At 74.1% G+C, this 114,533-nt stretch carries 99 protein-coding genes and 4 tRNA genes (2 of these 103 cut by a window edge); 68 read left to right on the plus strand and 35 right to left on the minus strand.

Going from position 1 to position 114,533, the window contains the following annotated elements:
• A protein-coding gene (locus ACN9MS_RS04925) for a potassium channel family protein (protein WP_426311826.1) crosses the window boundary here: on the minus strand, positions 1 to 178 show its 5' portion. It extends 527 nt beyond the left edge of the window; 178 of the gene's 705 nt are visible here — the first part of the coding sequence; it begins with the start codon at positions 176 to 178; its stop codon lies off the left edge, out of view.
• Positions 179 to 341: 163 nt separating this feature from the next.
• Positions 342 to 1,718 (minus strand): TrkH family potassium uptake protein, encoded by a 1,377-nt coding sequence (locus ACN9MS_RS04930; RefSeq protein ID WP_426310987.1) that lies wholly within the window; start codon positions 1,716 to 1,718, stop codon positions 342 to 344.
• A 166-nt stretch (positions 1,719 to 1,884) separates the two neighbouring features.
• On the opposite strand from ACN9MS_RS04930, the gene ACN9MS_RS04935 reads away from it, so the two are divergent.
• Both ACN9MS_RS04935 and ACN9MS_RS04940 read left to right on the plus strand, forming a co-directional pair.
• Complete coding sequence (locus tag ACN9MS_RS04935) at positions 1,885 to 3,114, plus strand: acetoin utilization protein AcuC (protein ID WP_426310988.1); 1,230 nt, start codon at positions 1,885 to 1,887, stop codon at positions 3,112 to 3,114.
• Between the two features lie 225 nt (positions 3,115 to 3,339).
• Positions 3,340 to 3,438: a 30S ribosomal protein bS22 gene (locus ACN9MS_RS04940; RefSeq protein WP_003792170.1), complete on the plus strand. Its 99-nt coding sequence runs from the start codon at positions 3,340 to 3,342 to the stop codon at positions 3,436 to 3,438.
• 106 nt (positions 3,439 to 3,544) lie between these two features.
• On the opposite strand, the gene ACN9MS_RS04945 is transcribed toward ACN9MS_RS04940, so the two are convergent.
• Positions 3,545 to 4,426 (minus strand): HAD family hydrolase, encoded by an 882-nt coding sequence (locus tag ACN9MS_RS04945; RefSeq protein ID WP_426310989.1) that lies wholly within the window; start codon positions 4,424 to 4,426, stop codon positions 3,545 to 3,547.
• A 61-nt stretch (positions 4,427 to 4,487) separates the two neighbouring features.
• Between ACN9MS_RS04945 and ACN9MS_RS04950 the strand changes: the two genes are divergently transcribed.
• Both ACN9MS_RS04950 and ACN9MS_RS04955 read left to right on the plus strand, forming a co-directional pair.
• Positions 4,488 to 4,781 (plus strand): glutaredoxin family protein, encoded by a 294-nt coding sequence (locus tag ACN9MS_RS04950; protein ID WP_426310990.1) that lies wholly within the window; start codon positions 4,488 to 4,490, stop codon positions 4,779 to 4,781.
• 59 nt (positions 4,782 to 4,840) lie between these two features.
• Entirely contained in the window at positions 4,841 to 5,515 is a 675-nt protein-coding gene (locus ACN9MS_RS04955; RefSeq protein ID WP_426310991.1) for a redox-sensing transcriptional repressor Rex, read from the plus strand.
• Positions 5,516 to 5,626: 111 nt separating this feature from the next.
• Here ACN9MS_RS04955 and ACN9MS_RS04960 read toward each other — a convergent pair whose 3' ends face one another.
• Positions 5,627 to 6,178, minus strand: coding sequence for a YceI family protein (locus ACN9MS_RS04960; protein ID WP_426310992.1), 552 nt, complete (start codon positions 6,176 to 6,178; stop codon positions 5,627 to 5,629).
• 171 nt (positions 6,179 to 6,349) lie between these two features.
• Between ACN9MS_RS04960 and ACN9MS_RS04965 the strand changes: the two genes are divergently transcribed.
• From ACN9MS_RS04965 to ccsB, 6 genes are all read left to right on the plus strand, one after another.
• Positions 6,350 to 6,877 (plus strand): MarR family winged helix-turn-helix transcriptional regulator, encoded by a 528-nt coding sequence (locus ACN9MS_RS04965; RefSeq protein ID WP_141389579.1) that lies wholly within the window; start codon positions 6,350 to 6,352, stop codon positions 6,875 to 6,877.
• Positions 6,878 to 6,947: 70 nt separating this feature from the next.
• Positions 6,948 to 7,619, plus strand: a complete 672-nt coding sequence (locus ACN9MS_RS04970; protein WP_426310993.1) for a histidine phosphatase family protein — start codon at positions 6,948 to 6,950, stop codon at positions 7,617 to 7,619.
• A 127-nt stretch (positions 7,620 to 7,746) separates the two neighbouring features.
• Entirely contained in the window at positions 7,747 to 8,379 is a 633-nt protein-coding gene (locus tag ACN9MS_RS04975; RefSeq protein WP_426310994.1) for a TlpA family protein disulfide reductase, read from the plus strand.
• A gap of 110 nt (positions 8,380 to 8,489) precedes the next feature.
• Positions 8,490 to 9,245 (plus strand): cytochrome c biogenesis CcdA family protein, encoded by a 756-nt coding sequence (locus ACN9MS_RS04980; protein WP_426311827.1) that lies wholly within the window; start codon positions 8,490 to 8,492, stop codon positions 9,243 to 9,245.
• A gap of 1 nt (position 9,246) precedes the next feature.
• Positions 9,247 to 11,136, plus strand: coding sequence for a cytochrome c biogenesis protein ResB (resB, locus tag ACN9MS_RS04985; protein WP_426310995.1), 1,890 nt, complete (start codon positions 9,247 to 9,249; stop codon positions 11,134 to 11,136).
• Positions 11,137 to 11,139: 3 nt separating this feature from the next.
• Entirely contained in the window at positions 11,140 to 12,162 is a 1,023-nt protein-coding gene (gene ccsB / locus ACN9MS_RS04990; protein ID WP_426310996.1) for a c-type cytochrome biogenesis protein CcsB, read from the plus strand.
• 106 nt (positions 12,163 to 12,268) lie between these two features.
• Here ccsB and ACN9MS_RS04995 read toward each other — a convergent pair whose 3' ends face one another.
• Positions 12,269 to 12,739 (minus strand): PLD nuclease N-terminal domain-containing protein, encoded by a 471-nt coding sequence (locus tag ACN9MS_RS04995; RefSeq protein ID WP_426310997.1) that lies wholly within the window; start codon positions 12,737 to 12,739, stop codon positions 12,269 to 12,271.
• A 31-nt stretch (positions 12,740 to 12,770) separates the two neighbouring features.
• Between ACN9MS_RS04995 and ACN9MS_RS05000 the strand changes: the two genes are divergently transcribed.
• The gene (locus ACN9MS_RS05000; RefSeq protein WP_426310998.1) at positions 12,771 to 13,121 is read left to right on the plus strand and encodes a DUF4229 domain-containing protein; all 351 of its coding nucleotides are present in this window, start codon (positions 12,771 to 12,773) and stop codon (positions 13,119 to 13,121) included.
• Positions 13,122 to 13,148: 27 nt separating this feature from the next.
• Here ACN9MS_RS05000 and ACN9MS_RS05005 read toward each other — a convergent pair whose 3' ends face one another.
• Together ACN9MS_RS05005 and ACN9MS_RS05010 are read right to left on the minus strand one after the other, a co-directional pair.
• Positions 13,149 to 14,018, minus strand: a complete 870-nt coding sequence (locus tag ACN9MS_RS05005; RefSeq protein WP_426310999.1) for a 1,4-dihydroxy-2-naphthoate polyprenyltransferase — start codon at positions 14,016 to 14,018, stop codon at positions 13,149 to 13,151.
• Positions 14,019 to 14,071: 53 nt separating this feature from the next.
• On the minus strand, positions 14,072 to 15,337 hold the full coding sequence (locus ACN9MS_RS05010) for an AMP-binding enzyme (protein WP_426311828.1): 1,266 nt from the start codon (positions 15,335 to 15,337) through the stop codon (positions 14,072 to 14,074).
• Between the two features lie 123 nt (positions 15,338 to 15,460).
• Between ACN9MS_RS05010 and ACN9MS_RS05015 the strand changes: the two genes are divergently transcribed.
• Both ACN9MS_RS05015 and ACN9MS_RS05020 read left to right on the plus strand, forming a co-directional pair.
• Positions 15,461 to 16,537, plus strand: a complete 1,077-nt coding sequence (locus tag ACN9MS_RS05015) for a DUF3048 domain-containing protein (protein ID WP_426311000.1) — start codon at positions 15,461 to 15,463, stop codon at positions 16,535 to 16,537.
• A 139-nt stretch (positions 16,538 to 16,676) separates the two neighbouring features.
• Positions 16,677 to 16,934, plus strand: coding sequence for a hypothetical protein (locus ACN9MS_RS05020; RefSeq protein ID WP_047231562.1), 258 nt, complete (start codon positions 16,677 to 16,679; stop codon positions 16,932 to 16,934).
• A 9-nt stretch (positions 16,935 to 16,943) separates the two neighbouring features.
• On the opposite strand, the gene ACN9MS_RS05025 is transcribed toward ACN9MS_RS05020, so the two are convergent.
• Together ACN9MS_RS05025 and ACN9MS_RS05030 are read right to left on the minus strand one after the other, a co-directional pair.
• Positions 16,944 to 17,963: a 1,4-dihydroxy-2-naphthoyl-CoA synthase gene (locus ACN9MS_RS05025; protein ID WP_426311001.1), complete on the minus strand. Its 1,020-nt coding sequence runs from the start codon at positions 17,961 to 17,963 to the stop codon at positions 16,944 to 16,946.
• Positions 17,964 to 17,968: 5 nt separating this feature from the next.
• Positions 17,969 to 18,991, minus strand: a complete 1,023-nt coding sequence (locus ACN9MS_RS05030; protein ID WP_426311002.1) for an EamA family transporter — start codon at positions 18,989 to 18,991, stop codon at positions 17,969 to 17,971.
• 67 nt (positions 18,992 to 19,058) lie between these two features.
• Between ACN9MS_RS05030 and ACN9MS_RS05035 the strand changes: the two genes are divergently transcribed.
• From ACN9MS_RS05035 to ACN9MS_RS05060, 6 genes are all read left to right on the plus strand, one after another.
• Entirely contained in the window at positions 19,059 to 20,501 is a 1,443-nt protein-coding gene (locus tag ACN9MS_RS05035; protein WP_426311003.1) for a PLP-dependent aminotransferase family protein, read from the plus strand.
• Between the two features lie 75 nt (positions 20,502 to 20,576).
• Positions 20,577 to 20,900, plus strand: coding sequence for a DMT family transporter (locus ACN9MS_RS05040; RefSeq protein ID WP_047231563.1), 324 nt, complete (start codon positions 20,577 to 20,579; stop codon positions 20,898 to 20,900).
• Between the two features lie 5 nt (positions 20,901 to 20,905).
• Positions 20,906 to 21,511: a TetR/AcrR family transcriptional regulator gene (locus ACN9MS_RS05045; RefSeq protein WP_426311004.1), complete on the plus strand. Its 606-nt coding sequence runs from the start codon at positions 20,906 to 20,908 to the stop codon at positions 21,509 to 21,511.
• A gap of 52 nt (positions 21,512 to 21,563) precedes the next feature.
• Entirely contained in the window at positions 21,564 to 22,565 is a 1,002-nt protein-coding gene (locus ACN9MS_RS05050) for an o-succinylbenzoate synthase (protein WP_426311005.1), read from the plus strand.
• Positions 22,562 to 24,517 (plus strand): 2-succinyl-5-enolpyruvyl-6-hydroxy-3-cyclohexene-1-carboxylic-acid synthase, encoded by a 1,956-nt coding sequence (gene menD / locus ACN9MS_RS05055; RefSeq protein WP_426311006.1) that lies wholly within the window; start codon positions 22,562 to 22,564, stop codon positions 24,515 to 24,517. The genes ACN9MS_RS05050 and menD overlap by 4 nt, the downstream gene beginning before the upstream one ends.
• Positions 24,518 to 24,612: 95 nt before the next feature.
• Positions 24,613 to 26,334: a S1C family serine protease gene (locus ACN9MS_RS05060; RefSeq protein WP_426311007.1), complete on the plus strand. Its 1,722-nt coding sequence runs from the start codon at positions 24,613 to 24,615 to the stop codon at positions 26,332 to 26,334.
• A 213-nt stretch (positions 26,335 to 26,547) separates the two neighbouring features.
• On the opposite strand, the gene ACN9MS_RS05065 is transcribed toward ACN9MS_RS05060, so the two are convergent.
• Complete coding sequence (locus ACN9MS_RS05065; protein ID WP_426311008.1) at positions 26,548 to 26,994, minus strand: GNAT family N-acetyltransferase; 447 nt, start codon at positions 26,992 to 26,994, stop codon at positions 26,548 to 26,550.
• Positions 26,995 to 27,189: 195 nt separating this feature from the next.
• On the minus strand, positions 27,190 to 28,557 hold the full coding sequence (locus ACN9MS_RS05070) for an isochorismate synthase (protein WP_426311009.1): 1,368 nt from the start codon (positions 28,555 to 28,557) through the stop codon (positions 27,190 to 27,192).
• 67 nt (positions 28,558 to 28,624) lie between these two features.
• Between ACN9MS_RS05070 and ACN9MS_RS05075 the strand changes: the two genes are divergently transcribed.
• Positions 28,625 to 29,320, plus strand: a complete 696-nt coding sequence (locus ACN9MS_RS05075) for a demethylmenaquinone methyltransferase (RefSeq protein WP_426311010.1) — start codon at positions 28,625 to 28,627, stop codon at positions 29,318 to 29,320.
• A gap of 58 nt (positions 29,321 to 29,378) precedes the next feature.
• Here ACN9MS_RS05075 and ACN9MS_RS05080 read toward each other — a convergent pair whose 3' ends face one another.
• The 6 genes from ACN9MS_RS05080 to ACN9MS_RS05105 all read right to left on the minus strand — a co-directional run bounded on the left by ACN9MS_RS05080 (position 29,379) and on the right by ACN9MS_RS05105 (position 37,120).
• Positions 29,379 to 32,438, minus strand: coding sequence for a type I restriction endonuclease subunit R (locus ACN9MS_RS05080; RefSeq protein ID WP_426311011.1), 3,060 nt, complete (start codon positions 32,436 to 32,438; stop codon positions 29,379 to 29,381).
• Positions 32,371 to 34,110: an ATP-binding protein gene (locus ACN9MS_RS05085; protein ID WP_426311012.1), complete on the minus strand. Its 1,740-nt coding sequence runs from the start codon at positions 34,108 to 34,110 to the stop codon at positions 32,371 to 32,373. The genes ACN9MS_RS05080 and ACN9MS_RS05085 overlap by 68 nt, the downstream gene beginning before the upstream one ends.
• Before the next feature lie 140 nt (positions 34,111 to 34,250).
• Positions 34,251 to 34,406 (minus strand): hypothetical protein, encoded by a 156-nt coding sequence (locus tag ACN9MS_RS05090; RefSeq protein WP_426311013.1) that lies wholly within the window; start codon positions 34,404 to 34,406, stop codon positions 34,251 to 34,253.
• Positions 34,407 to 34,468: 62 nt separating this feature from the next.
• On the minus strand, positions 34,469 to 36,349 hold the full coding sequence (locus ACN9MS_RS05095) for a hypothetical protein (protein WP_426311014.1): 1,881 nt from the start codon (positions 36,347 to 36,349) through the stop codon (positions 34,469 to 34,471).
• Between the two features lie 83 nt (positions 36,350 to 36,432).
• Positions 36,433 to 36,759 (minus strand): DUF3024 domain-containing protein, encoded by a 327-nt coding sequence (locus ACN9MS_RS05100; RefSeq protein ID WP_426311015.1) that lies wholly within the window; start codon positions 36,757 to 36,759, stop codon positions 36,433 to 36,435.
• Positions 36,752 to 37,120, minus strand: a complete 369-nt coding sequence (locus ACN9MS_RS05105) for a hypothetical protein (RefSeq protein ID WP_426311016.1) — start codon at positions 37,118 to 37,120, stop codon at positions 36,752 to 36,754. Before ACN9MS_RS05105 ends, ACN9MS_RS05100 begins: the two co-directional genes overlap by 8 nt.
• A gap of 201 nt (positions 37,121 to 37,321) precedes the next feature.
• On the opposite strand from ACN9MS_RS05105, the gene ACN9MS_RS05110 reads away from it, so the two are divergent.
• From ACN9MS_RS05110 to htpX, 31 genes are all read left to right on the plus strand, one after another.
• A complete protein-coding gene (locus ACN9MS_RS05110) occupies positions 37,322 to 38,041 on the plus strand; it encodes a hypothetical protein (RefSeq protein WP_426311017.1) in 720 nt (239 codons plus the stop codon).
• Positions 38,042 to 38,318: 277 nt separating this feature from the next.
• A complete protein-coding gene (locus tag ACN9MS_RS05115; protein WP_426311829.1) occupies positions 38,319 to 39,653 on the plus strand; it encodes a geranylgeranyl reductase family protein in 1,335 nt (444 codons plus the stop codon).
• A gap of 106 nt (positions 39,654 to 39,759) precedes the next feature.
• On the plus strand, positions 39,760 to 40,122 hold the full coding sequence (locus ACN9MS_RS05120) for an NADH-quinone oxidoreductase subunit A (protein WP_047234407.1): 363 nt from the start codon (positions 39,760 to 39,762) through the stop codon (positions 40,120 to 40,122).
• Positions 40,123 to 40,178: 56 nt separating this feature from the next.
• Complete coding sequence (locus ACN9MS_RS05125) at positions 40,179 to 40,730, plus strand: NuoB/complex I 20 kDa subunit family protein (RefSeq protein WP_047234408.1); 552 nt, start codon at positions 40,179 to 40,181, stop codon at positions 40,728 to 40,730.
• Positions 40,731 to 40,801: 71 nt separating this feature from the next.
• Positions 40,802 to 41,503: an NADH-quinone oxidoreductase subunit C gene (locus ACN9MS_RS05130; protein WP_426311830.1), complete on the plus strand. Its 702-nt coding sequence runs from the start codon at positions 40,802 to 40,804 to the stop codon at positions 41,501 to 41,503.
• Positions 41,500 to 42,891, plus strand: a complete 1,392-nt coding sequence (locus ACN9MS_RS05135) for an NADH-quinone oxidoreductase subunit D (RefSeq protein ID WP_426311018.1) — start codon at positions 41,500 to 41,502, stop codon at positions 42,889 to 42,891. Before ACN9MS_RS05130 ends, ACN9MS_RS05135 begins: the two co-directional genes overlap by 4 nt.
• Entirely contained in the window at positions 42,888 to 43,769 is an 882-nt protein-coding gene (gene nuoE, locus ACN9MS_RS05140) for an NADH-quinone oxidoreductase subunit NuoE (protein ID WP_426311019.1), read from the plus strand. The genes ACN9MS_RS05135 and nuoE overlap by 4 nt, the downstream gene beginning before the upstream one ends.
• Positions 43,766 to 45,133: an NADH-quinone oxidoreductase subunit NuoF gene (nuoF, locus tag ACN9MS_RS05145; protein ID WP_426311020.1), complete on the plus strand. Its 1,368-nt coding sequence runs from the start codon at positions 43,766 to 43,768 to the stop codon at positions 45,131 to 45,133. Before nuoE ends, nuoF begins: the two co-directional genes overlap by 4 nt.
• Positions 45,133 to 47,823 (plus strand): NADH-quinone oxidoreductase subunit G, encoded by a 2,691-nt coding sequence (locus ACN9MS_RS05150; RefSeq protein ID WP_426311021.1) that lies wholly within the window; start codon positions 45,133 to 45,135, stop codon positions 47,821 to 47,823. Before nuoF ends, ACN9MS_RS05150 begins: the two co-directional genes overlap by 1 nt.
• The gene (nuoH, locus tag ACN9MS_RS05155) at positions 47,820 to 49,220 is read left to right on the plus strand and encodes an NADH-quinone oxidoreductase subunit NuoH (protein WP_426311022.1); all 1,401 of its coding nucleotides are present in this window, start codon (positions 47,820 to 47,822) and stop codon (positions 49,218 to 49,220) included. Before ACN9MS_RS05150 ends, nuoH begins: the two co-directional genes overlap by 4 nt.
• Positions 49,213 to 49,926, plus strand: a complete 714-nt coding sequence (nuoI, locus tag ACN9MS_RS05160; RefSeq protein WP_426311023.1) for an NADH-quinone oxidoreductase subunit NuoI — start codon at positions 49,213 to 49,215, stop codon at positions 49,924 to 49,926. The genes nuoH and nuoI overlap by 8 nt, the downstream gene beginning before the upstream one ends.
• Positions 49,923 to 50,861: an NADH-quinone oxidoreductase subunit J gene (locus ACN9MS_RS05165; protein WP_426311024.1), complete on the plus strand. Its 939-nt coding sequence runs from the start codon at positions 49,923 to 49,925 to the stop codon at positions 50,859 to 50,861. Before nuoI ends, ACN9MS_RS05165 begins: the two co-directional genes overlap by 4 nt.
• Positions 50,861 to 51,160: an NADH-quinone oxidoreductase subunit NuoK gene (gene nuoK, locus ACN9MS_RS05170; protein ID WP_047234414.1), complete on the plus strand. Its 300-nt coding sequence runs from the start codon at positions 50,861 to 50,863 to the stop codon at positions 51,158 to 51,160. The genes ACN9MS_RS05165 and nuoK overlap by 1 nt, the downstream gene beginning before the upstream one ends.
• A gap of 13 nt (positions 51,161 to 51,173) precedes the next feature.
• Complete coding sequence (gene nuoL, locus ACN9MS_RS05175; protein ID WP_426311025.1) at positions 51,174 to 53,204, plus strand: NADH-quinone oxidoreductase subunit L; 2,031 nt, start codon at positions 51,174 to 51,176, stop codon at positions 53,202 to 53,204.
• 13 nt (positions 53,205 to 53,217) lie between these two features.
• A complete protein-coding gene (locus ACN9MS_RS05180) occupies positions 53,218 to 54,888 on the plus strand; it encodes an NADH-quinone oxidoreductase subunit M (RefSeq protein ID WP_426311026.1) in 1,671 nt (556 codons plus the stop codon).
• Positions 54,885 to 56,669, plus strand: coding sequence for an NADH-quinone oxidoreductase subunit NuoN (gene nuoN / locus ACN9MS_RS05185; RefSeq protein WP_426311027.1), 1,785 nt, complete (start codon positions 54,885 to 54,887; stop codon positions 56,667 to 56,669). Before ACN9MS_RS05180 ends, nuoN begins: the two co-directional genes overlap by 4 nt.
• Positions 56,670 to 56,734: 65 nt before the next feature.
• Entirely contained in the window at positions 56,735 to 57,739 is a 1,005-nt protein-coding gene (locus tag ACN9MS_RS05190; RefSeq protein ID WP_426311831.1) for a polyprenyl synthetase family protein, read from the plus strand.
• Positions 57,740 to 58,097: 358 nt separating this feature from the next.
• The gene (locus ACN9MS_RS05195; RefSeq protein WP_426311028.1) at positions 58,098 to 64,115 is read left to right on the plus strand and encodes an Ig-like domain-containing protein; all 6,018 of its coding nucleotides are present in this window, start codon (positions 58,098 to 58,100) and stop codon (positions 64,113 to 64,115) included.
• Positions 64,116 to 64,166: 51 nt separating this feature from the next.
• Positions 64,167 to 65,141: an AAA family ATPase gene (locus ACN9MS_RS05200; protein WP_157759590.1), complete on the plus strand. Its 975-nt coding sequence runs from the start codon at positions 64,167 to 64,169 to the stop codon at positions 65,139 to 65,141.
• A gap of 97 nt (positions 65,142 to 65,238) precedes the next feature.
• Complete coding sequence (locus ACN9MS_RS05205) at positions 65,239 to 66,576, plus strand: DUF58 domain-containing protein (protein WP_426311029.1); 1,338 nt, start codon at positions 65,239 to 65,241, stop codon at positions 66,574 to 66,576.
• Complete coding sequence (locus tag ACN9MS_RS05210; RefSeq protein WP_426311030.1) at positions 66,576 to 69,077, plus strand: transglutaminase-like domain-containing protein; 2,502 nt, start codon at positions 66,576 to 66,578, stop codon at positions 69,075 to 69,077. Before ACN9MS_RS05205 ends, ACN9MS_RS05210 begins: the two co-directional genes overlap by 1 nt.
• Complete coding sequence (locus ACN9MS_RS05215; protein ID WP_426311031.1) at positions 69,074 to 70,681, plus strand: RDD family protein; 1,608 nt, start codon at positions 69,074 to 69,076, stop codon at positions 70,679 to 70,681. Before ACN9MS_RS05210 ends, ACN9MS_RS05215 begins: the two co-directional genes overlap by 4 nt.
• On the plus strand, positions 70,678 to 71,535 hold the full coding sequence (locus tag ACN9MS_RS05220) for a PP2C family protein-serine/threonine phosphatase (protein WP_426311032.1): 858 nt from the start codon (positions 70,678 to 70,680) through the stop codon (positions 71,533 to 71,535). Before ACN9MS_RS05215 ends, ACN9MS_RS05220 begins: the two co-directional genes overlap by 4 nt.
• Entirely contained in the window at positions 71,532 to 73,223 is a 1,692-nt protein-coding gene (locus tag ACN9MS_RS05225) for an FHA domain-containing protein (RefSeq protein ID WP_426311033.1), read from the plus strand. The genes ACN9MS_RS05220 and ACN9MS_RS05225 overlap by 4 nt, the downstream gene beginning before the upstream one ends.
• Positions 73,220 to 75,025, plus strand: a complete 1,806-nt coding sequence (locus tag ACN9MS_RS05230; protein ID WP_426311034.1) for a protein kinase domain-containing protein — start codon at positions 73,220 to 73,222, stop codon at positions 75,023 to 75,025. Before ACN9MS_RS05225 ends, ACN9MS_RS05230 begins: the two co-directional genes overlap by 4 nt.
• A complete protein-coding gene (locus ACN9MS_RS05235; RefSeq protein ID WP_426311035.1) occupies positions 75,022 to 75,723 on the plus strand; it encodes a hypothetical protein in 702 nt (233 codons plus the stop codon). Before ACN9MS_RS05230 ends, ACN9MS_RS05235 begins: the two co-directional genes overlap by 4 nt.
• Positions 75,724 to 75,847: 124 nt before the next feature.
• Positions 75,848 to 80,332: an FtsK/SpoIIIE domain-containing protein gene (locus tag ACN9MS_RS05240; protein WP_426311036.1), complete on the plus strand. Its 4,485-nt coding sequence runs from the start codon at positions 75,848 to 75,850 to the stop codon at positions 80,330 to 80,332.
• 135 nt (positions 80,333 to 80,467) lie between these two features.
• Positions 80,468 to 80,740 (plus strand): WXG100 family type VII secretion target, encoded by a 273-nt coding sequence (locus ACN9MS_RS05245; protein ID WP_021482523.1) that lies wholly within the window; start codon positions 80,468 to 80,470, stop codon positions 80,738 to 80,740.
• Positions 80,741 to 80,926: 186 nt separating this feature from the next.
• Positions 80,927 to 81,400, plus strand: a complete 474-nt coding sequence (locus ACN9MS_RS05250) for an LpqN/LpqT family lipoprotein (RefSeq protein ID WP_378234544.1) — start codon at positions 80,927 to 80,929, stop codon at positions 81,398 to 81,400.
• A gap of 217 nt (positions 81,401 to 81,617) precedes the next feature.
• A complete protein-coding gene (locus ACN9MS_RS05255; RefSeq protein ID WP_426311037.1) occupies positions 81,618 to 83,030 on the plus strand; it encodes an FAD-dependent oxidoreductase in 1,413 nt (470 codons plus the stop codon).
• A 197-nt stretch (positions 83,031 to 83,227) separates the two neighbouring features.
• Complete coding sequence (gene htpX / locus ACN9MS_RS05260) at positions 83,228 to 84,112, plus strand: zinc metalloprotease HtpX (RefSeq protein WP_426311038.1); 885 nt, start codon at positions 83,228 to 83,230, stop codon at positions 84,110 to 84,112.
• 46 nt (positions 84,113 to 84,158) lie between these two features.
• On the opposite strand, the gene ACN9MS_RS05265 is transcribed toward htpX, so the two are convergent.
• Genes ACN9MS_RS05265 through rarD form a run of 4 tightly spaced genes read right to left on the minus strand, consistent with a single transcriptional unit; the run spans position 84,159 to position 88,621 of the window.
• Positions 84,159 to 86,021, minus strand: a complete 1,863-nt coding sequence (locus tag ACN9MS_RS05265; protein WP_426311039.1) for a hypothetical protein — start codon at positions 86,019 to 86,021, stop codon at positions 84,159 to 84,161.
• Between the two features lie 36 nt (positions 86,022 to 86,057).
• Entirely contained in the window at positions 86,058 to 87,029 is a 972-nt protein-coding gene (locus ACN9MS_RS05270) for an HAD family hydrolase (protein ID WP_426311832.1), read from the minus strand.
• Positions 87,030 to 87,043: 14 nt separating this feature from the next.
• Positions 87,044 to 87,538, minus strand: coding sequence for a YajQ family cyclic di-GMP-binding protein (locus ACN9MS_RS05275; RefSeq protein WP_141388453.1), 495 nt, complete (start codon positions 87,536 to 87,538; stop codon positions 87,044 to 87,046).
• A gap of 57 nt (positions 87,539 to 87,595) precedes the next feature.
• A complete protein-coding gene (gene rarD, locus ACN9MS_RS05280) occupies positions 87,596 to 88,621 on the minus strand; it encodes an EamA family transporter RarD (protein WP_426311040.1) in 1,026 nt (341 codons plus the stop codon).
• Positions 88,622 to 88,763: 142 nt separating this feature from the next.
• Here rarD and ACN9MS_RS05285 point away from each other — a divergent pair.
• From ACN9MS_RS05285 to ACN9MS_RS05310, 6 genes are all read left to right on the plus strand, one after another.
• Positions 88,764 to 88,845, plus strand: a tRNA-Tyr gene (locus ACN9MS_RS05285).
• A gap of 207 nt (positions 88,846 to 89,052) precedes the next feature.
• Positions 89,053 to 89,125: transfer RNA gene (locus tag ACN9MS_RS05290), tRNA-Thr, on the plus strand.
• A 62-nt stretch (positions 89,126 to 89,187) separates the two neighbouring features.
• Positions 89,188 to 89,264 (plus strand) — tRNA-Met (locus tag ACN9MS_RS05295).
• Positions 89,265 to 89,350: 86 nt separating this feature from the next.
• Positions 89,351 to 89,521 (plus strand): 50S ribosomal protein L33, encoded by a 171-nt coding sequence (rpmG, locus tag ACN9MS_RS05300; protein ID WP_021482899.1) that lies wholly within the window; start codon positions 89,351 to 89,353, stop codon positions 89,519 to 89,521.
• 28 nt (positions 89,522 to 89,549) lie between these two features.
• Positions 89,550 to 90,011: an FAS1-like dehydratase domain-containing protein gene (locus ACN9MS_RS05305; RefSeq protein ID WP_389279029.1), complete on the plus strand. Its 462-nt coding sequence runs from the start codon at positions 89,550 to 89,552 to the stop codon at positions 90,009 to 90,011.
• Complete coding sequence (locus ACN9MS_RS05310) at positions 90,008 to 90,442, plus strand: MaoC family dehydratase (RefSeq protein WP_426311041.1); 435 nt, start codon at positions 90,008 to 90,010, stop codon at positions 90,440 to 90,442. The genes ACN9MS_RS05305 and ACN9MS_RS05310 overlap by 4 nt, the downstream gene beginning before the upstream one ends.
• Before the next feature lie 98 nt (positions 90,443 to 90,540).
• Here ACN9MS_RS05310 and ACN9MS_RS05315 read toward each other — a convergent pair whose 3' ends face one another.
• Both ACN9MS_RS05315 and ACN9MS_RS05320 read right to left on the minus strand, forming a co-directional pair.
• Positions 90,541 to 91,530 (minus strand): hypothetical protein, encoded by a 990-nt coding sequence (locus ACN9MS_RS05315; protein ID WP_426311042.1) that lies wholly within the window; start codon positions 91,528 to 91,530, stop codon positions 90,541 to 90,543.
• On the minus strand, positions 91,527 to 92,159 hold the full coding sequence (locus tag ACN9MS_RS05320) for a SigE family RNA polymerase sigma factor (protein WP_426311043.1): 633 nt from the start codon (positions 92,157 to 92,159) through the stop codon (positions 91,527 to 91,529). The genes ACN9MS_RS05315 and ACN9MS_RS05320 overlap by 4 nt, the downstream gene beginning before the upstream one ends.
• A 159-nt stretch (positions 92,160 to 92,318) precedes the next feature.
• Between ACN9MS_RS05320 and ACN9MS_RS05325 the strand changes: the two genes are divergently transcribed.
• Positions 92,319 to 93,854 (plus strand): Tat pathway signal sequence domain protein, encoded by a 1,536-nt coding sequence (locus ACN9MS_RS05325; protein WP_426311044.1) that lies wholly within the window; start codon positions 92,319 to 92,321, stop codon positions 93,852 to 93,854.
• A gap of 20 nt (positions 93,855 to 93,874) precedes the next feature.
• On the opposite strand, the gene ACN9MS_RS05330 is transcribed toward ACN9MS_RS05325, so the two are convergent.
• Entirely contained in the window at positions 93,875 to 95,014 is a 1,140-nt protein-coding gene (locus tag ACN9MS_RS05330) for a LacI family DNA-binding transcriptional regulator (protein ID WP_426311045.1), read from the minus strand.
• 204 nt (positions 95,015 to 95,218) lie between these two features.
• Here ACN9MS_RS05330 and ACN9MS_RS05335 point away from each other — a divergent pair, with 204 nt between their 5' ends.
• From ACN9MS_RS05335 to ACN9MS_RS05345, 3 genes are all read left to right on the plus strand, one after another.
• On the plus strand, positions 95,219 to 96,751 hold the full coding sequence (locus ACN9MS_RS05335) for an MFS transporter (protein WP_426311046.1): 1,533 nt from the start codon (positions 95,219 to 95,221) through the stop codon (positions 96,749 to 96,751).
• Positions 96,748 to 98,055: an MFS transporter gene (locus tag ACN9MS_RS05340; protein WP_426311047.1), complete on the plus strand. Its 1,308-nt coding sequence runs from the start codon at positions 96,748 to 96,750 to the stop codon at positions 98,053 to 98,055. The genes ACN9MS_RS05335 and ACN9MS_RS05340 overlap by 4 nt, the downstream gene beginning before the upstream one ends.
• An 87-nt stretch (positions 98,056 to 98,142) precedes the next feature.
• Positions 98,143 to 99,387, plus strand: coding sequence for a UDP-N-acetylmuramate dehydrogenase (locus tag ACN9MS_RS05345; RefSeq protein ID WP_426311833.1), 1,245 nt, complete (start codon positions 98,143 to 98,145; stop codon positions 99,385 to 99,387).
• 82 nt (positions 99,388 to 99,469) lie between these two features.
• Here ACN9MS_RS05345 and ACN9MS_RS05350 read toward each other — a convergent pair whose 3' ends face one another.
• From ACN9MS_RS05350 to ACN9MS_RS05360, 3 genes are all read right to left on the minus strand, one after another.
• The gene (locus ACN9MS_RS05350) at positions 99,470 to 100,486 is read right to left on the minus strand and encodes a L,D-transpeptidase family protein (RefSeq protein WP_426311048.1); all 1,017 of its coding nucleotides are present in this window, start codon (positions 100,484 to 100,486) and stop codon (positions 99,470 to 99,472) included.
• A gap of 195 nt (positions 100,487 to 100,681) precedes the next feature.
• Positions 100,682 to 101,083 carry a GntR family transcriptional regulator gene (locus ACN9MS_RS05355; RefSeq protein ID WP_170227214.1) on the minus strand — a complete coding sequence of 134 codons (402 nt, stop codon included), beginning with the start codon at positions 101,081 to 101,083 and terminating at the stop codon, positions 100,682 to 100,684.
• The gene (locus ACN9MS_RS05360) at positions 101,070 to 102,047 is read right to left on the minus strand and encodes a hypothetical protein (protein WP_426311049.1); all 978 of its coding nucleotides are present in this window, start codon (positions 102,045 to 102,047) and stop codon (positions 101,070 to 101,072) included. Before ACN9MS_RS05360 ends, ACN9MS_RS05355 begins: the two co-directional genes overlap by 14 nt.
• Before the next feature lie 132 nt (positions 102,048 to 102,179).
• Here ACN9MS_RS05360 and ACN9MS_RS05365 point away from each other — a divergent pair, with 132 nt between their 5' ends.
• The gene (locus tag ACN9MS_RS05365) at positions 102,180 to 103,541 is read left to right on the plus strand and encodes an aminoglycoside phosphotransferase family protein (protein ID WP_426311050.1); all 1,362 of its coding nucleotides are present in this window, start codon (positions 102,180 to 102,182) and stop codon (positions 103,539 to 103,541) included.
• Positions 103,542 to 103,605: 64 nt separating this feature from the next.
• Positions 103,606 to 104,022: a hypothetical protein gene (locus ACN9MS_RS05370; protein ID WP_426311051.1), complete on the plus strand. Its 417-nt coding sequence runs from the start codon at positions 103,606 to 103,608 to the stop codon at positions 104,020 to 104,022.
• 102 nt (positions 104,023 to 104,124) lie between these two features.
• Here ACN9MS_RS05370 and ACN9MS_RS05375 read toward each other — a convergent pair whose 3' ends face one another.
• The 8 genes from ACN9MS_RS05375 to ACN9MS_RS05410 form a co-directional block, all read right to left on the minus strand.
• The gene (locus ACN9MS_RS05375; protein ID WP_426311052.1) at positions 104,125 to 104,793 is read right to left on the minus strand and encodes a response regulator transcription factor; all 669 of its coding nucleotides are present in this window, start codon (positions 104,791 to 104,793) and stop codon (positions 104,125 to 104,127) included.
• Complete coding sequence (locus tag ACN9MS_RS05380; RefSeq protein WP_426311053.1) at positions 104,790 to 106,484, minus strand: ATP-binding protein; 1,695 nt, start codon at positions 106,482 to 106,484, stop codon at positions 104,790 to 104,792. The genes ACN9MS_RS05375 and ACN9MS_RS05380 overlap by 4 nt, the downstream gene beginning before the upstream one ends.
• On the minus strand, positions 106,481 to 106,828 hold the full coding sequence (locus ACN9MS_RS05385) for a hypothetical protein (protein ID WP_426311054.1): 348 nt from the start codon (positions 106,826 to 106,828) through the stop codon (positions 106,481 to 106,483). Before ACN9MS_RS05385 ends, ACN9MS_RS05380 begins: the two co-directional genes overlap by 4 nt.
• A gap of 51 nt (positions 106,829 to 106,879) precedes the next feature.
• Entirely contained in the window at positions 106,880 to 107,899 is a 1,020-nt protein-coding gene (locus ACN9MS_RS05390) for an adenosine deaminase (protein ID WP_426311055.1), read from the minus strand.
• A gap of 101 nt (positions 107,900 to 108,000) precedes the next feature.
• Positions 108,001 to 108,591: a LuxR C-terminal-related transcriptional regulator gene (locus tag ACN9MS_RS05395; RefSeq protein WP_426311834.1), complete on the minus strand. Its 591-nt coding sequence runs from the start codon at positions 108,589 to 108,591 to the stop codon at positions 108,001 to 108,003.
• A gap of 74 nt (positions 108,592 to 108,665) precedes the next feature.
• Positions 108,666 to 109,991 carry a sensor histidine kinase gene (locus ACN9MS_RS05400; protein WP_426311056.1) on the minus strand — a complete coding sequence of 442 codons (1,326 nt, stop codon included), beginning with the start codon at positions 109,989 to 109,991 and terminating at the stop codon, positions 108,666 to 108,668.
• Complete coding sequence (locus tag ACN9MS_RS05405) at positions 109,978 to 110,838, minus strand: ABC transporter permease (RefSeq protein WP_426311057.1); 861 nt, start codon at positions 110,836 to 110,838, stop codon at positions 109,978 to 109,980. Before ACN9MS_RS05405 ends, ACN9MS_RS05400 begins: the two co-directional genes overlap by 14 nt.
• Complete coding sequence (locus ACN9MS_RS05410; RefSeq protein ID WP_426311058.1) at positions 110,835 to 111,851, minus strand: ABC transporter ATP-binding protein; 1,017 nt, start codon at positions 111,849 to 111,851, stop codon at positions 110,835 to 110,837. The genes ACN9MS_RS05405 and ACN9MS_RS05410 overlap by 4 nt, the downstream gene beginning before the upstream one ends.
• Positions 111,852 to 112,057: 206 nt before the next feature.
• Between ACN9MS_RS05410 and ACN9MS_RS05415 the strand changes: the two genes are divergently transcribed.
• The 5 genes from ACN9MS_RS05415 to rplA all read left to right on the plus strand — a co-directional run.
• A tRNA-Trp gene (locus ACN9MS_RS05415) sits at positions 112,058 to 112,130 on the plus strand.
• Positions 112,131 to 112,260: 130 nt separating this feature from the next.
• Positions 112,261 to 112,518, plus strand: a complete 258-nt coding sequence (secE, locus tag ACN9MS_RS05420; protein WP_047233797.1) for a preprotein translocase subunit SecE — start codon at positions 112,261 to 112,263, stop codon at positions 112,516 to 112,518.
• A gap of 117 nt (positions 112,519 to 112,635) precedes the next feature.
• On the plus strand, positions 112,636 to 113,439 hold the full coding sequence (nusG, locus tag ACN9MS_RS05425; RefSeq protein ID WP_426311059.1) for a transcription termination/antitermination protein NusG: 804 nt from the start codon (positions 112,636 to 112,638) through the stop codon (positions 113,437 to 113,439).
• 113 nt (positions 113,440 to 113,552) lie between these two features.
• On the plus strand, positions 113,553 to 113,984 hold the full coding sequence (rplK, locus tag ACN9MS_RS05430) for a 50S ribosomal protein L11 (RefSeq protein WP_047233799.1): 432 nt from the start codon (positions 113,553 to 113,555) through the stop codon (positions 113,982 to 113,984).
• 164 nt (positions 113,985 to 114,148) lie between these two features.
• Positions 114,149 to 114,533 carry the 5' portion of a 50S ribosomal protein L1 gene (gene rplA / locus ACN9MS_RS05435; RefSeq protein WP_389278957.1) on the plus strand. 332 nt of this gene lie beyond the right edge of the window, so only the first 385 of its 717 coding nucleotides appear in the window; its start codon is at positions 114,149 to 114,151; the stop codon falls past the right edge of the window.

A 114,533-nucleotide genomic window follows, 5' to 3' on the forward strand; every position in this document is an offset into this window, starting at 1 on the left:
ACTGGGCGACGAGGTCGGGGTCGCGCTCGACGGCGAGCACGTCCTGGCCGAGCCGGTCGAGCGTCGCGGCGATGGCCGTCCCGAAGCGTCCGAGGCCGACGACGAGCACGCCCGCGTCCTTGCGCGGTGCCTTCGCCTCGTCGCGGCGGGAGCGCTCGGCGCGTCCGCGCTCGACGATGCGCCGCGCGACGGGGTCTGCCGACAGGGCGTCCTTCCCGGTCGCCGGCGCGGCGCTCGGGTCGGCGCCGCGGGAGAAGGGGTCGGTCACGGTGGGGCCTTTCGTGTGGTCGTGGAGGGGTGGTGGCGGTGCCCGACGGCGTGCGCCGCGGCGGGCGGGTCGCTCACCCGATGATGGGGCGTTCCTCGGGGTAGCGCACGATGCGGCGACGGTCGCGCAGAGCCAGCGCCGCGGCGAACGTCATGGTGCCCGTGCGGCCGACGAACATGAGCGCGACGAGCACGTACTTGCCCGCGTCGGGGAGGTCGGGCGTGATGCCGGTGCTGAGGCCGACCGTCGCGAACGCGGAGATCGTCTCGAAGAGGATGACGTCGAGCGTCTCGCCCGTGATCTCCAGCAGGAGGAGGCTCGACAGGAGCACCGCGGTCGCACCGACGAACGACACGGCGACGGCGAGCCGCAGGGTCTCGCGCGGGATGCGGCGCCCGAAGGCCTCCATGTCCCGGTCACCGCGCGCCTCGGACACGATCGCGATGAGCATGACGGCGAGCGTCGTGACCTTGATGCCGCCCGCGGTCGACGCAGAGCCGCCGCCGACGAACATGAGGGCGTCGGTGATGAGCCAGCTCGCCTCGTGCATGCCGCCGGTGTCGACGGTGGAGAAGCCGCCCGAGCGGGGCATGACGCCCGCGAAGAGCGAGGCGAGGAGCTTCTCCCCGAACGCGAGCGGGCCGAGCGTGCGCTGGTTCGTCCACTCGACGGCCGCGAAGAGGACCGTGCCGACGACGACGAGGGCGGCGCTCGTGGTGAGCGTGAGCTTGGTGTGCAGGCTCCACTTCGTCACGCGCTTGCGGTTGCGCATCACGTTGAGGATCACGGGGAAGCCGAGGGAGCCGATGAACACGCCGAGGATGATCGGCAGGCACAGCATCCAGTCGCCCACGTAGGGCGCGAGCCCCTGCTCGGTGGGGATGAAGCCCGCGTTGTTGAACGCCGAGATGCCGTAGAAGATCCCGTGCCAGGCGGCCTCCCCGAACGTCTCCTCGAGGACGATGAAGCGGGGCAGGAGGAGCAGCGCGATGAGCAGCTCGAGCGACGTCGACGTGATGATGACGACCCGCACGAGCGAGCCGACCTCGCCGAGCCGCGTCGTCTTGGTCTCGGACGCCGTGAGGAGCTTCTGCGTGAGGCCGATGCGTCGCGACACGGCCATGCCGAGGATCGACGCGAGCGTCATCACGCCCAGGCCGCCGATCTTGATGCCGAGCAGGATGACGACCTGCCCGTACGTCGACCAGTACGTCCCGGTCGGGACGACGACGAGTCCCGTGACGCACACGGCGGACGTCGCGGTGAACAGCGCGTCGACGAAGGGCGCGGCCCGTCCGCTCGCGGTCGCCCAGGGCGCCATGAGGAGCGCGGTGAAGAGGGCGATGACCGCGGCGAAGACCGTGACGGCGAGGCGTGCGGGCGACTGCCGGGCGAGGCGGTCGACGATCTCCCGCCCCTTGAACAGGCGCCCGGTCATGCTCGTCGGCATGGAGCCTCCCTCACCACTCGCGCCACTCTGCCACGGGCCCGGTGACCCGTCATGTCGCCGCTCCGGCGCCGGGACATCATGCCGCTTCCGGCGCCCGGGCGCCGCACCGGGGTCCGGCGACCGGTCCGTCGGGACGGGTGCGCGCCGTCGGGCGTTACCGTGAGCCATGCCCACGACCGACCCCACGTCGTCGCCCGCCCCCACCGGTGCGGGCGCCGCGGCGCCCGGATCCTGCGTCGTGTGGAGCCCCGAGCTCCTCGGCTACGACTTCGGCCACGGCCACCCCATGGCCCCGGCCCGGCTCGACCTGACGATGGGCCTGGTGCGGGCGCTCGGTCTGCTCGACGGCGACGCGGCGCCTGCGGTCCTGCGACCCGAGCCCGCGAGCGACGAGGTGCTGGAGCTCGTGCACGGCCCCGAGTACGTCGCGGCGGTGCGCGCGGCGTCCGAGCGCGGGACGCCCGACCCGGCCCGGGGGCTCGGCACCGAGGACGACCCCGTCTTCCCGGGGATGCACGAGGCCGCCGCCCGGATCGTCGGGGGCTCGTACGAGGCGGCGGGGGAGATCGCCGCCGGCCGCGTCGGGCACGCGGTGAACGTCGCGGGGGGCATGCACCACGCGAAGGCGGGCGCGGCGTCGGGCTTCTGCGTCTACAACGACGCGGCGGTCGCGATCCGCCGCCTGCTCGACGACGGCGTCGCGCGCGTCGCCTACGTGGACCTCGACGCGCACCACGGCGACGGCGTGGAGGAGGCGTTCTGGGACGACCCGCGCGTGCTCACGGTGTCCGTCCACCAGAGCGGCGCGACGCTCTTCCCGGGGACGGGTCACCCGACCGACGTCGGGGGCGCGGGGGCCGAGGGGACCGCGGTGAACGTCGCGCTCCCGCGCCGCACCGACGGCGCCCGCTGGCTCCGCGCCGTCGACGCCGTCGTGCCGCCCGTGCTGCGCGCGTTCCGGCCCGGGGTCCTGGTGACCCAGCACGGGTGCGACGCGCACGGCGAGGACCCGCTGTCCGACCTCGACGTGTCCGTCGACGCGCAGCGCACCGCCCTCGGGTGGGTGCACGACCTCGCGCACGAGCTCGCCGACGGACGGTGGCTCGCGCTCGGCGGCGGCGGGTACGCGATCGCGCGCGTCGTGCCGCTCGTGTGGTCGGCCGTCGTGGGGGAGGTCGTGCACCGGCCCGTGACCGCGGGCGAGCCGCTGCCGGAGGAGTGGCGCGCGCGCGTCGCCGAGGTCGCCGGGTTCGACGCCCCGCTCGCGTTCGGCCCGCCCGTCGACGTGCGGCGCTGGAGCGGCGGCTACGACCCGGACGACGACGTCGACCGCGCCGTCGCGGCCACGCGCCGCGCCGTCTTCCCGCTCCTCGGTCTCGACCCGCACTTCGACTGACGTCGTCGCGCCGTGCGGCCGCTCACGGGAGCACCCGTGGGCCCTCCCGAGCGACGGCGTACCGGGGCACGAGCGCGAGCGGGTAGTCTAGGGGGCGGATTTCTCTCGTGTTGGTCGGCTCGCGGCGCCCTCGTGGTCGCCGGGGCGCCACGATCAACCGTGGACCACACGCGGCCGGTCGACCGGTCGCCGACCGACACGCCGCTCGAGCATTGCGAGGACCGTATGGGCTCCGTCATCAAGAAGCGCCGCAAGCGCATGGCCAAGAAGAAGCACCGCAAGCTGCTTCGCAAGACGCGTCACCAGCGTCGTAACAAGAAGTGACGTCGCGCGCGTCCTGACGCGCCGACCCGCCGTCGAGCCCGGCCCCTCCTGAGGGGACCGGGCTCGATGCGTCTCCCAGTGACCCGGGGGGTCTCCGTGGAGGAGGTCAGAGGCGGGCGATGCGGCGGTCGACGGCGCGGCGGACCGAGCGCAGGACGAGGGCGGCGGCCCAGGCGGCGCCGGCCCAGCTCGCGGTGCGTACGCTGCTGCGGGCGACACGACGGCGTCGGCCGCGGAACTCACGGATGGGCCAGCCGACGTCCTGGGCGTAGCGGCGCAGGCGCGCGTCAGGGTTGATGGGGCACGGGTGGCCGACCGTCTCCATCATCGTGACGTCGTTGAGGGAGTCGCCGTACGCGTACGAGGCGTCGAGGTCGATGTCCTCGCGCTCGGCCAGCGCGCGTACCCCGGCGGCCTTGGCGCGGCCGTGCATCATGTCGCCGACGAGACGCCCGGTGTAGAAGCCGTCCTCGTGCTCCGCGACGGTGCCGAGCGCACCGGTGGTGCCGAGGCGGCGGGCGATGAGCTCGCCGATCTCGACCGGGGTCGCGGAGACGAGCCACACCTGGTGCCCCGCGGCGAGGTGCTCGTCGAGCAGGCGGCGGGTGCCGGGGTAGATGCGCAGCGAGAGGACCGTGTCGTACACCTCCTCGCCGATCGCGGTGACCTCGGCGACGGAGCGCCCCGCGATGAGCGCGAGGGCGCGCGACCGGATGCGGTCGATCTGCTGCTTGTTCTCGCCGAACAGGAGGTAGCGCGCCTGGTGCACGGCGAAGCGCACGATGTCGAGCGTCGAGAAGAACTGCCGCTGGTACAGGGCGCGGGCGAGGTGGAACGACGACGCGCCGCGGATGATCGTGTTGTCGACGTCGAAGAACGCGGCGGTGCGGTGCGCGGGAGCGGGCGGCGTGCGTCCGGCGGCGGGTGCGTCCTCGGGGTCCGTCGACCCGGGGGTCGGGACGGGGCCCGGACCGGAAGACGTCGCCATGACCCCACTCTAGGCGGTCTCCGGACCGTCCCGGGGGCGCGTCCCTCGTACCCTGGGAGTCGTGAGCACCTCCGACGCCCCGGCCCCTCCCGTCCTCCTCTACGGCCGCGCGGGGTGCCACCTGTGCGACGACGCGCGCGCAGTCGTCGAGGCGGTGTGCGCCGAGGCGGGGGTCGCGTGGGCCGAGGTGGACGTCGACGCGCCGGACGCGGACCCGGCGCTGCGCGAGCAGTACGGCGAGTACGTCCCGGTCGTGACGGTCGGCGGCGTCCAGCAGGGTTTCTGGCGGGTCGACGCCCGCCGGCTCGCGCGCGCGGTGGGTCGGATTTCGACGGCGCGCGCGGACCTGGGATGATTCCTCCCGGTGGAGCGTGACCGTCGACGAGGACGGTCCCAGGGACGACGGGGTGACGGGTGGCTGAGCAGGTAGTCGGTGAGGTGACGGCGCCGGGTATCCCGAGCGCGACGGTGGCGCGGCTCCCGTCCTACCTGCGGGCGCTGCGGGACCTCGTGGCGCGAGGGGTGGCGACGACGTCGTCGGTCGAGCTCGCGGAGCTCTCCGGCGTGGGCCCGGCGCAGCTCCGCAAGGACCTGTCGTTCCTGGGCTCGTTCGGCACGCGCGGCGTCGGGTACGACGTGGACTCGCTCGCGCAGTACATCACCGAGGCGCTGGGGCTCGTGGACGAGCACCGCATCGCGATCGTCGGGATCGGCAACCTGGGGCACGCGCTCGCGAACTACTCGGGCTACGAGCAGCGCGGCTTCCACGTCGCGGCGCTCCTCGACGCGTCGCCGGACGTCGTCGGGACGCGGGCGGCGGGCCTCGTCGTCGAGCACGTCGACGCGCTCGAGGCGGTCGTGGAGCGCGAGAAGGTGTCGATCGTGGTCCTCGCGACGCCCGCGGCGCACGCGCAGTCCGTGGCGGACCGCGTCGTCGCTGCCGGGGTGCGCGAGATCCTCAACTTCGCGCCCCGCGCGCTGCAGGTGCCCGCGGACGTCGACGTGCGCGGCGTGGACGTCGGCAGCGAGCTCCAGATCCTCGCGTTCCACTCCCAGGCCCGCGCGCTCGCGGAGGCGCAGGACCGCTGAACGACGAGGGGCCGCGTGCTGGTGCACGCGGCCCCTCGGGCGGCACCCCTGCCGGTGGGTGCAGTGTTTCGAGGAAGGGTCCCCGGGGAAGGGTGTCCCGGGAGTCGGTCGTCAGCCCTGCTTGATGGCCGAGACGTCGAGCGCGATCTTGATCTTGTCGCCGACGAGCACGCCGCCGGTCTCGAGCGCGGCGTTCCAGGTCAGGCCGAACTCCTTGCGCGAGATCTCCGTCGTCGCCTCGAAGCCGGCGCGCGCGTTGCCGAACGGGTCGGTCGCGGTGCCCGCGAACTCGGTCTCGAGCTCGACCGGCTTGGTCACGCCGTTGATCGTCAGGTCGCCCGCCACGACGAAGTCGTCGCCGTCGCCGGAGATGCTGGTCGACGCGAAGCTCCACGTCGGCTTGTTCTCGGCGTCCCAGAAGTCCGCGCTGCGCAGGTGGTTGTCGCGGTTCGCGTCGCCCGTGCTCACGGACGCCGCGTCGAGCTCGGCGGTCACGGAGGTCGACTCGAGGTCGTCGCCCACGGTGATGGTCCCGGCCGTGATGGCGAGCGTGCCGCGCACCTTGGAGATGCCGGCGTGGCGGACCGTGAAGGCCGCCTGCGAGTGGGACGAGTCGAGGTCGTAGGTACCGGCGTTGAGCCCGGCGGGCAGCGGCGTGGCCATGGGTGCTCCTGAGGGGTCGTGGGTCCTGGAGGACCGAACTTGGTTGAAGGTTCAACTTCGTACGAGCGTATCAACAGCAGGGGGTGATCCGTCTATTCCCGGTGGGGTGGAAGAATGTTCCGCGAGGTTCCGCCCCCGAACCGCCCCCTGTCCGCGAGCGCCCGAGGACCTATGACCAGCAACGACGTCGACGCCCAGCCGACGACGACCGCCAGCACCGCCGCGACCGCGAGCGAGGAGCCGCGCTGGCTCGACGCCGAGCAGCAGCGCCTGTGGCGTGCCTACCTCGACGGGACCGTGCGGTTCATCGAGTCGCTGGGGCGTGACCACGAGGAGCGCTCGGAGGTCTCGCTCAACGAGTACGAGCTGCTCGTGCGGCTCTCGGAGAGCCCTGACCACACGCTGCGCATGTCCGCGCTCGCCGACGGGCTCGCCCGGTCCCGCAGCCGCGTCACCCACACGGTCGCGCGCATGGAGGCGCGCGGCCTGGTGCGGCGCTCGGCGAGCACGGGCGACCGTCGCGGGGTCAACTGCGCGATGACGCCCGAGGGCTACCGCGTGCTCGTGGCGTCCGCGCCGGCGCACGTGGCCGCCGTGCGCCGGTTCATGGTCGACGTGCTCACGCCGGAGCAGTTCCGCGCGCTCGGCGAGGCGATGGCCGCGGTCGCCGAGGCGTGCAAGGCGGACCGCGACTCCTGACCCGGGTCGCCCCGGGAGTCGCCGGCCCGCAGGTGCCGGTCAGAGCCCGGAGTGCGGGACACTGGTGCGCATGGTCTCCACCATCGTCCACCTCTTGCGCCACGGCGAGGTCCACAACCCCGACGGCGTCCTCTACGGCCGCATCCCCGGCTACCACCTCTCGGAGCGGGGCCACGAGATGGCCCGCCGGGTCGCCGCGCACCTCGCGGGCGAGCCCGGGCCCGACGGCACGTCGCGCCCCCGCGCGGACCTCGCCGTCGTCGTCGCGTCGCCGCTCCAGCGCGCCCAGGAGACGGCCACGCCGGCCGCCGAGGCGTTCGGCATCGAGCTCGGCACCGACGACCGGCTCATCGAGGCCGCGAACCACTTCGAGGGCATGACCTTCGGCGTCGGGGACGGGTCGCTGCGCCACCCGCAGCACTGGCGCTTCCTGTGGAACCCGTTCCGGCCGTCCTGGGGCGAGCCGTACACCGAGCAGGTCGCGCGCATGCGGGCCGCGGTCGCCGACGCCCGGGACAAGGCCGCGGGCCACGAGGCCCTCCTCGTGAGCCACCAGCTCCCCGTGTGGCTCACGCGCCTGAGCTTCGAGAACCGCCGGCTGTGGCACGACCCGCGCAAGCGGCAGTGCTCGCTCGCGTCGCTCACGTCGCTGCACTTCGAGGACGACCGCCTCGTCGGCCTGCACTACTCCGAGCCGGTCGCCGACCTCCTCCCGGGTGCCGCGACCGTCGCGGGGGCGTGACGTCGGTCATGTCTCGCGTCGTCGTCGCCGCCCGGACGCCCGAACCGTCCCGTTCGGGAGTGGCGGAGGTCACGTCTCTCAGGTGGCGTCCAGGAACCCCGGGCAGGGTGCCTCCCGTGATGACGCTGTGACCGCCAGCTCGCGCGCGCGTGACGTGCGCGCCCTCCCGCCCGTCCGCGGCGTGCTGATCGCGGGCGCCGTGGTCGCCGCGGCGCTCGGCCTCGCGGCGTGCGCCCAGGACTCCGGCGCGACGACCGACGTCGTCGGGCAGGGGTACGTCTCCGGCGACGGCTCGGTCCGCACCTGGGACGCCGGCGAGCGGGGCGACGTCGTCGCGCTCACCGGCACCGACTACGAGGGCGAGCAGGTCGACACGGGCGCCTGGCTGGGCGACGTCGTCGTCCTCAACACCTGGTACGCGGCGTGCGCGCCGTGCCGCGCCGAGGCGCCCGACCTCGTGGCGCTCGCGAACGACCGCGCCGAGGACGGCGTGCAGGTGCTCGGCATCAACACGACCGACGAGGCGGGCGCCGCGCAGGCGTTCCAGCGCCGGTTCGAGGTGCCGTACCCGTCGATCGACGACCGCAGCGGGGAGGTCGTCGCGGCGCTCTCCGGCACCGTGCCGCTCCAGGCGGTGCCGTCGACGGTCGTGCTCGACCGCGAGGGCCGCGTCGCGGCGCGCGTCATCGGGCTCGCCGAGGGCTCGACCCTGGACGCGCTCGTCGACGACGTGCTCGCCGAGGACGAGGCGGCCGGCTGACCGTGGTCACCCTCGCGTCCCTCGCCGCCACCGTCCCGACCGCCGCACTCCCCGCGGCCGCCGCGACGAGCGTCGGCGACACGTTCGCCGCGACGGTCTGGAGTGGGTCGATGCTCCTGGCGGTCCCGGTGGCGATCCTGGCGGGGCTCGTCTCCTTCGCGTCGCCGTGCGTGCTGCCGCTCGTGCCCGGCTACGTCGGCTACGTCTCGGGCATGGCCGCGGCGAACGCCGGGAGCGGGCGTGGCGCGTCCGGAGGGACGACGACGGCCACCCGGGTCGCGGCGCCGAGCCGCGGCCGGGTCCTCGCGGGCGTCGGGCTCTTCGTCGCCGGGTTCACCCTGGTCTTCGTCGCACTCATGGTCGCGGCCGGCGCGATCGGCGTGCACCTGGTCCGCTGGGAGGACGTCATCACGCGCGTCCTGGGCGTGGTCGTCATCCTCATGGGGCTCGCCTTCATGGGGGCGGTCCCGTTCCTCCAGCGCGAGCGGCGCCTGCACCTGAGCCCCCAGGCCGGGCTGTGGGGAGCGCCGCTGCTCGGCATCGTGTTCGGGCTCGGCTGGACGCCGTGCCTCGGGCCGACGCTCGTCGCCGTGCAGTCGCTGTCGCTGAACGAGGCCTCTGCGGGCCGTGGCGCGATCCTCGGGGTCGCCTACTGCCTCGGTCTCGGCGTGCCGTTCCTGCTCATCGCGCTCGGGCTCCAGAGCTCGCAGCGCATGCTCGGCTTCCTGCGCCGGCACCGCCTCGCGATCATGCGGATCGGCGGCGGGCTGCTGGTGCTCATCGGCCTCGCGCTCGTCACAGGCCTGTGGGCGACGTGGACGACGACCATGCAGGGCTGGATCGACGGCTACGTGACGGTGGTGTGAGATGACCGAGCGGACCAGCCGGGCCGAGAGATCAGACGAGCGTCCGACGACGTCGACGGGCTACCGCCCCGAGGGCATCGACGACGCGTTCTCCGCGGGCGACGGCCCGGGGGACCGGACACCGTCGGGCGGCGGGGGCGGCGCGGGAGGCGACGGCGGCCCGGCTCTCCCGCGGCTCGGCTGGCGCGGCACGCTGCGCTGGACGTGGCGCCAGCTCACGAGCATGCGCGTCGCGCTCATGCTCCTCATGCTGCTCGCGGTCGCGGCGGTGCCCGGCTCCGTCCTGCCGCAGCGCCCGCAGGACCCGGCGGCCGTGCTGCGCTACCTCCAGGAGAACCCGACGACGGGGGAGTGGCTCGACCGGCTCGGCTTCTTCGACGTCTACGCCTCGGTGTGGTTCTCCGCGATCTACATCCTTCTCTTCGTCTCGCTCGTCGGGTGCATCCTGCCGCGCACGAAGGCGCACTGGCAGGCGCTGCGCACGCGCCCCCCGCGCACGCCGCGGCGCTTCGACCGCTTCCCGGCACAGGCACGCGCCGTCACCGACGCGTCGCCGGACGACGTCGTCGCGGCCGCGAGCACCCACCTGCGTGGCCGTCTGCGCTGGCTGCCGACGTTCCGCGTCGACACGGGCGCCGAGGAGGCCGCCCCGGCGCGGGGCCGCGCCGCCGCGCGACCCGCGGCGCGCACGGTGGCGGCCGAGCGGGGCTACGTGCGCGAGACCGGCAACCTGCTGTTCCACCTCTCGCTCGTCGGCCTCCTGGTCGCCGTCGCGACGGGCCAGCTCCTGCACTACCGCGGCCAGGCGATCGTCACGGAGGGCCGCGGGTTCGCGAACGCGGTCGTCGACTACGACACGTTCGAGAACGGCGCGTGGTTCCGGCCGTCGTCGCTCGTGCCGTTCTCGATGACGCTCGACGCGTTCGAGTCGGAGTTCGCCCAGGACTCCGTCGCGTTCGCGCAGTCGCGCGACTTCACCGCGACGGTCACCGTGCGCGACCCCGACGGCACGACCCACGAGGAGACCATCAAGGTCAACCACCCGCTCACCGCGGGAGGCGCCAAGATCTACCTCCAGGGCAACGGGTTCGCACCCGAGGTCACGGTGCACGACGCCGACGGCGAGGTCGCGTTCTCCGGCCGCGTGCCGTTCCTGCCCGAGGACACGATGTACACCTCGCGGGGCGTCATCAAGGTGCCCGACGTGTCCTCCGGCCTCGACCAGATCGGCCTCGTCGGGTACTTCCTCCCGACGGCCCAGCTCAGCGAGGACGGCGAGACCGCGGCGTCGGTGTACCCGCAGCCGATCAACCCGCTGCTCGTGCTCGAGGTCTACCGCGGCGACCTCGGCCTCGACGAGGGACTGCCGCAGAACGTCTACCGCCTCGACACCGACGACCTCACGGCGTCGGTCGACGAGGACGGCGAGCGCGTCAAGCTGCTCGTCGCCCCTGGCGAGACGGTCGACCTGCCCGACGGCCTCGGCACGATCACGTTCGACTCGCTGCCGCGCTACGTCGCGCTCGACCTGCGCCACGACCCGTCGCTCACGTGGGTGCTCGTGTTCGCGCTCGGCGCGCTCACGGGGCTCGCCGTCTCGCTGTTCACCCCGCGCCGCCGCGTGTGGGTGCGCGCCTGGCGCGAGGAGGTGCCCGGGACGGGCGACGACGCCCCGCGCGAGCGCACCGTCGTCGCCGTCGCGGGCCTCGCCCGCGGGGACGACGCCGGCCTCCAAGGCGAGGTGGACTCGCTTCTCGCCGCGCTCCCGGGCGTGGCACCATCGGGTGAGGGTGACCTCACCTCGTCGCCGGGACGCGCACCGGCCGACCGCACCCGCTCCACCGCGCGTCCCGCACAGGACCCGACCGCGCGACCGCGCACGAAAGGCTGACCGATGACCGTAGCCGAGCTGAGCCAGGACCTCGTCTGGGCCGCTGCGACTGCCCTGACCGTCGCGCTCGTCGCGTTCGCGATCGACCTCGCGCGGCTCGCGGGCCGCGCCGACGACGACCGGGCCGAGGCGCGGGCCGACGCGAAGGCGCCCGGCGCCGAGGTGCTCGCGGGCGCCGGCGCGGCGGCCGCCTCGCCGTACGGTCCGGGCGCTCCGGACGCCGTCGACGCCGCACCCGTCGCCGCGCCCGAGCCGTCGCGCAAGGCCGCCAACATCGGGATCTCGCTCACGTGGCTCGGGACGGCGCTGCTGCTCGTCGCGATCGTCACGCGCGGGATCGCCGCGGGCCGCACGCCGTGGGCCAACATGTACGAGTTCACGCTCGTCGGCGCCTTCGTGGCCCTCGCGGTGTTCCTCGGCGTCTCCCTCAAGCGCGACGTCCGCTTCCTCGGGTCGTTCGTCACCGGCCTCGCGGTGCTCTTCCTCGTGCTCGCGCAGAACGCGTTCTTCGTCGCCGCGACCGGCGTGCAGCCCGCGCTCCAGTCGTACTGGCTCGTCATCCACGTGGGCGTCGCGATCATCGCGACGGGCATCTTCACCGTCGCGTTCGTCACGTCGGTGCTCCAGCTCCTGCGCGACTCGCGCGACACCGGGAACGCGTTCCTCGGCGCGCGCGGCTGGCGCTGGCTCGACTCGACGCCGAGGCCGCTCCAGCTCGAGGCCCTGAGCTTCCGCCTCAACGCGGTCGCGTTCGTGCTGTGGACGTTCACCATCATCGGTGGCGCGATCTGGGCCGAGCACGCGTGGGGCCGCTACTGGGGCTGGGACCCCAAGGAGGTCTGGAGCTTCGTCGTCTGGATCGTGTACGCGGCGTACCTGCACGCCCGCACGACCCGCGGCTGGTCCGGGCGCCGGGCGGCGTACTTCGTGATCGTCGGCTACGCGTGCGTGCTGTTCAACTTCACGGGCGTGAACCTGCTGTTCAACGGCAAGCACTCGTACTCGGGCCTCAACCCGGGCGACTGACCCGGTCCGGCACCGCGCGCCCAGCGAGCGCTGCGTCCCCGTGCGAGCGCTGCGTCCAGGAGCGCGGCGCTCGACCCCGGACGCAGCGCTCGACCTGCGCGGTCGGTCAGCGGGCGGTGTCGTCGCCGTCGTCGGACCCGTTGCTCGCCCCTGGTCGACGCGCGTCGCCGTCGTCCTCGGTCCGGCCGTCCTCCGTCGTGTCCCCGGACGTCGGGGGAGCGTCGTCCGTCGCGGGCGAGGGTGCCTCGTCCCGCGCCTGGCGACGCTGCTGCTGCTCGAGCCGCCAGAGGAACTCGGGGTCGTCGTCGGGCGCGACGGGGGCGCTGCGGCGCCGGCGCGTGCCGCCGTTCGACGAGCCGCCCGACGGGCGCCCGGCCGCGTACCGCGAGCCCGAGCGCGACGCGGCACGCTTGACGAGGATCCAGGCGATGGGGCCGAGGAACGGCAGCAGGATGATGAGGACGATCCACAGCCCCTTGGGGATGCCGCCGCGTTCCTCCTCGTCGCTCGAGGCGAGGTCGACGAGCGCGTAGACCGCGAGGCCGACGGCGATGAGGGGGAGCAGCACGCGAAGCATGGCTCCAGCCTACGGGCCGTACCCTGGAGTCGTGCCTGTCGTCGTCTACTCCGTCCTGCGTCTGCTGCTCTTCGCCGCCGCGCTGGGCGTGCTCTGGTTCGCCGGCCTCCGGGGCTGGCTGCTCGTCCTCGTCGCCGCGGTCGTCGCGCTCATGCTGTCGTACCTGACCCTGCGCAGGCCCCGGGAGGCGGCGTCGCGCTACCTCGCCGCGCGAGCCGAGCACCGCGCGCGCACCGGCGAGCGGTTCTCGCGCGAGATCGAGGACGACGCGGCGGCCGAGGACGCGGCCCTCGATGCCGCCCTCGACCGCGAGGAGGGCGCGGCGGCGCCGGGCGCGGACCCGGCGCCGACCGAGCGGCCCGGGACGTCGTCGGCCCGCTGAGCCGTCGGGGCCGCGGCCTGCCGGCGCTCAGAGCGCGAGCCCGACCCCCAGCAACACGCCGTACGCGAGCTCGAACAGCCCCGTCCCGGCGAGCACCGGCACGAGGAGCGGCCCGCGCGCACCCGCGATCACCGGGAGCGTGAGGAGCACGGCCGGCAGCAGGAGGACCAGGGTGCCGAGCGCCCAGGGCGACGCGAACGCGCACACGACCGCCAGCAGCAGCGGGACCCAGATCATCGCGACGTAGGCCCGGCGGGCACGGAAGTCGCCGAGCCGGACCGCGAGCGTGCGCTTGCCCGCGACGACGTCGGTCGGGATGTCGCGGATGTTGTTCACCATGAGGATCGCGCACGCGAGCAGGCCCACCGCGACCGCGCCGACGGCCGACGGCCACGTGACCACGCCCGCCTGCGTGTAGGTGGTGCCGAGCGTGGCGACCAGGCCGAAGAAGACGAAGACCCCGACCTCGCCCAGGCCCCGGTAGCCGTAGGGGTTGCGGCCGCCCGTGTAGTACCAGCCCGCGAGGATCGCGAGAGCGCCCACGGCGATCAGCCACCAGTGACCGGTCACCGCGCAGAGCACGAGCCCGAGCACGGCGGCGACGCCGAACGCGCCGAACGCCGCGGCGCGCACCTGCCCGGGTCGCGCGGCGCCGGTCGCGGTGAGCCGCATGGGGCCGACGCGGTCGAGGTCGGTGCCGCGCACGCCGTCGGAGTAGTCGTTCGCGTAGTTCACGCCCACCTGGAGCGCGAGCGCGACGCCGAGGGCGAGCAGCGCGGGCCAGAACGCGAAGCCGTCCACCTGGGCCGCGGCGCCGGACCCGACGACGACGGGCGTCGCGGCGGCGGGAAGGGTCCGCGGGCGCGCGCCCGCGACCCACTCGGTGGTGCTGGCCATGGTGCTCCGTCTCGGTCGTGCGGGTCGTGCAGGGTGGTGGGACCGCGGGCGGCTCACCCAGGGCGGGCCTGGAGGTGCCCGACGGCGAGCCGCGCCACCGCGGCGCGGTCCACCTTGCCGGGCCCGCGGCGCGGGAGGTCCACGACGACGAGCACGCGACGCGGTGCGGCCGCCCGCTCCAGCCTATCCGCGACGTGGTCTCGGACCGTGGCGACGAGCGCGGCCGGGGCGTCCGCGACCGCGACCGAGCCCTCGGCGCCGGGGCCGGTGCCGGTGCCGGGGGCCGAGCCGGGAGCGGCGGGCGAGGGCCAGGCCGTCGTGACGACCGCGACGACCTCCTGCCCCCACTCCGGGTGCGGCACGCCGACGACGCACGCCTCGCCCACGCCGTCGACCTCGGCGACCAGGGCCTCGACCGCGGCCGGGGCGACGTTGACGCCGCCCGTGACGACGACGTCGTCCGCCCGGCCGAGGACGGTGAGCGAGGGGCCGTCCGGCGCCCCGTCGAGCCGGCCGAGGTCGCTCGTGCGGAACCAGCGCGTGCCGTCGTCATCGGTGCGGAACGCGTACGCGGTCGCGGCCGGGTCGCCGAGGTAGCCGTCGGCGAGGAACGGCCCGGAGAGCTCGACGACCCCCGTGGCGCGGCCCTGCCCGTCCGCAGGCGTGGGCCGGGCGAGGCGTACGCGCGCGCCCGCGAGCGGGACGCCGTCGTACACGCACCCGCCGCTCGTCTCCGTCATGCCGTACGTGGTCACGACGCGCGCGCCCGCCGCCCGCGCGCGGCGCAGCAGCGCGGGAGGTGCCGCGGCGCCGCCGAGCAGGACCGCGTCGAGGGCGCGGAGCGCGTCGAGGCCTGCGGCGCCGCCGTCGGAGCCCGCCTCCGCCGCGGCGAGGAGGCGGTGGAGCCTGCGTGGGGACGAGCGAGACGTACCGGCGCTCGGCGCGCGGCGCCCGGGCGACGAGCCCGGCGAAGCCGGCCGGGGTGAACGGCTCGTCCTCCGGCGCGACCGTGAGGCCTCGCCCGGCCGCGTGCGCGCGCGCGACCACCTGCACGCCCGCGACGTGCGTCGCGGGCAGCGTGAGGAGCCAGTGCCCGGGCCCGCCCAGCCGCTCGTGCGTCGCGGCGCCCGAGGCGCGCAGCGCCGCCGCGGACAGCACGACCTCGCGCGGCTCGCCCGTCGAGCCCGACGTGCGCAGGACGAGCGCGGCGCCCGGCGGAACCTCGGCGTGCCCGGGCCGGGAGAGCAGCGGGACGGGCGCCACCGGGGGGCCGGCGCCGTCGAGCGCGGCGCCGACCGCCGCGACCAGGGCGTCGAGATCGGCGGGGACGACGGCGCGGTTCACCGGATCAGCGTAGGCCGGGCCGTAGGGTGACCGGGAAGCGCACGTCCGTCGCAGGGGCAGTGCCAGGACCGGGTCCTGGACCGACGGGAAGGTCGAGGATGACGAGGACGGCACGAGGACCCGGTGCGGTCCGGGCGGGGCTGGTGGTCGCGCTCGTCGCGGCGTCGGTCCTGCTCGCGGGGTGCGGCGGCGAGCCGGCCGCGCCCACGACGGAGACGGTCGACGCGGACGTCTCCGCGGACAAGGGGGCACCGCCGACGCCGGACGTGCCGCTCGTCTGGCCGCTCACCGGCGTCGAGGCCGAGGAGGTCGCGGACCGCCCGGCGCTCGCGGTGAAGATCGAGAACGCGCCCCAGGCGCGCCCGCAGACCGGTCTCGAGCTGGCCGACGTCGTGTGGGAGGAGGTCGTCGAGGGCGGCATCACGCGCTTCGTCGCCGTCTACCACTCGCAGGTCCCCGAGAGCGTGGGGCCGGTGCGCTCGGTCCGGCCCATGGACCCGGCGATCGTCGGTCCGCTGCACGGGATCCTCGCGTACACCGGCGGGCAGCAGCCGTTCATCGACGCCGTGGGTGCGGCGGGGGTCCAGTCGGTCGTCATGGACGAGGGCGACGACGGGTTCACCACGACCCGCGCGCGCCGTGCGCCGCACAACGTGTACGGCAGCCCGGAGGACTTCTGGGCCCAGGCCGACGGCGACCGCACCGCGCCCCCGCCCGCCCAGCTCGTCTTCGCCCGGGAGCCGGGGAACGGCACGGCCACCGTGGCGGGCAGCGCTGCGACGCGCCTCGACGTGCGGCTCACGTTCGCGAGCCGTGCCGTGTGGGAGTGGAACGCGGACGAGGGGCGCTACGTGCGCAGCGAGGACGACACCCCGGCCGTGTCGTCGGACGAGGTGCGGCTCTCGGCGACGAACGTCGTGCTGCTGTCCGCGCCGATGGAGGACACGGCGTTCAAGGACCCGGCGGGGGTGCCCGTCCCGGAGACGAGGCTTGTGGGGACCGGCGAGGGCGTCGTCGCGAGCGGCGGCAAGCAGGTGCCGGTGACGTGGTCCAAGGAGACGGTCGAGTCCCCGGTGGTGCTGACCGGGGCGGACGGGAAACCCGTCGAGCTCGAGCCCGGGGCCTCGTGGATCGAGCTCGTGCCGATCGGGTCCGGGAGCTGGGAGATCTCCTGACGGCCGCACTCGTCCGGCGGCGGCCTCCCGGGTCCTCCCCACGGCGTACGACCGCTCCGCCCCGAGGGGGACCGGCGGGCACCCAGGTCGAGCCGCGGGGCCGACGCGGAGACGGGGTCCCGGGCGGCACCGTGGAGTCATGGCAACCGTCGTCCCGCACCCCGTCCACCCCTCCCAGCCCGGCACCCCCGGCGAGGGCGCCGCGCAGCGCTCGACCGAGGGCCGGCTCCCGCCGTCCTACGCCCCGCGCACGCCGCGCGACGACGAGCCCGGCGCCGCCCGCTCGGCCGCGCCCGTCGCGATCTCGGTCGGGCTCCTGTTCGGCCTCGCCGTCGCCGCGGCCTTCGTCGGCCGCGGCCTCATCGAGATGCTGACGAGCCTCGTCGCCGGCTCCTGACCCCCACGGTCAGAACGCGTAGCCGAACCGGCCCCAGTCCGGGTCGCGCCGCTCCAGGAACGCGTCGCGCCCCTCCACGGCCTCGTCGGTCAGGTAGGCGAGCCGCGTCGCCTCGCCCGCGAAGACCTGCTGGCCCATGAGCCCGTCGTCCGCGAGGTTGAACGCGAACTTGAGCATCCGGATCGCCTGCGGCGACTTCGACGCGATCGTGCGCGCGTACTCGATCGCGAGCGCCTCGAGGTCCGCGTGGTCCGCGACCTCGTTCACCGCCCCCCACTCGTACGCGTCCTGCGCCGAGTACTCCCGCGCGAGGAAGAAGATCTCCCGCGCCCGCTTCTGCCCCACCTGCCGCGCCAGGTACGCCGAGCCGTAGCCGCCGTCGAACGAGCCGACGTTCGCGTCGGTCTGCTTGAACCGCGCGTGCTCGCGGCTCGCGATCGACAGGTCCGCGACGACGTGCAGCGAGTGCCCGCCGCCCGCCGCCCACCCGTTGACGACCGCGACCACGACCTTGGGCATCGTCCGGATGAGCCGCTGCACCTCGAGGATGTGCAGGCGCCCCGCGCGGGCCGGGTCCACCGCGTCGCGCGTGTGCACGTCGCCGCCGCCGTCGGGCGCGGTCGTGTACTGGTAGCCCGAGCGTCCCCGGATCCGCTGGTCGCCGCCGGAGCAGAACGCCCACCCGCCGTCCTTGGGGGAGGGGCCGTTGCCCGTGAGGAGCACGGTCCCCACGTCGGACGTCATGCGCGCGTGGTCGAGCACGCGGTACAGCTCGTCCACGGTGTGCGGGCGGAACGCGTTGCGCACCTCCGGGCGGTCGAACGCGACGCGCACGACGGGCAGGTCGCGCACGACGGCGCCGGCCGCGTCGCGCTCCACGCCCCGGTGGTACGTGACGTCGGTCAGCTCCTCGAACCCGGCGACGTCGCGCCACGCGCCCGGGTCGAACGTCTCGGACACCTGGCGGGGGAGCGCGTGCGCGCGCGGGTCGTCGGCGGGGACGGCGGGGGTGGGTTCGGAGCTGCTCACGGTCGTCACGGTAGCCGCTGCGGGGCGAGGCCCGCGCCCGGCGCGGGGGCCCGTTCGTCGGCGTGGGGCGCGGACGCCGGGGCGGCGCCGTCTCGCGGCGGCGTCGAGAGGCCGAGGACGAGGCCGGCGCCGACGACGAGCGTCCCGACCAGGGAGCGGGCGTCGAGCGCCTCGAACCCGAGGGCGACCGAGGTTGCGAGCGCCGCGACGGGCAGGAGGCCCGCGAACAGGCCGGCCCGCGCGGGGCCGATCGTGGCAAGCCCGGAGTACCAGAGCAGGAACGCCACGGCCGTGACGACGACGGCGAGGTAGGCGAGCGCGGCGAGCTCGGCGGCCTCGGGGGCGACGAGGAACGGCTGCCCCGTGACCTGCTGCCGGACGACGCCGAGCACGGCGAGCTGGGGGACGGCCAGGACGCACGCGTACGCGGAGACGCGCAGCGCGCCGAGCGTCGGCAGGAGCGGCACGGCGAGCAGCGAGAAGCACACCTCGCACGCGAGCGCCCCGAGCGCGAGCGCGACGCCGACCGGGTCCCCCGAGCCGCCGCCCTCGACGACCACGACGCCGCCCGTCACCACGACCGCCGCCGCGAGGGTCCGGACCGCGATGCGGCGCGCCCGGAGCGCGGCGGCCGTGGCGAGCACCACGGGCGAGGCGCCGACGACCGCCCCGACGAGGGACGGGTCCGCGCGCCCCGCGCTCTCGACGACGAGGACGCTGAACCCCACGAGACCGGTCGCCGCGAGCGCGGTCAGGCGCAGCAGCGCGCGCGGTGACGGCAGGACCCACGGCACGCGCCGCGCGGCGAGGACGGCGAGCAGGACGAGCGCCGCGACGGCGTAGCGCGCGGCCTGCCCGCCGAGGACCGGGAAGTCGGCGAGGGCGGCGGACGCGACGAACGACGAGCCGACGATCACCATGCCGACGGCGCACCGGAGGTCGCCGGACCGCGTCCGGCCGGGGCGGTCGGGCGCCTGGTCGCCGTCATCGGACGGGGCGCCGCGGGAAGGGCGAGGAGCGAGGGCCATGCGTCGACCGTAGGGTCGAGTCTGGACCAGGGTGCAGGTCCAGATCGTGCCTGGTTCACTGGGCCAGATGACGAGCCGGATCGAGCCCGACGCGCTGCTGCTCGCCCTCGGGCCGCGACCGGGCCGCGACGTCGGCCGGTGGCTCCGCACCGGTCTGCGCGCGGCCGTGGTGGACGGCCGGCTCGAGGCGGGCGCCGCGCTCCCCTCGAGCCGTGACGCGGCGGCGGCGCTCGGCGTCTCGCGCGGCACCGTGACCACCGCCGTCGACGTCCTCGTCGGCGAAGGGCTGCTCGTGTCCCGGCCCCGCTCGGGGGTCGTCGTGGCGGCGCTGCCCGCGCCGCCGTCGGGTGGTGCGGGGACGGCGGCGACCCGCCCGACCGGTGCGGCACCCGGCGTCGTGCCGGGGGCACGGCCCGTGAGCGTCGGCACGCCCGACCCCGCGCTCTTCCCCCGCGCCGCGTGGGCGCGCGCCGTGCGCGACGGCGTGCGAAGCCTGGCCGACGCCGACCTGGGCTACCCGGACCCCCAGGGGCTGCCGGCGCTGCGCGAGGCGCTCGCGCTCCACCTGCGGCGCGCGCGGGGGGCCCACGTCACGGCGGACGACGTGGTCGTGGTGAGCGGGGTCGCCCAGGCGCTCTCCCTCCTCGCCCGGCTGCTCGCCGCAGGACGGGTCGCGGGCCCCGCGCCCGCGGGGCGGGTGGCGGTGGCTGTCGAGGACCCGTCGTCGCGCGGGGCGCTCGAGCTGCTGCACGACGCCGGCCTGCGGACGGTCGGCGTGCCCGTGGACGCCGACGGCCTGCGCGCGGACCTGCTGCCCGACGACGCGCGTGCCGTCCTCGTGACGCCCGCCCACCAGTTCCCGCTCGGGGTCGTCCTCGGGCCCGCGCGCCGGCGCGCGCTGCTCGCGTGGGCGGCGGCGGGGGACCGCCTCGTCCTCGAGGACGACTACGACGCCGAGCTGCGGTACGACCGGCAGCCGGTGGCCTCCGTGCAGGCCCTGGACCCCGAGCGCGTCGTGCTGCTCGGCTCGGTGTCCAAGCTGCTCTCGCCCGCGCTGCGGCTCGGCTGGGTCGTGGCGCCGCCGTCCGTCGTCGGGCCGCTGGTGGAGGCGAAGCGGCACGCGGACCTCGGGACCTCGGTGCCCGAGCAGGCGGCGCTCGCGGCGCTGCTCGGCTCGGGCGCCCACCAGCGGCACCTTCGCCGGGCCCGGCTCGTCTACCAGCGGCGGCGGCGCCTGCTGCTCGACGCGCTCGCGCGCGCCCTGCCGGGCGTCGAGGTGGGCGGGGTCGCCGCCGGGCTGCATCTCGTCGTGCCGCTCCCCGGCCCGGCCGCCGAGCGCGCCGCGGTCGACGGCCTGCACGCGGTCGGGGTCCCGGCCGAGCCACTCAGCGGGACGGGGGTGGACCGCCGCGGGGCGGGGGTGGTGGTGGGCACCGCGCGCGTGCGCGACGGCGACGTCGGGCTCGTGGCGGACGTGCTGCGGGCGGCGGCCTTGACCCGCTCCGATTAACTGGTACGTTAGTACCAGTTCTGCGCACGACGGCGGGCCCTGCCACCCGGTGCGTCGACCCGAGGGAGTCTCCCCATGGCATGGATCGTCCTCATCCTCTCCGGCATGCTCGAAGCCGGCTGGGCCCTGAGCCTCAAGGCGTCGCACGGCTTCACCAAGCTCTGGCCGAGCGTCGCGTTCGTCGTCATGCTCGTCCTGAGCATGGTCGGCCTGAGCATCGCCCTGAAGTCCCTCCCCGTCGGCGTGGCCTACGGTGTCTGGGTGGGGATCGGTGCCTCGCTCACCGCCGTCCTCGCCGTCGTCCTGTTCGACGAGCCCGTCACGATCCTCAAGGTGATCTCCCTCGTGCTGATCGTCGCTGGGGTCGTCGGGCTCAACCTCTCCGGGGGAGGGCACTGACACCCATGCCGACCGAGACCGTCGACCCGCGGCCCGCGCCGCGCCGCCAGGCCCGCGGGGTCGCGCGCCGCGACGCGATCGTCCGCGCCGCCGCGGACCTCATCCTCCGGGAGGGCCCGGCATCGGTGACCCACCGCGCCGTCGCGTCCCGGGCCGACGTCCCGCTCGCCGCCACGACGTACTACTTCACCGGCCTCGACGACCTCATCGGCGCCGCGGGCGAGGTCGTCGTCGCCGGGTGGGCGGCCCACGCGCGCGGCGCGGCCGAGCGGGCCGCGCGGGGCGGTGACCGCGCGCGCGAGGACGCGCACGTGCTCGTGGACGCGGTCCTGCCGCCCGGGGGCGAGAGCGAGGTGCGCGGCTTCTACGAGCACCTCGTGGGCGCGGGTCGTTACCCCGCGCTCGCCCGCGCCTACGGCGAGGGCCGGCAGGGCCTCGACGACGCCGTCGGGCAGCTCCTCGCGGTGCGCGGTCTCGCGAGCGTGCCGCCCGGGCTGCTCATCGCCGTCGTGGACGGCGCCGCGGTGAGCGCGCTGAGCGAGGGCCGCGACGTGCGCGCGCTCGCCGTGCTGCTCGTCGGCGAGCTCGTGGGCCGCCCGCGCGCGAGCTGACGGCCCACCGCCGGCGACGTGGGACCGCCCGTGGTGGCCTAGCCTGGAAGGCGTGCCCGACCCCCTCGAGACCGTCGTCTACCGCACCCCTCTGACCACGCGTTTCCGCGGGCTCGACGCGCGCGACGGCGTGCTGCTGCGCGGGGACGCGGGCTGGGGCGAGTTCTCGCCGTTCTGGGACTACGACGACGCCGAGTCCGCCCCGTGGTTGCGCGCGGCGCACGAGGCCGCGCACCAGGGCTGGCCGGGTGCCGTGCGCGACCGCGTGCCCGTCAACGTCACCGTGCCCGCCGTCGGGCCCGACCGCGCGCGCGAGCTCGTCGCCGCGTCCGGGGGGTGCCGCACCGCGAAGGTCAAGGTCGCGCAGCGCGGGCCCGACGGCGCGCTCGAGCCCCTCGAGGCCGAGGTCGCGCGACTCGAGGCCGTGCGCGACGCGCTCGGCCCGGGTGGGCGCGTGCGTGTCGACGCGAACGGCGCGTGGGACGTCGCCGAGGCGCTGCGGCGGCTCCCCGCGCTCGACCGCGCGGCGGGCGGGCTGGAGTACGTCGAGCAGCCGTGCGCCGACGTCGCGGGGCTCGCGGCCGTGCGGCGCGGGCAGCGGGGCGACGCCGCGGTGCCGGTCGCCGCCGACGAGTCGATCCGCCGGGCCGCGGACCCCCTCGCGGTGGTGCGCGCCGACGCTGCCGACGTCGTCGTGCTCAAGGTGCAGCCGCTGGGCGGCGTGCGCGCGTGCCTCGACCTCGCCGAGCAGGTCGGCCTGCCCGTCGTCGTGTCGTCCGCGCTCGAGTCGTCCGTGGGCATCGCCGCGGGCGTCGCGCTCGCGGCCGCGCTCCCCGAGCTGCCCTACGCGTGCGGGCTCGCGACCGTCAACCTCTTCGTCGCCGACGTGGCCGACCCGCCGCTCGTGCCCGTCGACGGCGCGCTGCCCGTCGTCCGCCCCGAGCCCTCCGCCGCGGCGCTCGCGGCCACCGCGCCCGACGACGAGACGGACCGCCGCTGGCGCGAGCGGCTCGGCCGCGTCGCCGGCCTGGCGCTCGCGGGAGGTGCGCGATGAGCGCGCCCGCGGGCACGCCCGGCGCCGCCGCACCGCACGACGGCGTGACGGCCCTCGATCCGCTGCTCGACGGCCTCGACGCGCAGCCGTCCGCGGTGCGCAGCGCGTTCGCGCTCGTGCACCGGCTGCTGCACGAGGGCGTCGCGGACGTCGTCCTCGCGCCGGGGTCGCGCAGCGCTCCGCTCGCCTACGCGCTCGCGGCGGCGTCCGACCTCGGGCACCTCACGCTGCACGTGCGGGTCGACGAGCGCGCGGCCGGCTTCCTCGCCCTCGGCCTCTCGCGCGGCGCGGGCCCGGTCGTGCGCGGCGGCGTCGCGCTGCCCCGGCCGGTGGCGGTCGTCACGACGTCCGGGACGGCCGTCGCGAACCTCCACCCCGCGGTGCTCGAGGCGCACCACACGGGCGTCCCGCTCGTGCTCCTGACCGCCGACCGGCCGCACGAGCTGCGCGGGACGGGCGCGAACCAGACGACGCACCAGGCCGGGATCTTCGGCGCGGCGGTGCGGTTCGCCGCGGACGTCCCCGCGCCCGACGGCCGCCCGGGCGAGGTGCGCGACCTCCTCGCCGTCGCGACGCGTGCGCTCGCCGAGGCGGTCGGCGCGCGCTCGGGGCACCCCGGCCCGGTCCACCTCGACCTCGCGTACCGCGAACCCCTGGTCCCCGTCGCCGCGACCGGTCCCGGCACGCCCGCCGCGATCCCCGACCCGCTCGGCGTCCGCTCGGCCGTCGTGCTGCCCGCCGCGGCGCCGCCCGCGCCGTCGGAGGCGCAGCGGGGCGACGTCGCCGTGCACCTCGGCGCGCCGGTCGCACCCGTCGCCGTGCCGGTCCCCGACGGGCGGACCGTCGTCGTCGCGGGCGACGGCGCGGGCCGCGTCGCGCGCGACCTCTCCGAGGCGCGCGGCTGGCCGCTCCTCGCGGAACCGTCGTCGGGCTCGGCCGGGGGCCCGAACATGGTCGTCGCGCACGCGCTCGTGCTCGGTGTCGACGAGCTCGTGGCCGGCGCCGAGCACGTCGTCGTGCTCGGCCGTCCGACGCTCTCGCGGCCGGTGCAGCGGCTGCTCGGGCGCCCGGACGTCGAGGTGAGCGTCGTCGCGCCGGGCGCCGGCCCGTGGCCCGACGCCGCGCGCAACGCGTCGACGGTCCTGACGGCGGTACCGGCGCGGTGGCTCGACCCGCGCCCGGGTACCCCGGACCTGTCCGAGCTCGCGCCCGGGCCGACGCCGGGCCACGCCACCGACCGGAGGTGGCTCGCGCGCTGGCGCGCGGCGTCGGCAGCGGCCGCGGAGGTCGTCGCCGCGGCGACCGACGGGTCGCTGACCGACGGCCCGAGCGTGGCGCGCGCCGTCGTCGGCGGATGCGGTCCGGACGACCTGCTGGTGGTGGGGTCGTCCAACCCCGTGCGCGACCTGGCCCTCGTGCTCGGCCTCGACGCCGACGTTCCGCGCGTCCTGGCGAACCGCGGCCTCGCCGGGATCGACGGCACCGTGTCCACCGCGCTCGGCGCGGCGGTGGCCACCGGCCGCCCGCACCGACGCACGCGCGCGCTGCTCGGCGACCTCACGTTCCTCCACGACGCGGGCGGCCTCCTGCGCGGTCCGCACGAGCCGCACGTCGACCTGCAGCTCGTCGTGGTGAACGACGACGGCGGCTCGATCTTCGCGGGGCTCGAGCCCGGCGGGCTCGGTGCGACGTCCGCGGCGGCGGGCCGCACGTTCGAGCGGGTCTTCGCGACCCCCCACGGGGCGAACCTGGCCCAGCTCTGCGCCGGGTACGGCGTGGACCACCAGCTCGTGCAGGACGTCCCCTCGCTGCGGCACGCGCTGGCCGCCCCGAGCCACGGCGTCCAGGTGCTGGAGGTGCGCGTGTCCCGGGCGGAGCGGCGAGAGGCCGGTCTGCGCCTGGGGAAGCGGGTGCGCGACGCGGTCCGCGAGGCGGTCGTGGCGGGTCGCTGACGAGGGGCCAGAACTCGCAGCGAACTCCCAGGCTCGTTCAAGCCTCGTTCAAGCGCGGCGGTGTGAAGTAGTGGGCAGAACCGAGGAGGCCCACCATGACGAACACCCCGGGCACGGAGCCCACCCCCACCACGCCGGCCCCCGACGCGCCCGCGTCGACGCCGGCCGCCACTCCCGCCGCCACGACTCCCGCCGCCGCCGAGCGTGCCGCGTCGGTCGCTGCCGAGTCGCCCGCCGGGACGCCGACGCGGCCGCTGGCTCCCGTCGCCGCGACCCAGCCGCTCCCGCCGACCACGGCGCACCCCACGACGCACCCGACGCAGCCGCTCGGCGCGCCGCAGCACGTGCAGCATCTCTCCACGCCGCAGCCCGCCCCCACGGCGCACAGCGCGGCGACGCCGATGCCCAACCCGTACGCACGCCCCGCGCAGCCCGGGCCGCACGCGCCGTCCGGCAGCTTCGGGCCGCCGCCCGCGCCGCCGGTCCCGACCGCGCAGGGCGAGGCAGGCGCCCCGAAGCGGCGGCGCACGTGGGTGCCCGTCGTGAGCGCCGCCGCGGCGGCCGCGGTCCTCGCGAGCGTCGGCACCGCCGGTCTCACCGGTGCGTTCGGCGCCGACCAGGACTCGGCGTCGCTCGCGGACGTCGGCCAGCACCAGGAGAACACGGCCGCGCCGGTGTCCGACTCGTCGTCGCAGAACCCCGACTGGGAGGCCGTGACGAAGGCCGTCGCACCGTCGGTCGTCGCGATCCAGGTGCAGACCTCGCAGGGCGGCGCCGAGGGGTCGGGCGTCATCATCGACGACCAGGGCCACGTCGTGACCAACAACCACGTCGTCTCCGGCGCGGAGAACGACACCGTCCAGGTGACGCTCAGCGACGGGCGCCTGTTCGAGGCGAAGATCGTCGGGCTCGACCCGGCGACCGACCTCGCCGTCGTGCAGCTCGTCGACGCGCCCGACGACCTCCAGCCCGCGACCCTCGGCGACTCCGACGACGTGAGCGTCGGCGAGTCCGTCCTCGCGGTCGGCAACCCGCTCGGCCTCGCGAACACGGCGACGACCGGCATCGTCTCGGCGGTGGACCGCCCGGTGTCCGCGTCCGGCGAGGACGGCGGCACGTCCGTCGTGACGAACGCGATCCAGATCGACGCCGCGATCAACCCCGGCAACTCGGGCGGCCCGCTGTTCGACGCGCAGGGTCGTGTCATCGGCATCACGTCGTCGATCGCGACGCTCTCGGGCGGCGGCACCCAGTCCGGCTCGATCGGGCTCGGGTTCGCCATCCCGGTGAACCTCGCGAAGTCGATCGGCGAGCAGCTCATCGAGAACGGCAGCGCCGAGCACGCCTTCCTCGGCGTGACGCTCGCCGACGCGACCGCGACCGCGGACGGCGTCACGCGCCGCGGTGCCGAGGTCCAGGAGGTGACCGACGGGTCGCCCGCGGCCGACGCCGGCATCCGGTCCGGCGACGTGATCGTCGAGATCGACGGCCACGCCGTCGGCGGCGCGGAGTCGCTCACGGCCTTCGTCCGCGAGCGCGCCGCGGGCGCGAAGTCCACGCTGACCGTGGTGCGCGACGGCAAGACGCTCGAGCTCGACGTCACCCTCGCGACGCGCCCCGCGGACGACGAGACCACCGGCCAGGGCTCGCAGGACGGCCAGGGCCAGCTCCCGGGCCAGGACGGCAGCCAGGACGGCCAGGGCCAGCTCCCCGGCCAGGGTGGCGAGCAGGGCGGCGACCAGGGTCAGCAGACCGACCCGACCGACCCGGGCAACGTGCCGAACCCGTTCGACTGGTTCTTCGGCGGCCAGGGCTGACCCTGACGGGCGTCCCGCGAGGGGCGCCCCCGATCTGCGGGGGCGGGTCGTCGTGCCGGCACGCGCGACCCGCACCCCGCGCCACGTCCCGCCGTGACCTCTGACCGCGGCGGGCGGGTGGCCGGACCGCGGACGTCCCCCCGCGGTCGGGCCACCGCACCGAGCGGCCGGCACGGATCCCGTGCCGGCCGCTCGTCGTCGGTGGTGCCCCGCTCAGTCGGTGGCGGCGGCGCTCGGCGCCCACGTCGCGTCGGCGTCCGACGCAGCCGGCGAGGTCGGTGCCTCCACGCGCTTGGTGAAGAAGCCGGCGGTCTCGGCGTAGCCGCCGGAGACGTAGAACTCCTTGGAGAGACCGGTGGCGAGGCCGACGCGGCGCGCGCCGACCTCGGCCGCCCACTCCTCGGCGCTGTCGAGGAGGAGCCGGCCGATGCCCTGGCGGCGGTGCGACGGGAGGACGGCGACCTCCTCGACCCGGCAGACGACGCCGCTGGACGCGAAGGTCAGGTGCCGGTTCGCGAGCAGGTACCCCACGACGCCGTGGTCGGGCAGCTCCGCCACCGCGAAGTACGTGTCGAGCGCGGCGAGCAGGGGCCCGAAGGACCGCTCGAACGCCTCTCGCTCGGGGTCGTGGCGGGGCAGCTCGAGGACGAGCGGCCACACGGCGTCACGGTCGGCGACGACGGCCCGACGGACGAGCACGCCGGACGGGGCGGTGGAGCGGGGACGGGAAAACTGGGAGGAGTCGGACACCTCCCGAACCTAGCAGCGCCGAGGGCGCCGGGCCCGGCCGTCCGGGTGGCGGTCGAAAGTCGGCGGGGGTGACGTTCCGCACGCCCGCGCCGGGCCCCGCGGCCGTCAGGCCCCGCCGAGCGCGAAGCGCATCGGCTCGAGCTTCGCCTCCGACTCGGCGACCTCCGCCGCCGGGTCGGACGCGGCGACGATCCCGCACCCGGCGAACAGCCGCACCGACCGGGGGTCCGCGGCCGAGAGCTCGGCCGAGCGCAGCGCGATGCCCCACTCGCCGTCGCCGTCCGCGCCGAGCCACCCGACCGGCCCCGCGTAGCGACCGCGGTCCATGCCCTCGATCTCCCGGATGAGCTCGCGCGCGACGCTCGTCGGGGTGCCGCACACGGCCGCCGACGGGTGCAGGGCCGCGGCGAGCGCGAGGCTCGTGGGCCCCGCCGCCGCACCGCCCGAGGAGCCCGGGACGACAGCACCGCGCGCGAGGACCGCCGTCACGTCCGACGCGAGGTGCATGACGTTCGGCAGGTGCAGCACGAACGGCGCGTCGGGCACGTTCATCGACGAGCAGAACGGGGCGAGCGCCTGAGCGACGGACCGCACGGCGTACTCGTGCTCCTCGAGGTCCTTCGACGACCGGGCGAGCTGGGCCGACCGCAGGAGCGCCTCGTCGTCGGACAGCCCGCCGCGGCGGATCGTCCCCGCGAGCACGCGCGACGTGACGAGCCCCTTCTCGCTGCGGACCAGGAGCTCGGGCGTCGCGCCGACGAGGCCGTCGACGGAGAACGTCCAGCACGCCTCGTACGCCGAGGCGAGCCGGGAGAGCAGCCAGCGCGGGTCCACGGGCTCGGCGGTGTGCGCGACGACGTCGCGCGCCAGCACGACCTTCTCGAGCGCGCCCGAGCGGATGCGCTCGACCCCCTCCGCCACGACGGCCGCCCAGTCGTCGGCCCGCAGCGCGCCGTCGTGCCACGCCACCTCGCCGGGCGACGTGACGGGCGCGCGGGGCGTGCGCCGCAGCGCGTCGGTCGGGGAGGACGAGAGCGAGCCCGCGGTGTCGACGGTCGTGAGCCACGCCTGCCCGTCGCGCCGGCCGACGACGACGCGCGGCACGACGAGCACGCCGCCCGCGCGGACCGGGTCGTGGGCGTCGTCGCCGGGGGCGGAGTCGTCGAACGCGAACGAGCCGAACGCGACCGGTCCCGTCCCGGGCAGCCCGACCTCGTCCCGCACGACGGCGCGTGCGAGCGTCTCGTGCCACGCGGCCTCGGCGTCGGCGAACCGGCCCGGACCCCAGGTCTCGAGCCGCAGCGCCTCGCCCCAGCCCACGATCCCGTCGCCGCGGCGCACCCAGGCGAGGGGCCGCGCGTCGGGCAGGAGGTCGACCAGGGCGTCCAGACCGCCGGGCAGGTCAGGGATCCGGGTGGTCCTCACGACCAGAGGGTGGGGCTGTGCGGCCGTGGCCGACGGTTCTGCAGTCATCGCCTCCCAGCGTAAGCCGCGCACGCGGGTGCGCCCTGCGGTGCGGGGACGTGGAAGCATGGGCGGCATGCCCCGCGCCAACCTGGACAAGAAGCCCTCCGAGGTCGCGTCGATGTTCGACGGGATCGCCTCGCGCTACGACCTGACGAACGACATCATGTCGTTCGGCCAGGACCGTGCCTGGCGCCGGGCGACGGTGCGCGCGGTCGGCGCGCTGCCGGGCGAGAAGGTCCTCGACCTCGCGGCCGGGACCGGGACGTCGTCCGAGCCGTTCGCCGACGACGGGGTGCGCGTCGTGCCGTGCGACTTCTCGTTCGGCATGCTCCAGGTCGGCAAGGAGCACCGGCCCGACCTGCCGTTCGTCGCCGGTGACGCGACGCGCCTGCCGTTCGCGGACGGCACGTTCGACGCCGTGACGATCTCGTTCGGGCTGCGCAACGTCGTCGACACGGAGGGCGCGCTGCGCGAGATGCTGCGCGTCGTGCGCCCGGGCGGGCGGGTCGTGATCTGCGAGTTCTCGACCCCGACGTGGGCGCCGTTCCGCGTCGTCTACCAGGAGTACCTCGTGCAGGCGCTGCCGCGCATCGCTGCCGCGGTGACGCGCGAGGGCGGCTCGTACGAGTACCTCGCGGAGTCCATCGCGGCCTGGCCCGACCAGGTCGGGCTCGGCCGGCTCCTGCTCCGTGCGGGCTGGGAGAAGGTCGCCTACCGCAACCTCTCCGGCGGGATCGTCGCGCTCCACCGGGGCACGCGCCCCGCATAGCCGGCCCGACGGCGTGGGGAGGCATCGTAGTTCTACCTCGCCACGGGTGCCCGGGAGGTCAGGCGGTCGTGTCCCCGCGAAACGTGTCGTACGTCTCACCGAGGTACTCGAGCACGAGTTGCTGGAACCGTGGCTGGTTGAAGAACAGGTCGAACATCTTGCCGTTCTCCGCCTGACGGTTGGCGACGTGGTGGGGGACCCTCTCGCGCAGGACCAGATCGAAGGCGTCGCGGGAGTTGTGGAGCGCGACCACCCGGAGCTCGTCGTCCGCCTCGATCTCGAGGCGCTGTTGTTCGAACCAGACCTTGTCGGCGTCGGTCGTGCCGACGCCGAACTTGTCGTTGAGCCGCTCGACCAGCGCCGAGAGCTTGTCCACGAGAGGATCCTGCCCGCCCTTGCCCGCGCCGGGGAGCGGGTCGCCAGGCGTGTCGTCGCCCTCGCTGAGCGCCGCGTTCTCCTCCTCTGCCGTGAGGGCGGTGCGCAGATGCGTGAGCTCGACCTGGTCGGAGACGAGCGGCATCGGGTCGGTCTCGGCGTGTGGAAGCTGTGTGAGCAGCGCCTTGCCGAACAGGTAGAGACGCTCGAGGTCGCGATCGGTCCAGGTCATGACCTGGGCGAGGAACGTGTAGGCGCGAACGTACGACGTCAGGGTGTCGCGAAATGCCTGTTGGTCGTGGTCGTCGCGCGCGACGAAGCGCTCGACGGCTCGACCGAGCTGTGCGTAGACCACCTTCTGCTGCGACGCTTGCCCGGAGAGGAGGGCCCGTACCGCGATGTCCATCTCATCAGGGTCGAGGATGTGCGCAGCCATGAGCGTGTGCTGCATGGTGTAGGCGTCGTTCGGATCCACCGCGAGCGTGCTCGCCGTCTCGAAGAACGGCGCGAACGCGTCCTGGATCTCTTCGACGGTGTTCGCGAAGTCGAGGACGAACGTGTCGGTCTTGCCGGGGTGGGTGCGGTTGAGCCGCGAGAGGGTCTGGACCGCCTTGACGTTCGCGAGCTTCTTGTCCACGTACATCGTGTGCAAGAGCGGCTGGTCGAAACCCGTCTGGTACTTCTCGGCGACGACGAGCAAGTGGTGCTCGTCGGTGGCGAACCGGGACGGTAGCTCGCCCTCCTTGAACCCGTTCATCGTCGCCTCGGCATACGTGACGCCCTGGTGGTCGAGCGTGCCGGAGAAGGCGACGAGTGCGTGCAGGGGACGAGGGCCGACGTCGTACCCCTTCTCGCGGATGTACGCGTCGATCTCCTGCTTGTAGCGCACGGCATGCAGTCGGGAGCGGGTGACGACCATCGCCTTGGCGTGCCCGTTGATCTTGCCGCGGGTCTTGCCACGGAAGTGCTCGACGATGATCTCGGCCTTCGCGCGCAGGTTGGTCGGATGCAGGGAGATGAACCGAGCCATCTCTGCCCGTGCCTTGTCGACGGGGACCTCCGGGTCGTCCGGGGCGGTTGACACGAGCTTGAAGTACGTCGTGAAGGTGGTGTAGCTCGCGAGCACGTCAAGGATGAAGCACTCCTCGATCGCCTGGCGCATCGAGTACAGGTGGAAGGGCTCGTACGTGTCCCGCTCGCCTGCAGCACCCGGGATCTTCGTGCCAAAGGTGTTGAGCGTCTTGGGCTTGGGCGTCGCGGTGAACGCGATGTAGGTGAGGTTCTGCTGGGCGCGCCGCGCCGCGGCGGAGTGGGCGATGACGTCGGTTCCGAGGTCGACGCCCTCGTCAACGGCGGGGTCGCCGAGATCCTCTGGGGGTATCGCGGCGATCTCCGCTGCGGATAGCACCTCCTGCAGCTTCTTCATGGCCTCGCCCGACGTCGAGGAGTGGGCCTCGTCGACGAGGACGGCGAACCTGCTACCGACGACGTCCGCCGCGAGCTCGGCGACCACGGGGAACTTCTGCAGCGTGGTGACGACGATCCGGGCGGCGTGCCCGGACAGGGCGTCTCGGAGCTGCGCGGAGTTCTTGTCGACCCGGACGATCGTTCCCGGTGTGTGCTCAAGCCCGGCGACCGTGTCTTGGAGTTGGCGATCGAGGACGACCCGATCGGTGATGACGACGACCTTGTCGAAGATCGGTGTGTCGTCGCCACCGTGCAGTCGGGACAGCCGGTGTGCGGTCCAGGCGATCGTGTTGGACTTCCCCGACCCTGCCGAGTGCTGGATCAGCCGGTTCGTCCCGGCGCCGTCGCGCAGCGTCGCGGCGAGGATCGACCGGACTGCGTGCCACTGGTGGTACCGAGGGAAGAGCGTGACGCGCTCGCCACCGATGTCGGACATGTGGACGAACGACCCCAACAGGTCGAGCCAAGCATCCCGCTGCCACACCTGCTCCCACAGGTACGACGTCGCGTACCCGGCCGCGGTCGTCGGGTTGCCTGCGCCGCCCTTGTGGCCTGCTCCACCGCTGCCCTGGTTGAAGGGAAGGAACCTTGTCGTGTCCCGGGCGAGCCGGGTCGTCATGTAGACCTGGTGCGGGTCGACGGCGAAGTGCACGACGGTGCGCGCCCGGAAGATCAGGTCGGAAGGATTCCGGTCGGTGCGGTACTGCTGCATCGCCTCCTGCACGCCCTGGTGCGTGAGGGTGTTCTTCAGCTCGGCGCTCGCCGTGGGGATCCCGTTGACGACGAGCGTGACGTCCAGCGAGAGCGCAGGTGCGGACTCGCTGTGGTGGAGCTGGCGGACGACGGCGGTCCGATTTGCCGCGTACCGCTCCTGCAGGGCAGGGGTGAGCGTGTTGGCCGGCTTGAAGAAGCACACGCGGAACGTCACACCGTTGAGCTTGATCGCCTCGCGCAGGACGCTGACCGTGCCGCGGTGGTCGAGCAGTCCCGCGACGTGCTGGACGACGCGTGCGCGGGCAGGGCCGTCACCCCCGAGCCGGGTGACGAGCTGCTGCCACTGCTGCGGCTGGGAGTCCTCGACGAATCCGAGCAGCTCGTCTGGAAAGAGGCCGAGCTCGCGGTCGTAGCCGCTGGGCGCGAGCGCGCTCCACCCGTGAGCGAGCAGGTGACCTCGATGCTCGACTCGAACGCGGACTCGGTGTGGACGCTCATTCGTGGGTTCCTGTCTCGCTGTGGCCGGTCCATCGATATCTGCGCTTCGTGCTACGCGGCGCACCCACGCCTTCGACGAGGCCGGCCTCGATGAGTGCGTCGAGGTGACGGAGAACCGTCTTCCGGTTCTTGCCGGTCGCGGCGGCAAGTTCGTTCGACGTGGCGGAGCCGAGCCGTCGGATCGCAGCCTCGGTCGGGGAGTCGTGACGGACACGCGGTGGCTCCGCTGAGAGCCCGGAGAACGAGTCCGCCTGCGGTGGTGGCGTCGACCGGTCTGCGAGCACATACCTCGCGTAACGCCGGCCGCCCTCTCTTGCTGCGACGCCAGCACTCACGAGGTCTCGGAGGACCGCGGTCGCCTCGACGCGATCGACGCCCCATTCACGAAGGATCTCGTTCGTGACGTACCCCGAGCGGAGCATGGCGGCGGCGATCTCATGGGCATGCGTCCGAGGGAGGCGAAGGCTGTCGATCCATCGTCGGACTTCGGGCGACAGCAGTTCGGAGCGCTTCATGGTCACGGTGAAGGACGTGAGCTTGCTGCGGAACTCCGGTCTCGGAAGTCCTTGGCTGCGAGCCAACGAGATCATCTCGGGCACCCCGGAGCCTCGATTCTCAGCAACGATCTCGGTGCTGTGGGGCAGGTACGTGTCGGCGAGCAGCACCGCGAGCCGCGCGTTTCGGGAGGACGAGACCCCGCTCTCGCCGAGTTCGTCGGTCGAGATGCCCCCGAAGAGGCCACCAGGGCTCCTGATCACCAGCGCCTCCGGGTCGAGCTCGACCTGCACCTGCGTTCCCCGAGTGACCGGGCTGTAGTCGCGATGCAGCAAGGCGTTGACGATGGCTTCGCGAACAGCGAGCAAGGGGTACTCGTGCTCGTCGCGACGTCCACGCTCGCTCATGATCGCCCGGACGGCGACGTTCCGCGTCACCACGTCGAGCGCGTCCTGGACCATCTCCGGGATGGGTCCACGCGCCGAGACGTTGTCGAGGAACCGAGGACCGCTCGCCGTTGCAGCCGGACGTACGACGACGGACACCATGAGCTGAGGAAAGTACTGCTGCGGATACTCCCCGAAGGTCAGGAGCCCAGCCAGGGTGAGTGGGGCGTCGGGCCGTGGGGACGTCGTGATCCCCAGGCGGTGCAGCACGACCTCGTCCGAGGCGTCGCGCATCCGTGACGAACCGCTTCGGACCCGTTGGAGCGCGCGCAGGAGGTGTCCTTCGTCGAGGTCGGCACGACTGGTTCCCGGGACTTCCTCGCAGTCGTAGGTCGGCTGTGCTCGTCCGGCCACGGTCAGCGCGATCTCGGCGTGGGTCATCAACCGGTCCCCGTCACCCACTCTGATGTATGCGCCGCCCGTGACACCCTTTCGGGTCACGAACGCGGGGCGCTGGTCGACGGGGAGCGGGGGGACGAAGGCGGTGACGACCGATTTGCCTTCGAACCGGACGACGTCAGCCTGGATGCGAAGCGGCGGCGTGATCGCGTCGCTCGCGATCCCGACGAGGTGGTCGCGTGCTGCACCCGGATCTGGAAGATCGACCGGTACGAAGCCGGCGGCCTCGTCGATCCCGATGAGTATCGTGCCGCCCTCGGTGTTCGCGAACGAGACGAGGGATTCGACGACGGAATCAGGGAAACCGCCTGCGCCACTCTTGACCTCGGCTACTGCCGACTCGGCCCGGACGAGCCTCAACGACTCGATCAGCCCCGCGGTCTCGTCGCCAGTCATGGAATCTTCCCCGATGCTCGTCGTCTTGCGCGACACATGGACATCCATGTCCATGTCTATGTCGATGCAAGGGTCGCATGTCCGTGTCGTGCGCACCAGAGTCAGCCCGCCGCTCGTGCGACATCCCGCGCCGGAGGTGCTCACGAGAGGATGTCGAGGACCTCGCGGAGAACCCTCTCGGTGCGGGGGAGCTGCCGCCCCACGTCGAGGAGCCGTGCCGGTGTGTGGCCGCGGCCGCGCAGCCACTGCTTCGTCGCGGCGATCCTGCCCATGTCCTTGTCCTTGTCCTTGTCCATGGACGACCCGCGTTCGTTCGCGCTGGACAGCCGCGCGGACCAGGTTGAAACGAAGCGCGGTGTCAGTTGGTCTGGGTGTTCCGCAGGTGTCGTCCGATGTAACCGACGACGATCAGGCCTGACGGCCCGTCATGGTCGTCGTAGTAGTACAGCCGCGGCGAGACCATGCCGATCTTGCCGAGCTTGAAGTGTTGCGTCATCGTGGCCCGGCCCGACGTGGAGATGAGGTCGGGGACAGCGAACACCCGCTCGTCGCCGTACTGGTCCATCGTGGCCTGCGTCTCGCCGGAGGCGTACTTCTTGGGCGGCACGTTGCGGAAGCCCGGTGGCGTGTTCGCCAGGTAGCTCCGCATGTCTCCCGCGAAACTTCCCTCGTCGCACGCCCGCTTGTAGTCGACAAGCGTGAGCAGTGCGTCCCAGGCAGTGCGGACCGTCTGCCCGTTGGTGTCGACCGCGTCGAGCTCGCAAGCCCGTCTCTCGTCTGCGGTGACGTGCAGACCATGGCTGCGCAGTTCCTCCACCCGTTCCAGCAGTCCCTCGTACGAGGTCGGATAGTCGGTGCTCGTTCCCTCCGGCAACGGCATGAAGGCTGTCGCGTGGTCGTTGTGACGGGCCAGTTCCTTGCCCAGCCAGACGTTGCGGTCTTTGAGGCTCGCGATCTCGTCCTGCGCGACGAGCGTCTCCAGTGCCGAGGTCTCGAGCTCGTCGCGAAGCCGGTTGCGGTCCTCGTCGAGCTGTTCGATCCGTGCGTCCTGTGCCTGGAGGCGCGCCCGCGTGTCGGCAAGCAGCATCGTGTCCTTGCGCATCCTGGCGGCGAGCGCCGTGAGGGTCGCGTCCTCAAGGTCATCGAGGCCGAGCACCGACTGGACCCGGCCGAGCTCGCGCGCCACCATCAGCGCGGGGTCTGCCTGTGGGATCGGCGTGGCGCGGGCGTCGGTCTGGTGGCTCGGTGGGTCGACCAGGTCGAGGTCGGAGGCTGCCGATGCTGCTGGCGTCGGGGACGTCGTGAATGCTTCGACCGAGAGCTCGTCGATCGCATCCGTCAGGACGGACGTCTCGAGCCGGTCGAACTTTCGTCGCCACGTGACGAGTTGCGAGGGCGGTCTCTGGCTTGCGGTCAGTGCTCGTGCGGTGCGTCCGAGCAGGCGGCGCGTCGCTCCGTCACTGTGGTCGACAAGTCTCTGCGTCCCGAGGAGGCGGTGGCGCCACGGAGAGCCGTCATCGAGATCGAGGCCTGGCTGGTAGGTGCGGATCGCCCAGGCTGGTGCCGCCCACTCCCGACCGACATTCTCTTCGAAGGCTGCGGTCGCGACCGGGTCGAGAACCACGACGTGGGCGAGGCCGGCCACGTCGCTCGTCCAGGTGGTGACGCGCTCCACCCATGTGTCGAATGGGATTCCGAGGGTTGCGTCGGTCCCCGTCACGTACACGGGGGCGCGACGACGGGGGTCGGTGAGTGCGGTGACGAGCTCCGGGATCGCCGCGACTCCCATCACCCGTGGAACCGACCGGAGTGGATAGCCCGCGTCCGTCAGGCTGAGCGCATCCAGGAAGTATCGTGCCGCCCACGGCGTGCCGACGTACTGGCGTGCCGCGCTCACGACGTCGACCGAGACCCAGCCCGTTCCGCGAGCGTCCTCGACCACCATGACGCGAGTGGTCCAGTGTCCTCCGTCGTTGTCCTCTTCCATGACGAGGCGGAAGGCGCTGACGTGTGACGCCTCGTGATGGCGCACGGTCACGACTCGGTCGAGGACTTGATGAGTGCCGTCGATCCCGAGGTCGAGATCGAGTCTCTTCTTGCTGCGGAGCCAGGTTGCGAGCTGATCGAGTGCCGTCACTCTCCAGCCGGGTGCGTCGTCGACGGTGGCGAATGATCGATAGTCGAGCGACGGCCTCGTGTCCGTGGCTCCCGCCGTTCTTGCTTCCAGCACCTGCGTCATCGCGTCTCCCCTGGAGTCTCGGTGGGCGGAAGGTTACCGGCCTGCACCGACACGGCCGAGGACCGACATACATGGCCTGGCACTCATCCCCAGAAGATCGGGTCGGTGCGGCTGTCGACGTGGTCGAGCAGGGATTGGACGTTCCTGGTCGGGCGCTTGCGGTCGTACTCGTGGAAGCGCAGGTTGCGGTCGCGCCAGTAGAGCGACCACCGCTCGGCCGACTGCGTCCAGCGCAGGCGCGTGATCGGGAAGCGCGTGGGCTCGCCGACGCCGTCCCACGGCGGGCGGACCTCGACGATCGTCACGTGCCGCGGTGTCACGTCGGCCTCGACCTTGACCTGGTCCCACAGGTGCTCGGGGACCTGCGCCGCGCACCAGCGGCGGATGCGCGCGACGTCCGTCTCAGGCATCGGCACCGGGCATCCCCCTTCCCGATGCTGAGGTCACGTCGAACTCGCCCGTCACGGCGGCGGTGATGAGCGACTGCTTGTACTCGGTGAGCATCTCGACAGACCTTTCGAGTTCACCACGACGCGACCGCAGCACTGCCCGCGCGGCGATGTCCTGCTGTCCGATCGCCTGCTGCTTTGAGAGTTCGACGGCGGGAATGTCCAGGCTCGCGATGTCTTCGCCTCGGAGCTTCGCCATGGAGCGCGAGGTTCCGCGGGCGATTGTCTCGATCTCCTGCCGAACGCGTGGCGCGCGCAGTGCCATCGACGCGAAGTCGGCGTCGAAGCCCTCGACGTGCAGCCGATACATGAGATCGCTCAAGTACAGTCCTCTGCCTTCGAGTTCGTGGACGACCGCAGTGTCACCGACGTACCGGGGTGTGTTCGCTCGCGAGACGAGCAGATCGCCCTCGGCGAGGACGTACTGCTCGTCGGGGTCGATTTCGGGAAGGAACGCCTTGTTCTGTTCGGGATCGAACCAGCCGTCCCGCTCACGTCGCCGGAGGTCCCCGGCGGTGACGCCGTGAGCTGGGGGTCGGGCCGAGGAGCGCGACGCGCGCTCGCCGGGGTGCTGCTCGCGGTCGTGCTCGCCGGGCCGGGCCAGGCCGCGGTGGGGACGACGGCGAGTGCCGCGGCGGGGCCCGCGGTGGGGGCTGCGGCGGGCGCGGGCGCGGCGTCGGGGGAGGAGGACGCGCTCCGGCTGAGCGCTGACGGCGCCACGTGGGCCCCCGGGCTCCCGGCGTCGCTCTTCGGGCCGGACGCGCTCGTCGTGCCGGGCGCGACGGTCGCGCGCGACCTGTGGGTCCGCAACGACGGCCCGACGGCGGCGCGCGTCCTCGTCGACCTCGCGCCCGACGTCGACCCGACGGCCGCGCGGACGGGGCTCGGCGCGTGGCTCGACGTCCGGCTGGACGGCGCGGTGCTGGGCGCCGCGACCTGGGAGGGGCCCGTGCTCGACCCCGGGGAGGTGGGCCCGGTGGAGGTCAGCGTCGCGATGTCCGCGGCCGCCCCGTCGTCCACGCGCCGCTCGGTCGCCGGGGTGCTGGAGACCGTGCACCTCGTGGGCGTCGCGGACGCCGCCCCGCCGATCGTCCCGGGGGAGCCGCCGTCGACCGGTCCCGGGCTGGCGCGCACCGGGGCGGACGCGTGGGGGCTCGCGGTCGCCGCGGCGCTCGCGGCCGGTGCCGGGCTGGTGCTCGCCCGACTCGGGCGGCGGCACACGGCGTCGTCCAGCGGACGCTGACCTGCGGCGACACGAACCGGCCGCGCGCTCCGGGACCCGGGGCGGCGCGGAGAGGCTAGGCCATCGACGGGCCGGGTCCCTTGCCCGCCGGTCCTGAGCCACAGGGCCGGGAGTCGTCGGGCCCGAGGACCTTCGTCACAAGATCTCCCAGGGAAGGGTCGCCTTGCTACACATCCCGCGTCGGGAGTGACTAGAGTGGCGATGTCCATTGTGACCGACTTCACAAGGACCGTGGGTGCGCCGTGTCCCGACCCGGGTCACGGTGGACCGCCAGGAGATGTCCCGACGACCGGACGGTGAGGTGAGCACGGTGGGCGCGAGGCTCGACGACGCCGACGTCATCGTCGTGGGCGCGGGTCCGGCGGGCTCCGCGGCGGCCCACTACTGCGCCGCCGCCGGGCTGAGCGTCCTCCTGCTGGAGAAGTCCTCGTTCCCGCGCGACAAGATCTGCGGCGACGGTCTGACGCCCCGCGCGGTCGCCGAGCTCGTGCGCATGGGCGTCCCGACGCGCGCCGAGGACGGCTGGATCCGCAACGAGGGCCTGCGCGTCGTCGCGAGCGGCCGCTCGTGGGCGCTCGCGTGGCCCGACCTCGCGTCCTACCCGAGCTACGGCATGGCCCGCGCGCGCCACTCGTTCGACCGGACCCTCGCCGAGCACGCGCAGCGCACGGGGGCCAAGCTCCTGGAGCGCACCGCCGTCACGGGCCCCGTGCTCGACGAGCGCACCGGCCGTGTCGTCGGCGTCACCGCGCGACCCGTGGACGACAAGGGACGGCGTGCGGGCGACGAGGTCACCTACCGCGCGCCCGTCGTCATCGCCGCCGACGGCGTCTCGTCGCGCTTCGCGCTCGCGCTCGGCCTCGCGCGCCGCGAGGACCGCCCGATCGGCGTCGCCGTCCGCACCTACTTCCGCACCCCGCGCCACGACGACCCGTGGATGGAGTCGCACCTCGAGCTGTGGGACGGCAAGCCCCGCGAGTCCAACCTGCTGCCCGGCTACGGCTGGATCTTCTCGCTCGGCGACGGGACCGCGAACGTCGGGCTCGGCTCGGTGAGCTCGACCCCGGCGCGCCAGTCGGCGGCGAACGTCGACTACAAGGACCTCTTCGCCACCTGGATGCGCAACGCGCCCGAGGAGTGGGAGTTCACCGAGGAGAACCGGCTCGCGCCCGTGCGCGGCGCGGCGCTCCCCATGGGCTTCAACCGGTCGCCTCTGTACACGCGCGGCGTGCTCCTCGTGGGCGACTCGGGCGGCATGGTCAGCCCGTTCAACGGCGAGGGCATCGCGTACGCGATGCAGGCCGGGCGGGCGGCGGCCGACGTCGTCGCCCAGTCGCGCGTGCGGCTCACCGACGGCGGCCGTGAGCGCGCGCTGCAGACCTACCCGCGGATCATGCGTCGCGAGCTGGGCGGCTACTACACGCTCGGCCGGTACTTCGTGAAGCTCATCGAGCACCCCGAGATCATGCGGATCTGCACGCGCTACGGGCTCCCGCGCCCGGTCGTCATGCGGTTCGTCCTCAAGCTCCTGTCCGACTGCTACGAGCCCCGCGGCGGCGACTGGGTCGACCGCGTCATCGCGGGGCTGACGAGGGTGGTGCCCTCGTCATGAGCCCACGAGGTGGGCCCGCAACGACGCGGGCGCTCGCACCACCTGCAGGTCTTCCCGGGCACCGCCCGGGCGTCCCCGTCCCGAGCCCCCACTCGAGGAGTACGCGATGACCAACCCGTACGTACCGCTTCTCGTCCTCATGGGCGTGGCCGCCGTGCTGGCTCTCGGCGGTGTGGCCGCGAGCGCGGTCATCGGCCCCAAGCGCTACAACCGCGCCAAGCTCGACGCCTACGAGTGCGGCATCGAGCCCACGCCCCACGCGATCGGCGGCGGGCGCTTCCCGATCAAGTACTACCTCGTCGCCATGACGTTCATCGTCTTCGACATCGAGGTCGTCTTCCTCTACCCGTGGGCGGTCGACTTCGCGACGCTCGCGACCTTCGGCCTCGTCGCGATGCTCGCGTTCCTCGCGCTCATCACCGTCCCGTTCGTCTACGAGTGGCGCCGGGGTGGTCTCGAGTGGGACTGAGCGTGCGACCGACCGTCCGCGCCAGCGGGCACCGGCGAGAGAACTAGGAGAACACCATGGGGATCGAGGAAGCTCCCTCGGGCTTCTTGCTGACCACGATCGAGGACCTCGCGGGGTACCTGCGCAAGGCGTCGCTCTGGCCCGTGACGTTCGGACTGGCGTGCTGCGCGATCGAGATGATGGCCGCGGGCGCCTCGCGGTTCGACCTGTCGCGCTTCGGCATGGAGGTCTTCCGGGCCTCGCCGCGCCAGGCGGACCTCATGATCGTGGCCGGGCGCGTGAGCCAGAAGATGGCGCCGGTCGTGCGGCAGGTCTACGACCAGATGAGCGAGCCCAAGTGGGTGCTGTCGATGGGCGTGTGCGCGTCCAGCGGCGGCATGTTCAACAACTACGCGATCGTGCAGGGCGTCGACCACATCGTGCCCGTGGACATCTACCTCCCGGGCTGCCCGCCGCGGCCGGAGATGCTCATCAACGCGATCCTCGCGCTGCACGACCAGATCCAGCACGAGCCGCTCGGCGTGAACCGCAAGGAGGCGGCGCGCGCCGCCGAGGCGGCCGCGCTCGAGGCGACGCCCACGTTCCAGATGAAGGGGCTGCTGCGGTGACGGACGAGAAGACGGGCGGTGGCACGCCCGTGCCGCAGCCCGAGGAGGTCTCCGGACCCCGGTCGGGCGACCTGGTGACCGGGGCGGGCGCGCCGCGCACGCTCGAGGTCGTCGAGGTGCGCGAGGGCATGTTCGGCGTCCACGGCTCGGGCGACACGTCGGGGTACGGCGGCCTCGTCCAGCCCGTCGCGATGCCCGGCGCCAGCCCGCGGCCGTACGGCGGGTGGTTCGACGAGGTCGTCGACGTCCTCGCGGAGGTGCTCGCCGAGGGCGGCACGCGGTTCGAGGCCGCGGTGGAGCGCGTCGTCGTGGACCCGCCCGGCGCGCACGCCGAGCTGACGATCCACGTGCACCGCCACCACCTCGTCGAGGTGTGCCGGGCGCTGCGCGACGACCAGGACCTGCGGTTCGAGCTGAGCCTGGGCGTGAGCGGCGTGCACTTCCCGCACGACGTCGGCCGCGAGCTGCACGCCGTGTACCACCTCACGTCGATCACGCACGGGCGTCGCCTGCGCCTCGAGGTGTCGGTGCCCGACGCCGACCCGCACGTCCCGACCACGACGTCCGTCTACCCGACGAACGACTGGCACGAGCGCGAGACGTGGGACTTCTTCGGCATCGTCTTCGACGGTCACCCGTCGCTCGCGCGCATCGAGATGCCCGACGACTGGCCCGGCCACCCGCAGCGCAAGGACTACCCGCTCGGCGGGATCCCCGTCGAGTACAAGGGCGCGACCGTGCCCCCGCCCGACACGAGGAGGTCGTACTCGTGAGCACGCACACCACCGGCGCCCCCGGCGCCGCCCCGCACTCCGCACCGCGATCGACCCGACCGCCGGTCGGCGACTTCGACGAGGGCGTCCCGAGCTTCGAGGCGTCGGGCGGTGACTGGGCCGACATCGCGGAGAGCGCCGTCGCCGCGGCCGCGCTCGGCGAGGAGCGCATCGTCGTCAACATGGGCCCGCAGCACCCGTCCACGCACGGCGTGCTCCGCCTCATGCTCGAGATCGACGGCGAGACGGTCACCGAGGCGCGCTGCGGCATCGGCTACCTGCACACCGGCATCGAGAAGAACATGGAGTACCGGACGTGGACGCAGGGCGTCACGTTCTGCACCCGCATGGACTACCTCGCGCCGCTCTTCCAGGAGACGGCGTACTGCCTCGCGGTCGAGAAGCTGCTCGGCATCACGGACGACGTGCCCGAGCGGGCGAGCGTCATCCGCGTGCTCATGATGGAGCTCAACCGGATCGCGTCCCACCTCGTGTGCCTGGGCACCGGCGGCAACGAGATGGGCGCGACGACCGTCATGACCATCGCGTTCACCGCGCGCGAGGAGATCCTGCGGATCTTCGAGGCCGTGACGGGCCTGCGCATGAACAACGCGTACGTGCGGCCCGGCGGCGTCGCCCAGGACGTCCCGCCCGACCTCGTCGAGCAGGTGCGCGCCGCTGACCCGCTCATCCGCCGGTACCTCGGCCAGCTCGGCGACCTCATGCTCGCCAACCCGATCTTCAAGGGCCGCCTCGTCGGCGTCGGGCACCTCAGCCTCGCGGGCTGCATGGCGCTGGGCATCACCGGGCCCGTGCTGCGCTCGACCGGACACCCGTACGACGTGCGCAAGTCCGACCCGTACTGCGGCTACGAGACGTACGACTTCGACGTCCCGACCGCGACCGGCGCCGACTGCTACGACCGCGTCGTGCTCCGGCTCGAGGAGTGCTACCAGTCGCTGCACATCGTCGAGCAGTGCCTCGAGCGCCTCGAGAAGACTGCCGGGCAGCCCGTCATGGTGGGCGACCGCAAGATCGCGTGGCCGGCGCAGCTCGCGATCGGCAGCGACGGGCAGGGCAACTCGCTCGAGCACATCAAGGAGATCATGGGCACCTCCATGGAGGCCCTGATCCACCACTTCAAGCTCGTCACCGAGGGCTTCCGGGTCCCGGTCGGGCAGGCGTGGCAGACCGTGGAGCACCCGCGCGGCGAGCTCGGGGTGCACCTCGTCTCCGACGGCGGCACGCGCCCCTACCGGGCGCACTTCCGCGACCCGTCGTTCAACAACCTCCAGGCCGTGGCGGCGATGTGCGAGGGCGGCCAGGTGGCCGACGTCGTGGTCGCCGTCGCCTCCCTGGACCCCGTGCTGGGAGGGGTGGACCGATGACCATCGACGCCGGACCTGCGACGAACGGCACGCCCGCCGGCGGGCCGCGCCCCGGGTACGACGCGGAGACGACGGCGCGCCTCGCCGCCGACGCCGCGCAGATCGTCGCCCGCTACCCCGAGTCGCGGTCGGCGCTGCTGCCGATGCTGCACCTCGTGCAGTCGGAGGACGGCTACGTCTCGCGCGACGGCATCCTGTTCTGCGCGGAGCAGCTCGGCCTCACCGCGGCCGAGGTCTCGGCCGTCGCGACGTTCTACACCCAGTACAAGCGCCACCCCAACGGCACCTACACGGTGGGCGTCTGCACCAACACGCTGTGCGCGATCATGGGCGGCGACGCGATCTTCGACGAGCTCTCCGACCACCTCGGCGTCGGGCACGACGAGACGACCGAGGACGGCGCGATCACGCTCGAGCGCGTCGAGTGCAACGCGGCCTGCGACTACGCGCCGGTCATGATGGTCAACTGGGAGTTCTTCGACAACCAGACGCCCGGATCGGCGACCGACGTCGTCGACCGCCTCCGTGCGGGCGAGGCCGTCGCCCCGACGCGCGGCGCCGCGAGCGTGTGCTCCTTCAAGCAGATGAGCCGCGTCCTCGCGGGCTTCTCCGACGGCCGCGCCGACGAGGGCGTCGGCGCGGGCGAGCCCACGCTCGCCGGCCTGCGCCTCGCGCGCGAGCACGACTGGACCGCCCCCACCGGGCCGGCGGGCGGGCCGGACGCCGAGGCGGGCGCGGGTGCCCCGGAGAAGCCCGTCACCGGCGGCGAGCAGTCGAGCGCCGAGCGGAAGCCGACGACCGACGCCGACGTCGACCCCGGCGGCAAGGCCGAGTCTCCTGGCACCAAGCCCGACCCGTCGAAGGGAGCGGACGCATGAGCGAGCAGCAGGGCACCGTGGCCCGATCGACCCCGGACCCGCTGACCCCCGTCCTGTCGGACACGTGGGACGCGGACCGGTCCTGGTCGCTGGCGTCGTACGTGGACCGCGGCGGCTACGAGGGCCTGCGCGCGGCGCTCGCCCAGGACCCGGCGGACGTCGTCGCGACGGTCAAGGCGTCGGGACTGCGCGGCCGTGGCGGCGCAGGCTTCCCGACGGGCATGAAGTGGGGCTTCCTGCCCGCGCCCGACGGCGGGCCGCGGTACCTCGTCGTCAACGCGGACGAGTCCGAGCCGGGCACGTGCAAGGACATCCCGCTCATGCTCGCGAGCCCGCAGGCGCTCATCGAGGGCGTCGCGATCACGTCGTACGCGATCGGCTGCGACCACGCGTTCATCTACGTGCGCGGCGAGGTGCTGCACGTGTACCGCCGCCTGCTGCGCGCGGTCGAGGAGGCCTACGAGGCCGGCTACCTCGGCAAGGACGTCCAGGGTTCGGGGTTCGACCTCGACGTCACCGTCCACGCCGGTGCGGGCGCGTACATCTGCGGCGAGGAGACGGCGCTGCTCGACTCGCTCGAGGGGCGCCGCGGGCAGCCGCGGCTCAAGCCGCCGTTCCCCGCCGTCGCGGGCCTGTACGCGCGCCCGACGGTCGTCAACAACGTGGAGTCCATCGCGAGCGTGCCGTCGATCGTCGCGCGCGGCGCGGACTGGTTCACGTCGATGGGGACGGAGCGCTCGGCCGGGTTCGGCCTGTTCTCGCTGTCCGGTCACGTGACGCGCCCCGGCCAGTACGAGGCACCGCTCGGCACGACGCTGCGCGAGCTCCTCGACCTCGCGGGCGGGATGCGCGGTGGGAAGGCGCTGAAGTTCTGGACGCCGGGCGGCTCGTCGACGCCGCTGTTCACGGATGCCCACCTCGACACGCCCCTCGACTACGAGTCGGTCGCGGCGGCGGGCTCGATGCTCGGCACGCGCGCGCTCCAGCTCTTCGACGAGACGACGTGCGTCGTGCGGGCCGTGAGCCGGTGGACGGACTTCTACGCGCACGAGTCGTGCGGCAAGTGCACGCCGTGCCGCGAGGGCACGTACTGGATGAAGCAGGTCCTGGCGCGCATCGAGGCGGGCCAGGGCACGGAGTCCGACCTCGACCTGCTCCTCGACACGTGCGACAACATCCTGGGCCGCGCGTTCTGCGCGCTCGGCGACGGCGCCACGTCGCCGGTGACGAGCAGCATCGAGCTGTTCCGCGACGAGTACGAGGCGCACATCACCGGGCACGGGTGCCCGTTCGACCCGGCGGCCTCGGCGCTCTTCGACTACACGCCCCGCCCGGCCCGCGTCCTGACGGCAGGAGTGCACTGATGACGACCACGACCCCCGCCCCGGGCACCGGCTCAGCGGCCGTCCCCGCGGGCGGCGCGGCCAAGCCCCCGGTCCCCGCGGACCACGTGACGTTCACGATCGACGACGTCGAGATGTCGGTGCCCAAGGGCACGCTCGTGATCCGCGCGGCCGAGCAGATCGGGATCCAGATCCCGCGGTTCTGCGACCACCCGCTCCTGGAGCCTGCGGGCGCGTGCCGCCAGTGCCTCGTCGAGGTGGCGACGCCGGACCGCGAGGGCAACGTGCGGCCCATGCCGAAGCCGCAGGCGTCGTGCACGCTCGAGGCGACGCCCGGCATGGTGGTCAAGACGCAACGGACGAGCGCGGTCGCCGACAAGGCGCAGCACGGGATCATGGAGCTGCTGCTCATCAACCACCCGCTCGACTGCCCGGTGTGCGACAAGGGCGGCGAGTGCCCGCTCCAGAACCAGGCGATGAGCAACGGCCGCGCGACGAGCCGGTTCGTGGACGTCAAGCGCACGTTCCCCAAGCCGATCGCGGTCTCGACGACGATCCTGCTCGACCGCGAGCGCTGCGTCCTGTGCCAGCGCTGCACGCGCTTCTCGCAGGAGATCGCGGGCGACGCGTTCATCGACCTCCAGAAGCGCGGCGCCGCGCAGCAGATCGGCCGCTTCGACGAGGCGGTGCTGGACTTCGCGCCGCCGTCGGGTCAGGCGCCGGGCGACCGTCCGGTCGGGCTCGCGCTCGAGGACGAGTCGGGGCTGCCGTTCGCGTCGTACTTCTCCGGCAACACGGTGCAGATCTGCCCGGTGGGCGCGCTCACGGGCGCGGCGTACCGGTTCCGCTCGCGCCCGTTCGACCTGGTCTCGACCCCCGGGGTCTCCGAGCACGACTCGTCGGGCTCCGCGATCCGCGTCGACCACCGCCGCGGCGTGGTGCTGCGCCGCCTCGCAGGCGAGGACCCGCTGGTCAACGAGGAGTGGATCACCGACCGCGACCGCTTCGCGTTCACGTGGCAGTCCGCGCCGGACCGCCTCACGCACCCGCTCGTGCGCGACCGCGAGGTCGCCCCGGACGGGACGGTGACCCGTGGCGAGCTGCGCCCCGCCTCGTGGGCGGAGGCGCTCGAGGTCGCCGCGGACGCCCTGACGCGGGCGCGCGACGCCGGGGGCGTCGCCGTGCTGCCGGGCGGGCGGCTCACGGTCGAGGACGCGTACGCGTACGCGAAGCTCGCGCGCACGTGGCTCCGCACCAACGACGTCGACCACCGCGCGCGCGCCCACAGCGCCGAGGAGGCGGACTTCCTCGCGCACGCCGTCGCGGGGCGCGCCGTCGGCCACGCCGGCGGGGTGACGTTCACCGACCTCGAGAAGGCACCCGCCGTCCTGCTCGTCGGCCTCGAGGCCGAGGAGGAGGCGGGCGTGACGTTCCTGCGCCTGCGCAAGGGGGCGCTGCGGCACGGCGTCCGGGTGTTCTCCGTCGCGCCGTTCGCGTCGCGCGGCGTGCAGCGCATGCACGGCACCCTCCTCCCGGCCGCGCCGGGCACCGAGGCGGAGTGGCTCGACGGCATCGCCGCGGGCGACCAGGTCCGCACGCTCGACGAGGCCGAGGGCACCGACCTCCTCGCCGAGGTCAGCGACGCGCTCCGGGCGCCGGGCGCCGTGATCCTCGTCGGCGAGCGGCTCGCCGCGACGCGCGGCGGGTACAGCGCGCTGCTCCGCGCGGTCGCCGCGACCGGCGCACGCCTCGCGTGGGTCCCGCGCCGCGCCGGCGAGCGCGGCGGCGTCGAGGCCGGCACCCTGCCGAACCTCCTGCCGGGTGGACGCCCGGTCGCCGACGCCGCGGCTCGCGTCGACGTCGCGACGGTCTGGGGCGTGGCCGCCACGGACGACCAGCCGACCGGGCTCCCCGCGACGGCGGGCCGCGACGTGGGGGAGATGCTCGACGCCCTCTCGGTCGGCCAGCTCGTGGGCGTGCTCGTGGGCGGGCTCGAGCTCGACGACCTGCCCGACCCGGCGCACGCGCGCCGCGCGCTCGAGGCGGCGGACGTCGTCGTCTCGCTCGAGGTGCGGCGTTCGGCGGTGACCGAGCTCGCGGACGTCGTGCTCCCGGTCGCGCCGCCCGTCGAGCGCGAGGGCGCGTTCGTGAGCTGGGAGGGGCGCGTGCGCCCGTTCCCGGCGGCGCTCGCGTCCACGGCCATGACGGACCACCGCGTGCTCGACGCGCTCGCCGACGCGGCGGGCGTCGGCCTCGGCCTCGGCACCGTGGACGCGGTGCGGGCCGAGCTCGACCAGCTCGTGGGCGACGGCGCGTGGGACGGCGAGCGCGCCGCCGCGCCGGACGCCGAGACCACGGAGCCGCCCGCCGTCGCGCCGGGGACCGCGGTCCTCGCGAGCTGGCGGCTCCTGCTCGACGACGCGCGCGGCCAGGACGGCGAGCGCTACCTCGCCGGGACGGCGAAGCGCCCCGTGGCGCGGCTGTCCGCGGCGACCGCGGCCGCGGCCGACGTGTTCGACGGCGACGTCGTGCGCGTCTCGACGGACCGGGGCGCGATCACGCTCCCGGTCGTCGTGACGGACATGGTCGACCACGTCGTGTGGCTGCCCCTGCGCTCGCCGGCCTCGTCGGTGCACGCGACGCTCGGCGCGGTGCCGGGCGACGTGGTCCGCCTCGAGACCGTGAGCACCGACGGAGGGGAGGGCGCATGAGGCTCGTCCACGCACTCGCGACCGAGACGCCGGGCGTGCCCGGGATCACCGCGAACTTCTCGCAGGACAACGGGTGGACGTACCTCGTCAAGGCCGTCCTCATCCTCGTGTTCCTGCTGACGAGCGTGCTGTTCGCGATCTGGTTCGAGCGCAAGGTCGTGGCGCGCATGCAGGTGCGGCCCGGCCCCAACTGGCACGGCCCGTTCGGCCTGCTCCAGTCGCTCGCCGACGCGATGAAGCTCCTGCTCAAGGAGGACATCACGGTCAAGGCGGCGGACAAGTTCGTCTACCTGCTCGCGCCGATGATCTCCGTGTTCTGCGCGCTGCTCGTGTTCGCGGTCATCCCGTTCGGCCCCGAGGTGCAGATCCCGTTCACGGACTACGTGACGCCCGCCCAGCTCACCGACTTCCCGGTCGCGACGCTCTACATCCTCGCGTGCGCGTCGCTCGGCGTGTACGGGATCGTGCTCGGCGGCTGGTCGTCGGGGTCGACGTACCCGTTGCTCGGCTCGGTCCGCTCGACCGCGCAGGTCATCAGCTACGAGCTCGCGATGGGCCTCTCGCTCGTCTCCGTCTTCCTCATGGCGGGGTCGATGTCGACCTCGCGCATCGTCGACTCGCAGACGCAGCTCTGGTGGTTCATCCCGCTCCTGCCCGCGTTCGTCATCTACGTCATCTCGATGGTCGGCGAGACGAACCGCCTCCCGTTCGACCTCCCCGAGGCCGAGGGCGAGCTCGTGTCCGGGTACATGACCGAGTACTCGTCGATGAAGTTCGCGTGGTTCTTCCTCGCGGAGTACATCAACATGCTCAACGTCTCCGCGGTCGCGACGACGCTGTTCCTCGGCGGGTGGCGCGCCCCGTGGCCGCTGTCGACGATCAACGACGGGATGTTCAACGAGGGCTGGTGGCCCATCCTCTGGTTCCTCGTCAAGGTCTGGGCCGTCATGTTCTTCTTCGTGTGGGTCCGCGGCACGCTGCTGCGCCTGCGCTACGACCAGTTCATGCGGTTCGGCTGGAAGGTCCTCATCCCGTTCGCGCTCGCGTGGCTCGTGCTCCTCGCCGTCGCGCAGGCCGTGCGCCAGTTCCTCGACGTCGACCTCCGCGTCTTCGTCGGCATCGCCGTCGCGCTCGCCCTCGTGGTGGTGGTCGTCGTGTGGTTCTGGCCCGAGAAGAAGGCGCCACCCGGCGCGACGCCCCGCGCCGCGGGTACCGCGCCCGAGCCGTTCGACGCGTTCGCGGGCGGGTTCCCCGTCCCGCCGCTGCCCGGGCAGTCGCTCCCGCCCTCGCCGCGCCGTCGCGCCCTCGTGCCCGACGACGCGGGCTCGCCCGGGACGTCCGGGCCGACGAGCACGGGCGTCCGCAAGCCCCACGACAAGGAGGTCGACCGTGGCTGACGACCAGAAGCCGACCCGGCCGGGCGAGTACGAGGTCCGGCGCCCCCAGGCGAAGGGGCTGCGCGACGCGCTCGCTCCCGTCGCGGGGTTCGGCGTCACGTTCTCCTCGATGTTCCGCCCGACGGTCACCGAGCAGTACCCGCGCCAGAAGGTGCCGACGAAGCCGCGCTACCACGGGCGGCACCAGCTCAACCGGTACCCCGACGGGCTCGAGAAGTGCATCGGGTGCGAGCTGTGCGCGTGGGCGTGCCCCGCGGACGCGATCTACGTCGAGGGCGCGGACAACGCGGACCTGCCGGACGGCGGCCACATGTCGCCGGGCGAGCGGTACGGCCGCGTCTACCAGATCAACTACCTGCGCTGCATCTTCTGCGGCCTGTGCATCGAGGCGTGCCCCACGCGCGCGCTGACGATGACCAACGAGTACGAGCTCGCCGGCCCGACGCGCGAGGGCATGATCTGGGAGAAGCAGGACCTGCTCGCGCCGCTCCAGGAGCGGATGCTCGCCGCGCCGCACCCGATGGTGCCCGGGACCTCGGACACCGAGTACTACCGCGGAGAGGTGACGGGTCCGGTGGCCGAGCAGGTGGACTGGGTGCGCGAGCACCGCCCCGACGACGAGACGCTCCCGCCCGAGCCGACGGGGCCGCCCCCGGAGGTCCGGCGGGTCGCTCCCTCGGGCCGGGCCCGGAAGGCCGCCCGGTGACCGCGAGCGGCGGCGAGGCGGTCCTCTTCTGGGTCCTCGCCCCCCTCATGGTCCTCGCGGCGCTCTCGCTGCTCTTCGCGCGCAAGGCGGTGCACGCCGCCATCGCGGTCATGTTCGTCATGGTCGACCTCGCGATCCTCTACATCGCGCAGGAGGCGTCGTTCCTCGGCGTCGTCCAGGTGGTCGTGTACACGGGCGCCGTGATGATGCTCTTCCTCTTCGTGCTGATGCTCGTCGGCGTCGACGCGTCGGACTCGCTCGTGGAGACGATCCGCGGTCAGCGCTGGGTCGGCGTGCTCCTCGGGCTCGGGCTCGGCGTCGTGCTGGTGGGCGTGGTCGCGCAGGCGACGTTCCCGCCGTCGGTGGGACTCGAGCTCGCCAACGCGGCGACCAACCCGGTCGCGCTCGCGCGCGTGCTCTTCGCGGACTACGTGTTCGCGATGGAGGTCGTGGGCATCCTGCTCATCACCGCCGCGGTCTCGGCGCTCGTGCTCACGCACCGGCGCAGGCTCACCCCGAAGGTGGGTCAGCGCGAGCAGGCGGACGCGAAGGTCGCGGCGCTGCCCGCGGGCGGTCGGCTCACGCCGCTCGCCGCCCCGGGCGTGTACGCGCAGAACAACGCCATGGACACCCCGGCGCTCGACCCGCAGGGCCGGCCCATCGAGGAGTCGGTCTCGCGCATCCTGCGGATCCGCGGCCAGGAGCGCTCGGCCGGGACGATCCTCGAGGCCGAGCGCGAGGTGCTCGTCGAGCACGAGCCGCTGCGGGCGCTGCCCGCGCTGCGGGCCCAGGACGCGAACGAGCGCACGGTGCAGACTGCGACCGCCGACCAGCCCGAGGGCGAGGCGCCCGCGGGAGAGGTCGCCGGACCCGACGACCCGGGCCGGTCCCGGGTCCCCGGTGACGCTCGCGGGACCGAGCGAGGAGAGGACTGATGGAGCTCACCAACTACCTCGTGCTCGCGGCGATCCTGTTCTCGATCGGCGCCGCGACCGTGCTGCTGCGACGCAACGCGATCATCGTGTTCATGGGCATCGAGCTCATGCTCAACGCGACCAACCTCGCGTTCGTCACCTTCGCCCGCATGCACGGCGACGTGACCGGGCAGGTGCTCGCGTTCTTCGTCATGGTCGTCGCGGCGGCGGAGGTCGTCGTCGGCCTCGCGATCATCGTGTCCATCTTCCGCACCCGTCGGTCCGCCTCGGTCGACGACGTCAACCTGCTCAAGAGCTGAGGGGCCGGCACCGATGACGACGCTCCTTCCCGCCCTGCCCACGGCGAGCGGACTGCTGGCCGCGACCGACGTCGTGCCCGCGTCCGAGACCGTGCCGGGCGCGTTCCTCGCGGCACCGTTCCTGGTGCTGCTCCCGCTCCTCGGGGCGGCCGTCCTCCTGCTCGCCGGGCGCCGCAGCGACCGCTGGGGCGCGTGGTTCGGCGTTCTCATGTCCGCCGCGGCGTTCGTCGTGGGGCTGGTCCTCTTCCTCGCGATGCTCGGGCTGCCCGTCGACGAGCGGGTCGTGGACTACCGCCTCTTCGACTGGATCGTGTCCGGCGGTCTCGACCTCGCCGTCGGGCTGCGGATCGACCCGCTGTCCCTGACGTTCGTGCTCCTCGTGACGTTCGTCGGCACGCTCATCCACGTCTACGCGGTCGCCTACATGGCGCACGACCGCGACCGGCGCCGGTTCTTCGCGTACCTCAACCTGTTCATTGCGGCGATGCTCGTGCTCGTCCTCGCCGACTCGTTCTTGCTGCTGTTCGTCGGCTGGGAGGGCGTGGGCCTGGCGTCGTACCTGCTCATCGGGTTCTGGAACCACAACCGCGCGTACGCGGTCGCGGCGAAGAAGGCGTTCGTCATGAATCGCGTGGGCGACATCGGTCTGATCGTCGCCCTCATGCTCATGTTCGCGACGTTCGGCGCGGTCGACTTCACCACGGTGTTCGCGCAGGCGCCCGAGGCGTCGACCGCGCTCCTCACCGCCACGAGCATCGCGCTCCTGCTCGCCGCGTGCGGCAAGTCGGCGCAGTTCCCGCTGCAGGCGTGGCTCGGGGACGCGATGGCCGGCCCGACGCCGGTCTCCGCCCTCATCCACGCGGCCACCATGGTCACGGCGGGCGTCTACCTCGTCGTCCGCTCGGCGCCGATCTTCGAGGGCGCGCCCACCGCACAGCTCGTCGTCGTGATCGTCGGTGCGGTGACGCTCCTGTTCGGGGCGATCGTCGGCTGCGCCAAGGACGACATCAAGAAGGCGCTCGCGGCGTCGACCATGTCGCAGATCGGGTACATGATCCTCGCTGCCGGGCTCGGGCCGATCGGGTACGCGTTCGCGATCTTCCACCTGGTGACGCACGGCTTCTTCAAGGCCGGGATGTTCCTCGGGGCAGGCTCCGTCATGCACGGCATGGACGACCAGGTCGACATGCGCCGGTTCGGCGGGCTCGCGCGGTACATGAAGGTCACGTGGATCACGTTCATGATGGGCTGGCTCGCGATCCTCGGCATCCCGCCGTTCTCCGGCTTCTGGAGCAAGGACAAGATCATCGAGGCCGCGTTCGTCCCCGTCGACGGAGAGCCGTGGCGGGCGTGGGTGTTCGGCGGCGTCGCGCTGCTCGGCGCCGGGATCACCGCGTTCTACATGTCGCGCCTGTTCTTCATGACGTTCTCCGGGCGCCGCCGCTGGAACGACGGCAGCGGCTCCGCCGATGGGCTCGGCCCGCAGGACGGCCCGGTCCAGCACCCGCACGAGTCCCCACGCCTCATGACGTGGCCGATGATCGTCCTCGCGGTCGGCTCGGTCGCGCTGGGCGGCATCCTCGCCGCGGGCTCGCGGTTCGTCACCTGGCTCGAGCCGGTCACCGGGCACGCGGAGCACCACGAGCCGGTCCTCCCGGTGTGGTCGCTCATCACCTTGACGCTCCTGCTCGTCCTCGCCGGCGCAGCGCTCGCGTGGCGCCAGTACGCGATGTCGAGCGTCCCGGTCCGTGCGCCGCGAGGCACCGCGCTCACACGCGCCGCCCGGCGCGACCTGTACCAGGACGACGTCAACGAGGCCGTGTTCATGCGGCCCGGCCAGTACCTCACGCGCTCGCTCGTCTACGCCGACAAGGAGATGGTCGACGGCGGCTGGATGGGCCTCGCCGGCCTGATCGGTCGGATCGGGGAGTGGCTGCGCGGGTGGCAGAACGGCTACGTGCGCTCGTACGGCGCGACGATGCTCGGCGGCCTCGTGGTGATCGTCGCCGTCGTCCTCGCCCTGACCACCGGCTCCGCGAGCTGAGAGGGAGACACCCATGACAACCTCCGTCCCCTGGCTGTCCCTGCTCGTCGCATGGCCCCTCGTGGGGGCCGCGGCGGTGTGGCTCACGGCCGCGGCCCGCACGCGCGGCGTCGGCGCGGGAGCGCTGCGCACCGTGCGCGGCATCGCCCTCGGCGCCGCGCTGGTCGAGCTGGCCCTGCTCGTCGGCGCCTTCACCGCGTTCGACACGTCCGCCGCCGGCACGCACCAGCTCGCCGAGACGTACCGCTGGATCCCGCAGATCGGCGCGAGCTATGCGGTGGGCGCCGACGGCGTCGCGCTCGCCCTCGTCGCGCTGTCGGTGCTGCTCGTCCCGCTCGTGGTGCTCGCCGCGTGGAAGGAGCAGGACGGCGACGTGCGTCGCCTGCGCCACTACCTCGCGCTCGTGCTGCTGCTCGAGGCGTTCATGGTCGCGGTGTTCGTCGCGCGCGACGTGTTCCTCTTCTACGTGCTGTTCGAGGCGATGCTCATCCCGGTCTACTTCATGATCGGCGGGTTCGGCGTCGGGGCGCGGCGGCGCTACGCGGCGGTGAAGTTCCTGATGTTCTCGCTGGCGGGCGGTCTGATCATGCTCGCGGCCGTCATCGCGCTGTACGTGCAGGTGCCGATCGACCCGACGACGGGTGCACGCCCCGAGGACGCGTTCCTGACGTCGAACCTCGTGGGGTACTTCGCCGAGAACCCGATGCCGGTCACGACCGAGCGGCTGCTGTTCCTCGGGTTCTTCCTCGCGTTCGCCATCAAGGCGCCGCTCTTCCCCGTGCACACCTGGCTGCCCGACGCGGCGCAGCACGCGCCCGCGGGCACCTCCACGCTCCTCGTGGGCGTGCTGGACAAGGTCGGCACGTTCGGGATGCTCACGCTGTGCCTCCCGCTCTTCCCGCACGCGAGCGCGTGGGCGGCCCCGGTCGTGATCGTCCTGGCCGTCGTCTCGATCCTCTACGGCGCGCTCATGGCGATCGGCCAGAGCGACCTCATGCGACTCATCGCCTACACGTCGGTGTCCCACTTCGGGTTCATCGTGCTCGGCATCTTCGCGTTCACGTCGCTCAGCGTGTCCGGGTCGTCGCTGTACATGGTCAACCACGGCATCTCGACCGGCGCGCTGTTCCTCCTGGCGGGCTTCCTCGTCGCCCGGCACCCGGAGCGCTCGCAGCGGATCGCGGACTACGGCGGCCTCCAGAAGGTCGTCCCCGTGCTCGCGGGGACGTTCCTGGTGGCCGGCCTCTCCGCGCTGTCGCTCCCCGGCCTGTCGACCTTCGTCAGCGAGATCATGGTGCTCGTCGGCACGTTCGCGCGCAGCCCCTGGGCCGCGCTGGTCGCGGTGCTCGGCGTCGTGCTCGCCGCGCTCTACGTGCTGCTGACCTACCAGCGGATCTTCACGGGCGGCACCCGAGAAGGGCTCGACCAGCTCCCGGACCTCGGTGCGCGCGAGAAGTGGGTCGTCGCACCGCTGATCACGGTCCTGCTCGTCCTCGGTTTCTACCCGGCGCCCGCGCTCGACCTCGTGCGCGAGCCCGCGGAGGTCACGCTGTCCGACCTCGCGGTCGCCGGCGTCGAGGACCCGCCGCGCTCCGACCCGTTCGCCGAGGGGACCGAGCTGGTCGCCTTCGAGGGCCAGGGGTCCTCCCTCACCCGTAGCTCCGACGAAGGGAGCGAGTCGTGAACGACTCCTTCGTGGCCCCCACGGTCGACTGGCTGTACCTCGCCCCGATCCTCGTCGTGCTGGGCGCCGGCGTCGTCGGCGTGCTGATCGAGGCGTTCGTCCCGGCACGCGTGCGGCGCACGACGCAGGTCGTTCTCGCGCTCCTCGCGACGGCCGCGGCGTTCGCGCTCGTCGTGGTGCTGTGGCGCGACCCGGCCGTGCAGGGCGCCGACGGCGCACCGTACGGGGTGCGGGTGCTCGGTGGGTCGATGGTGATCGACCCGTTCGGGCTCGCGATCCAGGGGATCGTCGTCCTGCTCGCATTCCTCGCGATCCTCGTGATCGCCGACAAGACGTCGACCGGTCAGGACGCGTTCGCGCCGTCCGCCGCGGCCGTCCCGGGTTCACCGTACGAGGACCTCACGCGGCGCAAGGGCCTCGAGCAGACCGAGGTCTACCCGCTCGTGCTCTTCGCCGTCGGCGGCATGATGATCTTCCCCGCGACGGGCAACCTCCTCGTGATGTTCGTCGCGCTCGAGGTGCTCTCGCTCCCGCTCTACGTGCTCTCGGCGATGGCGCGTCGGCGTCGCCTCCTGTCGCAGGAGGCGTCGTTCAAGTACTTCCTCCTCGGCGCGTTCGCGTCCGCGCTGTTCGTGTTCGGCGTCGCGCTCGTCTACGGCTTCGCCGGCTCGGTCGACCTCGTCGAGGTGTACCAGTCGCTCGCGACGCCCGAGGGGCCGCTCGCGACCATGCCCGGTCTCGTCGTCGTCGGCGTCCTGCTCATCCTCGCGGGGCTGCTGTTCAAGATCGGTGCGGCTCCGTTCCACGCCTGGACGCCCGACGTCTACCAGGGCGCCCCGACGCCCATCACCGGCTTCATGGCCGCGTGCACCAAGGCGGCGGCGTTCGGTGCGCTCCTGCGCGTCCTGTACGTCGTGAGCCTTGGGCTCGCGCAGTCGTCCCTGGCGACGCGCGAGGACCTCTTCGTGGCGCTGTGGATCGTCACGCTGCTCACCATGGTCGTCGGGACCGTGGTCGGTGCCGTGCAGACCGACGTCAAGCGCCTGCTCGCCTACTCCTCGATCGCGCACGCGGGCTTCATCCTCGTCGGCGTCATCGGGTTCTCGCAGCTCTCGCTGCGTGCCACGGTCTTCTACCTCCTCGTCTACGGCCTCGCGACGGTCGGCGCGTTCGCCGTCGTCACGCTGGTCCGCGAGACCGCCCCGGTGCGCGAGCGCGTGCCCGTGGCGGTGGGTGCAGGGGCGGCAGGGACCGAAGCGACGGGCGACGCCGGGGACAACGCGACGGACGGGGCGACGGAGCAGCCGGTCGCGGTCCTCGGCGAGGCGACGCACCTCGCCCAGTGGGCGGGCCTCGGACGCCGGAGCCCGTGGCTGGCCGGCGTGTTCTCCCTCTTCCTCCTCTCGATGGCGGGCATCCCGCTCACGGCGGGCTTCGTGGCGAAGTTCACCGCGTTCGGCGCGGCCGTCGCCGGGCCTGACGGCCAGGGCGGGGGCTCGACGTGGGTGCTCGCCGTGGTCGGCGTCCTCGCGTCGGCCGTCGCGGTGTTCTTCTACGTCCGCATCATCGTGCTGATGTTCTTCACCGCGCCCTCCGGGGGGCCCGCGGACGGGGCGGACGACGACGGCGCCGCGGTCGAGGGGCCGGGCGTGACCGTCGTCCGGTCGACCGGCCCGACGACGATCGCGATCGCCGTGTGCGCGCTCGGCGTGCTCGTTCTCGGTGTGTTCCCGTCCCCGGTTCTCGATCTGGCGGCCGAGGCGGTTAAGTTCGTCCCGTGACCTCTGTGCCTTCCGTGCCGCCCGCGCCCGCCGGGCCCCGCGGCCCGCGTGAGCGGACCGCGCCCGTGACGACCACCGCGATCCCGATCTCGGACCCCGAGCTCGCGGCCGCCCTCACCGAGCGGCTCGCCGGGGTCGAGGCTCGGCTGCGCGACGCCGTCGCGCACGCCGACCCGCTCGCCGACACCGCGTCCCGCCATCTCGTCAACGCGGGGGGCAAGCGGCTGCGGCCGCTGCTCACCCTGCTCGCTGCGGAGCTCGGGGACGGGACGCGCCCGGAGGTCGTGGAGTCCGCGGTCGTCGTCGAGCTCACGCACCTCGCGTCGCTGTACCACGACGACGTCATGGACTCCGCCCCGGTGCGTCGGGGGGCCCCGTCCGCGCACGCCGTGTGGGGGAACTCGGTCGCCATCATGGTCGGTGACCTGCTCTTCGCGCGCGCGGCGTCGACGGTCGCGGCGCTCGGGCCCGAGGCCGTGCTGATCCAGGCCCGCACGTTCGAGCGGCTGTGCCTGGGCCAGCTCCACGAGACGATCGGTCCGGGGGAGGGCGACGACCCCGTCGAGCACTATCTGGAGGTGCTCGCCGACAAGACGGCCTCGCTCCTGTCGACGTCCGCGCGGCTCGGTGCCATGTTCGCGGGGTGCCCGACCGCCGTCGTCGACACGGTCGCCGCGTACGGGGAGAGGCTCGGGGTCGCGTTCCAGCTCGCCGACGACGTGCTCGACCTCGCGTCCTCGGGCGACGAGTCCGGCAAGACTCCGGGCACGGACCTGCGCGAGAAGGTGCCGACCATGCCGGTCCTGCTGCTCCGTGCCCGCATCGCGAACGGGACCGCGAGCGAGGCGGACGCCGGGCTCGTCGAGCTCCTCGACTCCGACCTGACGGACGACGCCGCGCTCGCCGCGGCCGTGGCCGCGCTGCGCCGCCACGAGGTGCTCGGGGAGACGCGGGCGCTGGCGGTGCGCTGGGCGCGCTCCGCCGTGGAGGAGCTCGACGCGCTCCCGGCGGGCCCGGTCACCGACGCGCTGCGCTCCTTCGCGGAGGCGCTCGCCGACCGCGCCGCCTGACGGTCTCGCGCAGGGGTGATCTTTCGTCGGGTGGCTGGTCGCCCGGTACGTCGGCACCGCCGGGGCGCATCGTTGCCTCCGTCACCGGGTTGACCTGCCGCGACGTCCCGCCGCCCTGCCGCGGTGGTCGCTGCGAGGCGACGTCGCACACGGGAGGGTGGGGAGTGCTCCCCATGGAACGGGTGTCGGATTTCACCCTGTCGCCCGCTATCCTCGAGTGCGCGATCGGTGGGGCCGCCTGGAAAGTGCGAGATCGAGGGGGCTGGAGAAGAGGACCGATCGTCTCCCGATCCAACTCCTCGGAGGACCTGTGGGTTTCCTGGCGCGTCTGCACGAGCACCGCCGCACCGTCGCGTCGGTGACCACCGTGTCGGTGTTCTCGACGGCGCTGGTGGGGCTGGCGTTCTTGTACGAGGGCGAGGCCACGGCGGACGTGGACCTGAACGACTCGGGTGTGTGGGTGACGAAGACGTCGGCCGGGCTGCTGGGTCGTTTCAACTCCGCCTCGCAGGCGATGGACGGGACGCTGAACGCGGGCAGCGCGTCGTTCGACGTGCAGCAGGACGCAGGACGGGTGCTCCTCGAGGACTCCGGCACCGGGACGGCGTCGCCGGTGAGCGTCGCGCACCTCAAGCTGGACGGGCAGCTCCGCCTGCCGCCCGGCGCCCGGGTGGTCTCCGGAGGTGCGACGACGGCCATCCTCGACGGCGAGGAGGGCCGGCTGTGGGTGCTGCCGTTCGACGGCGTCGCGTCGTTCGACGCGGACGAGCTCGATCCCACGGTCGAGGTGGACGGCGGGGGTGACGTCGTCGTCGCGCAGGACGGGACGGTCTTCGCGGCGATCCCGTCGACGGGGACGCTGTGGACGGTGGCGACGACGTCCAGGGGCACCGTGGACGGCGAGGCGTCGTCGTCCGCCCTGCCGGTGGGCAAGGGCGCGGAGGTCGAGGTGACCGCGGTGGGCGACGAGCCCGTGGTGCTCGACCGGTCCGCGTCACAGCTGGTCTTGCCGGGCGGGAAGACGGTCGCCCTGGAGGACGGCGCGGAGGCGCGCCTGCAGCAGCCGTCGGCCGGCTCGCAGAACGTCGTCGTGGCGACGACCACGGGACTCGTGACGCAGCCGCTGAAGGGCGGCGACGCCCTGCGCCGGTCGGCCGAGGGACGCCCGGGTGCGCCGGTGCAGCTCGGTGCGTGCACGTACGGAGCGTGGGCCTCGACCGGTCAGGTGATCCGCGACTGCGAGGGCACCGACCGCGACCTGGACACCCGCCTGGAGGGGATCGATCCGCAGGCGCGTCTGGAGTACCGGGTGAACCGGCACGTGATCGTGCTGAACGACCTGTCGGCGGGGACGTTGTGGATGGCGGCGGACGAGTACCAGAAGGTCGACGACTGGGACGTGCAGGTGCCGGAGGAGGCCGAGGGCGAGGAGTCCGACGCCGAGCTGACGAACCCCGAGCAGGTGGACCAGTTCATCGCGGACCGGTCCCAGCCGAACAAGCCGCCGCAGCCCAAGGACGACAGCTTCGGGGTGCGCCCCGGGCGCACGACGATCCTGCCGGTGCTGGGCAACGACGTCGACCCTGACGGGGACGTCATGACGGCGTCCGTCGCGGGCGACGGCCCGGACGGGATCACGGTGCAGCAGATCATGGGCGGCGCGGCGGTGCAGGCCGTGATGCCGGACGACGCGACCGGTACGGAGTCGTTCCGGTACTCCGTCTCGGACGGGCGCGGGGGCGTGGCCGAGGCGGGCGTCACGCTGAAGGTGTCGCCGTGGGGGGAGAACGCGGCGCCGGAGCAGACGGGTGACCCGGTGCTGCGGGTCGGGCAGGGTGGCCGGGCCACGATCAAGGTGCTGCCGTACTTCAAGGACCCCGACGGCGACGACCTGTACCTCGCCTCGGCCGCGGCGACCGTGGCCGGGGACGACGTGCGCTCGCGCCCGGACGGGACGGTCGAGTTCCGCGACGGCGGCGGGTCCACCGGTCGCAAGATCGTCACGGTGACCGTCGCTGACGGGCAGGGCGGCGTGTTCGAGGGCAAGCTCCTGGTCGACGTGGTGCCCGGGCCGCAGCCGCCGGTCGCGGTGAACGACCACGTGGTGGTGCCCGCGGGTCAGCCGGTGACGGTCGAGCCCCTGCGCAACGACTCCGACCCCAACGACGACGAGCTGCGCCTCGTGTCGGTCTCGGAGTCCGCGCCGGCCCAGATCACCACGAATCCCGATGCCGGTACGTTCACGTTCCTGTCGATGGAGCCGCGCTCGTACGACCTGACGTACCAGGTGACGGACGGTCCGAACGTGACGACCGGCCTGGTGCGCGTGGACGTGCTGCCGCCGTCGGAGGCCGCGGGTGCCCCGATCGTGGTGACCGACACCGCCCTGCTGCCCGCGGGCGGGTCGACGCTGGTCGACGTGCTGGCCAACGACACCGACCCCGCCGGTGGGGTACTCGTCGTGCAGTCCGTGCGCGTGCCCGCCGACGCGGGCGTCTCCGTCGCCGTGCTCGCGCACCAGATGCTGCGCATCACCGAGCTGCGCCGGCTCGACGGTCCGGTCACCGTCACGTACACCGTGTCGAACGGCACGGAGTCGGCCACCGGCGAGGTGCGAGTGGTGCCCGTGCCGGCGCCGACGCGGTTGCAGCCGCCGCAGGCGGCGGCGGACGAGGTCACGGTGCACGCCGGGGACGTGGTGACGGTCCCGGTGCTGAAGAACGACACCCACCCCGACGGGCTGGAGCTGTTCTTGCAGCCCGAGCTCGAGCAGGACGTGGACCCGGCGCTGGGTGAGGCGTTCGTCTCGGAGGACACGCTGCGGTTCAAGGCCGGTCCCGAGGCCGGGACGGCGTACGCGATCTACCGGGTGCGCGACGTCAACGGGCAGGAGGACTCCGCCCAGGTCACGATCCGCATCCGCGACGGCGAGGACAACGCGCCCCCGCAACCGCGCGAGATCGACGCCCGCGTCCTGTCGGGCTCGAGCGTGCGCGTGGACGTCCCGCTGGACGGGATCGACCCCGACGGCGACTCCGTCCAGGTCTCCGGCGTGGCGTCTCCTCCCTCGAAGGGCACGGCACAGGTCGAGGCGGGCTCCCTGGTCTACACCGCGTCCAAGAACGCGAGCGGGCTCGACGTCTTCACGTACACCGTGCTGGACGCCCGCGGCGCGACGGCGACCGGCACCGTGCGCGTGGGGATCGCCCGTCCGGGCGAGACCAACCAGCCTCCCGTGGCGGTGGACGACGAGATCACGGTGCGCCCGGGGCGCACGGTCTCGGTCGCGGCCCTGGCCAACGACACCGACCCCGACGGCGACCAGGTCGGCCTGGTCCCCGGCGGCATCGAGGACACCCACGACCTGGACGCCGAGGTCGTGGTCGACCGCATCGTCCTGACCTCCCCCGACGCCGACGGCGCCTACACGTTCTACTACCAGGTCCAGGACACCTACGGCGCCCGCGCCACCGGCGCCGTGACCGTGAACGTCGCCGCCGACGCGCCCCTGCTGCCCCCCGTCGCGCGCGACGACACCGTGCCCGTGGAGGACATCCTGGGCAAGACCGAGGTCACCGTCCCCGTCCTGGACAACGACGAGGACCCCGACGGTGCCGCGTCCGAGCTCACCGTCACCACCGACGCGACCACCACCACCGTCACCGACACCGGCGAGCTCGTCATCACCCTCACCGAGAACCGCCAGGTCGTGACCTACACCGCGACCGACATCGACGGCCTGACCGCCAAGGCCTTCGTCAAGGTCCCCGGCCTCACCGACCAGAAGCCGACGCTCCGGCCGGGAACGCAGCTCGAGGTGCTGGCGGGCGAGTCCTTGCCGATCGACATCACGGAGCACGTGCTCGTCGTCGAGGGCAGGACGCCGCGGCTCACGATCGAGGAGAACGTCACGGCGACCGAGGGCTCGCGCGAGGTGCCCTCCGTGACCGAGATCGTGTACACCCCTGACGCCGACTACACCGGTCCGGCGGCGGTGTCGTTCGAGGTGACCGACGGCTCCGGCCCCGACGACCCCGAGGGCCACACCAACGTGCTGACGATCCCCGTCGCCGTGCTGCCGCCGGAGAACCTGCCGCCGGAGCTCGTGGGCACCCCGACGCTCGACGTGGCGGCGGGCGAGGAGGCGTCGATCGACCTCGCGCGCTTCGCCACCGACCCCGACGGCGACCCCCTGACCTTCAAGGCCACCGGCCAGGCCCAGGGCCTGACCGTCACCGTCGAGGGCACCACCCTGCACGCCCAGGCCACCCCCGAGGTCCCCAAGGGCTCGGTCGTCCAGGTCCCCATCACCGTCACCGACGGCGAGCACCCCCCGGTCGAGGGCACCGCGACCCTCACCGTCGTCGCCTCCACCCGACCCCTCGCACGCGCCAACCAGGACACCGTCGACGACGCCCACCAGGGCAAGGCCACCACCGTCCCGGTGCTCGCCAACGACTCCAACCCCTTCCCCGACACCCCGCTGAAGCTCGTCGACGCGGTCGTGGAGACCGGTCAGGGCACACCGAGCGTCGAGGGCGACCAGGTCACCGTGACGCCTCGAGACGACTTCATCGGCGTCATGGTGGTGCGGTACCGGGTGCAGGACGCGACGAAGGACCCGGACCGCGAGGTCGAGGGTCGCATCCAGCTCACGGTGCTCGGCAAGCCGGACGCGCCGGCGACACCGCAGGTCGAGGAGGTCCGCTCGAAGACGGTCGTGCTGTCCTGGGACCCGCCGAACAACAACGGCGCGGAGATCACCGGCTACACCGTGCGCTCCCAGAACGGCTACGAGAAGGCCTGCGGCACCACCACGTGCACGCTCGACGGCCTGACCAACAACGTCGAGTACACCTTCACCGTGTTCGCGACCAACGCCGTCGGCGACGGACCCGCCTCCCCGGCCTCCGCTGTCGCGCGCCCGGACGAGAAGCCCGACCCGCCCGCCGCGCCGAGCCTCGAGTTCGGCGACCAGTCGCTCACCGTCACGTGGACCAACCAGGCCTACACCGACCGCTCGCCCATCCAGACGGTCGACCTGGAGATCTCGCCGGCGCCACCGGCCGGTGCCGTCCAGAAGACCGCGCTCACCGGCACGTCCGTGACCTGGGACGGGCTGCAGAACGGCGTGGCGTACAAGGTGCGCGTCCGGGCGAACAACCTCGCCCCGGATCCCTCGGACTGGGGCGAGTACTCGGCGGCGGAGACGCCCGCGGGCAAGCCCGCGGCCCCGGGGAAGCCCTCGGCGAAGCGCACCTCCATCGGCGACACGTCGCAGATGCAGGTCTCGTGGGCGGCGCCGGACGACAACGGTGCGGCGATCACCTCCTACACCGTCGAGGCGCTGCGCGGCGGCTCCGTGGCCGGGACCACCACCGCAACCGGTGGTGCGACGTCGGCGACGCTCGGCGTGCCCGCCGACACCACGGGCTACACGTTCCGCGTCAAGGCGCACAACAAGGCCACCGACAAGTTCGGCGACGCGGAGTTCTCGCCGGCGTCCGACCCGGTCCGGGCGTTCGCCACCCCGGGCACGGTGTCGAACCTCAGCGCCGACGCGAACGGGACGAACGGCCAGATCCAGCTCTCGTTCGGCGCGGCGTCCGGCAACGGCGTCCGGGCGGAGGAGATCTCCTACCAGTACGACGCCGGCAGCGGCTGGCAGGTGCTCGGCGGCAACAAGATCGTCGGAGGGCTCACGAACGGCACGGCGTACACGATCAAGGTGCGCGCGGTCGCGGGAGTCGACGGCGCACGCGAGCCCGGGGCGGCGGCCAGCGCCAACCGGGAGTCGCCGTACGGCCCGATCCCCGCGCCGGACGTGTCCATGACCGGCGGCGACCAGAGCATCTCCTACCGCTGGTCCACCTCGGACAACGGCCGCGACTACAGCGTGTCGGTCCGCGGTGCGGTGCAGTCCAGCGCGAAGTCGGGCTCGGGCACCCTGAGCGTGGGGTACTCGGCGACGCGCGAGATCTGCGTCAAGGTCACACCCACGGAGGGCGCGGCGAAGGAGACCTGCCGGTCCGCGACGTCCGACAAGAAGCCCGAGCCGGTGTTCACGGTCAGCAAGGGCAGCAACCACAAGCTCCCGGACGGGAACTGGCCCGGCTACTGCTCGCACTCCTCGTGCGCCGAGCTGTACCTGACGATCAAGGACGGGCCGCCGAACACGGCGTTCCGCAGCACCTGCTACGCCGGCGGCAACCGGATCGGCTCGGGCAACTACAGCTACGACGCCCAGGGGCGCGCCCTGCGCACGGACGGCAACGGGAACTACTCCGGCGGCCAGCAGTGCGTGTGGGGTGGGCCGGGGACCGCGGTCCGGATCGACACGACCATCGGGAACACGAACTCCATGACCTGGTACTAGCGGCTCGACGACCCCGAGCACGCCTCCAGCACAGCGAACGGACAGCGACGAATGACCACCATGACCCCCGAGCAGGCCACCTGGTTCGCTCAGACCTTCGACCGCCTCGTCGGCAACGTGGGCCAGGCCGTCCTGGGCAAGGCGCACGTGGTGCGCCTGACCCTGACGTGCATGCTCTCCGAGGGCCACATCCTCCTCGAGGACGCGCCGGGCACCGGCAAGACGTCGCTCGCCCGCGCCCTCGCGGCGAGCGTCCAGGGCACGAACAACCGCATCCAGTTCACGCCCGACCTGCTCCCGTCGGACGTCACCGGCGTGACGATCTACGACCAGAAGACCGGGAAGTTCGAGTTCCACCAGGGCCCGATCTTCGCCTCGATCGTGCTGGCGGACGAGATCAACCGTGCGTCGCCCAAGACGCAGTCCGCGCTCCTCGAGGTCATGGAGGAGGGCCGGGTCACGGTCGACGGCGTGGGCCACGAGGTCGGTCGCCCGTTCATGGTCATCGCGACGCAGAACCCCATCGAGCAGGCCGGGACCTACCGGCTTCCCGAGGCCCAGCTGGACCGCTTCCTCATGAAGGCGTCCATCGGGTACCCGGACCACGCGTCGACGGTCGAGATCCTCTCGGGGGCCGCGGTCCGCGACCGGAGCAAGACGCTCCAGCCGCTCATCACGACCCAGGCCGTGACGGAGATGGCCGAGCTCGGCGCGCGCGTGCACGTCGACGGCGCGGTGCTCGAGTACGTCTCGCGGCTCGCCGAGGAGACGCGCAACGCGCCCGAGGTCCGCGTCGGCGTCTCCGTCCGTGGCTCGCTCGCGCTCGTGCGCTGCGCGAAGGTCTGGGCCGCGGCCCACGGCCGCAACTACGTGCTGCCGGACGACATCAAGGAGCTCGCGCAGCCGGCCTGGGCACACCGCCTCGTGCTCGACCCGGAGGCCGAGTTCGCCGGCGCCACGAACGAGGCCGTGCTCGGCCGGCTCCTCGCCGACGTCGCGGCCCCGCAGGAGCGACGCTCCGCCTGACCGGACGGGCGGCCCTCCCCACGCCGCCCGCCCGCACCGCCGCTCGCGCGACCGACTGGCGGACCGTCATCCCCCGTACCGATCGAGAGCTCATCGCATGAACGCCTCACACGGCCCCTCGACCGGCCGCCCGAGCGCCCGCTCCGGCAGCCCGCGCGGCAGGACCGGCACGCCACCCGCGTCGTCGGCCCTCGCCGGTCTGCTCCGACCCCTCGCGGCGCCCCTCCGCCGGGTCGCGGCGCCCGTCGGGCGCGCGCTGGCGCCGGCGGCGCGGGCCGTCGAGCCCGTGACCTCGGCGGTCAGCCCCTTCGGCTGGGCGGCGCTCGTCGTCACCGTCGGGGCGTGGTGGGCCGGGCTGGCCTTCTCGTGGCTCGAGCTCCTGGTGGTGGCGATCCTGCTCACGGTGTCGCTGCTCGCCGCGGTCGCGTTCGTGCTGGGCCGCTTCCGCTACGCCGTCGTCCTCGACCTCGCGCAGCAGCGCGTCACGGTCGGCGACCGCGCCGTGGGGCGGCTCGACGTGCGCAACGACTCGGGGCGGCCGCTGCTCCCGTCGGTCATGGAGCTCCCGGTGGGGCAGGGCATGGCGACGTTCCCCGTCCCGCGCCTGCGTCCCCAGGCGAGCCACGAGGAGATCTTCACGGTGCCGACGCACCGGCGCTCGGTGATCTCCGTGGGACCGGTCCGCTCCGTGCGGGCGGACCCGCTCGGCCTGCTGCGCCGGGAGGTCGTCTGGACCGAGCCCGAGGAGCTCTTCGTCCACCCGCGCGTGAAGAACCTCTCGGGCTCGTCCACCGGGTTCCTCAAGGACCTCGAGGGGCGCGTCACGACGGACATCTCCAACTCGGACGTGTCGTTCCACGCGCTGCGCGACTACGTCCCGGGGGACGACCGCCGGCACATCCACTGGAAGACGACGGCCCGCACCGGGCAGCTCATGGTCCGCCAGTTCGAGGAGACGCGCCGGTCGCACCTCGCCGTCCTCCTCTCCACGCGCGCGGAGGACTACGCGCACGACGACGAGTTCGAGCTCGCCGTGAGCGCGTGCGGGTCGCTCGGGCTGCAGGCGATCAAGGAGGACCGTGGGGTCACGGTCCTCGTCAACGACGGCAACCTGCGCGGCGACCACCGCACCCGCCTGCTCGACGACCTCGCGCGCGTCGAGACGCGCGCACAGCGGACGTCGCTCGTCGACGTCGCGCGCGTCGCGGGACTGACGATCAGCGACGCGTCGGTCGTGGCGTTCATCGTCGGCAGCAAGGTGACGCCCACCGAGCTGCGGGCGGCGTCCGCCCGGCTTCCCCAGGACGTCCGGGTCATGGCGATCCAGTGCGTCCCCGGCGCCTCGCTCAGCCGGCACGCGATCGCGGAGCTCGTCGTCCTCACCATCGGCGAGCTCGGCGAGCTCCCCCTCGCCCTGCGGAGGCTGAACGACTGATGAGCGCTCCCAGCACCACGACGCGCGGCTCGCGCCGCGCCACCCCGGTCGGCACGCCGGCCCCGTCCTCCGGCACCTCGCAGCGCAACACGACCCGGCTGCGCGGCGCCGACACCCCCCGGGCGCTCACGGCCCTCGGTGCCGTCGACGCGCTCGCGCTGGTCCTCGTCCTCGGCGCGGTCGCGGTCGGGTTCGGGCCCGTGTGGGGCTCGACCGGCTACCTCGTCCCAGCCGTGGGCGGCGCCGTCGTCGGGCTCCTGGTCGCCTGGCTCGGGGCGTGGCGCCGGTGGTCGGCCGCCACGGTCCTCGTGGTCGCGGTCGTCGCCTACCTGCTCCTCGGCGGTGCGCTCGCGCTGCCGGCCGACGCGATCGGCGGGGTCGTCCCGTCGCTCCAGACGGTCACCGACCTGCTCCAGGGCGCGGTCACGGGCTGGAAGGAGTTCGTCACCACGGTCCCGCCGCTGCACTCCTTCCCGGAGCTCGCGGTCGTCCCGTACCTCCTCATGCTCGCCACCGCGCTCCTCGCGGGGACGATCGCGTGGCGCGCGCGCCGCGCCGAGTGGGCGCTCGTGCCCGTCGTGGTCGCGTTCGTCGGGGTCATCCTGCTCGGGACCGTCATCGCGGCGTTCCCGGTGGCGCAGGGTCTCGTCGTCGGCGGCGTGGGCCTGCTGTGGGCCGGGTGGCGGGTCACCGCCTCCCGGCTCGGCGCGCACCAGATCACGACCGAGGCGAGCAAGGCCGCGACGCGGCGGCTCTGGTGGCACCGCGTGCGGACGGGGGCCGCGATGCTCGTCGTCGGGGGCGTCGCGGCGGCCTTCGCCGCGCCCGTGCTGCTCCCCGACGAGCCGCGCACCGTGCTGCGCGAGACGGTCGTGCCGCCGCTCGACCTGCACGAGTACGTGAGCCCGCTGACGGCGTTCCGCAAGTACGCCAAGGACATGCGCGAGGACGAGCTGTTCACCGTGCAGGGGCTCCCGGCGGGCGCCAAGGTCCGCCTCGCCGGTCTCGACACGTACAACGGCGTCGTCTACGACGTCTCCAGCGGGCTGCCCGGCTCGGGCGTCTACACGCGCGCGGGCGAGGAGATCGCCACGGTCGCGTCCGGGACGCCGACGCGCGTCGACGTCCAGGTCGGGGACTACACCGGCGTGTGGGTGCCCGACGTCGGCACGCTCGAGGGCATCACCTACGCGGGCGACCGCGCGCGCGAGCTCGGCGAGACGACGTACTACAACTCGACGACGGGCACCGCGCTGACGACCGCCGGGCTGCGCCCCGGCGACTCGTACACGCTCGACACGCTCGTCACGGTCGAGCCCACCGAGGACGACCTGAGGGCGGGCGCGATCGACCAGTCGATCGAGGTCCCCACCCCGCCGAAGGACGCGCTGCCCGCGTCGCTCGCGGGCAAGGCCGCCCAGTTCATGGGGGAGGAGACCGAGCCCGTCGACCAGCTCTTCGCGCTCCGCGACGGCCTCGTGGCGAGCGGTGTCTTCTCGAGCGGGCTCGACACCCAGCCACCGTCTCGTCCCGGTCACTCGGCGGAGCGCATCGACACGCTCCTCGCGGACGAGGAGATGGTGGGCGACGACGAGCAGTTCGCCGTCGCGCTCGCCCTCATGGCGAACCAGGCCGGCATCCCGGCGCGCGTCGTCATGGGCTTCTACCCCGACCTGGAGAAGAACCCGCTCGAGCCGGGCGAGCCGTTCACGGCGACCGGGACCGACGTGCACGCCTGGGCGGAGGTGCCGTTCGTCGGCTACGGGTGGGTGCCGATCACGGCGATCCCCGACGAGGACAACAAGATCCAGCCGGAGCCCAAGAGCCTCCAGGTGCCCAAGCCCCCGATCCTCGAGGACCCGGAGCCGCCGGAGGAGCCTGCCGAGGCCGAGGCGGGGAAGGTCGACGACGAGGAGAAGGAGAAGGCCGAGAGCGACGGCTTCGACTGGGGCCAGGCGGCCCTCGTCGCGGTCGCCGTGGTCGTGCCCCTCGCGCTGCTCGCGCTGCCGGTGATCCTCGTGCTCGCCTACAAGGCGCGCCGCCGGGCCCGACGGCGCGCGGCAGCACGTCCGGTGGACCGGGTGAGCGGCGGCTGGCGCGAGGTCCTCGACACCGCGACGGACCTCGGGACGCCCGTCCCCGCGGGCTCCACGCGGCGCGAGGGCGCCGGTCTCCTCTCCCAGGCCTACGGCGCGACGGCGACGATCCCGCTCGCGCACCGGGCCGACGCGACCGTGTTCGGTGAGGGTGAGCCGACGGAGCAGGAGATCGACGCCTTCTGGGCGGACGTGGACACGGTCGTCGGGGGGCTACGCTCCTCCGTGAACCGTCGCGCTCGCGTCCGTGCCGCACTCTCGTTGCGGTCCGTGCGCGCGGCCTCCGGTTCCTCGGGTCTGCGCCGGTGGCTGCCCGGCCGCCGCGCCGGCACGAAGGGCGGCGCCGTGCCCCCGGCGGCAGGGTCGTCGTCGGAGCCGACGAGACGACAGGGAGACGAGTCATGAGCGACGTGACGTGCGCCGCCTGCGGGTCCGCGCAGTCCTCGGGGTCCGCGTTCTGCGCGGTGTGCGGGCAGCCCTTCCCGCGGACGGGGCGCCCGGTTGCGGAGCCGGCGGCAGGCCCGGTCGGCAGCGTCCAGGCCCTCGCGGCGCGCGCGACGTCCGACCTCCCGTACGCGGCCGCCCCGCACTCGGCGCCCGACACCACGACGGAGCCCGAGGTCTACGCCGCGACGCAGAAGGCCTTCGGCCAGCCCGCTCCCGTGCCGCCGTCGTCGCTCGCCGCCGCCCCGTTCGCCGGACGGGGCCGTCGCTTCCTCGCCTACGTGGTCGACGTCGCCGTCCCCGGTCTCGTCGCGCTGGTGGTCGTCGTCGCGGGTCTCGCGATCGTCGGAGCACCGCTCGGCAGCGTCCAGGTCGTGACGCAGGACGAGGCCGCCGCGCTGATCGGCAAGATGCTCGTCGTCTACGTGGTGGCCGGCGTCCTGGCCCTCGCGTGGTGGGTCGGCGTCTGGTTCTGGGAGGGCTCGACGGGGAAGACGCTCGGCAACCTCCTCACGGGCATCCGCACGGTCGACGCGGGGACGCGCGAGCCGATCGGCTTCGGCCGGGCAGCGCTGCGCTGGATCATCGTCGGCGTCGTGCCGGCGGGCGGGATCCTCGTGGTCCTGCTCAGCCCGGGCTTCGACTCCTCCGGCCGGTCGCAGGGGTGGCACGACAAGGCCGGGCGCTCCCTCGTCCTCGACGTGCGCGGCGCTCCCGCGTCCTCGTCGGCCGCGGGCTACGAGGGAGTCGCCTCGCTCGTGAGCGGTGCGCCCGCGGGCGCCGGGTACGGCACGGCCGGGGGGTACGCACCGGCGCCCCAGCCCGGGTACGCCCCCGCACCGGCCCAGGCCGGCTATGCGCCGTACCCGCCTGCCCCGCTCGGCGGCCAGGGCGCCGCGACGCCCGCCGCGCCCGCCGCCCCGGGCGCGTTCGCCCCGCCGCCGGCCGCCGCTCCCGTCCCGGACCCCTGGGCGTTCCCGTCGTCCGCGGCGCCCGCAGGCGACGGCCTGATCACCGGCGTCCCCGGCGTCGGGGGAGGCCCCGCGCCCGTCGTCGCCCCTGCGCCGTCGGCCCCCGCCGCGCCCGTGCAGCCCACGTCGGCGGCGCCGTCCGCGCCCGCCGCGAGGCCTGCCGCCACCGCACCGGCACCCGTTCCCGAGCCCGCCGAGGCGGAGTGGGACAGCACGCGCATGACGGCGCGGGACGTCCGCGCCATGGACCCCGCGCCCGACGTGTCGGTCGTCATCGAGCTCGAGTCGGGAGAGCGTCGCGCCGTCGACCGTCCGACGCTGCTCGGACGCAACCCGCAGGCGCCCGACGACGGGCCGTGGAACCTCGTGGCGGTCGACGACCCGACGCGGTCGGTCTCCAAGACCCACGCCGAGCTCCGGGCGGACCCGAGCGGCCTGTGGCTGACGGACCGCGGCTCCACCAACGGCACCGTGGTCTCGGTGCCGGGCGCCCCGCCGCGCGTCGCCGAGCCGGGGACCCGCGTGCGCGTCCCCGTCGGCGCGACGATCCACGTGGGCGACCGCCGCATCGTCGTCCACCCCGGTGCCGCATGACGACCGAGCTGCCGGCCGAGGTCCACCTGGCCTGGGGAGCGGCCTCGCACCGCGGCGCGCGCCGGCTCCTCAACGAGGACCGGTTCCTCGTCTCGCGCTCCGTCTTCTTCGTCGCCGACGGCATGGGTGGCCACGAGGCGGGCGAGGTCGCGAGCTCGACGGCCGTCGAGGCACTCCGGCCCCTGGCCGACCTCGACGTCGTCACGCCCGACGAGGTCCGCGACCGGATCGCGGTCGCGCAGCAGAACGTGCAGGCCATCGTCACCGAGCCCGGCCGGGGGGCGGGCACCACCGTCACCGGCGTGGTGGTCTCGGAGCAGGACGGGAACCCGTACTGGCTCGTCGTGAACGTGGGCGACTCGCGGACCTACCACCTCGCCGGCGGGCGCCTCGAGCAGGTGAGCGTCGACCACTCGGAGGTCCAGGAGATGGTCGACGCCGGGCTGCTGACGCCCGCGGAGGCGCTCACCCACCCGCGTCGGCACGTCGTGACGCGCGCGCTCGGTTCGCGCAACGCCCCGCAGGTGGACTTCTGGTACCTGCCGATCGAGCGGCACGACCGCGTCCTCGTGTGCTCGGACGGGTTGACGGGCGAGCTCACCGACGAGCGGATCGCGGAGGTCCTGCTCTCCACGCCCGACCCGCAGGCCGCCGCCGAGCGCCTGGTCCACGAGGCCATCGCGGCCGGTGGCCGGGATAACATCACAGTCGTCGTCGTCGATGCGACGGGCGTGTCCGACGACACGAGCGGCGGGAGCACGACCCCGCGCGACCAGGCCGGTGCGCCGGGTCCGGACGTCGACGAGGACACGCTGCCCAGGGATGTTCGTCTGCAGATCGGGGGTCTGACGTGACGCTGCGCTACGTCACGGGAACCGCACGCGCCGTCGTGCGAGGCGGCACGGTCGTCGTGCTGCCGGGGCCGGTGGAGGCAACGCTCGTCGAGCAGGTCTGGGACCAGCTCGGCGCCGACGCAGGCGTCGTCGAGGTCCTGCAGGTGCTCACCGGTGCCTTCGGCTCGAGCCTGCGGACGGTGCCGCCGTTCGTGGTGGCGGTCGTCGCGGACCGTCGCGTCCACGTCGCCGCGCGCGGCCGGGTGACGGTCACGCTCGAGCTCGACGGCGGGGAGCGCCTGCGCGTCGAGGGCGAGGGTGTCACGACCTGGTCCGAGCGCGTCCTGGACGACGTCGTCGAGCTGCTCGTGAGCGCGGACGCCGGCCTCGTGGGCCCCCTCGGCGAGTCGCCGGCCGGCGAGCCCCTGCTCGGGGACGCCGCCACCCTCCCGCTCGTCTCGGGCGTCGTGCTCGCCGGAGCCGTCGCGTGGCCGCTCGCCGAGCGTCCCGCCCGCCCCGCCGCCGAGCGCTCCGTGGACGACGACGGGTCGGCGCCGTCCGTCGACGGCGCCCCCGCGGACCGTCCGTCCTGGGGCACGGCCGTCGACCCGACGGCCGCGGAGCCTGCGCCCGCGGTCGAGCCCGCCCCCGCCGTCGAGCCCGCCGTGACCCCGCTCGGCGCGCTCGGCGCGACGCTCCGTCTCCCGGAGGAGACGATCGCACCCGAGCCGGAGTCCCACGGCCCGGGGCCGCGGACGCCCGTCCAGGAGCCCGTGACGGCGCTCGACGAGCCGCCCGCGGACGACGCCGACGACGACTACGCCCACCTGTGGGGCTCGACCATCCTGCGAACCGTGGAGGACGCCGCGGTGCGCACCGAGGACGACGAGGAGCACGAGGAGCCCGCGTCGCCCGCCCCGGTCGCCCCGCCCGTCCCTCCTGCTCCCGTCGCGGCAGAGCCGGCGCTCCCGGCACCTCCGCCCGCCCCGTCCGACGACGGTCTCATCGCCGGCGTCCCGCGGGAGTGGACCGGGGCGACGCCCGCGGCCGCGCACCGCGCCGCGACGGTCGTCGACCCCGAGGGCGAGCAGACGGCGGAGGACGACCTCGCGTCCGGGCTCGACCACGACGGCCACACGGTCCACTCCTCCGCGATCGCCGACCTGCGCGCGGCCGCCCAGGAGGCGGGTCCCACGGGCGCCCCGGTGCCGCCGCCTCCGCCGTCGTTCAGTGCGCCGCCCGGGCCGGGCCAGCAGCAGATCCTGGCGCGCACGTGCGCCCAGGGGCACGCGAACCCGCCGTCGCGGGACGCGTGCGCGCTCTGCGGCGGTCCCCTCGAGGGCGACGCCGAGCTCGCGGTCCGTCCGCCGCTCGGGCGGGTCCTCGTCTCGACGGGGCAGACGGTCGAGCTCGACCGTCCCGTCGTCGTGGGCCGGCGCCCGCGCACGCCTCGGTCGCAGGCGGCAGACCTGCCCCGTCTGGTGACGGTGCCCAGCCCGCAGCAGGACATCTCGCGCTCGCACCTCGAGATCACGCTCGAGGGGTGGCACGTGCTCGTGAGCGACATGGCGACGACCAACGGGACCACGCTCCTGCGCGCGGGTCAGCCGCCGCGGCGCCTGCACCCGTCGGAGCCTGTCCTGGTCGTCGACGGGGACGTCGCCGACCTCGGTGACGGCGTGACCCTCGTCTTCGAGGGGATCCGGTGAGCACCAAGCGCGCACCGTCCCCACCGCCGGAGATCACGGGCTTCGAGTACGTCTCGCTGGTCGGCTCGGGCGGGTTCTCCGACGTCTTCCTCTACCAGCAGCAGCGCCCCCGCCGGCGGGTCGCCGTCAAGGTCCTGCTGCACGAGTGGTCCAGCCACTCGCAGCGGGCGGCGTTCGACGCCGAGGCCGACCTCATGGCGACGCTGTCGACGCACCCGTCGATCGTCACGATGTACGAGGCGGACATCGCCGACGACGGGCGCCCGTACCTCGCCATGGAGTACTGCTCGCGCCCCAACCTCGGCGCGCGGTACCGCACCGAGCGGCTCTCGGTCGCCGAGGCGCTGCGCACCGCGGTCCAGATCGCCGGTGCCGTGGAGACGGCGCACCGCGCGGGGATCCTGCACCGCGACATCAAGCCCGCGAACATCCTCGTGACCGAGTACGGCCACCCCGCGCTCACGGACTTCGGCATCTCCTCGACGGTCGACGACGCCGCGCGCGCCGAGGGCATGTCGATCCCGTGGTCCCCGCCCGAGTCGTTCGCCGAGCCGCCGCGCAGCGGCATCGCGACGGACGTGTGGGCCCTCGCCGCGACGACGTACACGCTGCTCGCGGGTCGCACGCCGTTCGAGGTGCCCGGCGGCTCGAACTCGAGCGCCAACCTCATCTCGCGCATCGAGACCTCGCCGCTGCCGCCGACGGGCCGCACGGACGTCCCGGCGTCGCTCGAGCGTGTGCTCGCGACGGCGATGGCGAAGAACCCCGGGTCGCGCTACCCGACGGTCCTCGCGTTCGCGCGCGCCCTCCAGCAGGTGCAGAACGAGCTGTCGTACGCGGTCACCCCGATCGACCTGCTCGACGACACGGGCCACGTGCAGGAGGAGGAGCCGGACGACGACGCCGGGACCCGCCTGCGCCAGGTCGTGTCGATCGACCCGTCGGGGACGGGCGGGACGTCGTCGGGTCCCGTCGCCCCGAGCCGGCCGACCCAGCCCACGACGCCGCTGCGGCCGGGTCAGCCGGGCGCCCCGTGGCCGGGCCAGACCGTGGCGCCCGGACCGGCCGCCCCGCCGCAGCAGCCGGGACCGCGCGCCCCGCAGCAGCCCTACGCGCCCGCGGCCTGGAACCAGGGCGCGCCCGCGCACACCGCGGGCACCACGCCGACGTCCGCCGTCGGGCCGGGCGGGCACGCGCCCGTCGCGGAGCTCACGGACCCGCGGATGTACCCGGGCGCCCGGCGCCCGGGCGCCTGGGGCCAGCCGCCGGTCGAGGACACGGTCCACCGGCCCGCCGGGCCGGAGGACGGCGGACCGGCCGCCGCGCCGGCGGAGGAACGGTCCGGTCGTGGCGCGCTGTGGGCGACGCTCGCCGGCGTCGTCGGGGTCGCGGTCGCGGTCGGCGGGTTCTTCCTGCTGCGTCCGGACGCCACCGCGGACGACACGACCCCCGACGGGGGCGGGGAGGAGACGGCCGCCACGGACGACGACTTCGTGCCGTCGGACAACCTGGGCGACCTCGTCCCGCCGGTCAACGACCTGGTGGGCACCTACGACCCGGCGCGCGAGGTCGCGACGTTCACCTGGGCGTACGACTCGGACAAGGCCCAGGAGGGCGACATGTTCGCCTGGAAGAAGCTCGACCCGATCGAGGACTCGCCGTACAAGGACGCGTTCGACGAGACGACCGTCGAGCTGCGGGCCAAGCCGGGCGAGCAGGTCTGCATCGAGGTCATCGTGGACCGTGACGGCAAGTTCTCCGCGGCGCCCCAGAAGGCCTGCGTGACGGGGGAGGCGGCGTGAGCGAGCTCGCGGTCGAGTTCTGCGGCGAGTGGTTCCGCCCGTCAGCGGACGGGGACCCGTTCGACATCGGGCGGGACGGCGACCTCGCGATCGAGGACAACCCGTACCTGCACCGCCGCTTCCTGCGCATCTCGCACGAGGGCGGGATCTGGTGGCTCGCCAACGTCGGGACGCTCATCTCCGCGACGGTGTGCGACTCGGGCGGCGGGGTCCAGTCCTGGCTCTCGCCGGGCAACCGCCTTCCGATCGTCTTCCCGACGACGTCGATCGTGTTCACGGCCGGGCCGACGACGTACGAGCTCACCGCGCAGCTCCGCGGCGCGCCGTACCAGGAGATCCGCTCCGAGGACACGGAGTCGGGCGGTGCGACGACGATCGGCATGATCACCTTCACCACGAGCCAGAAGCAGCTCATCGTGGCCCTGGCGGAGCCGATGCTGCGCCGCGACGGCACGGGCCTGTCCGAGATCCCGTCGTCGGCCGCGGCCGCGGCCCGGCTGGGCTGGGCGACGACCCGCTTCAACCGCAAGCTCGACAACGTGTGCGACAAGCTCGACCGGATCGGGGTCAAGGGCCTGCGCGGCGGCCCCGGCGCGCTCGCGACGAACCGCCGCGCGCGCCTCGTCGAGTACGCCGTGGCGTCACGCCTCGTGACCTCGGCCGACCTGCCCCTGCTCGACCTCGCCGACGACGGCTGACGTCGGCGGCTCCGCGGGCGCGCGTCCCGTGCGCCCGTCCTGGTCGCGCCCTGCGCACCGCCGCCCGATCGTCGGAGCCCTCCGGCCTGCCCGTCCTTCTCCCCGGACCTGAACAGGAACCTTCGTGCGAATCAAGCTCACGCTGCACCGCCCCGACGCCAGCACGACCAACGTCGCCGTCACGGCCGACGCGACGGCCACCGTGCGCGACGTCGCCGAGGCGCTGTTCGCGGGCGACCCCACCCGGTCGGGCACGGCCGTCCCGGATCGGCTCACGCTGCAGGTCGGCACCGCGCCGTCGGGGTCGGGGCAGGGACGCGTGCTGTCGCCGACGAGCGACCTCACGGAGGCCGGGCTGCGGTCGGGGTCGACGGTCTCGATCGTGCGCGTCTCCGAGCAGTTCGACGCTCCCGGGCAGGACCGCGGCGCGGCCGTCGCCGTCCTGCGCGTGCTCGAGGGGCCGGACGCGGGCCGCGAGTTCCCGCTGCCCGTCGGGACGAGCTACCTGGGTCGCGACCGCAACATGGACATCCGGCTGAGCGACCCGCAGACCTCCAAGCGGCACGCCCGCCTCACGGTCGGCGAGACGATCGAGATCACCGACACGAACTCGGCGAACGGTCTCGTCATGGGCGGCCAGCGCATGGTGCGCTCCACGCTCACGTCGTCGGACACGGTGACGATCGGCAGCACGGTCGTGTCCGTCGTCGCGCTGCACCGCACGACGAGCCTCGCGCCGACGAGCCCGGTCGTGGAGTTCAACCGCTCCCCGCGCGTCGTCGCCCGCTTCCCCGAGCGCAAGCTCAAGGCGCCCAAGCCGCCGCAGCCCCCGGAGCCGCAGCGTTTCCCGTACCTCGCGATGGTCGCGCCGCTGCTCATGGGCGTGATCCTCTACTCGGTGACGAGGAACGTCCTGTCGATCGTCTTCGTCGGCCTGAGCCCGATCCTCATGCTCGGCAACTACCTCGACCAGAAGGTCCAGGCCAAGCGCAAGCTCAAGGCGCAGCGCGAGCAGTTCGAGGCGGGGGTCGTCGCGATGCGCGAGACGATCGACCGCACGCACGCCGTCGAGCGCGCGGTGCGCCTCTCGGAGGCCCCGTCCGTCGGCGACACGGTCGACGCGGTCCGGCGGCTCGGCGGGCTGATGTGGACGCACCGCCCGGAGCACGACGCGTTCCTCTCGGTCCGGATCGGGCTCGGCGCCGCGCCCTCGCGCACCCAGCTCGACCAGCCGGGCGAGAACAACACGCTGCCGGAGTACTGGAACGAGCTGGAGAAGCTGCACGCCCAGTGCACGACGATCTCCGGCGTCCCGGTCGTCGCGCGCCTGCGCACGGACGGCGCGCTCGGCGTCGCCGGGGCGGGAGCCGCGGTCGACGCCGTCGCGCGCGGGATCCTCGTCCAGCTCGCCGGCCTGCACTCGCCGTCGGAGCTCGTGCTCGCCGCCATGACGTCGCAGCGCTCGCGCGCCGACTGGGAGTGGCTCGAGTGGCTGCCGCACACCGGCTCGCCCCACAGCCCGCTGGGCGGCGACCACCTGGCCGACAACCCGGGCGCCGCGCAGGCGCTCCTGTCGCAGCTCGAGGACCTCGTCGAGGCGCGCGGGGCCGACCTCGACACCCACGCCGAGCTGCGCGGGCCGATCGACCCCGAGGAGGGCGAGGACACGCCCAAGCCGGTGCTGCCGACGGTCGTCGTGCTCGTCGAGGACGACGCGCCGGTGGACCGCTCGCGCCTCACGCGGCTCGTGGAGCGCGGCGCGGACGCGGGCGTGCACGTCGTGTGGGTCGCGCCGTCTGTCGAGCAGCTTCCGGCCGCGTGCCGCACGTTCGTCCTCGTGGAGACCGTCGACACCGCGGGCGCAGGAGCCCCCGGAGCCACCGCGGGCGCCACGAGCGGCGAGGTCCGGGTGGGCCGGCTGTCGTTCCCGGTGGCGTGCGAGACGGTGGACCTCGCGACCGCCCACGAGGTGGCGCGCATCCTGGCACCCGTGGTCGACGTCGGCGCGCCCGTCGACGACGACTCCGACCTGCCGCGCTCGGTCTCCTACCTCACGCTCGCCGGCACCGCGCTGGCCGAGGACCCGGGCCGCCTCATCGACGCGTGGCGCGAGAACGGCTCCCTGACGCCGCGGGACGGCTCGCCGCCCGTCCGTCGCAAGGCGCCGACGAACCTGCGCGGGCTCGTCGGGCACTCGGGCACCGAGCCGCTCTACCTCGACCTGCGCACGCAGGGCCCGCACGCGCTGGTGGGCGGGACGACCGGTGCCGGCAAGTCGGAGTTCCTCCAGTCGTGGGTGCTCGGCATGGCTGCCGCCCACAGCCCGGACCGCGTGACGTTCCTCTTCGTCGACTACAAGGGCGGCGCCGCATTCGCCGACTGCGTCAACCTGCCGCACACCGTCGGACTCGTCACGGACCTGTCGCCCCACCTCGTGCGTCGCGCGCTCACGTCGCTGCGCGCCGAGCTGCGCTACCGCGAGCACCTGCTCAACAGGAAGAAGGCCAAGGACCTGGCCTCGCTGGAGCGGACCGGGGACCCCGACGCGCCGCCGAGCCTGCTCATCGTGGTCGACGAGTTCGCGGCCCTGGTCAACGAGGTCCCGGAGTTCGTCGACGGCGTCGTGGACGTCGCCCAGCGCGGTCGCTCGCTCGGCCTGCACCTCATCCTCGCGACGCAGCGCCCTGCGGGCGTCATCAAGGACAACCTGCGTGCGAACACGAACCTGCGCGTCGCGCTGCGCATGGCGGACGAGGACGACTCGACCGACATCCTCGGCATCCCGATGGCCGCGCACTTCGACCCCTCGATCCCGGGCCGTGGCGCGGTGAAGACCGGTCCCGGTCGCATCACGCCGTTCCAGACCGGCTACGCGGGCGGCTGGACGACGGCTCAGCCCGAGCGGTCGCGCATCGACATCCAGGAGATGGCGTTCGGCTCCGACATCCGCTGGGAGCTGCCGGAGCCCGAGGTCGAGGAGGTCACGGACCCGGGCCCCAACGACATCGCGCGCGTGGTCACGACGATCTCGCGGGCGGCGACGGAGGCCGCGGTGCCGGTGCCCCGCAAGCCGTGGCTGGCCGAGCTCGCCCCGACGTACGACCTCGCCCGCCTGCCCAACCCCCGCACGGACACGATGCTGCTGCTCGGCGTGGAGGACGACCCGACGACCCAGGCGCAGCCCACCGTCTTCTACGAGCCCGACCGCGACGGCAACATGGCGATCTACGGCACCGGTGGCTCGGGCAAGAGCGCGACCCTGCGCACCATCGCGGTCTCGGCGGCCATCACGGCGCGCGGCGGCCCCGTCCAGGTCTACGCGATCGACAGCGGCGCGAGCGGCCTGCGCATGCTCGAGGACCTGCCGCACGTCGGCGCGGTCATCTCGGGCGACGACGAGGAGCGCGTCCAGCGCGTGCTGCGCACGCTGCGCGACCTCGTCGACGAGCGCTCCGCCCGCTACGCCGCAGTCCGGGCCGGCAGCCTCGACGAGTACCGGCGCCTCGCGAACGCGCCCGCCGAGCCGCGCATCCTGCTGCTGGTCGACGGCATCGGCGCGTTCCGCGAGTCCTACGAGTTCCGGCCCGCGCACGCGTTCCCCGTGTGGGGCGCGTTCACCGCGATCGCGACGGACGGACGCCAGGTCGGCGTGCACGTCGTCGTCGCGGGCGACCGCGCGGCGTCGGTCCCGACGTCGCTGGGGTCGACGATCCAGAAGCGGCTCGTGCTGCGCCTCGCGAGCGAGGACGACTACCTGACGCTCGGCGTCCCCAAGGACGTGCTGTCGCTCACGTCCCCGCCCGGACGCGGCGTGCTCGACGAGAACGAGGTCCAGATCGCGGTGCTGGGCGGCGACCCGAACGTCGCGCTCCAGGCGCGCGAGCTGGGCAAGCTGCGCGACGCGATGACGCGCCTCGGCATCCAGCAGGCGCCGGGCGTCGAGCGGCTCCCGGACAGCTTCGCGCTGGACGCGCTGCCCGAGGTCACGGGCGGTCGGCCGACGATCGGTCTCGACGACCTCGACATCGCCCCGGTCGCGCTGCCGGCCCGGGGGACGTTCATGCTCTCGGGCCCGCCCGGGGGTGGTCGGACGACGGCGCTGGTCACCATCGCCCAGGCCGTGCGCCGGGCGCGCGCAGGCCGGGTCGTGTACCTCTCGCCGCGCCGCACGAGCATCTCGGCGCTCGACGCCTGGGACACGGCGGCGACGTCGCCCGAGGAGGTGGTGACGCTCCTCGAGTCGCTCACGCAGGCGCTCGACGGGGGCTCGCTGCGCCCGGGGACGCTCACGGTGCTCGTCGAGTCGGTGACGGAGTTCACGGGGACGCCGGCGGAGCAGCCGCTCGTGGCGTTCGTGCGGGCCGCCACGCGTGCCGAGCAGCTCGTCGTGGGCGAGGCCGAGTCGTCGACCTGGGGGCAGGCGTGGGCGATCGCGCAGCCGTTCAAGGCCGGTCGCAGCGGCCTGCTCCTCACCCCCGGCGACCTCGACGGCGACACCTTGCTCGGGACCGGTCTCGGCCGGATCCGCCGCGCGGACTTCCCGCCGGGACGCGGCTTCCTCGTGGTCTCCGGGAGGGCGCGCAAGCTGCACGTCGCGCTCCCGCGGTAGCGACGTGACGCCCGCGGGGACCTCATGGGGACACCTCCCCATCGACGGGGCTCGCGGGCCGATGGTTGAGTAGGGCCATCGACAACGGGACGACGTCCACGCAGGGTGGGGGTCGAGACACAGAAGGAGAACACCATGGCTGGTGGCATGTGGGGCGCGAACGTCGAGGAGCTGCGTGGGCTCGGTCAGACGCTGCAGCAGAAGGCGGACGAGATCCGCACGACCATGCAGAACCTGAACTCGCAGATCCAGAGCGTGCCGTGGGAGGGCCCCGACGCCCAGCAGTTCAAGGGCAGCGACTGGCCGGCCGCGCAGACGCAGCTCAACAACGTCGCGCAGACGCTGACGGACGCGGGCCAGAAGGCCACGCAGAACGCGCAGCAGCAGGAGCAGGCTTCGAACAGCTGATCCGCTGAGCTCCACCGAGGGCGCGGGACCCGGGACGGGTCCCGCGCCCTCGGTGTGCCCGGGGTCGGACGCGGGCGTGGCCCGCAGACTGCCCGTCCGGGCGGTCGGGGATCCGCCGGTCTGCGAGACTGCTGGCGCGCCCCGCACCGCCGGAGCGCGACGAGAGCGACCGAGAGGACCTGACGCATGGCCGAGCTGCGCTACCCGAGCGACGACTTCCCCGCGCCGGTGGGGGTGCGGCTCGACGCGCCCGACGGCTGGGTCCCGCTGCCCCACGTCGCCCTGCCGCTCGCGGTCGGGCGCGAGGTGGAGGAGGGGGAGTTCAACCCGAACGTCATCGTCGTGGTCTCGCGCATCCGGGCCGAGCAGACGCTGGACGACGCGCACGCCGAGGTGCTGCGCAAGCTCAAGCCGCTGCCGAGGCTGCGTCAGCTCGACGGCGGCGACGTGGACGTGGACGGCCTGCCGGGGCGGTGGGTCGAGGCGTCCTTCAAGGGCGGCGGGGGAGCGGTGCTGGTGCAGTCGGTGCGGACGGTCGTCGTCCCGCGCGGGCCGGTGGCCGACCTCGTCCAGACGACGGGGACGTGCACGGTCCTCCAGCACCCGTGGGCCGCGGCGGAGATCCGCGCGGTCCAGGAGAGCCTGCGCGTCGACCGCTGACCCGGCGTTACATTCGCCCGGATCACAAGACGAGGTATCCACCAGGCGAGACCGGTGAGACCCTGGTCATGGAGGAGAGGGCCCGAGTGAGGCAACCCTCACCCCAGTCGTACAATCGAGAGGTCTCCTGCGGCCGGTACCCGAACCGGTCGACGCGGAACGGCCCGTCGGCCGCGCGGGAGAGACCCCCGTCCTCGACCGGAAGGCGCCCTGTCCTGTGAGCAGCATCCGTCCACTGCGCGTCGCGATCGTCGGCGCTGGTCCCGCCGGGATCTACGCCGCGGACATCCTGTCCAAGACCGACCTCGACGTGAGCATCGACCTGTTCGAGCGCCTGCCCGCGCCGTTCGGCCTCGTGCGCTACGGCGTCGCGCCGGACCACCCGCGCATCAAGCAGATCATCGTGGCGCTCCACAAGGTGCTGAGCCGCGGCGACATCCGCCTGCTCGCGAACGTGGACTACGGCGTCGACCTCAAGCTGGACGACCTGCGCCAGTACTACGACGCCGTGATCTTCTCGACCGGCTCGATCCGCGACGCGGCGCTGCCGGTCGAGGGCATCGACCTGCCGGGCTCGTACGGCGCGGCCGACTTCGTGTCCTGGTACGACGGCCACCCCGACGTCCCGCGCACGTGGCCGCTCGAGGCGCAGCAGGTCGCGGTCCTCGGCGCGGGCAACGTCGCGCTCGACGTGGCGCGCGTGCTCGCCAAGCACGCGGACGACCTGCTGCCGACCGAGGTGCCGCAGAACGTCTACGAGATCCTCAAGTCCTCGCCGGTGACGGACGTGCACGTCTTCGCCCGCCGCGGGCCCGCGCAGGCCAAGTTCTCGCCGCTCGAGCTGCGCGAGCTCGGGCACGTCCCCGACGTCGACGTGATCGTCTACCCGGAGGACTTCGAGTTCGACGAGGGCTCGATGGCGGCCATCAGCTCCTCGAACCAGACGAAGCAGGTCGTCAAGACCCTCACGGACTGGACGCTCAAGGACCCGAGCGAGAACACGGCGTCGCGCCGCCTGCACCTCCACTTCCTGCACGCCCCGGCTGCGGTCCTCGGCGACGGCAAGGTCGAGGCGCTGCGGACCGAGCGCACCCAGCTCAACGGCGACGGCACCGTCTCCGGCACGGGCGAGTTCCACGAGTGGCCCGTGCAGGCCGTGTACCGCGCGGTCGGCTACTTCGGGTCGCCGCTGCCCGAGATCCCGTTCGACGAGCTCAAGGGCGTCATCCCGAACCGCGAGGGCCGGGTCATCGACATCGACGGCGAGCACATCACCGGCGTGTACGCGACCGGCTGGATCAAGCGCGGCCCGGTCGGCCTCATCGGGCACACCAAGTCGGACGCGTCCGAGACGATCCGCCACCTGGTGGAGGACGTCACGGGAGCCGGCGACGGCGGCGACGTGGCGGCGGCGGACCTCGCCGCCGGGCGCGTCGCGCCGCTCGGCGACCCCGAGGCCGTCGTGGACTTCCTCCGCGAGCGCGGGGTCGACCACATCGAGTGGTCCGGGTGGGAGCTGCTCGACGCGTACGAGCGTTCGCTGGGCGAGCCGCACGGCCGCGAGCGCATCAAGGTCGTGCCGCGCGAGGACATGATCCGCGTGGCGCGCGGCGAGTCGCAGGTCGGCTGACCCGAGCGCTGCTCCCGAGCACGTGAGCACCTGAGCACGGACGACGGCGCCCCACCCTCCCCGGGTGGGGCGCCGTCGTCGTCCTCGGGAACGGGACGGTCGCCTCGGGCGTTCATCAGGTGGGCGTCGACGGGGTCGGCGCCCGTCGGGCGCCCGGTGGACCACGCGGGTGCCCGCGGCGCGGAAGGGAGCACAGCGTGGGGCGTCAGCACTTCAACGGTCTCAAGACGGCCGGCCTGTTCGGCGTCATGTGGGCCATCGTCCTGGGCCTCTGGGCGCTGTTCGGCGCCCGGGCGAACCTGCTGTGGCTGTTCGTCGGGCTCGGGCTCGTGACGACGTTCTACGGGTACTGGAACTCGGACAAGATCGCGATCCGCGCGATGCACGCGCGCCCCGTGAGCGAGCTCGAGCAGCCCGCCATGTACCGGATCGTGCGCGAGCTCTCGACCGAGGCGCGCCAGCCGATGCCCCGCCTCTACGTCTCGCCGACGCAGGCGCCCAACGCGTTCGCGACGGGCCGCAACCCCAAGAACGCGGCCGTGTGCTGCACGGAGGGCATCCTGCGCCTCCTCGACGAGCGCGAGCTGCGCGGGGTGCTCGGGCACGAGCTCATGCACGTGTACAACCGCGACATCCTCACGTCGTCGGTCGCGGGAGCGCTGGCCGGCGTGATCACGTCGCTCGCGCAGTTCCTGCTGATCTTCGGCGGCGACCGCGACCGCGGCGGCAACCCGCTCGCGGCGATCGCGATGGTCGTCCTCGCGCCCGTCGCGGCGATGCTCATCCAGCTCGCCATCTCCCGCACGCGCGAGTACGACGCCGACGAGGACGGCGCCAAGCTCACCGGCGACCCGCTCGCGCTCGCGTCCGCGCTGCGCAAGCTCGACGCCGGCACGCAGCGGGCCCCGCTCCCGCAGAACCGCGACCTCGTGGACGTCTCGCACCTCATGATCGCGAACCCGTTCCGCGGTGCGGGCGTCGCCAAGATGTTCGCGACCCACCCCCCGATGGCGGAGCGCATCAAGCGGCTCGAGACGATGGCCGGTCACGGCCCGGGCTACGGCGGCATCACCTACCGCTGACCGGCAGCGGCGCCGGAGCCCGCGCCGCTGCCGCGGCGCGCCCGGGTCAGGCGCCGAGGACGACACCGGCCACGAAGGCCAGCGCTCCGAGGGCCGCGACGACGGCGTCGCGGCTCGGTCGGCGCCGGGACTCGGTGCTCGCCGGAGTCGAGACCGCGCGCGCGGACAGGACGGTGTCCCGTGCGACGAGCGGGTCGTCCACGCCGCGCAGGAACCCGCCGAGCGGACAGTCGCTGATCACCAACGCCTCCTCGGCGTCCAGCATCGACGGCGCGAGACGCACGACGAGCGCACCCTGGCGGGCGCGCACGCTCGTCACGCGCGACCAGGGCACGAACGTGTCCCGCAGCGGGCCGTGGACGACGAGCGCGTCCGTCGTCGTGGACAACGCGGGGCGCGCAGCAGACGACCACGTGTGCAGCGCCCCGGCGAGAGTCACCGACCCGGTGAGCGCGACGAACCACGAGACCTCGGGTGCGACCCACAGCGCGAAGGCCAGCACCGCGGGGAGCGTGGCCGTCGGACCGGCCGCCCCCGTGGAGCGCGCGAGCCCTGCCCACCGGCCGGGCCGCGAGCCCTGCCCCCGGCGCGCGTCTCGCGTCGCATCCCGGTCGTCCGCACCGTCGTCGGTGCTCCGCACGCGGTCCGAGGGCGGCAGGTGCCGACGAGCCCGGGGCGGGGCGGCCACGTCCGTGTCCGTGACGTACCAGCGGTCGTCGGGTCCGCGGACGGCGACGGGCCAGCCGTCCGCGCGGAGCCCGACGACGAGCAGCCGGGTGCCCTGCCAGGTCGGCGGGGACCCCTCCCACGAGGGCTCGTCGCCGGACTCGTCGCCCGTGCCCTCGTCGGCGCGCGCACGGGTGACGAGCTCGTCGTCGGACAGCTCGCTCACGTCCCGGTCCAGGGGGTCGTCGTCGTGCCAGGCCTCCTCCGGCGGCTCCGACAGCAGCAGGAGGTCCCGCGCGACGGCGATCGGTGCGGCGTGCGCCGAGGGCAGGATCAGCGCGCCGTGCTCGTGCCACGTCGCGTACGCCGTCGTCGCGGGGCCGCCGTGGAGCAGCAGCCGGCGCACGCGCCGACGCCGGACTGCCTCGTGCGCCAGGAGCGCGGTGCCCGTCAGCGCCCCGGCGCCGGCGGGGACGAGGAGGAGGGACGGGTCGGCGACGTCGTCGACGAGCTCGGCCCGGCCGCTGCCGTCGTACCGGACGCCGACGACGTCGCCGACCTCGACGGACGCGAGCTCGAGCGGGACGTCGAACCGTAGGCCGTCGACCTCGACGACCGCGTCCAGGCCGTCCTGCTCGACGACGGTCCCGGGCGCCTCGAGCGCCCCGCTGCGGAACGCGCGCGCCGCGGCGAGGTCCCGCGCGAACCACGCGCCGCACACGACGGCGGCGACGAGGCAGGCGACCGCCGCCGCCGTCCGGACCCCGCGCCACCGCGCGGCGTAGGCGCGCGCCTCCGGGAGCCCGTCCGGCACCACGGGCGCCGTGGAACCTCCCCACGTAGCGGACGCCTCCCGCTGCCGGGCGCGGGCCCGCGACTGCGAGAGCGCGAGGAGCGCCAGGACCGCGGCGCCGCCCAGCGCCGTGGCCGCGGCGGGCAGCGGGGTACCGACGGCCGCGACGGCCGTCACCACGGCGCCGGCCCACACACCGACGCGCGGGCAGACCCACACGAGGAGGAGCGCGCCGACCGCGACACCCGCCAGCAGGCCGGTCGACCAGTACTCCGGGTCCGCCGCCTCTTCGGCCGAGAGCACGTCCGGGTCGGCGGACAGGACGATGCTCAGTGCGACGTAGGCCGTCCACGTCGCGACGAGCACCACGGTGCTCGTCGCGGAGAGGACGCGCCGCGAGGGACGGCGACCCCACGCGGTCAGGTCCGCCTCGGCCAGGGGAGGGTGCACGTCGGGAGTGTAGGGGCTGGAGCGCGGTGGCCGCGCTCAGCGGGGCGTCGACGCCCTCCCGGGTGCGTGGCGCAGGGACTCGACGGCGTCGAGCAGCACCCGGGCGACGCCGTCGTCGTCGTTCGAGGCCGTGCGGTCGGTCGCCGCCGCGAGCACGTCGGGGTGCGCGTTCGCGACCGCGAACGAGCGGCCTGCCCACCGCAGCATCGGCAGGTCGTTGGGCATGTCCCCGAACGCCCAGACGTCGCGCGCGTCGACGCCGAGCCGGGCGCACCAGCGCGCGAGCGCGGCGTCCTTCGTGACGGCCGGCGCGAGCAGCTCGGCGAGGCCCGCCGCGCCGGAGTAGGCGAGGTGCGCCCGGTCGCCGACCGCTCCGCGCACGCGGGCGAAGAACGACTCCTGTGCCGTCGTCTGCCCGTCCGCGACGACGACGGGCTGCGTCGCGGGAGCGTCGTCGACCGGCGCCCCGGGGTCCCGCGCGAGGATCTTGCCGACGGGCGGCCTGCGGCCGGTCCCACGAGGGGCGCCGGGCACGGCGAGCGTCGACTCGACCACGGCGACGACGTCCGCGTCGTCGTCCGGGGTGGAGCGGAAGCCCGGGTCGAACGTCGGCCCGTCGACGCGCTCGAGCGCGAGCGCGACGCCCGGCACCGCGGCACGCAGGTCGGCGACCAGCGCCGAGGCCTGGTCCGCGGTGAAGCCGCACACGTCGAGCGCGCTCGCGGTGGCCAGGTCCCACACGGCCGCGCCGCCGAGGCAGATGACGTGCCCGTGCCCGCCCACGACGTCCGCGAGCTGGTCGAGCCAGCGCGGCGGCCGCGCGGTGACGAACACCACCTCGACGCCGGCGTCCTCGGCGGCGAGCAGCGCGGCGCGCGTGCGCTCCGAGACGGTCCCGTCGGACCGCAGGAGCGTGCCGTCGAGGTCGGTCGCGACGACGCGCGGGAGATCGCTCGACGACGCGGCAGGACGACCCGGCGCGGCCGGGCGCGGGCCGCCGTCGGGCAGAGGCACGGTGAGCGCTACCGGTAGTTCGTGAACTGCAGCGCGACGTCGAGGTCGGCGGCCTTGAGCAGAGCGATGACGGTCTGCAGGTCGTCGCGCGACTTGCTCGTCACCCGGACCTCGTCGCCCGTGATCTGCGTCTTGACGGCCTTGGGCGCCTCGTCACGGATGATCTTGGTGATCTTCTTCGCGTTCTCGCTCGACAGGCCCTCCTTGAGGGTCGCCGCGAGCCGGTACTCCTTGCCCGACGCCTTGGGCTCCTTGTCGCCCGTGTCGAGGGACTTGAGCGAGATGCCGCGCTTGACGAGCTTGGTCTCGAGGACGTCGAGGATGGCGAGCACGCGCTCGGCCGAGTTCGCGACCATGAGGATGCTCTCGCCGCTCCAGGCGATCGAGGCGCCGACGTTGCGGAAGTCGTAGCGCTGCGCGACCTCCTTGGCGGCCTGGTTGAGCGCGTTGTCGACCTCCTGACGGTCGACCTTGCTGACGATGTCGAACGAGGAGTCGGCCATGGGTAGGTCCTCTCTGGGCCGGGAACGGGTGCTGGGTCCCACCGTAGTCGAGCGGGCTCAGGGACGGCTCGCGAGGCGCGTCGCGCGGGCCGCGCGCAGCCCGTCGACCGAGAGCACGACGAGCGCGAGCCAGACGAGCCCGAAGCCGGCCCAGCGGGTGGGGGACATGGGCTCGTGGAAGACGAGGAGGCCGAAGAGGAACTGGAGCGCGGGGCCGAGGTACTGGAGGAGGCCCACGACGCTCAGGGGGAGGCGCCGCGCGGCGGCGCTGAACAGGAGCAGGGGCAGGGCCGTCACGATCCCGGCGGACGCCAGCAGGAGCGCGTGGCCGACGCCCTCGGCGCCGAACGTGCCCACCCCCGTGGCGGAGAGCCACACCAGGTACACGAGGGCGAGCGGCGTGAGCACGGCAGTCTCCACGGCGAGCCCGGGGAGCGCCTCGACCGTGCGCCCGACGCGGTTCTTCACGAGGCCGTACAGGCCGAACGACGCCGCGAGCACGAGCGCGATCCACGGCAGGCCGCCCGAGCCCGTGCTGATGACGACGACGGCGGCGGCGCCGATCCCGACGGCCGCCCACTGCGCGGGGCGCAGCCGCTCGCGCAGCACCGCGACGGCAAGCAGGACGGTGACGAGGGGGTTGATGAAGTACCCGAGCGCGGCGTCCAGCACGTGACCGCTGAGGACGCCGTACACGTACACGGTCCAGTTGGTGACGATGAGGACGGCCGCGACGGCGAGGACGACGAGGGTGCGCGGGGTGCGCAGCGCGGTGACGAACCCGCCGAGCTGGCGCGTCGCGGCGAGGAGCACGAGGCAGAAGAGCAGGCTCCACACGACCCGGTGCGCGATGATCTCGAGCGGTGCCGCAGGCTCCAGGAGCGGGAAGTAGAGGGGCATCGCGCCCCACAGGAAGAACGCTCCCGCGCCGAGCAGGAGCCCCCAGCGGTCCGTCGGGGCGGGCGCGCCGCGCGGGCTGCCCGACGGCGCGGGCGGGGCGGGCGAGGACGGTGCGCCGGTGGGCGCGGGGCCGGGGTTCCCGGTGCCGGGGAGGTAGTCCGGCGCGGGGGAGGGGTGGGTCACCGGACCACTGTACGGACGGACGCGCGGACGGTCGTCGGGACCCGGATTTCGCACCTGGTCCGACGGGGCTGTATCGTTGGCTCGCCCGCACGGCGGGGGCTGCACCACGTGCAGTCCGTTCCGGCGAGCGACAACTCCACACGGCAGGTTGCCCGAGCGGCCAAAGGGATCTGACTGTAAATCAGACGGCTCAGCCTTCGGGGGTTCGAATCCCTCACCTGCCACCGGAGCGACGGGGCGTCACCTGCGGGTGGCGCCCCGTCGTCGTTCGCCCCGGGGCCTGCCGCCGTCACCACGTCTCCCGGCGCACCGCGCGACCCCGTGCGGTCGGGCGGTGCACGAGCCGGGGTGGGCGGTACCGAAGGGCCCAGGAACGGCGGAACGGCGCCGATTTCGTTCGACGCCGTGTTCCGTGTAAAGTTTTCCGCGCTGCCCCGATAGCTCAGTCGGCAGAGCGTCTCCATGGTAAGGAGAAGGTCAAGGGTTCGATTCCCTTTCGGGGCTCTGTGGTGACGCGGGGTCGTCTTGCTGGAATACTGGCGAGACGACCTCGCGTTCAGTCACGCGGCGGGGTAGCTCAGATGGTTAGAGCGCACGACTCATAATCGTGAGGTCGCGGGTTCGATCCCCGCCTCCGCTACCACTTTCGACAACCTCGTACGGCGGCCGGCGTCGTGCGACCTGCACAGCACATGCGCCCTCCGGAGGCGCGAGAGGTGGCTCACAACCGTGGCAAGCAAGAGCGCTGACGTTCGCCCCAAGATCACGCTGGCCTGCGTGGACTGCAAGGAGCGCAACTACATCACGAAGAAGAACCGTCGCAACGACCCGGACCGCCTGGAGCTCGCGAAGTTCTGCCCGCGCTGCGGCAAGCACACCGCGCACCGCGAGACCCGCTGAGCCTCCGGCTCCGCGCCCGCGCACCGCAGTGAGCGTCAACCTGGCCTACGTCGGCCGCGAGTACCCCGCCAACGCGCCGTACTCGGTGGGACGCGAGAAGCTGCGGGAGTTCTCCGGCGCCGTCGGCGCCACCCACCCCGTGCACCACGACCTCGTGGCGGCGCGGGGTGCGGGCTATCCGGACCTCGTCGCACCTCCGACCTTCGCGGTCGTCGTCGCCCAGCGGGCGGAGGGGCAGCTCATCGAGGACCCCGAGGCGGGCATCGACTTCTCGCGCGTCGTCCACGCGGACGAGCGCTTCACGCACCACCGGCCGATCGTCGCGGGCGACGAGCTCGTGACCGTGCTGCACGTGGACTCGATCGTCGAGCGGGCCGGCCTCGCGATGGTCACCACGCGCTGCGAGATCGCCGCGGTCCTGCCCGACGGCGGCACCGAGCCGGTCTCGACCGTCACCTCCACCCTCGCCGTCCGCGGGGAGGGCGCATGAGCACCGACGTCGTCCGCCCCGTCCTCACCGACCTCTCGGTCGGTGACGTGATCGGCACGCGCACGGTCGAGGTCGACCGCGCGCGCCTCGTCCGCTACGCCGGCGCGAGCGGCGACTTCAACCCGATCCACTGGAACGACGCCTTCGCGGCCGAGGTCGGCCTGCCGGGCGTCATCGCGCACGGCATGTTCACCATGGGCGCCGCGGTCGCGCTGGTCGAGGACTGGGCCGGCGACCCGGGCGCCGTCGTCGACTACCAGACGCGCTTCACGCGCCCCGTGCCCGTGCCGAACCCCGGCGTCGCCACGCTCGAGGTCACCGGGACCGTCGGGGTGGTCGACGCCGAGGCCGGCACGGTCCGTGTCGACCTCACGGTCACGTTCGAGGGCGCGCGCGTGCTCGGCAAGACCCAGGCGGTCGTCCGCCTCTGAACCGCGGTCGCACTGGGCGACCGCACGCTCCTGACGCCACGAGGGCGCCGCGCCCGGCCGGGTGCGGCGCCCTCGTCGTCGTGGGGGTCCTGTCCGCGTCAGCACGTCTCCCAGGCGACGCACCCGCTGTCCCCGAGCGACGGCTCGACCGGCGTGCCCTCGGCCGGGCCTTCCTCGAGGTAGGTGGTCCGGCCCGAGACGGACATGATCGCGCCCTCGAGCTGGCCCTGTGCCTCCATCTCGTCGAGGACGCCGGGGTCGAGCTCGCTCGACGACTCGAGGACGCGGTGGTCCACAGGGTCGTAGACGAGACGGTCCGTCTGACCCTGGAGGGACCTCTGGACGCCCTCGCCCGCACGGCCCAGGGAGTCTGTGACCTCTCCGAGGGGCGTGCTCGTCGGCAGTCCCGTCATGACGCTCCAGAGGGCGTCGCGCAGTGCGGGCGGTGCCGGGCTCCCGACGAGCAAGGACTGAGCCATGTCGAAGATCTTGTCGTCGTCCGACCCGGCGCCGCGGTCCGGTTCGACGCTCGCCCGCAGGAGCTGCTCGAGCTGCGCGGGCTCCGTCGGGAGCGCGTAGAGCCCCTCCCACCCGACGGCGACGCGCTCGCCGTCGATCAGGAGGTCGCCCCAGTCTCGGGGCCCGAACGAGAAGCCGTCCTCGGGCGAGCCGTCGACCGTGACGACGCCGGGTCGGTCGTTGCCGTACCAGGTGTCGCGGACCTCGTGCGACGCGGCTCCCGTGGAGTCCGTTCCGGCCGACTCCGACCGTACGTGCCAGTACGGGGCGTCGGGCCAGCCGCCGTCGATCGTCGGTGCGTCCGCGTCGGGGACGTACGGCGTGACGGTCGCGGGCAGCAGCGGCTCGGTGCGCAGCAGGCCGTGCTCGCGTGCCGCCCAGGTACCGGCGCCCGTCACGACGGCGAGGGCGCACACGCCCGCGACGACGGCACGACGACGTCGCCGGACCCGGCGCGCTGCCGGGACGACCCGGGTGATGTCGACGTCGATGCGGGGTTCGACGGCATCGACCCGCTCGCGCAGGGAGCGTGCGAACGCGTCGTCCGTCGGTGTCAGGGCGCCGCTCATCGCTGCCTCCTTGCGTCGGTGCTCCGGGTGGTGGGGTGCGGGGTGGGGGAGTCCGGGGCCGCGTCCGCGGCGCCGAGGACCGAGCGGAGCTGGGCGAGCCCGCGCGACGCCGTGGACTTGACGGTGCCGACGGAGACGCCGAGGTCGTCGGCGACCTCCCTCTCGCTCAGCCCGACGAGGTGGCGCAGCACGACGACCCGGCGCTGGCGTGCCGTGAGCGTCGCGAGCGCGCGGACGAGGACGTCCCGTTCGGCGTGCTGGTCGGCCCGGGGGTCGCTCGCGGTCTCGGGGAGGTCGGGCGGGGCGACCAGCACCTCGCGTCGTCGGCGGCGCCACGTGTCGACCCGCAGGTTGGCCAGGGTGCGGCGGGCGTAGGCGTACGGGTCGCGCTCGCGCGCCGTGCGCCAGTGCAGGTACGTGCGGGTGAGGGCCTGCTGGACGAGCTCGTCGGCCAGGTGCTCGTCGCCGCACAGCAGCCACGCGGTGCGCGCGAGGCGGGGAGCGGCGCTCGCCATGAAGTCGCTGAACTCCTGCTCGTGCGACGTGACCACCCGCACCACGGGGAGGACGGCGTCGGGTGGTGGGCTCTCGTCGGGTTCGTCGTCGGCCGAGAGGGCGATCGCGTTCACGGTCATGACTGTCACACGCACGACGGCACCGGAAGGTTGAGTCGCGTGCGGGGCCGGCTCGCACGATTCGACATCGTTCGCCACGGCCCGCCCCCTTTCGTCATGGGAACGCTCCCACTAGCGTGGGTCGCGCCCCTCACGACGTCGAAGGAGACGCTCATGACCCAGCACGGTGGCCTACCCGCACCCCACGACCCGCGCGACCACAGCCCCGCGCCCGTGCCCCCGCGAGGGCTCGACCGCCGCACGGTCCTCGCGCTCGGCGGGGCGCTCGCCCTCGCCGGGCTCACGGCGACCCCGGCGGCAGCGCGACCGGGCACGACCCTGCCCGCGGCGACGGGCGCCGTCGGGCAGAGGACCGGGGGCCCGGCGCGGGGCCGCGCGGCGTCGGTCCAGCGCGCCCACGGCTTCCTCGCCGCGGCGACCGACGCCTACCCCGGCGTCAACCCCGGCCCGCGGCTCGCCCAGTCGTACGCCGACCAGCTCGGCCTGTTCTCCACGGCGTTCGTCTACGACAACGCCCTCGCGATCCTCGCGACGCTCACCGCCGGCCGGCGTTACCTCGACCGCGCGCGGGCGCTCGGCGACGGGCTCGTGTTCGCCCTCGAGAACGACCCCGCCCACGACGACGGCCGCCTGCGCCAGGCGTACAACGTCGGTCCGTACACCTTCTACGACGGCACGCCGCAGGAGCACGGGCTCGTGCTGCCGGACGGCACGGCGAACGTCGGGTGGCAGTTCGGCTTCCTCGGGACGGCGGTGGGCGACATGGCCTGGCCGGGCATCGCGCTGCTGCACCTGCACGCGGTGACGCGCGAGCGGCGCTACCTGGACGCCGCGCGGCGGATCGGCGAGTGGATCGTCGCGAACACGTGGTCGCAGGCGCCCCTCGGCGGGTTCTCGTTCGGCGTGGACGGCGCGAACGCCCCGATCCCCAACGGCTCGACCGAGCACAACGTCGACTGCGTCGCGTTCTTCCGCCAGCTCGGGTCCGTGACGCGCGACCGGCGCTGGAGCCGTGCCGCCGCGCACGCGCGCGCGTTCGTCGACCGCATGTGGGAGCCCGACGGCGGCTACCTCTACACCGGCACGAACGACGGCACCGAGATCAACCGGGACCCGCTCCCGCTCGACCCGCAGACGTGGGGGTGGCTCGCGCTGCGCGAGCGGCGCTACGCCCGCGCGCTCGACTGGGCGGACGACGCGCTGGCCGCGCGCGACGTCGCGGGCGAGGGCGTGTCGCAGCTCCCGGTCGGGACCGTCGTGGAGGGCGTGACGTTCTCGAGCGCGAGCCTGACGTCCACGGCGTCGTACAACGGCCTGCCGGTGCACCAGCAGGGGGTGTGGCTCGAGGGGACGGCGCAGCTCGCGTCGGCGCTCGCGGACCGCGGTGCACGTGGTCGGGGGAGCCGCGACGACCGACGTCGGGGTCGCCGCGGCTGCGAGCGGGACGACGACCGGGTCCGCGCCGAGGGCCTGCTCCGGGAGATACAGGGCGCGCAGGAGGGCGTCGGGGCCGGCCAGACGATCGGCGGCGTCGCGCTGCCGGATCGCGGTGGCGTCGTCGCCGCGTCGAGCCTGCTCGACTCGGGATTCGGGTTCGGGTACTTCCAGGTGCAGCACGTCGGGGCGACGTCCTGGTACCTCATGGCGGCCGCGCGGGCGAACCCGCTCCAGCCGGGCCGGCTCGGCTGACCCCGTCCGAGCGGCCGGTGTCAGGTGGTGGGGGCGGGGCCCGTCGTCGTCCCCACCACCAGCTCGACGTCGAGCTCGACCGTCGTCGGGGCGTCGCCCGCGAGCTGCCGGATCACGGCGAGACCCAGCTCGGAGCCCTTGCGGGCGAGCGGCTGGTGGACGCTCGTGAGGACGTCCGGGGCGAGCCACGGCAGGTCCAGCCCGTCGAACCCAGCGACCGAGACGTCGTCGGGCACGCGCAGGCCGAGCTCGCGCGCGGCGAGCAGCGCGCCCGCGGCGAGCAGGTCGGAGTGGGCGATCACCGCCGTGGGCCGGGTCGACGGGTCGGTGGCGACGATCGTCCCGTCCGCGGCGGTGCTGCCCAGCAGGGCGAGCGTGGCGGAGCGGCCGTGCTCGACGAGCGACGCCTCGGTCTCCCAGCTCGCGACGGGTTCGACGACGTCGCGCACGCCCGCGAGCCGGTTGGCCGTCGGCGTGCGGTCCACCTGGGCGAGCCGCACCGCGTCGATCGGCCCGCTGCGGTCGGAGCTGTCGAGGGGGAGCGAGACCTCCGCGACGCGCGTGTGGCCGAGGTCGACGAGGTGGCGCACGACGTCGGCCGTCCCGACCCGGTCGCGGATCGCGACCAGCGGGGTGCCCTCGACCGCGCGTCCCTCCCCGATGACCACCGGCACGCCGCGGCGCTGGAGCGCGGCCAGCGTCGCGTCGTCGGACCCGACGCCCCACACGAGGACGGCGACGTCCATGGCCGCGCTCTCGACGAGCGGGTCGACGGCGCGGGCCGGGTCGTCGGACGGGATGCCGGGGATGAGGAGGACGCCCAGGCCGTTCTCGCCGAGCGTCGAGACGAGACCGTCGAGCACCTGCACGGCGACGGGGTCCCGGAACGCGCGGCGGAGCTGGTCGCCGACGACGACGCCGACGACGCCCGACCGGCCCGACCGGAGCTGGCGGCCGAGCGGGTTGGGGCCGGTGTACCCGAGCTCCTTCGCGGCGTCGAGCACGCGCGCGCGAGTCTCCGGGGTGATCGGCCCCGCGCCGGAGAAGGCGAGCGACGCCGTCGAGACGGAGACGCCGGCCCGCTCGGCGACCTTCGCGAGCGTGGGGCGGTGGGCCGACGGCCCGGCCGCAGGCTCCCGGTTCCCGGGGGTGTCGCTCATCACGCTCCCTGCCTCCCGCGCGCGCGGGATTCTCGATTGACGCGCGGCCAGCGTACCCGCACACTGGTGACCATGCCTCGAATCGATTCGAAGCGCACTCTCGTCCGTCGGATCGAATCGATTCGAGGAGGTGCTGCGCAGTCGCCGTCCGACCACCTGTCCGACCCTCGCGCCCTGGCCCGGGCACGCTGGGTCCTCCTCGGCGTGTTCGCGCTCAACGGCGTCATGATGTCGAGCTGGCTCGCGCGCATCCCCTCGGTGCGCGACGCGCTCGGCCTCACCCCCGCGGACCTCGGTGTCGTGCTCCTCGCGGGAGCCGTCGGCGCGCTCCTCACCGTCACCGCCGCCGGCCCCTTCGTCACGCGCTTCGGCGGGCGGGTCGCGTTCGGCGTCTCCGCGGTCCTGTTCGGCGTCGCGTTCCTCCTGCTCGGCCTCGGCCCCGCGACGGGCTCCGTCCCCCTGCTCGCGGCGGGCATCTTCGTCAACGGCATGGCGTTCTCGCTCGGCAACGTCCCGATGAACGTCGAGAGCGCGGGCATCGAGCGGCGGGTCGGGCGCACGATCCTGCCCCAGTTCCACGCGGCGTTCTCCATCGGCGCGGTCGTCGGCTCGCTCGTCGGTGCCGCGTGCGCCCACGCGCAGGTGCCGGTCCTCGTCCAGTTCGTCGCGACCGGCGCCGTCGCGACCGTCTGGCGACTCGCCGCGATCCCCGCGACGGTCCACGACACGCTCCCGTCGCGCGCTCCCGCGACGTCCGAGGCGCCCCTTGTGGCACCCGCCCCGGTCGAGGCGCTCGGCGACGCGGTCGTCGACGTCGAGACGGCCGGGCTCCGCGCCCGCCTCGCCCGTCGCGGCGCCCGGCTCGGGGCGGCGCTCTCGGCGTGGCGCGAGCCGCGCACGCTGCTCATCGGCCTCGTCATCCTCTCCGCCGCGCTGTCCGAGGGGTCGGCCAACGACTGGCTCTCGCTCGCCGTCGTCGACGGGTTCGCGCAGACCGAGGCCGTCGGCGCCGTCGTGTTCGGCACGTTCGTCGCGGCCATGACGGTCATGCGCCTCGCGGGCACCCGCCTCATCGACCGCTTCGGGCGCGTCGCCGTGCTCCGTGCCTCGGGCGTGGCGTCGATCGCCGGGCTGCTGCTCTTCGGGTTCGCGCCGACGCTCCAGCTTGCCGGCGTCGGGGTCGTGCTCTGGGGCTTCGGCGCGGCGCTCGCGGTGCCCGTCGGCATCGCCGCCGCGTCCGACGAGCCGCTGCGCGCCGCGAGCCGAGTGTCCGTCGTGTCCGCCTTCGCGTCCATGGCGTCCCTCGCGGCCCCGCCGCTGCTCGGGCTCGCCGCCGAGGCCATGGGCGCGCGTCACGCGCTCGTGCTCATCGTCGCCGCGATGGTCCTCAGCGTCCTCCTCGCGCGCCAGGTCACGCCGCTGCGGACCCCGGCCGCGCTCGCCGCCCGGGCGCCGCGTCCCGTGGCGGGTGCGGACGACGGTGCGGCCTCCGGGGTGGAGGATGGACCCGAGACCGACGCGGCGGTCGCCGCGGACGCCGCCGGCCGGTCGGGCGACCTCGACCAGGACGGTGCGACCGGTGCCGTCGCGGACGGGGTCGACGACGCGCGCCGCCCCCGCCGCGCGCGCCGGCCCCGCGCGACGACCCGCACCGGGACGTCCGCCACCGTCCACCGTGTCACAGCACGCCGCCCCCGAACCCGCCCGTCGCACCGCCGCGAGGAGACCTCCGCATGACCACCGCCCGCACCGACCGTCGCGTCGTCGCGCTCGCCACCTGGGCCGTCTTCGCGGTCTTCTTCCTCAACGGGTTCAACTTCGCGACCTGGGCCTCGCGGCTGCCCGCGGTCCGCGACTCGCTCGGTTTCACCGAGGCGCAGATGGGCCTGCTGCTGCTCTTCATGGCGGTCGGGTCGCTGCTCGCGCTGCCGCTGTCCGGCATGGTCGTCCAGCGGCTCGGCGCGTCGAAGGCCGTCACGCTGTTCGCCGTGACGAACGTCGTCGGCCTCGTCACCGCCGTCACGGGCGTGGCCACGGGGGAGGACGTCGTCGTGCGCGCCGGGCTCTTCCTCGCCGGCATCGGCACGGGCGTGTGGGACGCCGCCATGAACCTCGAGGGCGCCGCCGTCGAGCAGCGGCTCGGCAAGGCGATCATGCCCCGCTTCCACGCCGGCTTCTCGTTCGGCACCATGGCGGGCGCGGGCGTGGGGGCGCTCATGGCCGCGCTGCACGTCCCGGTCCAGGTGCACCTCACGGCCGCCGTCGTGCTGAGCCTCCTCGGCGTCCTGTGGTGCGTGCGGTTCTTCCTGCCGGCCGGCCAGGTGGAGCACGTCGTGGACGCGGCCGAGGACGCCGCCGGATCGGACCCGGCCGCCGCGGCGGGCAGCGGCGCACCCCTCACCGCGTCGGAGAACGCGCGCGGCGCGCTCAGTGCGTGGACCGAGCCCCGGACTCTGCTCATCGGGCTCGTCGTGCTCGCCGCCGCGCTCACCGAGGGCGCCGCGAACGACTGGGTGAGCCTCGCCGTCGTCGACGGCTTCGGGACCTCCGACGCGATGGGCGCCGTCGGCCTCGCCGTGTTCCTCACGGCCATGACCGGCATGCGCCTGCTCGGCACGGGCCTGCTCGACCGGTACGGCCGCGTCACCGTGCTGCGGCTCGGTGCGGCGCTCGCGCTCGTCGGTCTGCTCCTCTTCACGCTCTCGCCGAGCCTCTGGCTCGCGCTGCTCGGCGTGGTCGCGTGGGGGATGGGTGCGGCGCTGGGGTTCCCCGTCGGGATGAGCGCGGCCTCGGACGACCCGGCGCGCGCTGCCGTGCGCGTGAGCGTCGTCGCGACCATCGGCTACTCCGCGTTCTTCATGGGCCCGCCGCTCATCGGGTTCCTCGCCGAGCACGTCGGCTACCGCGCCGCGCTCCTCGTGATCGCGATCCCGGTCGTCGTCGGCCTCCTCGTCGTCGGCGCCACGCGCCCTCTCCCCACCGCCGCGGGCTCCGCCGGCCAGCAGGCGGCCCAGCGCACGGGGGAGACCCCCCACCGCTGACCCGGTCCACGAGCCCGAGCGCGGGCGAACTACGCTGGGGCGGTGACGTGCGAACCCACTGCCCCAGTCGACCGTGACCGGCCCGAGATCGTCCGGACCGCGCCGGGACTGCGTCCCGACGCCGTCGGTGCACCCTCGTTGGCGGAGCTGACGACGCTGCGTGTCGGTGGGCCCGCGGACCGGTACGTCGAGGCGCACAGCGAGGCCGAGCTCGTGGACACCGTGCGCGCGGCGGACGAGGCCGGCGAGCCGCTGCTCGTGATCGGCGGCGGGTCGAACCTGCTCGTCGGGGACGAGGGCTTCGGTGGCGTCGTCGTGCGCGACCTGCGGCGCGGGATCACCGTGGACGCCGAGGACTCGTGCGGCGGTGCGAGCTTCCACGCGCCGGCCGGGCAGGACTGGGACGAGCTCGTGGCGCGCGCGGTCGCGGAGGAGTGGGTCGGCGTCGAGGCGCTCTCCGGCATTCCCGGCACGGTCGGTGCCGCGCCCGTCCAGAACATCGGCGCGTACGGGCAGGAGGTCGCGGGCGTGATTTCGACCGTGCGCGTCTGGGACCGGCAGAGGTCGCGCGTGCGCACGCTCGCGCTGGGCGAGCTCGCGTTCGGGTACCGCACGTCGGTGCTCAAGCGCAGCATGCACGTGATTGTGGACAAGCAGGGCGGCGACGGTGAGGCGGACGGTCCGTGGTACCCGTCGCCGCGCTACGTCGTCCTCGACGTCGGGTTCCAGTCCCGCCTCGGCTCGCTGTCCGCCCCGGTCGGCTACCCGGAGCTCGCCCGGACGCTCGGCGTGCAGGTCGGCGACCGGGCTCCGAGCGCCGACGTGCGCGACGCCGTCCTCGCGCTCCGGGCCCGCAAGGGCATGCTGCTCGACGGCGTCGGCCCGGACGTCGCGACCGGCGCGGCGGGGGACGCCGCGCCGGGGGAGACAGGCCCGGACCACGACCGCTGGAGCGCCGGGTCGTTCTTCACCAACCCCGTCGTCCCGGCCGACCAGGCCGACCTGCTCCCGGCGGAGGCCCCGCGCTACCCGGTGCGCTCCGCGACGCCGTCCCGCACGACCGGCCCGAGCCTGGGCGAGATCGACCCGACGCTCGTCAAGACCTCCGCGGCGTGGCTCATCGAGCACGCGGGGTTCACCAAGGGCTTCGGCGTGCACGGCCCGTCGAGCCTCGCGCGCCTGTCGACCAAGCACACCCTGGCGCTGACCAACCGCGGCGGCGCGAGCGCGGAGGACCTCGTCGAGCTCGCGCGCGCGGTCCGCGACGGCGTCCTCGATGCGTTCGGCGTCGAGCTCGTCCCCGAGCCCGTCCTCGTCGGCGTCTCCCTCTGACCTTCCCTCGCTGAGTGCATGAAATAGTCGCGTCCGGGCCATGCCGGCGCGACTATTTCATGCACTCAGCGCGGGGCGGGAGTCAGTAGACGAGGACCGTCGTGCCCGGGTCGGCGTGCCAGGAGTCCCAGAGCCAGTTCATCGCGGAGTTCGCGACGCGCACGCAGCCGTGGGACGCGGGCCACGGCGGGATCGAGCCCGAGCCGTGCACCGCGATTCCGCCCGTGAAGAACTTGGGGCGCCACATGTCGCCGAGCTCGAGGCTCGACGAGTGGTTGCCGTCGACCTGCCGGCCCACGTGGAACTCGCCGCGCGGCGTGCCGGCACGGTAGGTGCGGCCCTTCGCCTCGTACGACTCGCCGTTGCCCGACGACGCGTTGACCACCGTGACCACCCGGCCGTCCTCGACGGCGAGCAGGAGCTGGCGGTCCAGGTCGATCTCGATGACCTTGCCCGACCCGCTGCGCGGCTGCGGCGTGACGCCCTCGTCGAGCGCCGCCTGCGTCGCGGGGCCCACGACGCCGTCGCGCGAGAGCCCCGCCGTCTTCTGGAGAGCCCACACGGCCTGCTGCGTGCCGCCGCCGAAGTCGCCGTCGGGCGCGCCGATGAAGTAGCCGAGGTCGGCGAGGCGCTGCTGGAGCGCGACGACGCGCTCGCCGCTCGCGCCGCGGGCCAGCTCGGCGGGCTCGGCGGGCGCGGGCGGCGGCTCGGGGGTCGGCTCCGGCGCGGGCGGGGGCGTGCTCGGCGCGGGGGTCTCGGTCGGTGTCGGGTCAGGGGTCGGCTCGGGCTCCGGCGTCTCGGCCGGCTCGGGAGCGGTCTCCGTGGGGCTAGGGCTCGCGGGTTCGGTGGTCGCGGGCCCGTCGGCGGTGGCCGACGGCGTCCGGCCCGGCTCGAGGTCCGGCAGCCCGGCCTGGCAGCCCGCGAGCACCAGTGCTGCCACCAGCGCGCCCACCGCCGCGCGTGCCGTCGTCCGCGGACGGCTCCCGGCGTTCCGTCCCCGGCCGCCACCTCGCGCGACGGTCGCGGCGCCCGTCACGGGTCCTGCTGCCGCGCGCGCCTCCGCGCCCGTCCGCGCGCCGACCGAAGCTCCGTCCTCCACCTGGTCCCCCTCGTGTGTGCTGCGGCGTCCGCCGCGGAGCACCATCATGCGCCCCGCTCCGCGGCAGGACCCCCTACGGCGGCGCCTGTCGGTGGATCGTGACCCTGTCGTGACGCGTGGCCCGTCCCGGCGACGGCCGGCACACGAGGTCGCCCGCGCGGGCGGTCCCTCGGCGGGGAGCAGCCCCCGGTCGGCTCAGCCCGCGGCCGGTCCGCCACCGGGTTGCTCGTGGAGCAGGGCCCCGCGCACGACGTCGAGGATCTCGTCGTCGGACAGCCCGGCCTCGCGGCCGGCGCGGACGAGCTCGTGCGCGGCGTGGCGCGCGGCGACGTCGGTGGGAGAGACGCCGTCGGACACGACGGTCCCGGCCCGGCGCCGCGTCGTGACGACCCCCGCCGCCTCGAGCTCGCGGTAGGCGCGGGCCACGGTCCCGGGCGCGAGCCCGAGGTCCGTGGCGAGGGCGCGGATCGTCGGGAGCCGGTCTCCGACGCGGAGGCGCCCTGCGGCGACGTGCGCGACGACCTGTCGCCTGATCTGCTCGTACGGCGCGAGACCCGACCGCAGGTCGATCTCGACGCGCAGCTCAGCCGGCGGCATGGCCGCGCCCCGCCGCGGTCGGCGCGCCCGCGTGCTCGTCCGCCCAGGCGTCCGGGTCCGGGGCGGCCCGCACGACGACCGCGACCGCCGCCAGCGCCAGGCCGACGGCGACGACCACCAGGACGACCGCCCCCGGGTAGCCCACCCGCGCCGCGGCGTTCGCGCCGATGCCGAGCATCCCCGCGGCCGTCAGCCCGAGCGCGAGCTGCGCGCCCCGCAGGACGCGGTGCGCCGACGCGCGGCGCAGGGCGACGTCCCACGCCTCGTCGACCTGCGCGACCGCCGGGCGACGCGCGACGAGACGCAGCACGCCCTCGGCACCCGCGACGACCAGCACGGCCGCGAGCGCGAGCCACACGCTGTAGAACGCGCCGGGGTAGGGGCTCGCGGTCGAGGTGGTCTCGCCCGCGACGCGCGTGACCGACCTCCCGTCGTCGCCCGCCGTGAGCGCCCCGACCACCGCGAGCAGCACGACGAGCGCCCCGAGCGACCAGGCGTGGCGACGCAGACCCCGGGGTGCGACGTCGTCGACGGTCCGCGGCCGCAGCGTGGCCGCGCGGACGGCGGTCCGCTGCCGGGGCCAGGTGCGTTCCCCGACGGCGTGCGCGCCGAGGAACGTGAGCCCGACGAGCGCGGGGGAGAGCCCCACGAGCACGCCCTCGGCGAGACCGTGGACGGCGGTCGCGGCGGCCTGGGCGACGACCGCGCCGACGAGGAGAGCCGCCGTGACCGCGGCGGCGCTCACCGTGGTCGCGTGCCGGCGGGCGGCGCGGCGCACGGGGTCCTCCTGGGCGAGCCCGTGGATCGAGGGCTCGGGCGTGCGCGTCGCCGCCCGGACGACGAGCACGACGGCGACGCCGAGCCCCACGAGCACGGCGAGGACGGCACCACTCCACAGCAGGTCGTAGCCCGCCGGGAGGAAGTGGTCGACGCCCTGCGGCTGCTCGGTCGAAGTTTGTATCAACACATCAGTACATTCCCACGGCGGCACTGGCCGGTCAAGACCTGCCGGGCGCCGGGCCGTCCGGTGCCGTGCATGAGAGGTCTCTCATGCACGTCTCACCGCCGACCCACGCGCGTGCGGTGCGCTGTGCTCATGACGCTCGCCCCTCCCGCGCCCGACCAGCGCGCCTGGCTCGACCTGCTCACCGCCCCCGAGGCGGGGGAGCTGCTCGCCGTGGCGCTCGGCGCCGACGGTGCGAGCCTCGACACGTGGCGGGTGCACCAGGTGCACGCGCGCCCCGGCGCGGAGGTCACGGTCGGGTACGACGTCGTCGCGCGCCGGGCGCTCGCGGCCCGCCCGGACGCGGCGCCCGCCACGGCCGACGCCGCCGAGTACCTGCTCGCCACGACCGCGCCCCTGTCGCCCGACGCCGTCGGCCCGGGAGTCGTCCGTCTCGCGGACGGCCCGCGCGTCGTGCACGTGTGGCGGCACCCCGCCGACCCGATGCTGCCCGGCCTCGCGGCGGCGTGCGACGCGGGCGAGCTCACGCGCCGCCTCGCGGGGGCGGGGACGCTCGCGCCCGGCGAGGCCGTCGAGTCGGTCTCGATGGTCGCGTACCGCCCGCTGCGGCGCGCGGTGCTGCGCGCGCGGACGTCCTCGCGCACGGTCTACGTCAAGGTGGTCCGCCCGGACCGGGCCCGCGCGCTCGTCCGTCGGCACGACCTCTTCCGGTCCACCACCGTGAGCGCCCCCCGCTGCCTCGCGTGGGACGACGACGGCGTGGTCGTCCTCGAGGAGGCGCGCGGTCCGTCGCTCGCGCAGCACCTCGCGGCGCTCGGCCCGGACGACCAGCCCGTCGCGATCGACCCGCGCGAGCTCCTCCGCGCGCTCGACGCCCTCCCGGCCCGCGCGACGACCCTGCGCCGCCGCCCCGCGTGGGCCGAGCGCGTCGAGCACTACGCGGCGTCGGCGCTCGCAGTGCACGGCCTCGACGCGGACCGGGTGGAACGCGTCGCGCGCGCGGTCCGGACGGCCGTCGCGACGCGCGACCCCGGGCCGGTCGTCGCGACCCACGGCGACTTCTACGAGGCGAACGTCCTGCTCGACCCGGCCGCTTCCGGCGACCTCGCCGCTCCGGCCGGCGGCGCCCGCGTCGGCGTCCTGCTCGACGTCGACACGCTCGGCCCGGGGCACCGCGTGGACGACCTCGCGTGCCTCGTCGCGCACCTCGCCGTGCTCCCGTCGCTCGCCCCGGCGGCGTACGGCGGCGTGGGGGAACTCGTCGACCGCTGCCTGGCCGTGTTCGACGAGCGCGTCGACCCCGCGGCCCTGCGGGCGCGCGCGGCGGGCGTCGTGCTGTCCCTCACGACGGGCGCGGCGTCGCGCGACCTCGCGGACGCGTGGTTGCGGGTCGCGGAGGAGCTGCTGGACGCGGCCCCCGGGACGCTCGCCGACGAGGTCGCCCCCGTTCCTGAGAGCACTCTCATCGGCGCCTCCTCGGCATCTCACGCGTGACCGAGAGGCTCGGACCATGCACGGCCGAGGGGTCGTGCGCACCATCGGACGAAGGAGAAGGATCATGAAGGCACGCAGCGCATGGATCGTCACCGGGGCGCTCGGCGCGGTCGGTCTCGGGGCCACGGTGGCCACCGCCCAGGGCGCGTTCGACGCCCCGGAGCCGGCGACCGTCTCGCCGTCGGTCCAGGTGAGCACGTCGTCGAGCACGCCGGTCAGCACGCCGACCGACGCCCCCGCCACGTCCGCGACGCCCAGCCCGACCGACGTCCAGAACGGGACGTCGATCACGACCGTCACGGCGAACACCTCCGCCTCCCCGAACACCGCGGGCTCCGCGAACACGTCCGGCTCGGCCGTGACGAGCCAGACGCCGAACACCCCCAACACGCCGCCCACGGCGAACACGGCGAACACGCCGCAGACGCCGAACACCCCGCCCAGCCCGGTCACGCCGCCGTCGCCGCAGTCGGCCGACTGATCTCGGCGCCCGGCTGATCTGCCGGACCGAGCGACCCGGCCGAACCCGGGTCTGCGGGTCACGAGGGACCACCTCGCGACCCGCAGGCCCGGGTTCGGCGCGTCAGCGGGTGGCGTCGGCGAGCCGGTACCCCATGCCGCGCACGGTGACGAAGTGCTCGGCGCCGAGCTTGTTGCGCAGGTAGCGCACGTAGACGTCGACGACGTTCGAGCCGGGGTCGAAGTCGTACCCCCACACGCGCGACAGGAGCTGCTCGCGGCTCAGCACCTGGCCCGGGTTGCGCAGGAACGCCTCGGCGAGCGCGAACTCGCGCGCCGAGAGGTCGACCTCGCGGTCGGCGGTGCGCGCGCGGCGCGTGCGCAGGTCGAGGCTGAGGGCGCCGTGCGTGAGCACCGTGACCTCGCCGGTGGGCTCGGTGCGCAGGCGCAGCCGGATGCGCGCGAGCAGCTCCTCGAACCGGAACGGCTTGGCCATGTAGTCGTCGGCGCCACCCTCGAGCCCGGCGACCGTGTCCGTGACCGACGTGCGCGCGGTGAGGATGATGACGGGGATCGGGTTGCCCGTCTCCCGCAGGCGCCGCAGCACGGTGAAGCCGTCCTGGTCGGGCAGGCCCAGGTCGAGCACGAGCAGCGCGAAGTCGCCGGTGCTGGCGAGGTCGAACGCCTCCCGCCCCGTCGCGACGGTCGTGCTGGCGTAGCCCGCGGAGCGCAGGCCCTTCGCCACGAACGACGCGATGCGGGTCTCGTCCTCCGCGACGAGGATCTGGCTCACCGGGTGGTCCTTCCGTCGGGGGCGGGGTGCGCGGGCGGGTGCGGGTCGTCCGGCCCGACGGCGGGCGGCGCGTCCGGCGCGGGCCCGGAGGTCGGCGGGGGCAGCGAGGGGGTGGCGGCCGACGGCGCGCTCGGCACGGTCGGCGCGGTGAGCGCCCCCGGTGCCTGGCCGTGCCGCCCGTCGAGCGCGGGAGCGTGCGGACCGACGGCGTCGGCCCGCGCCCCGGAGGACGGGCCCGCGACCGGGACGAGCGGGAGGTCGAGGGTGAACGTCGACCCGACGCCGGGCGTCGACGCGACGAGCACCCGGCCGCCGTGCCCCTCGGCGATCGCCGCGACGATCGCGAGCCCCAGCCCGGCGCCCTCGGGATGGGTCGCTCCGGGCGTCGTCGCCTGGGCGAAGCGCTCGAAGATCCGCTCCTGCTGCTCGGGTGCGATCCCGACGCCCTCGTCGCGGACCCACACGCGCACGTGCGCGCCGTCGTCGGACACGGCTGAGCCGAGCGCGACGACCGACCCGGGCTGCGAGAACTTCACGGCGTTCGCCGCGAGCTGGAGGAGCGCCTGGGTGAGGCGCTGCCCGTCCGCGAGGATCGCGACGTCGGCGCGCGCGTCGACGAGCCAGCGGCGGTCGCCGAGCGTGCGGACCTTGTCGTGCACGTCGTCGAGGAGACGACCGAGGTCGGTGTCGCCGGGGCGGACGAAGTCGGGGCGGCCGGCGGTCGCGAGGGTCACGAGGTCGTCCACGAGGCGGTTCATGCGGTCGAGCTCGTCGAGCGCGAGGTCGCGCGTCTCGGACGCGTCGGCGGCGTCGCGCGGGTCCATGAGCTCGAGGTGGCCGCGCACCACCGTGAGCGGCGTGCGCAGCTCGTGCCCGACGTCGTCGATGAGGCGCCGCTGCGACTCGAACGACCCCTCGAGCCGGTCGAGCATGCCGTTCACGGTGCGTGACAGGTCCGAGAGGTCGTCGTTGCCGGTCACGGGGATGCGGGCGGACAGGTCCGTGTCGCCGATGCGCTGCGCGGTGCGCGAGAGCGTCCGGATCGGCTCGAGCAGGCGTCCCGCGACGACCCAGCCCACGACGCCGATGAGCACGAGCGCGCCGAGCGCGACGACGGCGTAGGTCCGGAAGACCTGCGCGAACTCGGCGTGCTCGGCCGAGCGGTCGTAGGCGAGCACGAGCGCCGCGGGCGCCTGGCCGGGCGACGCCCCCGCGCCGCCGATCGCCTGCACGGGGGCGACGAGGGCGCGGTAGTCCGCCGTGGCGGTCCGCGGGGAGCGGAGCACGACGTCGTCCCCCGCGACGAGCGGCGCGAGCGCGGCGACGAGCTCCGGGTCCTCCTCGAGCCGCAGCCGCACGTCCTGCTGGGAGACGAGCGGCGTGCGCCCCTCGCGGAGGCCGAGGATGCCCTCGTTGTGGGCGGGCACCGTGAGCTGGATCGAGGCGACGACGACGTCCTCGGCGGACGTGAACGGCTCGCCCGTGACGGGGTTGACGCCCGAGGCCGCGAGCGTCTCGAGCTCGTTCGCGCTCCGGGTGAGGCTCTCGTCGATGCGCGCGTCGATCTGCCCGCGCTGGAGGAACCAGGCGGCGCCGCCCGCGAGCAGCAGCGCCAGGGCGGAGAGGCCGAGGAACGCCGCGAGCATGCGGGTGCGGACGGTCAGCCCGGCGCGCCGCTCCCGGCGGCTCATCCGTCGCCCTGGTCGGAGCCGCTGCGGTCGTCCCCGTCGTCGTCGGACCCGTCGTCGTCGCCCGACCCGTCGTGGTCGTCGTCGTCATCGTCGTCGCTCGACGGCGGGGCGGGCGTCACACGGTCGTCATCGTCATCCTCATCGTCACCGTCGTCGTCGGGCGAGGTGGTCGGCGACGGGTCGCCGGTGGCCGTCGGGGCGGGGTCCGTGGGCACGGGCGTCACGACCACGGCGCCCCCGACCTCCCGGTCCTGAGGGCGCGAGGCCAGCGCGCCGGCGGCGGCCGCGCCCCCGAGCACGAGCACGAGAGCCCCCACGAGCCACGCGACGGTCCGACGAGTCATGAGGCCAGTATCGGAGAGCAGGATGAGACGCACATGAGAAGGTGGCGGCCGTCAGCCCGCTGCGAGCCAGTCGTCGACGCCGGTCAGCAGACGCTGCTTCGTGCCCTGCGACGCCCGGCTCGCCCGGATCGACGACCGCGCGAGCGTGGCGAGCTCGTCGTCGGAGAACCCGTGCTCGTGGCGCGCCGTCTCGTACTGCGCCACGAGGCGGGACCCGAAGAGGAGGGGGTCGTCCGCGCCGAGCGCGACGCGGGCCCCGGCGTCGACCAGTGCCCCGAGGGGCACCTGCCCGGCGTCCTCGTAGACCCCGAGGGAGACGTTGGACGCGGGGCACACCTCGAGCGCGATCCCGCGGTCCACGACGTCGTCGAGCACGCGCCGGTCCTCCGCCGACCGCACGCCGTGGCCGAGCCGGTCGGGGACGAGCTCGCGCACCACCTCGTGCACGTGCGCCGGTCCGAGCAGCTCGCCGCCGTGCGGCACGGACGCGAGCCCGGCCCGCCGTGCGATGGCGAACGCGCGCGCGAACTCCGCCGTGTCCCCGCGGCGCTCGTCGTTGCTCAGGCCGAACCCCACGACCTCGCCCGCACCCTCGCCCGCGTACTGCGCCGCGAGGCGCGCGAGCGTGCGCGCGTCCAGCGGGTGCCGCATGCGCGACGCCGCGACGACCACCGCGACCTCCGTCCCCGTCGCGGCGCTCGCGGACCGCGCCGCGTCGAGCACGATCTCCACCGCCGGGGTGATGCCGCCGACGAACGGTGCATACGACGTCGGGTCCACCTGGATCTCGAGCCGGCCCGACCCCTCGGCCGCGTCGTCCTGCGCGGCCTCCAGCACGATGCGGCGCATGTCGGCCTCGGAGCGCACGCACGCGCGCGCGGCGTCGTACAGGCGCTGGAACCGGAACCAGCCGCGCTCGGTCGGCGGCAGCCGCAGCGGGTCGCCGTCGACGAGCGCGTGGGGGAGCCGCACGCCGTACTGCGCGGCGAGGTCGCGCAGCGTCTCGGGGCGCATCGACCCGGTGAAGTGCAGGTGCAGGTGGGCCTTGGGAAGCGTCGCCAGGTCTCGCACACGGGGAGTCTGTCACGCGGGCCGGGCCGCCGCCGTCGGGCACGGGCCGGGTCGCGACGGTGCCCGCCCCCTGCGCGGGCACCGGCACGCCCGACGTCGGGTCAGGTCCCCGTGAGGAACCCGCGCTGCATGGCGACCGTGACCGCGGCGGTCCTGTCGTCCACGCCGAGCTTGGCGAACGCGCGGAGCAGGTGGGTCTTCACCGTCGCCTCCGCGATGAACAGCTCGCTCCCGACGGCCGCGTTCGACAGCCCGCGCGCGACGAGCCGCAGCACCTCGATCTCCCGGTCCGTGAGCCGGTCCGCGCCGCGGACCGACGTGACGAGCCGGGTCGCGACGCTCGGCGCGAGCACCGTCTGCCCGCGCGCCGCGGCCCGCACCCCGGCGACGAGCTCGTCCCGCGGCGTGTCCTTGAGCAGGTAGCCGGTCGCCCCGGCCTCGACCGCGCGCAGGATGTCCGCGTCGGTCTCGTACGTCGTGAGCACGACGACGCGCGGGCCCGCCGCCCCGCCGCGCCCCGCGCCGCGGCCCGGCGCACCGACGATGGCGGCCGTCGCGCCGACGCCGTCGAGCACGGGCATGCGCAGGTCCATGAGCACGACGTCAGGTGCCAGCTCGCCCGCGAGCGCGACCGCCTGCTCGCCGTCGCCCGCCTCGCCGACGACCTCCAGGTCGGGCTCGGCGGCCAGCATGCCGATGATGCCCGAGCGCACGACCGGGTGGTCGTCCACGACGAGCACCCGGACGACGCCGTTCCCGGCCGGGCTCACCGTGCGTCTCCCGTCCGCACCGTCGCGCTGGTGCCGGTGGACGGTCCGTCCGGCGACGCACCGGCGGGCAGGCGGACCGCGACGCGCGTCCCGCCGCCGGGGGCCGGACCCACCTCGAGGCTCCCGCCCTCCGCGGCCACGCGCTCCCGCATGCCCCGCAGGCCGTAGCCCTCGGTGAAACCGGACGCGTCGGCAGGCAGGCCGCGCCCGTCGTCGGTCACCTCGAGCACCGTCCCCGCGCGGTCCTGCCGGAGGTCGACGCGCACGGCCGCCGCGTCCGCATGGCGCCGGACGTTCGTGAGCGCCTCCTGGGCGGAGCGGAGCAGCACGACGTCGTCGGCGCTCGACAGGCGCAGGGCCTCCGGCGCCGTGAGCGCGACGCGCGTCCCGGTCTCCTCGGCGAACCGGTCCGCGAGCCGGCGCAGCGCCTCGCCGAGCGTGCCGCCCTGGAGCGGGGCCGGGGCCGAGGCGGCGACGAGCGCACGAGCCTCGGCGAGGTTGTCGCGCGCCGTCGACTCCACGAGGGCCAGGCGCTCGCGCGCCGCGTCCGGAGCGCCCCGGTCGAGGTCGGCGCTCGCGGCCTGGGCGAGCATCACCACGCTCGTGAACCCCTGGGCGAGCGTGTCGTGGATCTCCTGGGCGACGCGCTCGCGCTCGGCGAGCACCCCCGCCTCGTGCGAGGCCCGGCCGAGCTCGGCCTGCGTGGCGCGCAGCTCGTCGACGAGCCGCGCGTGGCGCTCCGACTGCCGCAGCGTGTGCGCGGTCCACAGCCCGAGGCTCAGCGCGAACGCCAGGGCGACGCCCATCTGGGGCGCGGCGCTCGCGAGCTCCTCGGGCTCGACCCGCCCCGTCTGCGGGTCGAACGCGAGCGCGAGCGCCGTGCCGGCCGCGAGCGCGACGCACAGCACGACCTGGGCCCACAGGTGCTCCGACAGCATCCAGATCTGCGTGAACACCGCGAACAGCAGGAGCGTGCCGAGCGCGTCCTGCCCGACGACGACGAGCGTGCACGCGATCGCGACGACGAGGTAGAGGTGGGCCGGCACCTGGTCGCGGGTGCGCGCCGCCCGGCGCCCCCAGGCGAGGTAGGCCACGAGGATCGTCGCGACCGCCGCGAGGGACACGAGCAGCGCCCTCCCGCTGACGCCCGCCGTGAGGAGCGCGAGCGCGCTGAGCACGACGATGACGTAGAACGCCACGTCCCACCAGCGCACGTCGCGGGCCCACGTGCCGTCGAGCTGGGCGGTCGCCGCGTCGGCGGACGTCCCGTCGACCACCCCCGCGACCGCCCCGCCCGGCGACGGCGTCTCAGCCGTCGTCACGGCGCCGCCACCGGAACGACCGCGCACCCACCACGAGCCCCACGACCAGCCATGCGACCAGTACAGCAGCGGTCGCGCCGTGCTGCCACGACCCCGACGGCTCGAGCGCCGCCGCCTGCTCGGGGAGGAACACCGAGCGCATGCCCTGCGCCATCCACTTGAGGGGGAACAGCGACGCGACGGTCTGCATCCAGGACGGCAGCGCGAAGAACGCGAAGAACACCCCGGAGATGAACTGGAGCACGAGCACGACCGGCGTGACGACCGCGGTCGCGGACTTGCCGGACCGCGGCAGCGACGAGAACGCCACGCCGCACACCGCGCCCGCGGCGCACCCGAGCACGAACACCCACGCGAACGTCGCGAGGCGCGCTCCGCCGTCGGGCATCTCCCACGGCATGGGGACGTCGTAGACCGTCGCGGCGAGCGCGAGGAGCAGCCCGGTCTGCACGACGGACGTCAGCAGGACGAGCCCGACCTTGCCGTAGAAGTACGCGGACGGCGGCAGCGGGGTGGAGCGCAGCCGCTTGAGCGAGCCGTCGTCGCGCTCGACCGCGATCGAGATCGCGAGCGACTGGAAGCTCGTGAGCATGACGCCCGTCGCGATCATGCCGGGCAGGAAGTACTGCGCGAACGGCACGGAGTACCCGGCCGTGCCCTGGTCCTGCCCGTCGAACACCGTCGCGAAGATCGCGAGCATGATGAGCGGGTACGTGAAGATGAAGATCACGGCGTCGCGCTCGCGGAAGAACGCGCGCAGCTCGGCGCGGGTGCGCTCGATCCCGAGCCGTCCGGCGCCGGGCAGGGCGGCGGGCCGGGCGGAGCGCGTGGGCCGGGCGGTGGTCACGGGCGGGCATCCTCGGGGACGACGGCGGTCGTGCCGTCGGGTGTGGGGTCCTCGGCGGGTGCGTCGAGGGATCCGGGTGCGGTCGTGCGGGCCGGCGCGGCGGCGGGCGCCGTGGCCGGCTCGCCGATGAGCTCGAGATAGACGTCCTCCAGGCTCGGGCGGGTCACCGCGAGGCCGGGGACCTCGCCGTCGGGTCCCGCGTACCGCGCGGCGAGGGACGCGACGAGCGCGGTGGGGGAGTCGGTGCGCTCCGACCGCCAGGCACCGTCGTCGAGCCAGCGGACCTCCGGCCGGCGCGCGCCCGGGCCCCCGAGGCGGTCGGGCGCGTCGAGCGCGACGACCCGGCCCGCGCGCACGACGGCGGCGCGGTCGGCCAGGTGCGCGGCCTCGTCCAGGTAGTGCGTGGTGAGCAGGATCGTCGTGCCGTCCTCTCGCAGCGAGCGGACCAGCGCCCAGAACGCGCGGCGGGCCTGCGGGTCGAACCCGGTCGTCGGCTCGTCGAGGAACAGCAGCTCCGGACGCCCGACGATGCCGAGCGCGACGTCCAGCCGCCGCCGCTGGCCGCCGGAGAGCTGGCGCGTGCGGGTCCGGGCCTTCTCCCGCAGCCCGACGGCGTCGATCACCTCGTCCGGGTCGCGCGGCGCGGGGTAGAACGTCGCGAAGTGCCGGACGATCTCGGCGACCGTGAGCTCGGCCTGGTCCCGCGAGTCCTGGAGCACGACGCCGATGCGCGAGCGCCACGCGCGGCCCGCGGTCTGCGGGTCCTCGCCGAGCACGCGGACCTCGCCCGCGTCGCGGCGTCGGAAGCCCTCGAGGATCTCGACGGTCGTGGTCTTGCCGGCGCCGTTGGGTCCGAGGACGGCGAAGATCTCGCCGCGCTCGACCCGCAGGTCGACGCCGTCGACCGCCTGCTTGGCGCCGTAGCGCTTGCGCAGGCCGCGCACGTCCACGGCCGGGCCGCTCGACCCGGGACCGGCGGTGCGGGAGCCGGTGGGGAGGGGTGTCGTCGTCATGGGACCAGCCTGGCGGCGGGGTCCCGTCGCCCGCGACGGCCGTTCGTCCGGACCTCGTGTCCACCGATCGGTGGACGGCGGTTCGACCAGGGGCCTCGCGTCGCGTACAGTGATCCCTCGGTGGTTGACGCCCGCCACGCTGGTCCGCGCCCGTGAGACGTGTTTCGTCCCGGGGCCGGGGGCTCGTACGGCGTCGTCGAGCACGAAGGGTAGTGGCGCAATTGGTAGCGCAGCGGTCTCCAAAACCGCAGGTTGCAGGTTCGAGTCCTGTCTACCCTGCACGGCGTGGCTCTCGTGGGACCTTCCCGGGAACCGCGCGCGGCCCGGCACCGGGTCGCACCGAGGGTTCGAGCAGGTCCCGTACGTGAGCGATGGGGAAGAACGAGTGAGCGAATCGCCGTCAGAGGCCGTGGGTGCAGGCGGCGCACGCGCCGACGAGGTGAAGAAGAAGGGCGGTCCGTCCGCGGACAAGAAGCCCAACATCTTCGCGCGCATCGCCCTGTTCGTGCGCCAGGTGGTCGCCGAGCTCCGCAAGGTCGTCACGCCGACGCGCTCGGAGCTCATCACCTACACGACGGTGGTCCTGGTCTTCGTGGTCGTGGTCATGGCATTCGTGACCGTGCTCGACCTCGGGATCGGCAAGGCCGTCATGTGGGTCTTCGGCTAGCGAGCGCACCTCCGCCCGGTCACGCCGGGCCTCACCACGGCAGCCGGCGCCCCTCGGGGCGCCGTCGGCGCTTCCAGAAGAAGTCATCGAGCAGTTCGTCAGAAAGCAGGTTCGTTCGTGTCCCAGGAGTCGCTGGACCAGACGGAGAACGTCGACCCGACGCAGCCCGAGGGTGCCCAGGACGACGTCGAGGAGACCACGGACGTCCCGGCGGTCGACGAGGCTGACGAGACGGTCGACGAGGACGCCTCGGACGAGGACGCGTCGGACGACGAGGCGTCGGAGGACGAGCGCCCGGTCGACGAGGACGGCGACGTCATCGAGGACCCGGTCGCGGAGTTCAAGCGCACGCTGCGCTCGCAGCTCGGCGACTGGTACGTCATCCACTCCTACGCGGGCTACGAGAACCGTGTGAAGGCCAACCTGGAGAACCGCATCCAGAGCCTGAACATGGAGGACTACATCTTCCAGATCGAGGTCCCCATGGAGGAGGTGGCCGAGATCAAGAACGCGCAGAAGAAGATCGTCCGACGCGTGCGCATCCCCGGCTACGTCCTCGTCCGCATGGACCTCACCGACGAGTCGTGGGGCGCCGTGCGCCACACGCCCGGTGTCACCGGCTTCGTCGGCCACACCCACCAGCCCGTGCCGCTGACGCTCGACGAGGTCTTCTCGATGCTCGCGCCGATGCTGGCACCCGCCCCGGAGCCCGGCAAGCCTGCCCAGGCCACCGCGAAGGCTCCCGTCGAGGTCGACTTCACGGTCGGCGAGTCGGTCACCGTCACGGACGGACCGTTCGACACGCTGCCCGCCACGATCTCCGAGATCAACGTCGAGAACCAGAAGCTCAAGGTCCTCGTCTCCATCTTCGGCCGGGAGACCCCGGTCGAGCTGTCGTTCAACCAGGTCGCCAAGATCTGACGCGAACCGCACGGCACAGGCCGTGCGGTTCGTGAGCGCAGCACCTCAGGAAACACTGCAACCGGGTCATCGCCCACGGCGTCGGTCCACGAGAAGAAAGACAGGGAAGAGTCATGCCTCCCAAGAAGAAGGTCTCCGGCCTCATCAAGCTCCAGATCCAGGCCGGTGCGGCGACGCCCGCTCCGCCGATCGGCCCCGCGCTCGGTCAGCACGGCGTCAACATCATGGAGTTCTGCAAGGCCTACAACGCGGCGACCGAGTCGCAGCGCGGCAACGTCATCCCCGTGGAGATCACGGTCTACGAGGACCGTTCGTTCACGTTCGTGACGAAGACCCCGCCGGCCGCGGAGCTCATCAAGAAGGCCGCGGGCGTGCAGAAGGGCTCGGCCACGCCGCACACCGTCAAGGTCGCGAAGATCACCGCCGACCAGGTGCGTGAGATCGCCCAGACCAAGCTCGAGGACCTCAACGCGAACGACCTCGACGCCGCGTCGAAGATCATCGCCGGCACGGCCCGCTCGATGGGCATCACCGTCGAGGGCTGACGACAGACCACGTCTGTCCCGGACGCTCGAGGCGCCCCGGACGACGAACCGAGGCCGGCACGCACCGCGTGCCGGCCTCGGGCACGACGTCGATCCGCACCTCGCGGACGACGGTGGCAGGGTCCGCGCGGACCCGCTGACCACGACTGCAGAAGGAGAAGCAGATGGCAACGCGCAGCAAGGCGTACCGCAACGCCGAGGAGAAGATCGACCGCGAGCGTCTCTACGCGCCGCTCGAGGCGGTCCGCCTCGCCAAGGAGACGTCGTCGGTCAAGTACGACGCGACCGTGGAGGTCGTCTTCCGCCTGGGTGTCGACCCGCGCAAGGCGGACCAGATGGTCCGTGGCACGGTCAACCTGCCCCACGGCACGGGCAAGACGGCCCGTGTCATCGTCTTCGCGAACGCCGCGAAGGCGGAGGAGGCCCGTGCGGCCGGTGCCGACGAGGTCGGCGGCGACGACCTCATCGAGAAGGTCGCCGGTGGCTACACCGACTTCGACGCCGCCGTGGCGACGCCGGACCTCATGGGCAAGGTCGGCCGCCTGGGCA

It is taken from the genome of Cellulosimicrobium sp. E-16 (assembly GCF_049913115.1).
GTDB lineage: Bacteria > Actinomycetota > Actinomycetes > Actinomycetales > Cellulomonadaceae > Cellulosimicrobium.

Bases quoted from the DNA above. Each gene is read 5' to 3' on its own strand.
- ACN9MS_RS04930 (WP_426310987.1), bottom strand. From the start codon at position 1,718: ATGCCGACGAGCATGACCGGGCGCCTGTTCAAGGGGCGGGAGATCGTC.
- ACN9MS_RS04935 (WP_426310988.1), top strand. From the start codon at position 1,885: ATGCCCACGACCGACCCCACGTCGTCGCCCGCCCCCACCGGTGCGGGC.
- ACN9MS_RS04940 (WP_003792170.1), top strand. From the start codon at position 3,340: ATGGGCTCCGTCATCAAGAAGCGCCGCAAGCGCATGGCCAAGAAGAAG.
- ACN9MS_RS04945 (WP_426310989.1), bottom strand. From the start codon at position 4,426: ATGGCGACGTCTTCCGGTCCGGGCCCCGTCCCGACCCCCGGGTCGACG.
- ACN9MS_RS04960 (WP_426310992.1), bottom strand. From the start codon at position 6,178: ATGGCCACGCCGCTGCCCGCCGGGCTCAACGCCGGTACCTACGACCTC.
- ACN9MS_RS04965 (WP_141389579.1), top strand. From the start codon at position 6,350: ATGACCAGCAACGACGTCGACGCCCAGCCGACGACGACCGCCAGCACC.
- ACN9MS_RS04970 (WP_426310993.1), top strand. From the start codon at position 6,948: ATGGTCTCCACCATCGTCCACCTCTTGCGCCACGGCGAGGTCCACAAC.
- ACN9MS_RS04980 (WP_426311827.1), top strand. From the start codon at position 8,490: ATGCTCCTGGCGGTCCCGGTGGCGATCCTGGCGGGGCTCGTCTCCTTC.
- resB (WP_426310995.1), top strand. From the start codon at position 9,247: ATGACCGAGCGGACCAGCCGGGCCGAGAGATCAGACGAGCGTCCGACG.
- ccsB (WP_426310996.1), top strand. From the start codon at position 11,140: ATGACCGTAGCCGAGCTGAGCCAGGACCTCGTCTGGGCCGCTGCGACT.
- ACN9MS_RS04995 (WP_426310997.1), bottom strand. From the start codon at position 12,739: ATGCTTCGCGTGCTGCTCCCCCTCATCGCCGTCGGCCTCGCGGTCTAC.
- ACN9MS_RS05005 (WP_426310999.1), bottom strand. From the start codon at position 14,018: ATGGCCAGCACCACCGAGTGGGTCGCGGGCGCGCGCCCGCGGACCCTT.
- ACN9MS_RS05015 (WP_426311000.1), top strand. From the start codon at position 15,461: ATGACGAGGACGGCACGAGGACCCGGTGCGGTCCGGGCGGGGCTGGTG.
- ACN9MS_RS05020 (WP_047231562.1), top strand. From the start codon at position 16,677: ATGGCAACCGTCGTCCCGCACCCCGTCCACCCCTCCCAGCCCGGCACC.
- ACN9MS_RS05030 (WP_426311002.1), bottom strand. From the start codon at position 18,991: ATGGCCCTCGCTCCTCGCCCTTCCCGCGGCGCCCCGTCCGATGACGGC.
- ACN9MS_RS05035 (WP_426311003.1), top strand. From the start codon at position 19,059: ATGACGAGCCGGATCGAGCCCGACGCGCTGCTGCTCGCCCTCGGGCCG.
- ACN9MS_RS05040 (WP_047231563.1), top strand. From the start codon at position 20,577: ATGGCATGGATCGTCCTCATCCTCTCCGGCATGCTCGAAGCCGGCTGG.
- ACN9MS_RS05045 (WP_426311004.1), top strand. From the start codon at position 20,906: ATGCCGACCGAGACCGTCGACCCGCGGCCCGCGCCGCGCCGCCAGGCC.
- menD (WP_426311006.1), top strand. From the start codon at position 22,562: ATGAGCGCGCCCGCGGGCACGCCCGGCGCCGCCGCACCGCACGACGGC.
- ACN9MS_RS05060 (WP_426311007.1), top strand. From the start codon at position 24,613: ATGACGAACACCCCGGGCACGGAGCCCACCCCCACCACGCCGGCCCCC.
- ACN9MS_RS05070 (WP_426311009.1), bottom strand. From the start codon at position 28,557: ATGACTGCAGAACCGTCGGCCACGGCCGCACAGCCCCACCCTCTGGTC.
- ACN9MS_RS05075 (WP_426311010.1), top strand. From the start codon at position 28,625: ATGCCCCGCGCCAACCTGGACAAGAAGCCCTCCGAGGTCGCGTCGATG.
- ACN9MS_RS05085 (WP_426311012.1), bottom strand. From the start codon at position 34,110: ATGACTGGCGACGAGACCGCGGGGCTGATCGAGTCGTTGAGGCTCGTC.
- ACN9MS_RS05090 (WP_426311013.1), bottom strand. From the start codon at position 34,406: ATGGACAAGGACAAGGACAAGGACATGGGCAGGATCGCCGCGACGAAG.
- ACN9MS_RS05095 (WP_426311014.1), bottom strand. From the start codon at position 36,349: ATGACGCAGGTGCTGGAAGCAAGAACGGCGGGAGCCACGGACACGAGG.
- ACN9MS_RS05100 (WP_426311015.1), bottom strand. From the start codon at position 36,759: ATGCCTGAGACGGACGTCGCGCGCATCCGCCGCTGGTGCGCGGCGCAG.
- ACN9MS_RS05115 (WP_426311829.1), top strand. From the start codon at position 38,319: ATGTCCCGACGACCGGACGGTGAGGTGAGCACGGTGGGCGCGAGGCTC.
- ACN9MS_RS05120 (WP_047234407.1), top strand. From the start codon at position 39,760: ATGACCAACCCGTACGTACCGCTTCTCGTCCTCATGGGCGTGGCCGCC.
- ACN9MS_RS05125 (WP_047234408.1), top strand. From the start codon at position 40,179: ATGGGGATCGAGGAAGCTCCCTCGGGCTTCTTGCTGACCACGATCGAG.
- nuoE (WP_426311019.1), top strand. From the start codon at position 42,888: ATGACCATCGACGCCGGACCTGCGACGAACGGCACGCCCGCCGGCGGG.
- nuoF (WP_426311020.1), top strand. From the start codon at position 43,766: ATGAGCGAGCAGCAGGGCACCGTGGCCCGATCGACCCCGGACCCGCTG.
- ACN9MS_RS05150 (WP_426311021.1), top strand. From the start codon at position 45,133: ATGACGACCACGACCCCCGCCCCGGGCACCGGCTCAGCGGCCGTCCCC.
- nuoH (WP_426311022.1), top strand. From the start codon at position 47,820: ATGAGGCTCGTCCACGCACTCGCGACCGAGACGCCGGGCGTGCCCGGG.
- nuoK (WP_047234414.1), top strand. From the start codon at position 50,861: ATGGAGCTCACCAACTACCTCGTGCTCGCGGCGATCCTGTTCTCGATC.
- nuoL (WP_426311025.1), top strand. From the start codon at position 51,174: ATGACGACGCTCCTTCCCGCCCTGCCCACGGCGAGCGGACTGCTGGCC.
- ACN9MS_RS05180 (WP_426311026.1), top strand. From the start codon at position 53,218: ATGACAACCTCCGTCCCCTGGCTGTCCCTGCTCGTCGCATGGCCCCTC.
- ACN9MS_RS05200 (WP_157759590.1), top strand. From the start codon at position 64,167: ATGACCACCATGACCCCCGAGCAGGCCACCTGGTTCGCTCAGACCTTC.
- ACN9MS_RS05205 (WP_426311029.1), top strand. From the start codon at position 65,239: ATGAACGCCTCACACGGCCCCTCGACCGGCCGCCCGAGCGCCCGCTCC.
- ACN9MS_RS05210 (WP_426311030.1), top strand. From the start codon at position 66,576: ATGAGCGCTCCCAGCACCACGACGCGCGGCTCGCGCCGCGCCACCCCG.
- ACN9MS_RS05215 (WP_426311031.1), top strand. From the start codon at position 69,074: ATGAGCGACGTGACGTGCGCCGCCTGCGGGTCCGCGCAGTCCTCGGGG.
- ACN9MS_RS05220 (WP_426311032.1), top strand. From the start codon at position 70,678: ATGACGACCGAGCTGCCGGCCGAGGTCCACCTGGCCTGGGGAGCGGCC.
- ACN9MS_RS05245 (WP_021482523.1), top strand. From the start codon at position 80,468: ATGGCTGGTGGCATGTGGGGCGCGAACGTCGAGGAGCTGCGTGGGCTC.
- ACN9MS_RS05250 (WP_378234544.1), top strand. From the start codon at position 80,927: ATGGCCGAGCTGCGCTACCCGAGCGACGACTTCCCCGCGCCGGTGGGG.
- ACN9MS_RS05275 (WP_141388453.1), bottom strand. From the start codon at position 87,538: ATGGCCGACTCCTCGTTCGACATCGTCAGCAAGGTCGACCGTCAGGAG.
- ACN9MS_RS05310 (WP_426311041.1), top strand. From the start codon at position 90,008: ATGAGCACCGACGTCGTCCGCCCCGTCCTCACCGACCTCTCGGTCGGT.
- ACN9MS_RS05315 (WP_426311042.1), bottom strand. From the start codon at position 91,530: ATGAGCGGCGCCCTGACACCGACGGACGACGCGTTCGCACGCTCCCTG.
- ACN9MS_RS05325 (WP_426311044.1), top strand. From the start codon at position 92,319: ATGACCCAGCACGGTGGCCTACCCGCACCCCACGACCCGCGCGACCAC.
- ACN9MS_RS05330 (WP_426311045.1), bottom strand. From the start codon at position 95,014: ATGAGCGACACCCCCGGGAACCGGGAGCCTGCGGCCGGGCCGTCGGCC.
- ACN9MS_RS05340 (WP_426311047.1), top strand. From the start codon at position 96,748: ATGACCACCGCCCGCACCGACCGTCGCGTCGTCGCGCTCGCCACCTGG.
- ACN9MS_RS05355 (WP_170227214.1), bottom strand. From the start codon at position 101,083: ATGCCGCCGGCTGAGCTGCGCGTCGAGATCGACCTGCGGTCGGGTCTC.
- ACN9MS_RS05365 (WP_426311050.1), top strand. From the start codon at position 102,180: ATGACGCTCGCCCCTCCCGCGCCCGACCAGCGCGCCTGGCTCGACCTG.
- ACN9MS_RS05370 (WP_426311051.1), top strand. From the start codon at position 103,606: ATGAAGGCACGCAGCGCATGGATCGTCACCGGGGCGCTCGGCGCGGTC.
- ACN9MS_RS05380 (WP_426311053.1), bottom strand. From the start codon at position 106,484: ATGAGCCGCCGGGAGCGGCGCGCCGGGCTGACCGTCCGCACCCGCATG.
- ACN9MS_RS05385 (WP_426311054.1), bottom strand. From the start codon at position 106,828: ATGACTCGTCGGACCGTCGCGTGGCTCGTGGGGGCTCTCGTGCTCGTG.
- ACN9MS_RS05395 (WP_426311834.1), bottom strand. From the start codon at position 108,591: ATGCTGGCCGCCGAGCCCGACCTGGAGGTCGTCGGCGAGGCGGGCGAC.
- ACN9MS_RS05410 (WP_426311058.1), bottom strand. From the start codon at position 111,851: ATGACGACGACACCCCTCCCCACCGGCTCCCGCACCGCCGGTCCCGGG.
- rplK (WP_047233799.1), top strand. From the start codon at position 113,553: ATGCCTCCCAAGAAGAAGGTCTCCGGCCTCATCAAGCTCCAGATCCAG.